The sequence below is a fragment of the Glaciimonas sp. GNP009 genome, from assembly GCF_054343755.1.
Genome location: NZ_JBTGUV010000001.1, coordinates 1 through 115343, shown reverse-complemented (window position 1 = coordinate 115343; position 115343 = coordinate 1). Strand labels below are relative to the sequence as shown.

The 115343-nt window shown below is 53.6% G+C and carries 56 protein-coding genes; 36 read left to right on the top strand and 20 right to left on the bottom strand.

Features of this window, described 5'->3' with window-relative positions:
• Positions 1-619 precede the first annotated feature (619 nt).
• The 4 genes from ACXX82_RS00280 (at position 620) to ACXX82_RS00265 (ending at position 6071) form a co-directional block, all read left to right on the top strand.
• Complete coding sequence (locus ACXX82_RS00280) at positions 620-1303, top strand: AAA family ATPase (protein ID WP_458562069.1); 684 nt, start codon at positions 620-622, stop codon at positions 1301-1303.
• Positions 1300-2349, top strand: a complete 1050-nt coding sequence (locus tag ACXX82_RS00275; RefSeq protein WP_458562068.1) for a ParB/RepB/Spo0J family partition protein — start codon at positions 1300-1302, stop codon at positions 2347-2349. The genes ACXX82_RS00280 and ACXX82_RS00275 overlap by 4 nt, the downstream gene beginning before the upstream one ends.
• Before the next feature lie 1041 nt (positions 2350-3390).
• Positions 3391-4749 carry a RepB family plasmid replication initiator protein gene (locus ACXX82_RS00270; protein WP_458562067.1) on the top strand — a complete coding sequence of 453 codons (1359 nt, stop codon included), beginning with the start codon at positions 3391-3393 and terminating at the stop codon, positions 4747-4749.
• A gap of 320 nt (positions 4750-5069) precedes the next feature.
• Positions 5070-6071: a tyrosine-type recombinase/integrase gene (locus tag ACXX82_RS00265; RefSeq protein WP_458562066.1), complete on the top strand. Its 1002-nt coding sequence runs from the start codon at positions 5070-5072 to the stop codon at positions 6069-6071.
• A gap of 156 nt (positions 6072-6227) precedes the next feature.
• Here ACXX82_RS00265 and ACXX82_RS00260 read toward each other — a convergent pair whose 3' ends face one another.
• From ACXX82_RS00260 to ACXX82_RS00250, 3 genes are all read right to left on the bottom strand, one after another.
• A complete protein-coding gene (locus tag ACXX82_RS00260; protein WP_458562065.1) occupies positions 6228-7760 on the bottom strand; it encodes a Fic family protein in 1533 nt (510 codons plus the stop codon).
• A gap of 855 nt (positions 7761-8615) precedes the next feature.
• A complete protein-coding gene (locus ACXX82_RS00255) occupies positions 8616-10391 on the bottom strand; it encodes an EAL domain-containing protein (RefSeq protein WP_458562064.1) in 1776 nt (591 codons plus the stop codon).
• A 638-nt stretch (positions 10392-11029) separates the two neighbouring features.
• Positions 11030-12199, bottom strand: a complete 1170-nt coding sequence (locus ACXX82_RS00250) for a tyrosine-type recombinase/integrase (RefSeq protein WP_458562063.1) — start codon at positions 12197-12199, stop codon at positions 11030-11032.
• 211 nt (positions 12200-12410) lie between these two features.
• On the opposite strand from ACXX82_RS00250, the gene ACXX82_RS00245 reads away from it, so the two are divergent.
• Together ACXX82_RS00245 and ACXX82_RS00240 are read left to right on the top strand one after the other, a co-directional pair.
• Positions 12411-12626, top strand: coding sequence for a hypothetical protein (locus ACXX82_RS00245; protein ID WP_458562062.1), 216 nt, complete (start codon positions 12411-12413; stop codon positions 12624-12626).
• A gap of 7 nt (positions 12627-12633) precedes the next feature.
• The gene (locus ACXX82_RS00240) at positions 12634-13527 is read left to right on the top strand and encodes a DNA-binding protein (RefSeq protein WP_458562061.1); all 894 of its coding nucleotides are present in this window, start codon (positions 12634-12636) and stop codon (positions 13525-13527) included.
• Here the strand turns inward: ACXX82_RS00240 and ACXX82_RS00235 are convergent.
• Positions 13514-13687 carry a hypothetical protein gene (locus ACXX82_RS00235; RefSeq protein WP_458562060.1) on the bottom strand — a complete coding sequence of 58 codons (174 nt, stop codon included), beginning with the start codon at positions 13685-13687 and terminating at the stop codon, positions 13514-13516. The two genes, ACXX82_RS00240 and ACXX82_RS00235, sit on opposite strands and share 14 nt — an antisense overlap.
• 190 nt (positions 13688-13877) lie before the next feature.
• Between ACXX82_RS00235 and ACXX82_RS00230 the strand changes: the two genes are divergently transcribed.
• The 3 genes from ACXX82_RS00230 (at position 13878) to ACXX82_RS00220 (ending at position 16609) form a co-directional block, all read left to right on the top strand.
• Positions 13878-15341: a hypothetical protein gene (locus ACXX82_RS00230; protein ID WP_458562059.1), complete on the top strand. Its 1464-nt coding sequence runs from the start codon at positions 13878-13880 to the stop codon at positions 15339-15341.
• 139 nt (positions 15342-15480) lie between these two features.
• Positions 15481-16350, top strand: coding sequence for a hypothetical protein (locus tag ACXX82_RS00225; protein WP_458562058.1), 870 nt, complete (start codon positions 15481-15483; stop codon positions 16348-16350).
• Positions 16351-16378: 28 nt separating this feature from the next.
• On the top strand, positions 16379-16609 hold the full coding sequence (locus ACXX82_RS00220; protein WP_458562057.1) for a hypothetical protein: 231 nt from the start codon (positions 16379-16381) through the stop codon (positions 16607-16609).
• 13 nt (positions 16610-16622) lie between these two features.
• On the opposite strand, the gene ACXX82_RS00215 is transcribed toward ACXX82_RS00220, so the two are convergent.
• On the bottom strand, positions 16623-17252 hold the full coding sequence (locus ACXX82_RS00215; RefSeq protein WP_458562056.1) for a hypothetical protein: 630 nt from the start codon (positions 17250-17252) through the stop codon (positions 16623-16625).
• A 58-nt stretch (positions 17253-17310) separates the two neighbouring features.
• Positions 17311-17712 (bottom strand): hypothetical protein, encoded by a 402-nt coding sequence (locus tag ACXX82_RS00210; RefSeq protein ID WP_458562055.1) that lies wholly within the window; start codon positions 17710-17712, stop codon positions 17311-17313.
• A 391-nt stretch (positions 17713-18103) separates the two neighbouring features.
• Between ACXX82_RS00210 and ACXX82_RS00205 the strand changes: the two genes are divergently transcribed.
• From ACXX82_RS00205 to ACXX82_RS00120, 18 genes are all read left to right on the top strand, one after another.
• Positions 18104-18256, top strand: a complete 153-nt coding sequence (locus ACXX82_RS00205) for a YhfG family protein (RefSeq protein WP_458562054.1) — start codon at positions 18104-18106, stop codon at positions 18254-18256.
• On the top strand, positions 18249-18851 hold the full coding sequence (locus ACXX82_RS00200; protein ID WP_458562053.1) for a putative adenosine monophosphate-protein transferase Fic: 603 nt from the start codon (positions 18249-18251) through the stop codon (positions 18849-18851). Before ACXX82_RS00205 ends, ACXX82_RS00200 begins: the two co-directional genes overlap by 8 nt.
• Positions 18852-18885: 34 nt before the next feature.
• Positions 18886-19734, top strand: a complete 849-nt coding sequence (locus ACXX82_RS00195) for a type IV toxin-antitoxin system AbiEi family antitoxin domain-containing protein (RefSeq protein ID WP_458562052.1) — start codon at positions 18886-18888, stop codon at positions 19732-19734.
• 271 nt (positions 19735-20005) lie between these two features.
• Positions 20006-20224 carry a hypothetical protein gene (locus ACXX82_RS00190; protein WP_458562051.1) on the top strand — a complete coding sequence of 73 codons (219 nt, stop codon included), beginning with the start codon at positions 20006-20008 and terminating at the stop codon, positions 20222-20224.
• A 36-nt stretch (positions 20225-20260) separates the two neighbouring features.
• Positions 20261-20635: a hypothetical protein gene (locus ACXX82_RS00185; RefSeq protein ID WP_458562050.1), complete on the top strand. Its 375-nt coding sequence runs from the start codon at positions 20261-20263 to the stop codon at positions 20633-20635.
• Positions 20632-22302, top strand: coding sequence for a TnsB C-terminal domain-containing protein (locus ACXX82_RS00180; RefSeq protein ID WP_458562049.1), 1671 nt, complete (start codon positions 20632-20634; stop codon positions 22300-22302). The genes ACXX82_RS00185 and ACXX82_RS00180 overlap by 4 nt, the downstream gene beginning before the upstream one ends.
• A gap of 27 nt (positions 22303-22329) precedes the next feature.
• Complete coding sequence (locus ACXX82_RS00175) at positions 22330-22617, top strand: hypothetical protein (RefSeq protein WP_458562048.1); 288 nt, start codon at positions 22330-22332, stop codon at positions 22615-22617.
• 27 nt (positions 22618-22644) lie between these two features.
• Positions 22645-23634, top strand: a complete 990-nt coding sequence (locus tag ACXX82_RS00170; RefSeq protein ID WP_458562047.1) for an ATP-binding protein — start codon at positions 22645-22647, stop codon at positions 23632-23634.
• On the top strand, positions 23631-24842 hold the full coding sequence (locus ACXX82_RS00165) for a hypothetical protein (RefSeq protein ID WP_458562046.1): 1212 nt from the start codon (positions 23631-23633) through the stop codon (positions 24840-24842). The genes ACXX82_RS00170 and ACXX82_RS00165 overlap by 4 nt, the downstream gene beginning before the upstream one ends.
• Positions 24843-24939: 97 nt before the next feature.
• Positions 24940-25293 carry a hypothetical protein gene (locus tag ACXX82_RS00160; RefSeq protein WP_458562045.1) on the top strand — a complete coding sequence of 118 codons (354 nt, stop codon included), beginning with the start codon at positions 24940-24942 and terminating at the stop codon, positions 25291-25293.
• Positions 25294-25330: 37 nt separating this feature from the next.
• Positions 25331-25756, top strand: a complete 426-nt coding sequence (locus tag ACXX82_RS00155; RefSeq protein ID WP_458562044.1) for a TniB family NTP-binding protein — start codon at positions 25331-25333, stop codon at positions 25754-25756.
• 57 nt (positions 25757-25813) lie between these two features.
• Positions 25814-26320 carry a hypothetical protein gene (locus ACXX82_RS00150; RefSeq protein ID WP_458562043.1) on the top strand — a complete coding sequence of 169 codons (507 nt, stop codon included), beginning with the start codon at positions 25814-25816 and terminating at the stop codon, positions 26318-26320.
• Positions 26320-26949: a TniQ family protein gene (locus ACXX82_RS00145; RefSeq protein WP_458562042.1), complete on the top strand. Its 630-nt coding sequence runs from the start codon at positions 26320-26322 to the stop codon at positions 26947-26949. The genes ACXX82_RS00150 and ACXX82_RS00145 overlap by 1 nt, the downstream gene beginning before the upstream one ends.
• 202 nt (positions 26950-27151) lie before the next feature.
• Complete coding sequence (locus tag ACXX82_RS00140) at positions 27152-27835, top strand: IS110 family transposase (protein ID WP_458562041.1); 684 nt, start codon at positions 27152-27154, stop codon at positions 27833-27835.
• Between the two features lie 565 nt (positions 27836-28400).
• Positions 28401-28679, top strand: a complete 279-nt coding sequence (locus ACXX82_RS00135; protein ID WP_458562040.1) for a hypothetical protein — start codon at positions 28401-28403, stop codon at positions 28677-28679.
• Between the two features lie 378 nt (positions 28680-29057).
• Positions 29058-29300 (top strand): phosphopantetheine-binding protein, encoded by a 243-nt coding sequence (locus ACXX82_RS00130; protein WP_458562039.1) that lies wholly within the window; start codon positions 29058-29060, stop codon positions 29298-29300.
• Positions 29297-30607: a beta-ketoacyl synthase N-terminal-like domain-containing protein gene (locus ACXX82_RS00125; RefSeq protein WP_458562038.1), complete on the top strand. Its 1311-nt coding sequence runs from the start codon at positions 29297-29299 to the stop codon at positions 30605-30607. Before ACXX82_RS00130 ends, ACXX82_RS00125 begins: the two co-directional genes overlap by 4 nt.
• On the top strand, positions 30604-31371 hold the full coding sequence (locus ACXX82_RS00120) for an enoyl-CoA hydratase/isomerase (RefSeq protein WP_458562037.1): 768 nt from the start codon (positions 30604-30606) through the stop codon (positions 31369-31371). Before ACXX82_RS00125 ends, ACXX82_RS00120 begins: the two co-directional genes overlap by 4 nt.
• Positions 31372-31395: 24 nt before the next feature.
• On the opposite strand, the gene ACXX82_RS00115 is transcribed toward ACXX82_RS00120, so the two are convergent.
• From ACXX82_RS00115 to ACXX82_RS00090, 6 genes are all read right to left on the bottom strand, one after another.
• On the bottom strand, positions 31396-33150 hold the full coding sequence (locus ACXX82_RS00115; RefSeq protein WP_458562036.1) for a carboxylesterase/lipase family protein: 1755 nt from the start codon (positions 33148-33150) through the stop codon (positions 31396-31398).
• Positions 33151-33253: 103 nt separating this feature from the next.
• Positions 33254-33397, bottom strand: a complete 144-nt coding sequence (locus ACXX82_RS00110) for a hypothetical protein (RefSeq protein ID WP_458562035.1) — start codon at positions 33395-33397, stop codon at positions 33254-33256.
• A 266-nt stretch (positions 33398-33663) separates the two neighbouring features.
• The gene (locus tag ACXX82_RS00105; RefSeq protein WP_458562034.1) at positions 33664-34662 is read right to left on the bottom strand and encodes an SAM-dependent methyltransferase; all 999 of its coding nucleotides are present in this window, start codon (positions 34660-34662) and stop codon (positions 33664-33666) included.
• A gap of 115 nt (positions 34663-34777) precedes the next feature.
• Positions 34778-53599: a non-ribosomal peptide synthetase gene (locus ACXX82_RS00100; RefSeq protein WP_458562033.1), complete on the bottom strand. Its 18822-nt coding sequence runs from the start codon at positions 53597-53599 to the stop codon at positions 34778-34780.
• Between the two features lie 28 nt (positions 53600-53627).
• Positions 53628-54947, bottom strand: a complete 1320-nt coding sequence (locus ACXX82_RS00095; protein ID WP_458562032.1) for a flavin-containing monooxygenase — start codon at positions 54945-54947, stop codon at positions 53628-53630.
• A 25-nt stretch (positions 54948-54972) separates the two neighbouring features.
• Positions 54973-81609, bottom strand: coding sequence for a non-ribosomal peptide synthetase (locus ACXX82_RS00090; RefSeq protein ID WP_458562031.1), 26637 nt, complete (start codon positions 81607-81609; stop codon positions 54973-54975).
• A 395-nt stretch (positions 81610-82004) separates the two neighbouring features.
• Between ACXX82_RS00090 and ACXX82_RS00085 the strand changes: the two genes are divergently transcribed.
• A complete protein-coding gene (locus ACXX82_RS00085) occupies positions 82005-83024 on the top strand; it encodes a hypothetical protein (RefSeq protein ID WP_458562030.1) in 1020 nt (339 codons plus the stop codon).
• A 55-nt stretch (positions 83025-83079) separates the two neighbouring features.
• On the opposite strand, the gene ACXX82_RS00080 is transcribed toward ACXX82_RS00085, so the two are convergent.
• Together ACXX82_RS00080 and ACXX82_RS00075 are read right to left on the bottom strand one after the other, a co-directional pair.
• Positions 83080-84435, bottom strand: coding sequence for a PfaD family polyunsaturated fatty acid/polyketide biosynthesis protein (locus tag ACXX82_RS00080; RefSeq protein WP_458562029.1), 1356 nt, complete (start codon positions 84433-84435; stop codon positions 83080-83082).
• On the bottom strand, positions 84432-85505 hold the full coding sequence (locus tag ACXX82_RS00075; protein WP_458562028.1) for an acyltransferase domain-containing protein: 1074 nt from the start codon (positions 85503-85505) through the stop codon (positions 84432-84434). The genes ACXX82_RS00080 and ACXX82_RS00075 overlap by 4 nt, the downstream gene beginning before the upstream one ends.
• A gap of 130 nt (positions 85506-85635) precedes the next feature.
• On the opposite strand from ACXX82_RS00075, the gene fabD reads away from it, so the two are divergent.
• On the top strand, positions 85636-86775 hold the full coding sequence (fabD, locus tag ACXX82_RS00070) for an ACP S-malonyltransferase (RefSeq protein ID WP_458562027.1): 1140 nt from the start codon (positions 85636-85638) through the stop codon (positions 86773-86775).
• A gap of 99 nt (positions 86776-86874) precedes the next feature.
• Here fabD and ACXX82_RS00065 read toward each other — a convergent pair whose 3' ends face one another.
• Positions 86875-88041 carry a MupA/Atu3671 family FMN-dependent luciferase-like monooxygenase gene (locus ACXX82_RS00065; RefSeq protein WP_458562026.1) on the bottom strand — a complete coding sequence of 389 codons (1167 nt, stop codon included), beginning with the start codon at positions 88039-88041 and terminating at the stop codon, positions 86875-86877.
• Positions 88038-103091: an SDR family NAD(P)-dependent oxidoreductase gene (locus ACXX82_RS00060; RefSeq protein WP_458562025.1), complete on the bottom strand. Its 15054-nt coding sequence runs from the start codon at positions 103089-103091 to the stop codon at positions 88038-88040. The genes ACXX82_RS00065 and ACXX82_RS00060 overlap by 4 nt, the downstream gene beginning before the upstream one ends.
• Positions 103092-103397: 306 nt before the next feature.
• Here ACXX82_RS00060 and ACXX82_RS00055 point away from each other — a divergent pair, with 306 nt between their 5' ends.
• The 3 genes from ACXX82_RS00055 (at position 103398) to ACXX82_RS00045 (ending at position 105124) form a co-directional block, all read left to right on the top strand.
• A complete protein-coding gene (locus tag ACXX82_RS00055) occupies positions 103398-103916 on the top strand; it encodes a YcjF family protein (protein WP_458562024.1) in 519 nt (172 codons plus the stop codon).
• A gap of 104 nt (positions 103917-104020) precedes the next feature.
• Positions 104021-104194, top strand: a complete 174-nt coding sequence (locus ACXX82_RS00050; protein WP_458562023.1) for a hypothetical protein — start codon at positions 104021-104023, stop codon at positions 104192-104194.
• 57 nt (positions 104195-104251) lie between these two features.
• Complete coding sequence (locus tag ACXX82_RS00045) at positions 104252-105124, top strand: prohibitin family protein (protein ID WP_458562022.1); 873 nt, start codon at positions 104252-104254, stop codon at positions 105122-105124.
• 51 nt (positions 105125-105175) lie between these two features.
• Here ACXX82_RS00045 and ACXX82_RS00040 read toward each other — a convergent pair whose 3' ends face one another.
• Genes ACXX82_RS00040 through ACXX82_RS00025 form a run of 4 tightly spaced genes read right to left on the bottom strand, consistent with a single transcriptional unit; the run spans position 105176 to position 110508 of the window.
• A complete protein-coding gene (locus ACXX82_RS00040; RefSeq protein WP_458562021.1) occupies positions 105176-106774 on the bottom strand; it encodes a cyclic peptide export ABC transporter in 1599 nt (532 codons plus the stop codon).
• Between the two features lie 55 nt (positions 106775-106829).
• Entirely contained in the window at positions 106830-108491 is a 1662-nt protein-coding gene (locus ACXX82_RS00035) for a cyclic peptide export ABC transporter (RefSeq protein WP_458562020.1), read from the bottom strand.
• A complete protein-coding gene (locus ACXX82_RS00030; RefSeq protein WP_458562019.1) occupies positions 108492-109244 on the bottom strand; it encodes a 4'-phosphopantetheinyl transferase family protein in 753 nt (250 codons plus the stop codon).
• Positions 109228-110508, bottom strand: coding sequence for a hydroxymethylglutaryl-CoA synthase family protein (locus tag ACXX82_RS00025; RefSeq protein WP_458562018.1), 1281 nt, complete (start codon positions 110506-110508; stop codon positions 109228-109230). Before ACXX82_RS00025 ends, ACXX82_RS00030 begins: the two co-directional genes overlap by 17 nt.
• A gap of 330 nt (positions 110509-110838) precedes the next feature.
• Here ACXX82_RS00025 and ACXX82_RS00020 point away from each other — a divergent pair, with 330 nt between their 5' ends.
• The 4 genes from ACXX82_RS00020 to ACXX82_RS00005 are packed head-to-tail and all read left to right on the top strand — an operon-like array spanning position 110839 to position 115128.
• Entirely contained in the window at positions 110839-111447 is a 609-nt protein-coding gene (locus ACXX82_RS00020) for a hypothetical protein (RefSeq protein ID WP_322240832.1), read from the top strand.
• A 7-nt stretch (positions 111448-111454) separates the two neighbouring features.
• A complete protein-coding gene (locus ACXX82_RS00015) occupies positions 111455-113464 on the top strand; it encodes a TnsB C-terminal domain-containing protein (RefSeq protein ID WP_458562017.1) in 2010 nt (669 codons plus the stop codon).
• Between the two features lie 39 nt (positions 113465-113503).
• A complete protein-coding gene (locus ACXX82_RS00010) occupies positions 113504-114499 on the top strand; it encodes an AAA family ATPase (RefSeq protein ID WP_458562016.1) in 996 nt (331 codons plus the stop codon).
• On the top strand, positions 114499-115128 hold the full coding sequence (locus ACXX82_RS00005) for a TniQ family protein (protein ID WP_458562015.1): 630 nt from the start codon (positions 114499-114501) through the stop codon (positions 115126-115128). The genes ACXX82_RS00010 and ACXX82_RS00005 overlap by 1 nt, the downstream gene beginning before the upstream one ends.
• Positions 115129-115343: the final 215 nt, after the last annotated feature.

Below are 115343 nucleotides of genomic sequence, written 5' to 3'. Positions count from 1 at the left end.
TTTATTGTAAAAATTTAATGGCAGTCTGTAGTTAAGACAACCCAACTGATTGATCAATCAACCTTCATTTTAAACCACCAAAGACGTCGAACGTCGATTTCTGCGCGGAAATCGACTCGCCATCTTCCTCGTCAATTCATAAAAATAACAATTTACAAATAAAATATATTTACATTAAAATAAACATAAAATCTCACAATTTCTACGCATAAATTATCGATTAAGTCAACCTCAGCAAACCTGCATCGACATTCATTAATGACGACCTATAAAAAGCCATATCTGTAAAATCCATAAAAATAATATGATAAGTTTATAAAAAATATACATAAAAATCAAAATTACGCAAAACCTACATCCACCCCTAAAAAATATTACATGCTTATAATTATGCTTCATCCATATCGATTCGCCAATGCATCACCCTTAACGACTAAGACTACACTCGATTTCCGCGCGGAAATCTCAACAAGTCATCTGTGACCTTGAGAGATAACCAATACAAGCGACATAAAGAATTAACTTGATTATTGAATGTAAATAAATTAAAGTGTAATGGCATCTCTGCGCGATTTCCGCGCGGAAATCGCTGTACAGCATATCCGCGAAGGAAATACTAATGGTTGCAAAAGTGGTGACTTTATTTAATCAAAAAGGCGGTTGCGGTAAAACGACCATGACTATGCAAATCGCAGGGACGCTTGCAATCTTGGGCCATAAAACATTAATAGTGGACATGGACGATCAAAATACCGCTACACGCTGGGCAAGCCAGGCGTCTGATGAAGCACCTTTTCCAGCAGCTTTAATGAATCTCGCCGCGATGGGTGGGAAAATGCATCGTGAAATTAAAAATCAACTTAATAATTATGATTTTATTTTTATCGATTGCCCCCCCGCAGCACTCTCGCCGGCACCATCCAGTGCAATGCTTATTTCTGATTTGGCAATTATTCCGATTGTTCCAGCCCCAGCCGATATGTGGGCGTCAGTTGCTGCAAAAAAACTGGCATTAACGGCGCAAGTGACTAATGAAGAATTAATTATTCGAGTTCTCCCAAATATGGTACAAAAAAATACCAATCTGGCAAGGGACACATTAGACGTATTAGCAGAGGACGAAGAAATTCCCGTGATGAAATCCCATGTCGGCTCAAGATCTGCGTTTAGAGAGTGTCAGCTAACTGGTTCAACCGTCCATAGTTTGTCGAAAACCAGTGTAGCAGCTCAGGAAATAGACGCTGTTGTCCATGAAGTACTGACGATATTAGGCATGGATTTGAAACAACGGAGTCCTAAATGAATGCTAAAACAGATCGAAAAGCACTGTTAAGATCCTCAATACAAAGTGAAGCAGTATCAGTTGAAAAGCGGTTTCCGGCAGCTGATATGAATAAACGGTATGCCAATGCAGAAGAAGTTTTGGAAGGGCGCCCACAAGGCCTTGTGGGGCCAGCTCACGATATTACCCCGCCAAATTTCCGCGCGGAAATCGAACCATCCAATAAGCAAAGAGTCGTTTTAAGAGTGCCGATTGATTACGCCCATGACAATCCCATGAATGCTAGGCAAATTTACGATGTCGATGTGGTCAAATCAATGGCTGCTTCGATCGCAACACGTGGACAACTAGTGCCGGCACCGGCAGTGATGCACCCCGGTAATTCAGGTCACGTCATATTGATTGATGGACATTACCGAAAACGGGCTCTCCTGGCTGCGGGCAGGAATGAAATCGAAGTTATTATTCATGAGGTAAGTAGCGAACTAGACATGTACCGCATGTCATACCTTATAAACGAAGAGCGAAATGGTCAGTCCCCTTTGGATAATGCACTAGCCTGGGAAAAATTATTGGAAGACGGCAAAGTAGCGGACGGAGCAGGTGTAGCGGAGCTAACCGGACTGTCGGCAAGTGCCGTTGCTAAGACATTGAGCCTCACAAAATTACCGGAAGCAGCTATAGCCAAGATACGAGAGAACCCGACAAAATTTGGCGTCGCAATCGGATACGAAGTCTATCGTTTTTCAAAGTTTATGGATGAACGCCCGCTATTAAGTCTCATGGACCGCATCGTAAGCGAAGATCTAAGTTCAAGAGCTCTAGAACAAATGCGAGCGAAGGTGGAAGAATCCAAACCACGCAAGAAAAACGAAGTTAGTCGGCAATATAAAATACTCACTGGCTCTCAGCAAATTGGCTTCATTAAAGAGTGGGACAGTGGAAAAGTTGTGTTCGAAGTGAACATGTTAACTCATCATGATCGGGCGGCTCTTGTCGAAGAACTAAAACGACGTTTTGAGTTATCCGATACGAAGCCTAGTGTGGACGCCAGCGATTCCTTATAACGATAAGGAAGGTGAGGACTTGCAGGAACCTAGTCCATTTCAAATACAGAGAATCTCTGCGCGTGATGTAAGCACTGAAAACGTTAAAACATCTCATGTAAAGTGGCAACTAAGCTGGTAATTACCCTTCGAAGTTAACTGTATGGTGAGCTTTTACAGGAAGTCATTATTATAAATGTGCAAGTACTCACTCCTGCGCTAGTTACTGTAAACAGGAGATAAAATATATCTTCACTATAAAATCTAGCACTATGGTGAGGCATTGCAGGAACCTGACAAGTAAGCAAGGTGAGCTTATGCAGGAACTGTGAAGCAAAAAGTAGCCGCAAAGATCGATAGGGAACCCTATATAGGCGACCAAGACACTATAAATAATAAAAATCATCATTAAGTGACCATTTCTAACTTGTATCGCCTTTATCTTATCAATAAGGCTTCTCAATGGTGAGCTTAAACAGGAACCAAGGAGAAAGAAAGCCTGTATCAAGTTGCGTTTCAGAAATCGGGGAAATTTTTTCTTTTTAGTCCCTCTTTTGTCTTTGAGAGAATTAAAGGTTAACACCTTAAAAACTATTAAAACAGTTAACGGTGCTCAAGAACACCACCTGGCGCGGCCCTCCGGGGTATAAGGTGAGTCATTGCAGGAAGAAAGGTGAGTTCTCGCAGGAAGAAAGGTGAGGTTTGGCGGGAACCAACAATAATTTCGGTGAGATTCTACGGGTAGAGAGGTGAGTGGATACAGGAACCAAAGTGAGACCTTACAGGAACCATTTATTTTGGTATGGTGAGCTTTAACAGGAAGGAAAAAACGAGAGGTTATCAATTTTCGGTCGAAATATAGGATAATTGTTCATTAAGGTGAGCTTGAGCAGGAACCTAATAACGAATCAAATAGGTAGTTGTAAGGTAAGGTGAGCTTTTACAGGAACCAACGATCGACGGTGAGCAAAAATATAAATTAGTATCCCCATACTATATGGTGATTGCAAAGTATTCACCTTTAGAGCATGATGGCATCAGACATTTATTGATGCTTGCAAAATGGAAGATAAAAAGCAATTAAACGGAGCGAAGCCGCGATCAGCCAAAGGCGGAGAACTTAAAGAGTTTAGGAAAACAAACGAGGCAATCGGCTTACGTGTATCGGAAGGTCGTTTATCTCTTTTGTCCAGAAAGCTTTTTAACGTTATGGTCTATCACGCTCAGAAGATGAAGGTGCCGGGCGAAAACGCCCCGATTGCAACAGAATCTGGGAAAAAATATTTTTGGGTGCCTCTCGCTGAGGTAGCGCGCGATGCAGCGTACGACAGTAATGACACTGAAAAACTTAAAATTCATCTGGAAGAATTGCAAAATATCAGAGTTCACATGGAAGATGGCATCCAGTGGACTTCTCAGCGTTTAGTCTCGGCCGTAACCTTGGTCAATCCCCTCGGTTTAAAGAAAAAAGGAGGCCAGCTGTGGTTTGGCTTTGCGTTTCCTCCTGAAGTAGAGACGCTGGTAATGAGTCCTGGTTCCTACACTAAATTAGCAATTTACTATCAAACGTTGTTGAGAAGTGGTGCGAGTTTGGCTTTGTATGAAATTTGTCGGCGCTACTTGACCAACCCTTCCAAACTGACTAATCGGCAAGAATGGCAGTGGTGGTATGGTGCTCTGACTGGAAATCCTATTACAGACGCGATCCCGCAATATAAATATTTCAAACGCGATGTGTTGAAAACGTCGATTGCTGAAATCAACCTTGTTACGGACATCAATGTCGAAATGATTGAGCATACTCAGGGACGTAAAGTTGTTGGGATCCAATTTAAAGTGCTCCAGGCGAAGCAAACTACTTTGAATTTTCCAGCACCTCCGGTAATTGACGGAGCGTTGTTGGCACGAGTAATGGCATTGGGTATTGGACAAGAAGAAGCTTCTAATATTTTAGCAACTACTGATGATGCGAAACTGGACGCCAACCTCGCTTTGGTTGAGGAACGCGTTAGTAGTACCAGTAAATCAAAAATAGAATCCCCTGCGGCCTATTTCAAAAAAGCGTTGCAAAATGGTTATGCGGCACCAGACCTGATCATCAAAAAATCAATCGCTAAGCGAGAAAAAGAGCAAGTAGATTTAGAAACGCCGGAAGGATTAGAGGGAAGGTATCTGGCGTCAAGAGCTAAAGAAGCTTATTCACTTTATCTGGAGATGACAGATGAGGAGCAAGTTCACTGGCTGACGACATTTAAGAACGGAAGAAAAAAAACGCGCCATGAAAAAGCTGACAATTTAGGATCTGCCATTTTCAGAAATGAGTTTACTCACTGGTTTGCACAACAACAATGGCAAGATCCAGCTTCTAACGAACTCATCAAATTTGCTATTGCCAATCCCAAGTCAATTGCAAGAGAGTAACCCCATTAAGCCAAAATCCGATATATCAAAGTGAGTACGAAAGAAATAATGCAATTAACCATCCAGTAATTTAAGAAATGCTGTTCTTTCTATTTGTTAGGTGAGGAATTTGTTTTGCAGGCTTAGCGATTCAAGTTCGTTAGAAATTTATGTATCGATTACCTTATTAATTTCGTGCTAAAAATTTTTTTCCTCGATGGTTAATTGCATTTTCCAGATGTGTTTTGAAAATAATATACGGTATTCTTTAAATAATATTTGCAAAAACTCATGAAAAATGAAAATGTTATGCTTATTCGCCACGACCTTAAAATAGAGCTATGAATTCTTCATTGCATGCGCAGCATTTGTGGCGTACTGATCCAGACCTGGCTTTCGCTACTTTTCTGACGCAATCAGAGTTTCAGTTGCTCAGCAGGCGAAAACCTCAAGAAAAGGAATCCAACGCGGATCACTTTCCTAACCCTATTCGCAATAGCTCGATTATTGTTTATCGCGCTATGTGGGCTAAATACCTCCGTTGGTTGTCTGCGCACAGACTAAACTTGTTTGAGGTCAACAGCCTTCTTTTGCGCGAATTTCTTGATCAGCGAGACGAAAAGGGAAGGGTAGAGCGTTCAAGTTTGATCAAACTACGATATCTGCGACTATTTGAAAGGGTATATGCGCACCTTCAAGTAGACGTTAATCCGGCACGCAGCGCCATGTTCGATTCCTGGAAAAAGGACATGCCTTCAGCAATGGGCCAAGATGATGACAAAGTCGTATTGACTGATGAGCAGCAAAGTGCCTTCATGCAAGCGCTCCCTGCGCCAGAAAACTGGAAACGGCGGCGTGATCGTGCGATGCAGGCGATCATGCTGGGTGCCGGATTAAAGGTTTCCGAGGCTATTAACTTGCGGGTGAACCAAATAGGTGAGGTGGAAACTAAAGAAATTCCAATTACGATTACTGCCGTGACAGGCGGCACCAATAGGGAGCACCGGGCTATGCTGCGCGCATTCGCCGTAGCAGAAGTTTTGAACTGGTTAGGTGAGCGTCACCAGTTGGGAATAGCTGGCACCGTAGTGTTTCCAGCTAGCTTACAAGGGGGCATGTTAAATCCAGCCACCGTCTATCGCAATGTTAAAAAAACCTTTGCTGCGGCCAATATCGATGTCATGCGTAAGGGCGGCCGCACCCTTAGAAATGCCTATGCTATTCGCGAATTGAAAACCGAAGCGATTGAACGAGTGGGGGAGTTATTGGGTCATAGACAGCGGCGTTCTACAGAATACTATGTTCTACAGACTACGTCCGATCCCAAGCCAGATGGGACCTGACTGAGAGATGAGTCTCGTGTTACTTTGTCACTGGACTTAAGAGTCAGCTGAATGGCAAGAGCGGAAACAAGCATCAATTCACTTACCGTATCTGAGTGCGACGGTCTGTAAAAGTAGGCAAGTCCTCGAAAAAATTTAACTATTCCCGAAAAATCTTCATTTTTGAGGAAAATTTTCCTTTTTTTTCGAAAAATCCTCACTTTCCAGAGGCGGCTCCTTTACTTTTCTAGTTTCGAACGCTTGGCTAACTACTTCTTCAATATGGTTTAGCACATGATCAGGAATGTACTGATACTGTTTCCTCCGCTTAGCTGAGAGTGAACCCTTGTTAGACTGAATCATCCTTATGAGAACAGAGAGATCCTTCTGCGGCAGGTCCAGCTCAGTGTTGAGTTTCGAAAAACACAGATCATAGCCCTGCAACCAGGCGAGCTCACGTGGAATTTCCTCACGAACAGCCTGTTTAATCATGGCATAGAGAAACATCACCTCCCCGTCTGCGTAAAAGAAGCGGTAGGAACGGCTTCCTGCTGCGCGTAGAATAATGGGATCGATATCGCCACGACGATAATTCCAAAGTGCCGTCACAGGACCGGAAAAGGCGCTCAGGACAGTGTGATACGCCGGGATATTTTGCTCAATCACGGCGGATACCGGGATGACGATCTCTGGGCCCATGAACCTCGAGCGTGCCAGCACATGCTGAATAATGAAACGATGCAGGCGCCCATTGCCATCCAGAAAGGGATGCAGATAGATAAAGCCGAAAGCAGCGCAGGCGGCCTTGACAAGCACGTCGGTACAACGTACTTCATCGTTGATGAAGGCTTCCCAGCCATGCATGGCGCGGGGTAGATCCTCAATGGGAGTCGGAATGAACGGGATGCGCCCAGAGCTGTCTTCCAGCCAGTTCTGCTTGGTACGATAAGATTTTTCCTGACTATAGACGTCACGCACGATGACGTTTTGCAGATTCACCAGCCAATCTTCCGTTACCGAGCCGGGCTCTCCTGCGCGCTTCAAAAGCTGCACGAACCGCTCCTGTTTGTTGAAACTCGGCGTCTCTGATTCGATGGCATAGCTTCCGCGGGTTTCTGACAAATACAAGTAGTCCAGTGCTCGGCGGTAGAGTTCTGGATCATCGACTGCGTTGAGAGTTTTCTGCGCTTCCTGTAGTAAGTACGGTAACGATGGGTCATGCGGAATGGCGGCGCGGCGCACTATTGGGCAAAAGTCGGGCGTGCCTAGTGCGTTGTTGGACACTCGGAAATTCGGCGCACGTGTAGGTTGCGTAGCGGTGTAATAAATATCTTCAGGAAAAAGGTCGACATAGCGCCCCTGGACTGCCACGTCAGCATTCAATACTTTGCCGGTTAACCACTCCCATAAGAAACAGGCCCGCCGGATATGTTCGCCCGTGGGCGTTGCTCGCAGTCGGGTAATTAAATCCCCCGGAGGAAGGTGCTCAAAAACTGCGTCGATGACTTCTAAATTAACGCCCTCGTGACGCAACGCAAATTCCAAATGCCCCACAAGCGTATCGTCGACGGTCACCCCGCTCGGAAACAAGATGCGGGTGTTGCTATCGACGCGACGGTTTACCGAGGAACTAGCAAAGGCTGGCTTTACCAGGGGTAACACGTTGAGTTTTAGCACCTCGACGAGGTTGTTATAGCCGATTGGAATCATTGATTATCGAATTCCTTTAACTTTTATCGAAAAATTATAACTTTTAGGCTTATATGATAATTTTTATCGAAAAATTATAACAAAGATTATTGCGCAGAGAGTCAAGATATTATCTCTTCTCTAATAATATTTCCTTTGGTAACAAGAATTATTGGATAAGTTAGTACACCCGCAATATGGGGGCGTGATTACGCAAGTTACCTCCCTATGATGCTGAAACCAGCGGCGGTCTAATGACCGCTATATAGGTGGCCATCAAGCTAAGGGCGGCCCTTGGCGGCGTGATTTACGATCCGGTGGGATAGTCGAATCGGTTTGCATTAGCTGTCGTTCTGCTGTTTGGATCCCATTTTCGCGACCATCGCTAGACGTGATACATCCATTGGCTCGTGAGTAGCTGACTGTAGTAAAAGTCCGGTAAAGACTGTGTGCGGTCATTGCGCTTCGATAAGAGATCAACCAGTTCTATGCAAATGTGTTTTCATCTGCATTTGAACGAATGGCAGCTTAGGATGGTGGATCGGCCGTTGACGGAGATTATTCAACGAATGGTTGGTTTTGAAGAGCTTGACAGGCAGATCTCGACCCAAAAAAGTCATCCCAGCTTTTCTTGCCAAGGGCGGCAATGCAGGGCGGATTCAACCAGTCGATGCAACACGTTTAAAACGTGTAGATATCTGCAATATACAGACAAGAGGGATGTTGCAAATGAAGCAATGATCACAATCTGTCGAGGCTGCGTAAAAACGCAGAATCACTTTCCTCAAAATCAATCGTGTATTAAGTCGAATTCTTACTCGTTCGCTTTCCGGTACATTATTCACCCAGCAGATACAACATACTGTCACTTTTACTTTATGCGACGGCTATTTTTCTCATATGCGATGTGATGTACATATAGCAAGTGTGCGCATCTTCAGCCAGTTCGACAAAGCTAATAGTGCGCTTTTGCCATTGCTGGAAATCTGATTTATTTCCCCCCTGCATCAAGTCCCTAAAATCCATACTCCAATCAATAAAGATACGGCGCGGCGCCCGACCTTCAATGACGGTGAGCACATCGCTATGACGCGAGTCACTCTTTATTTTTTCCATTAGGCCTTCTAGGACTTCCTGTTTGCCTTCCAGCATTTGCATAAAATAGCCATCTTGATAAAGCAGGCAGCCCGTGATGCCGTTCGTACGATTGTACGAACTCGACTGCTTCAATATTGCATCAAGCGCTAACCCCGGCATCGGCGCGGTAGCAGTGCTGACATAAATCAAAAATTCCAAGGGCGCTGCTGCAACTGAGGCACCATCCCGAATTTCACGCGCCACAGCGTCGACAAAAAGCGCTTCCGGCAACGGACGATGAAAACGATAACCCTGAATGAAATCACAACCCTGGGCACATAATTCAATTTGCTGATCCATAGTTTCCACTCCTTCAGCGACCAGCTTCAAGCCCAAAGTGTGGCCCAAGCCAATCACGGCGCGGATCACGGCCCGGCTTTCCGGATTCTTGTCGATGTCGTCGATTAATGCTTTATCGATCTTTAATACATTGACCGGCAAGCGTGTCAATTGCGCCAGCGATGAATAGCCGGTACCAAAATCATCGATGGCCACGCGCAAGCCAAGGTCAGCAAGGCCGCGCAAGATCAGTAAATTTTTTTCAATATCGGCCATCAGCGCCGTCTCGGTAATTTCCAGTAATAGACGTGCTGGGTCCGCTCCCGTGATCCGGAGCGCCAGCGCAAACACGTCGACCAGCGCCTCATCGTTCAATTGTCTGGTAGACACATTTACTGACACATACGGCGCTTGTTCACCCCAGCGACCACGCCAATCGACTTCGGCCCGGCATGCTTGCATAAAAACCCAGGAGCCGATTTCAATGATGGCTCCCGTCATCTCGGCGATAGGAATAAAGACGGCTGGAGAGATAGGACCTTGAGGAGGATTCCAGCGTAAAAGTAATTCGGCGCCGACGATGCGCCCACTATCGGCGACGACGATCGGCTGAAAGTGAGGTGAAAATTCATTGCGCGCCAAGGCAGTGGACAAAGCGCTGGCGATCCTCATGCGTTGCTGGGCCTGCTCTTGAACTTGCTCGCTAAAAAACTGCCAGTTGCTGTGCCCCTGTTCCTTGGCCACTTTCATCGCTGCATCGGCATGACGCAACATGTCGATTGCCGTCTGGGCGCCATCGCTATCAATGGCGATACCCACGCTCGCTGTAACCGATAGCGTCAATCCAGCGATAAAAACCGGTTGACACAATGTGTCATTGATACGTTGCGCCAAGATCGCCATCGTAGCGGCTTGCCCGGCTTGCTCGCACAGGATCAGGTATTCACGGTCGCTCAGCCTTACGGCGCTCTCGCCTTTTCGAATTTCCCCGTGCAGGCGACAGACGATAGTCTCCAGCAACAGATTTCCGATTTCCTGACCGTGAGTCTCGCTGACCAGCTGGATGCCATCAATATCGATGTGCAACAATATCACGCTCGATTTAGTGCGGCGTGACCGGTGCAAGGCGCAGTCGATGCGTTCTCGGATTGAGCTAAGGTTGGACAGGCTAGTCGAGGCGTCGTATTTGTCCCACTGACGCGCTAGTGCGAGTTCTTTAATGACAGTCTCCTGCATGGGCGCCGTTACGCACACAAGTGTTGTTGATTTTGCCATTGCTCTAAGATTTAAAATTAGTGAAATTGACAATATCGTAGAATTTAATTATTACCTTATAGTAACTGTTTAAAAGCAACGCTTGTATTTTTAAAATAGTCATTTTGGCATTATTCCTCGATAACTTATTGCCACGCATCAGCATGCTCGAGATTGCAGCATGGTGAACGTATATTCCACCATCTCGTACGCAGCGCGCAGCATTTCCTGCCAAGGACGTTGCTGGTCGCTTCGCAGCAGGAATGGAAGCTAGTCTCTTTGGCGCCAGCAGAAATAACGCTTCAATTGATATGAATGGCAATTTTTCTTCTATTTTTATGATTGTTGCCTATTCCACAGCACTCGCGCATCAATACCGTAACTTTATCAATCGAGAACAATCAGCTTTGGCGTACAATTTTTCCCGTTTCGTGAGCTGCCCCTAAAGCGGCGAATGGCCGTAAAGCACCCTTGAGCAGCATCCCGAAATCCTATATGAGGAAACCGAATACAACTAGTCATTAATGGCCGCCTCATTGATGACCAGCGACAGCAATCGCTGCATTACAGCCGTTCAGGACGCTTTGAAAAACTCTTAAAGCACTAGCTTTTAAAGATTTTTAGATCGTCTTCGCCTGTGCGGTAGCTGACGCTATTATTTCATCATGTCGTTCATGGTCTGTCTTATGCAAATAACGAGCGGTCGTAGAAATATCCGCATGTCCGGCAGTGTCTTGCAGCGTCTTTAACTGCACACCATTATTGGCGTGATTCGTCAGCATACTATGTCGCAACCAATGCGCCGACGCAGCTCTCAGCGCTTCAGCGGTATCGCGATCTCCGTCCTCTTCCGCGACACCGGCCGCCTCAGCAAAAATCGCCTTCAAAGCATTTCCCGCAGTTTCGTTCGTCACCCCTGACCCGTCCTTGCGCCGGCTCGACAACACCATTGGCGTAGCGTCCGCGCGGTGCGTGTGAGACATCAGCCCAAAAGTAACGCGGTACGCTCTAAATACCTCCAGTAGTACAGGCGTCACTGGCAGACGTCGCAGTTTGCTACCCTTACCAACGACATCGAGCCACCAGCGCCCGTCACCTTCGGTGTATAGCGAGCCCATGGTCGCCCCGACGATTTCCGAGAGCCTGGCACCGGTTGATGCGTACGCTACCAATAGGAAGCGATCCCGGGCCTGACGTTTGATTTCCAACCCGGATACCGCCATTCGGGCAGCAATCGTCGCCAGCGCGAGTGCAATGGCTTCCTGAGTCAGATACCGGGTGATCCGCGCGCCAGCCTGCGCTTTCACATTTTTGACCAATGCACCAGGATCGCGTCGTAAATAGCCGGTTTGCTCAGCGTAAGCCAGCAACCCTTTCACGGCGACCAGTGCCTGGCGACGCGACCCATCAGAAAGTGGTCCGGAAAAAGGGCGGTACCGCGCATCACTGCGCGGCCAGCGAGTGGTAGATACCCATTCAGGAGGAGGACACTTCAAAAATTCCTTGTAGGCGCTCAGCTCAGCGACGCGTAACGCACGCAGGGGCTTGCCGGCTTCGACACGACACCAGGTTAAAAAACGGAACAGTTCTTTCTGGGAATTGGCCAGGCTTGTAGCCGACAGCTCGCCACGGCCCAGGAATTCTTTGGCGATTTCTGCATCGGTGCGGGCCGCGGTGATCGCGTCATCTGCCGGTCCGTGGAACATGTTGCTTTTTTCCTGCGGGTCATCAAACACTGTCGAAGCCAGTGCTGGCGCGGGTGTCAGATCGATTAGGCTAAATATAATCATTATTGTTCCACGCCATTCGGATAGTTACGTCAGCAATATACCACGCCACCAGTAAAATTCGACAATATATAACATAATGTCGAATGAGGTGGGATTTACGTAAAAATAATTACTTAATTATGACGTAATAATATTGACATAAAGCAGGATATTGGGCATAATGTAGTTGTTGGCACCTCTAATCTGATTTCCCCGTCTCTGGAGAGCGAAAATGCATGCTTTTATCCTGATCGTTGCGACGTACCTGGGTGGATCTTCCTGGGGTCCACAAATCTCAATGCAGCAATTTTCCAACGCAGCGGCGTGCGAAAATGGCAAGGTTGCCGTCATGGCCATGGTCGAAGATTTGAACAAAACAAATTTGTTGGGTGGACAAGCGCATTTTCGCGACATCGCTTCCGCGCGCTGCGTACCATCGTCGAAATAAAGGAATCATGATGAGCGACCGCCGAACCCTTACCTATTCTGCATGCGACGCCATCGCGGCCGCCGGCAGGAAACCCTCGATTTCGAGCGTCCGCGAATGGACTCTGTCGACCCATGGCAAAAAACAGGGCTCTGACACGGATGTCCAGGGCGATATCAATGCCTGGTTCAAAGAGCTGCTCGCTTTAAAGCAGGAAAAACTGGTTGTATCCGGTTTGCCAGATGAAGTCGCGGCCCTGGCCCGCGCGATGTGGATCAAAGCTAACGAATCGGCAGCAGAGAACATGAGCACGGAACGCGCAGAAAATAATCTGCTTGTATCCGCAGCTGAAGCAAAAGAAAGATTGGCAGACGAAAAGATCGCCGAAGCGAATCAGCGCACCGAACAAGTTGAACATGAATTCGACGTCGCCCGCGAAGCGATCCGGCGTCTTGAAGAGTCGCTGACTGAGATGCGCAGCACCGCAGCTGCGATCGAAGAGCGTCACGCTGGCCAGCTGCTCGCGCGTGACGAACGCATCACCGCCCTGACAACCGATTTCGCACGTAAAGAAGCTGAGTATGCATCCCGCATCACTGAGCTCGACGGCGTGCGTAAGCATGCTTTGCTGCAGATCGATGAAGCCCGCGTTGAGTCGCGACACTGGAAAGCAGAGTTCGATCGAGTTGATATAGAAAACAAAACTAGTGTTGTAACGTATCGTCAACGATCGTCTGCGCTCGATGCAGAGCTTGCCGGCGTTCGGGGGCGCCTCGGTGCTGTTGAAGAGTCTTTGGCAGCCTCGCAGCAGCGCTGCGCGCTATTGGAAGCCGCTGCTTCTATGGCCGTGCGGCCGGCGAATGAGACGACTTCAGCTGTATCGCTCAAAATGCGCTCGGGCAGGCTAATTAAACGTCGGTAATCGGATGGTGTATAGATTCGTAGTTCTCTATCATTTTCACCAGCGCTTCAAAGTGATCGCCCGAAGGTGATCCTGGGGGCGGCTCATTATCGAAATAATGTTCGACTTTACGCAACGCAGATTCGTATTCAGCTACTGTATATATCTGATTGATGTTCATTGTGTTCTCGTTTTATACAGTTAGTTCGATTATATCATCTCAGCTAGCAGATCTGAAACAAAGGATAAGTTGCCACCGCCGCAGCGGTGTCGTCCGAGGGCTGATTAAACGCCGCTAGTGCCTTCCGGAAAAAGGGCACTGATTACGCAGTGACAGTTATAACAACATTTGTATAAAAGAGGTTAGCCTAATGCACGCCCCCCTGCAATCATCGCTCGAAGCAGAACAGCCTAAGGTCGCCCTGAAAGTAGCTGCCCGGTCAGTTCTTAATCTTGACGTGAAAAAACTTCGCGACACCGCCAGCGAGGGACTTATTATCGATTGCCGGGAAATTCGTCTCGTTCAAAATGGAACGGATACTCCCCGAAAGTGGCTTTGCGCAGGTTCAATTGAGGTGGATTTCCGGAAAGGGATCACTACACGGTTGGTTATATTCGGCGAAGACAAGCCCATCCGAACTGTTTGGGACCAATTATTGGAGGCGAGCAAAGTGAAGTCAGGAGAAGTTTTTCCTGCCAGCAGCTATTTCACACTTACCGCCATTGACGTCGATGGAAACGAATGGAGCAACCCTATAGTCCAAGTGACGGAACAGCCTTCCGAAAGCTGCACCGTTGTTACCGTCGAATGCAACTGGATACGATGCGTTTCGACTTCGACGGAAAACACCGACTCGGTACACATGCTGTTTTTAGAAGATCTCGATTTCCCACTCAATTCAATGAAAAGCAATGAGACTAAGAGCGCGGGCGGAAGCAGCTCGCATTTTGATCGCTCTGGCTCACAAGGAGAGATCGATAATGCCATTGTTCTTTATAACAAAGCGAATGCACCTGAGCACTTTTGCGAACTCATTGTAAAGGCTAAATCCAACACCGCTTTCCCACTAAATTATTCTGCCAAGCTTGTTGAGGCCGTTCGTTTCATGACCGCCAGCCAAAAATCATTTGCTGTCAGTGATTGCACTTTTGGGATTGTACGAACCATGGAGTTCGCTAAAGCACCACCAGCGCAAAACGGACTATTTCCGCCACCCCTAGATGCCCGTCCTAACGAATCCGATGACTTTTATCGACTCCTGAACGCCTATCTAGCAAATGCTCTTGCTACCTCAACAGGCGATAATTTTTCTCCAATTTCATCCAAGTTATACCGACTATATAATCTGAAGGAAGTTTCTTTGGATGCCATCGCACTTCTTGTAAGCGTAACGGTTGAAGGTTTGACCCAAGATAGTTTCCCAAGTCTTGGTGCCGCGTCTCCAACACAATTGGCTGATATAGATAAACTTCTTGCGGCAATTAGGGGGGCGAACGTTTCCGATAAATCCCGGGAACGCGCGCTTGGTACAGTGGGTGGCATGAAAAGCAGTCGCGCAGCCGATAAGCTCTATGCATTGGAAAAATTCGGGAAAATAACTTCCGGAGAAATCCAGGCGTGGAAATCTCTACGAGACCGTGCGGCTCATGGAAACATGCATACGCAACCAAGTGAATTTCAAAAATTGCTTGATGATGTGTATCAAGCCAGCACCCTATTAAACAAATTGACGCTATTGGCAATTGGGTATGATGGGAGATTTACTGATTACAGTAAAAAAGGCTGGCCTATTCGTGATTCAGTGTCCCTACCCGCGGCACCTTTGAGCACATGATGGGCTCTTGAGTCTAGTGGATAGCAAAATTGCAGTTAAAATCGGAGGCAGCCGATAAGGCAAATCCGGTGTTTGTCAACGGAGTTGGTAAGATTTGAATTAAATCGTGTTTATTAAAACAATACAGAGAAAATTAATCATGCGAATGCAATTGACGGCCATTTTACTTGCGACTTTGTTGCTCCCTGAGCTATCGCATGCAGCTAAAAAAAATCAAAATCCTACAGCTTTCGAATCTCAAGGCTTTAACGATGAAGTTGATAAATTTCCAGAAAATTATCAGGGTACGAATGTAGGTTTAATGTTACCGATTTTGAAGAAAATTAGTGATACTGCTGAAAGATCAGAATTTGAGACTACTAATACATATAACGATCGACTTGTGAAGATCACACACGCGCCCTTATATGGATCAGTATCTACGGACTCTAATGTGGCTATCGTACTCAACATCAAAGAATATGGCATTCAATACGATGCAGATTCACAGTCTGTTCGCGTTAGAGTTGATCCTGCAGGAGTCGCGACAAAATTATTTTCCCTGAGAAGTGAATCCGCTTCGAATGGCACCTACATTGGCGCAAATGGTTTTAATAGAAAAATAATTGTAGATAAAATAAAAAGATGGGATACAAATATTTCAATGCAAGGTGTTGACCGATACAGATCAACAACACTTGAATTTCCTTATGTGAAAATTCAGCATATTGATAATATCAATGAATGTAAAAATGCTTGTGAATCAATGGCCGTTATGTATGCCCAGAAAGCAAAAAAGAACGTTAGAGTATTAGTCGTTGGAAAGTTGGCATTTCCATATTTTGATGAGGGATGTTTAAGAGAGACCCCGACAATTGACTCACCCTACGATGTTCAGAGGTGTTCAAAAAATATCAGAATTGAACCTACTTCCTTTTGGATTTTCAATCAGCAAGACGGTACGATTTATGCAAAATTTCCAATAGATGATATTTTGGTTAATAACGATATTAGTTTGAGACGCAAATAATTCAATAAACTGTATTGGCATAGTTACTATGACTCAAGAAAAAATATGCGCTCGCGTTACATTAAACGACGAGAGTGTGCTGCGCGCAGATCTGAGTACAGGCGAATCAGAAACGGGCGAAGTCGAAGTCATCGTAAATTTTTTGTTGCGGCAAGGGGTGCCACCAGAAAATGTCCTTTTTCCGGATTGGCGTGACGGTGATCAAGCGCCGACTGGTGGGCAAAAAATTGCAATTATGCACCAGCTTCGCTCGCGATGAAATTGAACTAAAATCACAGTAAAAATATCTGCAAAAGCTTTGCTAATGACGAAGCATGTACATAAAAATCAACCCTAGCCCCAGGGCCCCCCCAAAGCCGTGACTGCAGCGCGCTTACCTTTAATTCGAGCTTAGACAAACTGTCAATAATTGCTTGTGTATCTTTCGATTGCTGATAACCCGAATCAGCTTCCGGAGATGAGATTGAATTTTCAAAGCTGACTCGCTGGACATAAAGCATAACTCCGTTTGCAGATTCAATTGGTTCGATATCTAACACTGTGCAGTTGTCGTCTTTATGACTGAATACTGGACTAATTATTAAGTCTAAGTGGCTTAGTGACAAAACATCTTGAAAATCAGAAGGTTTAAGCTTAATTCTGCCCCTCAGATTGTTGTTGCCATTAAATACTTCAAACCATCCAATCCGTGGCTCGCCGTTCGGTGCGAGTTCATAATTTTCATCCTCAAAATCGATACCAAAAAATACTTTTGCTCCTTCGTCAATAATTTTGGGAACACCGGATTCGTAAAGATATTTGTCAATCAATACATCACCGTAAAACTCTATTGATTTACTGTCACGTCGCATCGTACCGTGCATGCCCTTGTTAACACATATTGATTCAGCTTTTACTCGCAAAGTCATTCCATGCTTTGATATTGAAAACTCCTACATATATTTATTGTTCAATCGTTCTCTAGCAGCTCTTCTTCTTGTCATATTCAACACACGTAAGTGCGTACATTTTATCGATATTATCCAAAAAAACATCCCGACCCTTCATGAGCTGAACTATAGTCAATTCGGACTGCTCTTCGGGGCTGACATTCAAAATCTCTGGCGTGACTGACAGTCCATTTATAGAAAACGAAATATCACAGAATTGATCGTCGTCAAGCCGTTTTGAGCCGATCCAGTAGCAAACACCGATGCTTTTTGGCTGGCCAGTATTTGTATAAAGCATTTCAAATCCTGCAGATTTAAATTCCTTTGGACGCAATTTTTCTACATGCTGAATCACCTGAACGACAGTCGCTCCATCCTTTGTTTTAAGATTTTTAGCGGCATCGATAAGCATTTTTTCAGCAGTCGGGTCCATTGTCTGTGCTTTGAATACCGTAGTGGCAACTGCTACCGGTGGAGCAACCCTGGGGGCTTCATCATGTTTTGAACATGATGCAACTGAAGCAAGAATTGCTAAAAAAGCAATTTAAAGAAAAAGTTGGTGGTTGAATCAATAAATTTCATAATGAAAATCTTCTTTTTGAGTATTAACGCAGAGGAAAAACTGGGAAAGACTTGCGAACAAATATAGCAAATTAGAAATACTTTCATCATAGTAATAGATGTCAAGTAATTATGTGTTTAAAATTGAATTGATGTGAATCAGATCATTTCTTAATCGAGTATTAATGACGATTCCGGTATTTTTAAAAACGTCGAAATGGTAAAATGGTTGCTGTCTGATATCACTATTTTGAGAGTATAAAATGCTGACAAAAGAACTGAAACTGCAGGTTTTTCAGAGCTTACGCTCTGAAAATTATCGTGCAAGCCTTCGCCTGGAAGGACTTGAACCTAAGCCGCTAACTAAGCTTATAACGAAGCCTAAAGCCACGGCCAAAAAAACAAAGCATGACTGATAAATACGGCGACGGCGGCGACAATCAGTATTGCTACCCTGAATCTGATGTACTTATAAATAAGCTTGGTCTCATTGAGCAAGACGCCCTAGATACAGCTGAAATTGCGCTAACTCAAGCTCGCGTTGAGCAGTACGAGCCTAACTTCGATGATATTTCTTTAGACGGCTTATGTGCTATTCACCGCTACGTGTTCCAAGATGTTTACGACTGGGCCGGCGAACTCAGGTTAGTCGATATCAGCAAAGGCAATACCAGATTCGCGAACGTCAATCGCATTGAACCAGAAGCTAAAAAGCTTTTTCAGCAACTAAAACAAGAAAATTTCTTGGTCGATTTACCACGAGAAAAATTCGTAGAGCGATTAGCGCACTACTACTGTGAGCTGAACGTCCTGCATCCGTTTCGTGACGGCAATGGCCGCTCGCAGCGACTGATGTTCGAAATCATCAGTATCAATGCCGGCTTTGCCATCCGCTGGCAATCAATTGAACGTCAAGAGTGGATCGATGCAAATATCGCGGCCTATAATTGTCAGCTAGATCGGCTGATAAACATCATTGATCGTTCAATAACATCAATTCTTGAGACTTAAATCATTTGCATAAACGAGTGTTAAACACTAATATATGCAAATGATTCAAGCAACCCTTTCATCCCGCTTATCTTCTACCGTTCAGCGCAAAGTCAACGCCGCGCAGCGATTTGTAGTTGCTTGCCAGTCTGTAGGGAAAATATCATTCACGCTGTCAGAGCTGACTGAAGAATCGGGCCTGTCACCAATCGCCGCAGCAGCTCAGCTCAAGCGTCTGAGCCAGGTTGTCCGTGTTTCGCCCCGTGCCGACTTTTTTCTAATTCTCAGCCCTGAACAGCTAGCCATGGGTGCGCCCCCGGCCTCGTGGTGGCTACATGAGTACTTCCAGCAGCAAAAAAACCCCTACTATCTTGCGCTTCTGTCCGCTGCAGCCGAATATGGATCCTCCCATCAGGTCGTCCAAGTCGTTCAGGTCATGACGGACAAGCCAATGAGAGAGCTAAAGATTGGCCGAATTCGCGTGCAGTTCTTCGTCAAAAAGCATGCTGAAAAATCGCCCACGACCAGATTACCGAATGCTTTTTCCCCCTTAAACGTCAGCACACCAGAGGTTACCGCTCTCGATCTAATCCGCTATGCATACCGCATTGGGGGCATCGGCCGCGCGACGCAAGCGATAAGCGGTTTGGTTTCGCAGTTTTCTAAAAAGGGTCTCCGGCAGGCGCTTCAAACAGAGGTTGAAACCTCTACGATTCAGCGCCTAGGCTTCATTCTCGAAATCCTTGCCCAACTTGAGCTGTCCAAGATAGTCGAAGAATTTCTACCAAAAAAATTGAACCGAGTAATGCTCGAACACCATAAAATTGCCGCTACCGAAACGACATTACCGTTATCAGCAAAATGGTCTGTCGTTATCAATGCCGATATAACCGAACTCTCATGACACCAATCACCCGTCAAGACATACTCCAACACCAGCAGCAAGTGCCCTGGCCAGTGCTTTACCAGGTAGAGCAAGACCTTTTACTTTGCCGTCAATCAAAGTAAAACTACCAACAACTCACAATCCATAAGTCATTGAATTTGCAGCAATTGCGCTGTATTAGCGGTGTTTTGTTTGTACTTTTGCTTCGGCGATGTGCGAAGTAAAGTTGATACATCCTTGAAATACGAAGTAAAACTGCTAAATTGTAAAAAAATAGGCGGAGACCCGCATGATGCCTAGCTTTTTACAGCCACGTTTCACTTTTCCGATCGATAGCGCTCGCCCAAAAGGCGCGCCGCATTTCGAGGTGTGGGCGCCCAAACTCAGGCGTCGCCTGACGCTGTTTGACCAGTTGCATGTGCGACTTTTTACCTTACTCGAAAGCAATCCATGGGTGTCCACCTATTGCGAACGTCCGGCATATTCGGACCGCAACGACGACAAGTAACTCATCAATTTTTGGGTGAAGGCCGGACGACGAGAAGTGTTTTGGATTGTCGTTGCTGAATCCGGTACGCACAGTCCCCATGTCTTGATTCCAGACCAGCATATAAGCCTGCGCTATATTCACGCCCGGCATCTGGTGTCGCACGCGCTCTGGATTGAGAACTGGCTGCGTATCCTGCCCTACCTTTCTGCCAATTCGGCATTTGTCAGCAACCAATTACTGACGGATATCGCGCAGGCCGCTGCGGCTGGTCCGACGCTTGGTGATATCGAACGCGATTTTCAGCCAAACGATATTGTGCTGATTCGGACTGCTGTGTTTATGCTGTTGCATACAGGGCGGCTAAAAGCAGATAGCTTGCGTCGGCAGCCGCTGGGTCCCTTGATCAGATTGATGGGGAAACTGAGATGACGCGCCTGCGTCGTGTCATCGCTGCGGATCGGGCGGATTGCAGCACCTGGCCGAGCGTCGCATGGCCCGCTTTGCCCGTTGCCCAACAGCAGATATTCAGGGCGCGGGAGGATGCGGTGCTGCGCTATTGTCGGCGTGAGCCTTTGCGCGCCATTGAGGCCGCGACAGGCATCACTTACAGTTCGATACGACGGCTTTACGAACGCTGTCTGCAGATGCATGCTGATGGTCGGTTGCAGGGCTGGCGTGCGCTGATCCCGTTCGAACACGTTAAATCCTATCGACGCTCAGCAAAGGTTGTGCGGTCTGGCCGTGGCGGAAAGGCCGGTGCGTTTACCCTCTTGCTGGAACGCTATCCAGAGCTCGAAACGTTGATCGTCAACGAACTGTTGCACCACCATGTGGTGGTGCAGGAGGGATCTGCGGGGCTGGTCGTTTGCGGACTGAGTGCGCTGCATAAACACTTTCGACAATGCTGCCTGGACCTAGGATTGACTGAACGCGACTACCCGTTGGTGCAGATTGAACAAGGGATTCGGAGTTTGGCGACGGCGGTCAAACAGATCGCAACCCGGACGTTTGACACTGCTGCACGCGCGGCATTAACCCGTAAGCGTTCCGGCGGGGTGCGGCCGGACAACGAAGGTTTGCCATTGGTGGCGACACTTCCCTACGATGCAGTCGAATTCGATGGCCATCGGGTGGACGTGCGTCTGCGGGTTGTTTTTGAGCGCGCCGCCGGGGTGGAAGAATCCTTTGAAATCGACCGGGTCTGGCTGCTCACCATCATTGATGTATGTAGTCGGGCCATACTCGGTTATCACATCGTGCTGGGACGGGAATATAGCCGGTTTGACGTGCTTAAAACTGTGGAACGCGCGTTGGTGGCATGGCGTGCGCCGTCGTTGACGATTCCTGGTCTGCGCTTTGCACCGGGTGCTGGTATGCCTTCAGAACGTTTCCCGGAACTCGCTTATGCCGTATGGAACTGGTTTCGCTTCGATAACGCCCGTGCCAATCTAGCGGTCGATACCTTACATTTGCTCACCGAAGTAGTCGGTTGCGGGGCGCATGCCGGGCCGGCCTATCGTCCTAACGAACGCCCCCATATTGAACGGTTTTTTGGCACGCTGGCTTCGGTTCTGGCCCATCGATTGCCGGGAACCACCGGAGGGAGTGCAACCGACCCGCGTCGGCGTATTGCAGAGATGTCAGCAACCGCGCCGGCAGTGGTGCGACTCGACGAATTAATGGAGTTGACCGCAGTCGCCATTGCCAATTACAACGCCAGCGCGCATGACAGTCTGGGTGGCCGTTCGCCGCTGGAAACGCTGGGTTATTACTTGCGCGAGAAACACATTGTCCTGCGCTGGCTGGCCGAACCAATGCGGCGTCAGCTGTGCTTGCTGCAACACGTGCACGAAGGACATGTGCGCGGCAGTATCGTGCGTGGGGTACGACCATATATTTATTTCTTCGGTGCACGCTACACCAGCCATAGTCTGGCCGGGCGAGCCGATCTGATCGGACAACCGGTCCGTTTGTATTTTGATGCTGAGGATGTGCGTGCTCTGCGCGTATTCGATACTACGGGCCGCGAACTATGCGTGGTCGAGGTCCAGGGTGGTTGGCGGTATACCGCGCATACCTTACGCATGCGTAAGTAAATTCGGGCGCTGGTTCGCGCCCGCAAGATGCAATACACGCACAACGATGATCCGGTGCAGTGCTACCTGAATTACCTGCGTAAAGGTGCAGGTAAGCACCGTCGTACGGCCAGCAAAGCCGAAGGTGTGCGCCGTGTGATCGCCGACGCCAGTTCCGTTGCCAACGCTCCGCCCGGACCTGTTGGTCAACAGTCAGGCGCTCCAGGTACAGTACCTCAGACCACCGCGACAGTAACTGTCGACATCGACAAGCTGAAAGAGGCTGTACGTGGCAAACGCCTGATCATAGGTACGGGTCAGGTATTCTCAGATTGATCCACGGAGATTGAAAGGGATAAAGTCATGAGTCATCCCAAGCCACTGGAACGTCCTGTCGCCAAAGAACGGCATCCATTAACCAATCGTACTTATCGTGTTGCGACCACGGCGATTGAAGCCTGTTGGCTGTTAGTCGCCAAATGCTTGCAGTTCCGTATTCCGGGGGCGTTGATTTACGGAGAAAGCCGGCTCGGCAAGACTTACGCGATCGAATATTTGCGTATGCTGATCCATCAGGAACGCCCGGAGATCCCGACCTTCCATGTACAGGCCGAACACAAGGCTAGCCGCAGCGAGGGAGCGTTCTTCTCCAGCCTGTTACGTGCAGTGCGCCACCCTGAACCGGACCTCGCGCGCAACTCACGCAAACGCAAGGCCTTACATGACCGGCTACGTGCGGTCGCGGAAGCCCAGAGCAGTTCGATGGTGGTATTTTTTTGTGACGAGGCGCAACGCTACTCGTTACATGAATACGAATGGCTGCGCGACGTTCATGACGAACTGGCGCAAAGTGGCGTCCGCTTGACGACATTTTTGTTTGGTCAGGAACGCTTATGCGAGCAACGTGCACGCTTTCAGGAATCGGGCGACACGCAAATCGTCAAACGTTTCATGGTCGAGACATTACGTTTTCGCGGCATACGTAGCGCGGTGGATGCGGCTACCTGCCTGAAAAGCTACGATGAGCACGAATATCCGGTGGGCAGTCAGTGGAGCTTTACGCGCTATTATTATCCCTATGCCTTCGCAGCCGGGTTACGCCTGGAAGGGAGTGCCCATTTCTTGTGGAATGCCTTTTCGTTGGCGCATCAGCAGGCAGCATTGGCGGGCGAAGTTGAAATCCCGATGGAGTATTTCTCGCGTGCAGTCGAAGCGGTGTTACTGGACGGCTTGTTGCACGACGCGGTTGACTTTGACCTCACCGAAAAACACTGGAGCGCTGTGGTGCAGCATTGCGGGTATGTCGCCTCCGAACAAGCCGTCGAGCGCAACCCGCGCGGACTTGGGCATTGAATCCGACCGAACCTCCCCACGCGCTGTTTCTACCCCTGCTTATCATTCCGCCCGGCGGCATCAAGGTAGTGGCACTACCAAAATTAGCCTCACATCTGTGGGCACCTTATGAATCGGCGTGGGCATGGGGTGCCAAACTGGGGGCGGCGAATGCCTTGTCTTGCTTCGAAGTTTCTGCCTTGCTGGGCGTGTCTGCAAAGACCACCTTTCCCTTGGTTCCGCCAGACGTGCCGGACGCGGCGCGCCTACTCGGACGAAAGCTATTGCTCCCATCGCGTCATATTGAAAACGCATTCTTCGGCGGCCCGCTGAAATTTTTACAGCCGCTGGTGTGCGAACAGTTACGCCTGTGCCCTGTCTGCGCTCGGTTCGGCCATCATTTTATTCTGCATCAACTGCGACCATTTTCTTGTTGTCCTCTGCATCACATGCCACTACGTGAACGCTGCCCCAACTGCAATTCAAGGCTGATGTATGCTCTGGGAGACTCCACAGTCAATGGTCCAATCAGTTGCCCGACATGTCGTGCGCCGCAACTGCCTCTCACATCGGGTGGCGTTCCAAAAACCCGCATGATCTCGGCACAGACGACTGCGCGTATCGCACGCTGGTTGACCTTTTTACGGCGGCGTTGTACTGACTCCGACTCGTTCGCGACGGTTGGTATGATCGATATGAATAAATCCCATTTCCCTGCTCAGCCTGAATGTTTTAAGGTCCTCAAACCATCGGGATTATCCATCAATGTGATTTTGCCCTCATTGCGTGCGCGGTGGTCGACTGATACGCATTACCAATTATTGGAGGCGTGCTATTGGACGCACTCTCGACGGTTCTGGCGAAAATGTCACCCGCAATCACGCTGCTGGTATCAGCGCTTGCTTAGGGGTGAAACAGGCCAACTGGCACCGACTCCACGCATACTGGCGTTTTTATACTGGCGCATGACTTGGCAAGGATGTACCAACCCTTACCTGCTACGTCGTAGTCTTGGCCTGCCCTTCTATGGAATTGCTGAGTGGGAGGCTGCACAACCCGCTCCCGAGATCGATGATACCGATGTATCTGCATTTGAGGATGCGCTGGAAGCGTCATGGCGCGAATGGCTGGTGTGCATCGATTTGCTCGGCGTAGAGATTTTAGAACGGGTTCCGTGGCGCTTGCGCATCCGTCCGGCTGCCTACATTAATTTAGCTAGAAAGAAATAAAAACGCACCATCAACTATTTTGCATAATTACTTCGCAAAGTGCCGTAAGTATTTGTTTTAAAAAGGGGTGAGTTTTCAAAAACGACAGAGCGTCAACTTGTTAACACTTTTGCTTCGTTTTTTTATCAACTTTACTTCGGTTGACGACAAGCGCCTCAAGGTCACGATCGATCATGTATTTATTGATGATTTTATTGCAGATAAAAAAGTCAAAGCCAAGCGCAGTCGGCGTGCGGCCAGTGATTTGGAAAGAACCATGCGCATACTGGCAAAAGCGCCGACTTCTGCTACGCCACCAGGACCACATTACGCGCCTGGAAACAACGTCACTGATCCGGCAACGCAAGTCCTGTCAGCTGATGAAACAACATCGCCCCCAAAGCCCGACATTAACAAAAAAATTGCCCCGATACTACTCACCATCGGCAGTGGTTATGGCCCGAGTATTTAGCCATTCGGATGCTGCCTCTATATCAAGGAGAAGCATATTGTCTAGCCATATCACCCGCCTGACACGCCCGATCAGCGAGGAATTACATCCGATCGCTACCGGCCAGTACCGGATCGCCACCCCGGCCATACAAGCGTTTTACGAACTCATTTCTCGCTGCCTGCGCTACCGCATTACCGGTGCGTTAATTTATGGTCCGCCACGAATAGGCAAGACCAAAGCGATCGAATATCTCCGCTTATCTGAAAAAGTTCCGAACATCACTACCTACCATGTGCAGGCTGAACACAAGCCGCGCCATGCGGAAGGCCCGTTCTTCGCCAATCTGTTGGAAGCGGTTGGTTACCCTGAAGCGTCGGGCGGATCGAATTCCGCCAAGCGGCAGCGCCTGATCAATAAAATCCGCGAAGCCTGTATCAAGGCCGGGCGCGGTACCGTCATCTTGTTTTGCGATGAAGCCTAACGCTTCGATGAGAATGAATATGAGTGGTTGCGCGACATTCACGATCACCTGGATCGCATGGAAATCAAGCTGTTTACATTTCTAGTTGGTCAGCAAGATTTGCTATCAATTAAAACCAATTTCCAACGGACCGGCAAGATGCAAATTGTGGCCCGTCTGATGGTCGAAGAGCTGGCATTTTATGGCGTGCGCGATGTCAATGAAGTGGCAACCTGCCTGGCGGGATACGGCCAGACCTTCTATCCACGCGGATCGCCATGGAGTTTTACCCGCTTTTATTTGCAGCAAGCGGTGGATGCTGGCTATGTCCTGACCGATGATGCACAGCTAATTTGGACGACCTTTGAGAACATCCATAACAAAGCGGGGTTCAGCGGTGCGATGGACATTCCGATGGAGTCGTTTACGCGCGCCGTCGAGATCGTCCTTAAGGACGCGGCGATTCATGATGGACCCGCTTATCGGCCCCCGCCTGCGCTCTGGGAACAAGCAATACGACACTCCGTATATACACAAATCAGGATCGCCACCAGTCGTCTTAAACTGGCGCTGCGGGAGGCCTAGTGCGGACGCGCGGCGAGATTAACATTCCCGTGTTTGCTGCGTATCCGATCATGCTGGTCGGCACGCATGCCCTGACCCCTGCGCTGGGATACGTCTTTAATCCGACATGGCTGGATCCGCAAGAATCCATCGTCTCCATCCTCTGGAAGTTTGCGCGGGTGAATCTGATCGCCGGCCATCTGATTGCAGGGAAAATTTCCAGAACGGTGGTGGATCCCTATGAAGGAATTAATCCAAGCAGCAGTGAAGTCGACATCCGGCGCGTACATCAGATGCTGTGCTTGCCATCAAAGCTGATTCGCAATGCATTGCTGCCAGATGCGTTAGGTTGCCCCGAGTTTCGCTATTGTCCACGTTGCATGCGCCGTGGCTATCACAGTGTGGTGCATCAGATTGCGCTGGTCACGCACTGTCCAATACATGGCAACACCTTGCAAACGGCATGCAGTCGTTGCAACAGAAAAATACCTTATCGGCTCAATGCTATTTTGTTAGATGCGCCATTTCGATGCGGATATTGCCGACATTATTACGGCACCTGTCACCCACGGTTTTTAGAAAGAATGCCGCTTAGTTTGAAGGCGCGGGTCGCCATTACGCGCATGCGGTTGCATTATTTCGCACACTAAAAATTCACACGAGGCAATTATTTGCAGACAATTCAATGCAAAATAGGTAAGTAATTTGTAGACGAATTTACCTGCCTGGCATTCTTATAACTGCGTGTAGATGAATTTACCTGACAAGTTCGCTAAGCCTATGAATTTAAATAATAAATCATGAAAATTCTTTGAACTGTGCGCGTGTAGACAAATTTACCGTGACGTTGTCGTGAAATTTGCCAAGGTCTACGACAAGGTACTGTACTCACGACGGCTGCCCAATAATCTGACGGACATCTGCGCTGCCCTAAGCCCCTATCGGCAAGAGCTGTTCGGTGTCGTGGTGGAATCGACCTTCAACTGGTACTGGCTGGTCGACGGCCTGATCGACGCCGGACACTCGGTTCACCTCGCTAACACTGTCGCCATCAAACAATATGATGGCCTCAAGTATCGCGGTGACGAATCGGATGCCCGACATCTCGCGCATATCCTGCGGCTTGGGCTTTTGCCGGAGGGGCATATCATGCCGCAGCCATTGCGCGCGATACGCGATCTGTCACGCAAGCGCATGCAATTGGTCCAACAGCGCACGACCCAACTTCTCTCGATTGGGACATGCCTTGCTCAGCAAACCGGCGGGCAGACAAGCAGTGACACCATCAAACGATTGACGGATGCCGACATTGACAAGCTGCCGGTTGGTAGTATCGAAGCGATCGGTATCAAAGCCAACCTGGCAGTCATGGGGGCTCTTCAAGCACAGATTGATGGTATCGAAAAAGCGCTGCTGAGATATTGCCGCAATAATCCGGACTATCGGCTGCTAAATACTGTTCCTGGAATCGGTGCAACGTTGGCTACCGTCATCTTGCTTGAAACAGGGGACGTCGGGCGCTTTGCCGACTTTTGATGTTGAAGACCGGAGAAGAATTCTCGGTCGAGCGTTGTTTTACTTAAGATTGGCAACGGCCGGCGAGCCAGGCCCTATGTTGGACTTTGAGCCACCTATCCTGATTGGATGCCGCGCCGTTTGCCATCACTTCAAACGGGTATGAAATGAATCGTCCGGATTGTGAGCCACCTGTGTTTGGAACCGCCTTGCGGAAGCCACAAGTCTGCCTAACAATTGAACACAAAACGGTACCGAGATGCTTCTGGGACGGCACAGCCGTCAGGGCGGAACGGCTTGCAAAGCTTCCGCTTGATCCACATGGGTGACTGGTGCGATTCACGCAACCACACGACGAAGCAAAGGGCACGAAGAGCATTTCATGCTGACCACAGAAGCGATGGCAGTAGCAAAATGATTATCGCGGAAGATCGCGAGAATTTTATTTAACCCCTTGATTTTGGACGGCTAATGGGTGACATAGGGGGATGATGATTGGCGAGAAAGCGTCTGACTTAATCTTACAAAAACAAATTATTTCGTAGGCCTTGCTTACATCAATTAGGAATGCCACGGTTGAAGAGCCGTGACTGCTCCACCAGTTACAGCGCCAGCCCGCCTGCCCGTGCCGGTGGCCGTTCGCCGCTGGAAACGCTGGGTTATTACTTGCGGCAGAGCATATTTTGCTACCCTGCCGGTGCTTGCACATTGGGGCATTGATGATTTGGTTGACCGCGACCGAAATTTTTTTACCGGCATTTATCTCATCGATCGCCACCTTGTTAGTGCCGTTTTTATCCAATGTAATCTTTTCAGAAATGCCATGAGCCTGCATGGCCTGAAAAAATTTTTGGATGGCAGGTAGTGGACGTAAGTAAATTTACGTATCGATTAACGTTGCATTCAATTTTTCGCACTATTTATTAACCGGTGCCTTTGCGTAAAAATATTTTAAATGACAGTTATACTGTCGTATTCCCTTCACGTAAATGTATCGGCAATCCAACAAGTTGATGAATGAAATCAATGACTAATGGAAATTGAAGGGCCGCTGGTTTTAAGCCCCAGGAATCCAGGCGCTTTAAACTATTTGGAGGCAGCATCTTGATATAAAGAGCATCGAATAAGCTTTCCAGCCCAATTTCGTGTTTTCCGCTCATCTTTATATTAATTACCCCGCTAAGCCCATTCAATTTCCGTGCTGATCGTAAGCGACGACATCAATAAATTACGGGCAATAACAATGACCAAAGCTGAAGTTTTTAATGTTATCAAAAATAATATTCTTGAGATCCTGCCAAAACTGCAGCCCGACATAGTGTTGATCGAGAAAAACCTGACCGATCTGGGCGCCAATTCAGTTGATCGCATGGAAGTGGTGATCATGTCGATGGAAGATCTGGGCGTGAAAATTCCATTGCTCAGTTTCGCCGGTGTCGGCAATATCGAAGGTCTGGTCGAGGTTTTATTCAATCATATGCAATGAGACCGGATCAACGCCCCCTGCAATCAGCCGCACCGGGTGTGCAAATCTCCGGCATGGGAATCGTTTCGGCAATCGGCCATGACGTGCACGCTTTTTCGGCTGCGTTAGCGACCGGCTTATCCGGCATCAGACGTTCAGGACGCCGCGTCACCCCTGCTATCGCCGTCGATATCGCAGCGGAAATCGACGGTTTCGATTTCGGGCAATCTATCGGCCGCATCGCCGCTCTTCCCGATCAACTAGCGCAATCCGCGCTGCATGTCGCACGCCGCTCGCCGTTTGCGATCCAAACCTCGGTGGTTACGGCGTTGCAGGCCTGGTGCCAGGCTGGCTTGCATCAGGCCGCAGCAGAGTCTGTCATTGTCCCTGAACGTATCGGACTGGTGATAGCCGGACATAATACTACGCAGAACGATCAGTATTCGCTGTTTTCGGATTTCCTGAGCCAGCCCGAATATCTCTCGCCCCGTTATGCATTACAGTTTATGGACAGCAACCAGCTCGGCGTGCTGAGCGAAATACTGAATATCCGCGGGGAAGGTTTTACTACCGGTGGCGCTTCCGCATCCGGCAATGTCGGCGTAATCCAGGCCATGCGGCTGATCCAGGCGGGCGTGGTCGATGCCTGTCTTGTGGTCGGCGTGGTGGCCGATCTGTCACCGATGGAGATTCAGGGCTTTTATACGATAGGAGCGATGGGTGGCAAACAATTCCACGACCGTCCGGAACAGGCCTGCCGCCCGTTCGATGCCTTGCATGAGGGATTCATTTACGGTCAGGCTTCCGCCAGTTTGTTGCTTGAATCTGACGCCAGCGCCAAACGCCGCAATGCCCCCTGCCTCGCGCGCCTGTCGGGGGGCGCCATCACTCTGCACGCAACCGCATCGCCCGGACCGGACCTCGACGGTGAATCCCGTGCCATGCATGCAGCCTTGCGGCAAAGCGGCTTACAGCCCGATGCAATCGATTACCTGAATACCCATGGCAGTAGTTCGCCAATGGGAGACCAGGTTGAAATAGCAGCAATCGAACAGGTTTTCGGCTCGCATTTTCCACAGCTTTGGTTGAATGCCACCAAGAGCTTGACCGGCCACTGCCTGTATTCGGCAGGCGTGGTCGAAATAATCGCCTCGGTTATCCAGATGCAGGAGGGGTTTATACATCCCAATCTCAATCTGGACGACCCAATCAATCGTAATGCCAGATTCAGCCAAAAAACCGCCACGCCGGCAACTATCGCAACCGCGATGAGCAATTCTTTCGGCTTTGGCGGCATAAATACCAGCATCGTGCTGCAGAAAATATGAACTATCAAACCATTCAGGTCAGCGTCGAACAGTCAGTCTGTTTCATCCGCCTGCATCGTCCCGAGAGCAATAATACGATCAACCGGACCATGGTCGACGAATGCCGCCATGCGTTGGCTGGTCATAACGGGGGAGATCCATTTCACGTCGTGGTGATGGAAGGCTTGCCGACGGTGTTTTGCCTCGGCGCCGACTTTGACGACCTGTCCGGAACCGGGTTTTGCACTGGTGATGCTGTGGAACCGGAAGACCTTTACGACTTATGGGAGCAATTAGCGCGCGGTCCTTTCATCAGCATTGCTCATGTCCGGGGCAAGGTAAATGCTGGTGGCATCGGCTTCGTCGCCGCCAGCGATATTGTGCTGATCGACCAAAGCGTGGAGTTTAGCTTATCTGAATTGCTGTTCGATTTATTTCCGGCATGCGTACTCCCTTTCCTGATCCGTCGCATCGGGTTCCAAAAAGCGCATTATATGACCTTGATGACCAAGTCGATTGGGGTGCAGCAGGCACTCGAATGGGGCCTGGCCGATGCCGTCGAGAGTGACAGTCATTCGCTGTTGCGCAAGCATCTGCTGCGGCTCAGGCGGTTATCGAAAACCGGCATTCAGCGTTATAAGACCTACGCCAACACGCTAGACGCCTTTCTGACCCAGTCAAAGACCGTGGCAGTGGACGCCAATCGCGCGTTGTTCTCAAATGCGAAAAACCTGGAAAAGATTACCCGCTACACCCAAACAGGGATGTTTCCCTGGGAAGACTAAGCTTGCCATTTTTTTTAACCAGGCTTACTTTGCGTGTTCGATGCTATTCGACCCTGCCCACGGATCGACCAGGTTATAGCCGATGCGCTCCCATAGCGCGCAACTGGCGCGGTAAGGATCGTTTTCGACAGTCAGTTGCGGCACATTCAGCACCATGTAATTCCTGGCATCACGCTTGAACACGGGCCAGTCCCGATGATTCTTTTCCGGGCCGTTTGGATTGAGATACTTCGCGAAATTAGTCCAGTAATCGCCGATGGCCTCTGACAGACGCGCTTCTTCCGGCGTGAATTTGCCACCTGTCTGATCAGCAGTGTGAAATACGAATGGCAATTCTGCGCCATGGCAGACATTGTCGTCGCTGCTGCATGCAGGACCGCCCCAGACCTTAAAAGATGGCTGATGATTGAATAAATAAGCATAGACCGGCGTCTTTACGCCGGATGCCACAGATGCCATATGGCGCGCGCTGCATATCAGAAAACCTTCGGTCTGCACACGTGCCCATACGGCATCAATACTCTTTTCCTGACTTAACGGGTAATCGGCAATAATTGCCTGAAAATACCTACCAAATAATGAGGCCGCGTTTGCCGAGTAAGTTGCTGGCGTCAAACCCTTCCCTTCGGTAAATAGCACCGCCTCATTTTTGTTGGTGCCAATCAGCAGCGGTTTGTGGCCCAGGCCCTCATCCGCGCCTGCAATCGGCTGCCGGGTCAGCAATGTGCCATCGATTGCCGGACTGAACGGAATGTAATATTTGGTTCCGGAAAAAACATCGCTCATTTGCGGAGTAAAAGCATTCTGTGCCAGCAACAGGTCGTTGACTGACGTCGCTCGCAAGCATTTTTCGTCTTGGCAGCCCAGGCCATGCTGGTAAATATTGCCGACGTTGACCTGGTCGGCCAAACTCTTGTAGGGCAATGCCAGAAAATTGCTTTCCATGATTGCGGCGCGAAACAGCTTTGCGCTGCCCGGTGCGGAAAACACATGTAGGCCGACCGACATGGCACCAGCGCTTTCACCGAAAATAGTGACCTTGCCGGGGTCGCCACCGAAACCACGGATATTTTTTCGAACCCATGACAGCGCAAGTTGCTGATCCATAAAACCGTAGTTGCCAGACAGACTATCGGTCGCCAGGAAACCGAGCGCGCCGACACGATAATTGAAGCTGACCAGAATGACGTTCTTATTGGCTGCCAGAAAAGCACCGTCGTACAAGCTATATCCGCTGTCGCCGGCCACAAAGCTGCCGCCGTAAATAAACACCATGACCGGAAGTTGTGCATTCGCCGGCGTGCCGTCCCGCGTCCAGACGTTCATAGTGAGGCAGTCTTCGCTTTGCGTGGCGGCGAGCGCAACCAGGTTCGGCGCAGCATCCGGCGGCACCGCGTATTGCGGGCATACCGGACCGAATTTTGTAGCGGACAACGTGCCGTGCCAGGCTGCCTTGGCGACCGGTGCACGCCAGCGGCCCCTGTCAGCTGTCGATTCGGCGAATGGCATGCCCAAGAAAGCGTCGGCTTTCTTACCCGATTCAGTGGCCTGGACTAGGCCACACACGGAAGATTCCCCAATCGATACAGTGCCGGTGTTGCAGGTCGGTACCGACGCGGCGACCGCATTCGCTGCATCGACTTTATCGACCGTATCCGGCGTAGCCTGCCCGACGTTTGCTAAGCCGAATGTTGCAGCGAACAGCACATACGCCAGCGCGGCGACGCGACGTTTAGATGGCAGACTGGAAAAATCGGGATTGCAATTAAAGCTCAACATGGTTCTATGCTCATTTGACGTATTGAAGAAAGTTCTGTGCAATAAACGCGGATTATTTACCACCATCACCGGCCAGAACGGTAATGGCGCACTGCGCTTTCCACTACCGGTAAAGCAGATATTCGGGATTTTTTACGCGCGACATTGACAGACCGTATTCGATCGGAATTTTAGGGATATCGTGCCATTGACGATGACTGCTTTGGATCAATCGCAGGCCACCATTGTCGATCAAGGGTGACGACATTTAAACATCATATTGCCCTGCGCAATGCAGTCTGTGTATGACATTTCGTGAACCCATCGCCAGCCCGGGTGCCAGAACAGCGACGGACTTCCCTGCAGTTTACTGACGGCAGAGCCGCTGGCAAAGACACTATCGGTCAGGTCCGGCTGATCGAATAATACGACCAGCGCCGGGTGCACGATTATATCTGCAAACTCCGGATAATCCGCTATGTTAACCAGGCGCTTCTTTGCCTTTGCACATGGCACGGTGGTTTTTCTGAGTTATTATTTTTGTGCACTCACAAAAAGACACAATCCAGTAATCGAATTCAGGTGGTAATAGGTCCACAGGATTTCGGTCAACCTCACGATATTGAGGTTGCCTGCACAAAATCCTTCATGAATCTGCTTGACGACGTACATAAAATGCGCGCCCCAGACTTCCTTTGTGACATCCTGGACAATGATGTTCCTGAAGCCAACCTCGGTGAGTAGCGCCTGATATTCTTCCACTGTTTCCATATGATTTTTCGCGCTGGGAAACACTGTATATTGCGTCAGCCGTTCCGCCGACGTGAACAGAATGTCCGACAATACCAGCCGTCCATCCTGCTTCAGGATGCGATAGGAATCTTCCAGAAATTTACGCCGCGTCTCAAAATGAAATGCTGCTTCGATACACTCGATACTATCGAAAAAATCATTTTCGAACGTCATGTCGACCGCATTCATGACCGCAGCGTGGCATCCTGGTGCATTTTTGAGCGTCGATTCGATTTGCTTCTCAGAAATATTGATGGCCCAGACGTTCTCGGCGGGGTAATGATCCAGCAGACGCCGGGTCGACGCACCCATACCGCAGGCGACGTCCAGGATGCGACCGGTTTTTTCGGGAATAAAATCGAGCAAAGCGTCCTGCAGCCGTTCGGATGCCTGGTTCATGGTAACGGTAGTTTCATTCCAGTAACCGATGTTACGAAACTCGGTATCGCCGAACAACATGCCGGTAAGACCATCCGTGTTGTAAAACGCAAAATCGTAATGACTGTTTACCAGCCTGGCCAGGTTATTTGTGTCCACGCTGTTTTCTTCGACCGAATCCGAGCGCCGCACAAAATCTTCATCGACCGGTGCCTCGCCAATTATTTCGCTGTCGAAGGAGAAATTCGTAAGGATTTTCTGAATATCACCAGGCACATGGTCGATCAAATCGATCTGCGCAGAGATAGCGTAGAATAAACGTTTTTTCAACGCTTCTTTCAAATCAGGTTGAGTCGCGATCATTGTTAAAACTCCTTTTTACATTAAGTTAAAATTTTACGAAAAAATTTGCGGGTGCACCAGAAAAAAGATTTCAGGCGACACTCATGCACTGAACGTCATCAGGCCCGCGACTGTTTTAACTGATGATTCCTTCGTCAATATAGGCCGAGAGTTCGTCGGCCAGCAAACTGACATGCGGCGCATGGAAAATGCTGTAATGGTCGCCCGGGATGATCCGGGGTATGACAACGTCGCCATCCAAATAAAGCTGCCAGCCGCTTTCGGCATCGCCTTCATCACCATGAAACAGGGCAATGCCACCCTCTCCGGCCGCATAGGATGTTGGTTCGTAACGTTGCATAGCCTGCGCGTTCGCCTTAAATATCCTGAACAGCTTCTGCTGTTGCACAACGTCGACATCTGCCGCGTCCATGCCTGGCTCGCGTTTGAACGCTGCTAACAGCGCCGTTTCGTCATGCGGGTCAGAACTGGCTTCGAAGGCTTGCAGCCGCTCCGGCGTATAGCTTTCAATCAGCGACAGCGTCCGCACCTGCTCGCCAGCCCGTTGCAATTGCTGCGCCATTTCAAAAGCCACTACGCCGCCCATCGACCAGCCGGCCAGATTGTAAGGACCATGCGCCTGAATATTGCGTATGGCGCCAAGATATATTGCTGCCAGCCCTTCGATCGTACCTGGATGGGCTACCTCCTCGCAATCCGGGGCCTGCAACCCGTACAACGGTCGCCGTTTTCCGAGATGCCGCGCCAGGTCGCGGTAGCACAGCACATTTCCCGCCACCGCGTGCACGCAGAACCAGGGGGTCGCCTCGCCCTCCGTCTGCAGAGATACCAGCGGCGACCAGCCCGCCGCGCTGTGCTCTTCCACCAGCGCAGCCTGCGCCGCTATATTGGGCGCATTAAACAGCGAAGCAAGCGGTAATTCCCGGCCCAGTTGTTTGTGAATCTCGGACATCAGGCGCAACGACAATAGCGAGTGGCCCCCGAGATCGAAGAAGTCGTCGTATATGCCGACTTCTTCGCACTGCAGCACCTGACGCCAGATACGGACCAGCGCAATTTCGGTATCCGTGAGCGGCGCGGCAGGCGGGCGATCATGTCCGCTCCCGGCACCGGCGTCGGCCAAATCGGTCTGCTTCAATGTAGTGCGATCGACTTTGCCACCCGGCATTAACGGCATCCGTTCCACTGCGATGAAAATCGCCGGGAGCATGTGTTCAGGCAGTCTTTGCGCCAGCGCCTGTTTCAATCTGGCTTGCCAGCCGGTCTCCCGATCGATTTCAACAACTTCGACAAATGCCGCCAATTGCAAACTGCCGTTGATCGGGCGCGCCACTACGACCGCACGCCGCACGGGATCGAGCGCTTCGAGGGCGGTTTCGATTTCACCGCATTCAACCCGGAACCCGCGGATTTTGACCTGATGATCCAGTCGCCCAAGGAAAGCGATATTGCCATCATCCAGCCAGCGCGCGGCGTCACCGGTTTTATATAGCAGCGAGCCCGGCACGAGGGGATTGTCGATGAATTTGCGTGCGCTCATTTCAGGCTGATTCAGGTAACCTGCCGCCAATCCGGTGCCACCGATATGCAATTCGCCGCTTATCCCGATGGGAACCGGTTGGCCCCACCGATCAAGAATATAGACAGTTTCTCCGGGCAACGGTCGGCCGATTGGCATCGCGGTGGCAAGCGTGTGGGGACCGACGTCGAAGGTCGTGCTGGTAATCGTAGTTTCGGTTGGGCCATACGCATTGATCAGGCGGCACTCCGACAATGGATATCGACGCCATAAATCCAGCGTCGCCGGTCCTAGGGTTTCGCCACCGGTAATGACCAGCCGCAACGATTTCAGGGCAGACCAGGCTGGCCTATGAGCATCCAGCAGCAGTTCGTGCAAATAAGCCGGCGGCAGGTCGACCACGCTGATACCCAGTTCTACCACGGTCTTTTTGAATACCTGCGGCGACCATAGTGTATCCGGGCGAAGCACGATGCTTGCGCCACCGAGTAAACCGGGCAGCAGTTGTTCAAGCGAAGCATCGACATTCATCGATGCGAATTGCAGCACCTTGTCTGAGGACGTCAGCCCGTAAAAGTCCTGCATTACCTGGCTGTGACGACTGATTGCGCTATGGCTGATGACCACGCCGCGCGGCAGACCGGTGGAACCGGAGGTATAAATAATGTATGCGGGCTGGTCGGGCGCTATCACCGGTCTGTCTTTAACCTCGGTCGGTACAGCCAACACAGGAAGTTTCGTCAACATCAACGTCATCTTGCTATCGTCCACCACATGCCTGATCCACTGTTCGGGATAATCCGGTGCGATCGGTACATAGACCGCACCCGTTTTCCAGACCGCCAGCATCGCCACTACCATATCGACGCCGCGCGGCAGGCAGACGCCAACCGAATTGCCCGGCGTGACGCCCTGCGTCGCCAGATAAAACGCAAACCGGGTGCTACGTTCATCCAGCTCTGCATAACTGATATCCACACCTTCGAACAGCAATGCAGTCTGGTCCGGCGTCGCAAGCGCCTGGCGCTGAAACAAGGCGATGATGTCCAGAAGGCTGACCGAAAGCGCCGACCCGCCGCCGCACCAGCCGACGGTAATCTGCTGCCGTTCTTGCGCGGACAGCATGTCCAGCGCGGCCGTCGGCGATGTCGGATCCGTCAGCAGCGATTCAAGCAGATTCATATAGTGCCCCACAACGCGCCCGATGGTTTCGGGATGGAACAAGTCAGTGTTGTAATCAATTTTCAGCATAAAATCGCCGACGCCTTGATAAACCTCCAGTGCAAAATCGTGCGTCCCTTCCTGATGGATACCTGCCACGAATTCGATAGTCGGCGTTAGCGCAATGCCTGCGCCTGGGTCATCGTGATCTGTCGGCAGCGCGGTGACATCCGCGGGCCGGATGAAGTTCTGATACGCGAACATGACCTGAAACAGCGGCGATGCCGTCTGGCCACGTACTGTCTTCAGCTCCTTGAGTAATGTCGGAAACGGATAATCAGCATTGTCGAGCGCGTCGGCGACCGTTAATTGCAGCTCTGTCAAAAAATCGATAGCGCTCTGCTGCGCACTGTGCCGACTGCCCTGGGTACGAATGGCAAGTATATTGACGAAATAACCGATCACGTCATCAAAACGATTTTCCGGACGGCCCGAGGTAGCCATACCGGTGACGATATCGTCTTCGCCGCAGTAACGCCGTAGTAACAAATGCAGCGTGCCAAGGAACAACACCGACAAATTCAGTCTCGAGGACTGTGCAAACACTTTGGCCCGGGCACACAATTCTGCCGGCAGCGTCAATGCATGGCTTGCGCCGTTGAAGCCAGACTGCAATGGACGTGGCATGTCGTAAGGCAGGGCCAACACAGGCAGCTCCCCGGCGAGTTGGTCGATCCAATAATCGCGTTGCCTGCCTGCTTGTGCGCCGTCGAGAAATTGTTGCTGCCAGCGCACGAAGTCGCCATAGGCGCTCTGGCTGTGCACCGGAGCGTGCGTTGGCGTCCGCCCGGCCAGCAATTGCCGGTAGGCCTGCAGCAGGTCTTTCACCAGCAGCATGGCTGAAGCGCCATCGAACACGATATGGTGTACCGTGATCAGCACGTAAGCGGGACCGTTTTCAAGCTTGGATGAAACCACTGCAACCCTCAATAGTGGGCCATGCGCCAGATCGAATGGCTGCTTGCTTTTTTGCCTGAGCAGATCAACGACATCGGCGGCATTTGCGACATCAACGCGGTCATGCGTCATTGTAAGTGCAGCAGACGCTGGCTCGGTCCGATAGATAACGCCGTCCTGCTCCCGGAAAACTGAACGCAGCGCCGCATGGCGTTGCAGCAGCCATTCGCACGCTTCCCTCAACACTGATAGTTTCAGTTCGTCGAAATGCAACGCAATGGGGACGTTATAGGCGCTCAACTGCGGGGTCAGACTTTGCAATAGCCACAGGCCCTTCTGACCTTCAGAAAGAGGCGACAATCCAACCTGCGCCGGCGTTTTTGTAATCGTGGAGGAAGATTCGGCATTATCCGATTCAGCGATGTTTTTTTTTGCTGTCTGGCTCAACGCATAATCGACCAGCGAAGCCAGTGTTCCGTGGATGAACAAATCCCTGGCCGAAACTATGATCTGTAGATTCTGCTCCAGCACGCGCCGCAATTTGATTGAGGAAATCGAGTCCACACCGTAATCCTGCAGGCTTTTGTGCATCGCGATACGGTCGTCGGGAATACCAAGCAATTCGCCAATGCACTGAGCCAGATAACGTTCGATATCGCTACGCTGCATGGCTTGCGGCAGAGCGGCGGACGTAGCAGCCGACGACGCCTCGACCTGTGCACTGGCAACGGCCTTGCCCGCCAGCCAGTAACGACTCTTTTCAAACGGATAGGTGGGCAAAACGATCCGATGCGGCGCGTCGATTTCATGTGTACCGGCATGCAAATCCTGCCAACTGATTTTGATGCCTTTGACCCAATACAATGCCAGCTTCGCCAGATCCTTATCTGCCAGCATCATCGTCAATACGGCCTGACCGGATTTACCGGAAACCAATTGCCTGACGTCGGTGTTGTCCTGCGTCAGGTCGCCGCTAAACATATTGGCGACGTTATCCGAGCTATTCCCCTGCAGCCAGCTCAGCAAGCGCTGTGCCAGTTGCGCGTGATCTTCGGCGATCAGCGCCACGCGATAATCCATCGCTTCGCGCCCAGTTTGCAGCGTGTAAGCCACATCCGCAAGCGCGCACGCGGGGTGCTGTGCAAGAAACGACAACAACCTTTCCGCCATCGCAGTTAGTTGGAGGGCGGTCTTGGCCGATAGCAGTATCAAGAAAGGACCTTGCGAGACACCGGCGACGGTCTCTGTATCAGCGTGCGATTTTGCCGACACATACTCTTCGAGGATCAGATGGGCGTTGGAACCACCAGCACCAAATGCACTGACGGTCGCGCGCAGCGGATAGTCGCGCATGTTGCTACCGTCCAATGCGAGGGTTGGTCTCGACCACGGTGCAAGCACGCGCTGCAGACGGAATGGCGTCTGCGAAAAATCGATATTCGGATTTAATGGCGTCGCCTTGATGGTCGGCACCAGTTGCTGATGCCGCAATTGCAATAGTACCTTGATCAACTGCGACATGCCAGAGGCGGCTTCGGCATGGCCGATATTCGACTTGACCGAGCCGATCGCACAGAACTGCTGTGCCGACGGAAACGGCGCTGCGGCCATCGATACCCGGAAGCCTGCCGTCAATGCATTGATTTCAATCGCATCGCCCAGGGCCGAACCGTTGGCGGCCGATTCTACACAGCTGACCGTACGTGCATCGATACCTGCTTTTGCGAAATTGCCCGCGATCAAATCAGCCTGCGCAGATGTATTCGGTACGTAGTACCCGTTAGACTGGCCACTGTGATTGATCGCGGTCGATTTGATCGTCGCCAGGATCGTGTCTCCGTCGGCGATCGCCTGGCGTAAGGGTTTCAGCAGCACCGCGCCGACTGCTTCCGAGGGAAGATAGCCGTCGCCGTCGCCGAAACTGGTGCTATCCAGATGGCTACCCAGCATTTTTCCCGCCGACAGACCGATGTATTTCTTGGGATGAATACTCAGGTTAACGCCGCCGGCCACCGCGACTTTGCATTCGCCCTTAAACAAGCTTTCGCAGGCCATGTGAATCGCCACCAGCGCCGACGAACACATAGTATCGATGGCGATGCTGGGGCCCTGAAAATTGAAGAAATAGGAAACGCGATTGGCAATCGAGCTGTGCGAAGACATAGCGACCAGTGATTCGCGCACCAGATCCGATTCGAACGCATGGTACTGCTGCGACATCGCACCCACAAAAACGCCGACCTTGGACTGGCATAGTCGTTTCAGCGTCTCGCCCATATAACCACTGGATTCGAGCAGGTTCCACACCGTCTCCAGGAATAGCCGTTCTTGCGGATCAAGCAGCTCGGCTTCGGCAGGGGATATCTTGAAAAACAGCGGATCGAACAAATCCACGCCGTCCAGGAAACCACCCCATTTGCAATAGGTCTTGCCCGCACGGTCCTTGTCCGGATCGAAATACAAGTCGTGATCCCAGCGCTGCGCCGGCACTTCTGTAATACAGTCCCTGCCCTGCGATAGATTTTGCCAAAAGGTTTCAATATCCGGTGCCATCGGGAAGCGACCGGACATACCAATGACAGCAATATCGCCGGTGCCTGCATCGGCCATGGCATTCACCGGCGCGCTTGCGGCAGCACTCTCTGAAACCATCATCAGACGCGCTGATACAAGCGCTGGCTTCAACCCGGTCGGCGTCTGATCCTGGAATAACGCGGTCAATTTTTCAGGAAAAGACGCCAGATAAGCACTGACCAGATCGATAGTCGGGTATTCAAAAAAGAGCGTCCTGGAGAGCGACCCGAAGTGCTTTTCCAACTCCGCTGTGAGTTTCATCATGCCCACGGAGTCAACGCCATACTCCTCAATTGCCACATCGGACTCGATGCGGTGCAGCGGCATTTTTAGCATGTCGGCCAATACGTCGGTAACCAGTGCGACAACTTTAGCAATTGCTGCGGAGGCATCGATCGTTTGGGCTACTTCTTCAAAATCACGGTCGTTATCGTGATTGCCGACAGGAATCGCAGCATTGGTGTGGCCCTCCCGATCCTCTTCGTCAAACATCAGCTTGCGCAAACGCGGCAAATCGCCTTCCAGTACCATTACCTGATCGCGGTCGATCTCCAGCGCACCGTAAAATGCGGCAATTCCCGCTCTGGTTTGCAGCGGTTTCAGGCCTGCGTTGTCCCACATTACTTCTTTGCTGCGCGAGTCGATATCCATACCACCCTCTTCCCACAGCGGCCAGTTGATCGACAACGTACGACCCCTTGGGCGGTGGGATACCGGCAAGGTACCATCGATTACCAAGCGGTTGCGGTATTCTGCATAAACATCGAGGAAGGCATTGGCTGTAGCGTAATCAGCTTGCCCGGGATTGCCGATAGCGCCACTGACAGAAGAAAACAGTACAATGAAATCGAGGTCGATGCCACGGGTCGCCAGGTCCAGATTGACGATACCGGCGACCTTGGACGCCAGTACTTCCTTCAACTCTGTAGCCGTTTTTTTGATGATGAAATTGTCGCGAACGATGCCGGCGCTATGAATGATGCCGTTCAGCATGCCAATTGAAAGTATCAGCGCAGATACCGTCTGCGGGTCCGTCACGTCTACGATACGGTATTCGACGGTTGCGCCCTGCACCCGCAGCGCTTCGATTGCCGCGTGACGCCTGGCATCCAACGGCGAGCGACCGGTCAATATCAGCGTGACGTCATGCACCTGGTTGACGATCTCGCGCGCGAATATCAGGCCCAACCCACCGGCACCCCCGGTGATCAGATATACGCCACCGTGTTTCCATACCGATGGCACGCTTTGCTGCAGCGGAGTCAGTTCGGTCCAGCGTTGCGTTTGTCGCCGTCCGTTCCGATACCGGATATGTCGATCAGCCGGCATTGCTGCGTTTTGCCGCAGCAATGCCGTTACTGCATCGGCACTGCGTTCTGATGTATCGAATTCGATCAATTGCGCGATCATTTGCGGGTTTTCCATCCGCGCCGTTTTCAGCAAACCGGCCAGCGCGACCAGTAACGATGACGACATCGCCACGCCAGAAGTCGGCGCGGCGTCTATCACGATCTGCAACAGCATGCGGCCGCCCGTTTTGTTGCCGAAGCTTTGCCGGACCTGTTCGAACAGCTGTACAGTGCGATCGGTAAAATCGCTATCGATTTCTGTTAGCGTCGAATGCAAGGGCAAACAGATCGTACCGGGTATGGCGATCGGTTTTCCGGTGAAAAAGATTCTGCGTTCCGCATAATCTTGCCCAGCGGGTGAGGTGCCGTCGGCAACACGCGACGCATCCGTTGTTTTCCAGTCAGGATAAGCTAACAATGTGGTTGCTACAGACGAAGGCGGTGGCGTCTTTTTTTGCACCACCGGCATTGAGTCCGGTGCCACCAGCCAGTAACGTTCCCGCGCAAACGGATAAGTCGGCAGGCTGATGCGCGATGGCAAAACGTTTTCTCTGGATGCCAATTGGCTCCAGTCGATGGCCGCGCCGCCGACCCAAGCCGCCAGCACATCATCGTAGCCTTGCGGAAGTGTGGTGAGGTGATGCGTTGCGGCGCTATCTCCGCCTTTGGCGCGCGCCAGATGCAAGCCTCCGAAATCGTCGCGTAAAAAGGCGTCCAGCTTATCTGCAAGCATAGTCAGCGAATCCGCCAGGAGGCCCAGCCGGTATGGCATAGCTTCGCGTCCAACCTGCAAGGTATAGGCAATGTCCTGCAAGGCTGGATGGCGGTGTGAATCGTCTGAATTATCACGCAGAAAATGCAGTAGCCTCTCGGCATATTCCCGGCGCTGTTGCTCGGTCTTCGCGGACAGCACAATCATGTGTGGCCCGTCGACAAGCGGCGTCACCGGCCGGTTTGCCGGCACATATTCGGTAACGATCAGATGGGCATTGGAGCCGCCGGCACCGAACGAAGATAAGCCAGCCGCACGCGGATGGGCGTGACCGTCGATCACCGAGCGCGGCCATTCGCGCAGTTGTTGATTAACCTTGAACGGCGTCGCCGGAAAGTCGATATTCGGATTCAGTGTGGCCGAATGCAAGGAAGGCGCAATCTGGCCTTCGCGCATTTGCAGCAATACCTTGGTCAGTCCGGCGATACCCGCCGCCGATTCGGCATGACCAATATTCGATTTGGCAGAGCCGATCCAACAGGACTGCGCAGCGGTGCCGTATTTGCCGAAGGCATTGCTAAGCCCGGTCATTTCGATCGGGTCGCCAAGTATGGTGCCGGTGCCGTGCGCCTCGATATAGCCGATCGACATGGGGTCGATGCCCGCTTCACGCAGTGCACGGCTGACGGCCTGCTGCTGGGCATTCGGATTAGGTACGCTGTAACCGCTGGTCTTGCCGCCATGGTTCAGCGCACTGCTCTTGATCACGCCGTAGATGTGGTCGCCGTCGCGTTCGGCATCGACCAACCGCTTAAGCATCACCACGCCGACCCCTTCGCTCGGCACGTAACCGTCGCCGCCAGCGCCAAAACTTTCGCAGCGGCCGTTGCTGGAAATGAATTGTCCCTGGCTGAGCACGCTGTATTTGTTTGGATGCACGCTGACATTAACGCCGCCTGCTAGCGCCAGGTCGGTACGTCCCAGCTTCAGATCCTGGCAGGCCAGATGGATGGCAGTCAGCGAACTCGAACACATGGTGTCGACTGTCATGCTCGGGCCGTGCAGATTCAGCGAATAAGACACCCGGTTAGCGACGCTGGCGGAGAAGTTCGCCAGCGTTGGACCGTTGCCGTTTCGGCTGGCCTCAATGCCGAGCAATTGATATTCGCCATACATGACACCGGCATAGACGCCGACCTGTCCCGGCATATCGTTTTGGTTGATCGATCCGGACAGTGGAGTCTGCAAATCCTCGCGTCGATAACCGGCATCTTCCATCGCCATCCACGCATGCTCCAGAAACAATCGTTCCTGCGGATCGATATATTCAGCGGCGCCAGGCGAGATATTGAAAAACAGCGGGTCAAATTTATCGATGTCGTCGATAAAACCGCCCCATTTACAGGTGTGGCGCCGGGCCGCGCTGCGATCATCGCTGAAATAGGCTTGCCAATCCCAGCGCTCGGACGGTACTTCGGTAATGCAGTCGCGTCCATCGCGCAGGTTGCGCCAGTAAGCATCGATATTTTTTGCCAGCGGATAACATCCGGACAGGCCGATCACGGCGATATCCAGTGCACCGTAGCTAGTGATCGGGGCGGCAGGGGGTAACAGCGGCGCTGTTACATAAGGACGATCGGATGAAAAAGCGGCGGAAGCGGAAAAGCCACGCTCGCCCGTTTCCATTGTCGCTGTCGTTACCGGCATTTTTGCCGGCGCAGGCCGGTCGAATTCGTCACTACCTGCATCAAACAGTTTCAGCAATTGCGGCTTATGCATTTTGATAAAGTAGTCGACCAGTTCACTCAGCGTGTGATGTTCGAAAAATAGTGTTTTCGATAACGTGCCAAATGACTTTTCCAGCAAGCCGGTCAGCTCCATCACCATCATGGAGTCGATACCGTAGGCGTCCATTGCATCGTCCGACGAAATTTCATCGATCGGATATTTCAACACCGAAGCGAGCAACGCCTTAAAATAATCGATAGTCCTGTTTCTTAATTGCACCCGATCGGCCACCACATTGACCGTTGCAGCGGCTGCTTCGTGAACTAACGCAGGTGCCAGCTGTGGCAACCGGACGCCGGAGTTGGCGGCCTGGCTATCTGTCGTGAACAGCCGCGACGAAAAGCCTTTGATATGCACGCATACCCGACCCTGCTCGTCGCACAGATCGATATCCAGTTTTTGTAACCGTGCGACCGTATTGCCTGGGGTGCGCCGCACCCACGCCCACATTGACGCAGTACATTGGCCGAAAATATCAACACGTTCAATTGCGAATGGCAACGACAGCCCGGAAGCTGCCTTACCGTCGCCACCTCTCGATGCCGATTCCGCCAAAGACAATCCTATCGATGCCTGCAATGCCGAATCCATCATAGACGGATGCAAAACGTACTGATCCAGCGTTGACAGCAACGGTGCCGGCAACGCCAGTCTGGCGATCGCCTGCCCATTGCCTGCGTAAAGTTCGCGTATTCCGCGGTGTGCGGGGCCGTATGCGAGTCCGAGCGTGTCGAATAATTGATAACACCGTGTCGGATCGAAGCTTTGCATGCCCTGCTGCGCGACGATCATCGCCGGATTCAGAGGAGGCGGAACGATTATGGCAGGGGACGAAACAAATGATATCGTGCCCTGACTATGAATTTGCCGCGCGGGTGGCTGGGCGATTGCAGGTGCGGACGCACTAACGATCTGAAATTTAATCGCGCCATTACTGCTGCTATTACCACTGCCATCGCCGATCAGTTCAATATCGATATCACGCGCACCATCGGAGATGAATGGACTAAGCCAGACAACATCCCGTAGTTGTACAACGGTTTGCTTCTGAACATTGTTTTGTGCCAATACCGCCGCTGCGCGGGCCATTTCCAGATAGGCCACACCAGGCAATATTTTTTGGCCCTGCACCTGATGATCTTCCAGAAAAAATTCCTGGCCCGTCAGGCGTGTCTTAAAGGCCAGGCGTTGTAGTGTCGAGATGTTTTGCTGTGCCAGAGGATGCAGGAAGGCATAACTCACTCCGTAATCAGTGCTGGTATCCGGCGGCGTGCTCACAACTGCTGCCTTTCTAATCCAGTAGCGCTGTTCGGCAAACGGATAGCCTGGTGCCGAAATCCTGCGCGGCCGTTCGGCATACAGACGCGCTTCGCCGTATAGCTTATCCCACTCGATGTTCAGTCCGGACGTCCAGACTTCCAGCAGCTTGGCGAACTTGCCGCGCTGCATCCACTTTTCTAATGCTTCCTGCATTTCATCGTCGGCCACAAAGGCCGATAAAATACGTTTGTTCTGCCTGGCCTGTCCCAGATATAGTTCCTGGACGCCATCAGTACGATCTTCGATGAAGGCCTGTAATTTTTGTACAAGTTCATCGAAAGAAGCTGCGGTCAGCGCCAGCCGCTGATCCATAGCTTCGCGACCGACTTGCAGGGTATAAGCCAGTGCTGCCAGATCGATGCCATTACCCAATGTTGTCTGCGATGGCGGCTGGTCGAAACCTGCAACGACCTCGTCGCCGGCATATTCCAGCCCGAGCCGGGCCTGCAAGGCTGGATCGTTTTGCAACGCGGCATCGACAAATGACGAGATCGAATGATTGCCCAAAATCGCGCTAAGGGGAAGATCGATATCGAAATCATGACGCAGCTTCCTCAGTAGCGCGGCGCCATATACCGTATCGAAACCGAGTTCGTCCAGTGGCGTAGCTATCGAAATTTCCTTGCTGTCGAAATGCAATATCTTTGCTACCAGAGAACGTACATGGCCAGCCAGGCGTTGCCGGATCCGATCTGCTTGCGGCGCGGCACTCCCCTCGATTCCGGCGATGAATGACAGCAATTCGATCGCGTAGGCTTTTAGTCGTTCCGGATTCTTTGCCGACAGAACAATCAGGGACGGTGTGTTTGCACCATCCATATCGCGGGTCGCATCGGCTACCATCGCGCCTATGGGCACATATTCCTCGATCACCAGATGTGCGTTGACGCCGCCAAAACCAAAGGAACTGATACCGGCGCGGCGCGGCCATGCGTGCCCTGCGGCATCCTGTAAAGGGGCCCACTCGCGATTTTCGCGTAGCAGATAAAAAGGGCTGCCCTGTAACTGGATATACGGATTGACGGTTTCGCAATGCAGGCTGCGCACCAGCATCTTGTGTTTCAGCTGCAGCAATACCTTGATCACGCCGGCAACGCCCGCAGCCAGTTCCAGATGGCCGATATTAGTCTTCACCGAACCCAGCGCGCAATGCGCCTGTGGTATATCCGGACTACCGCTAACTTGATAAAGTTCTTTAAAAGCAGCTTTCAGGCCGTTTATTTCTATAGGGTCGCCGAGTTCTGTTCCGGTGCCATGCGCTTCGATATATGCAACCGAACGCGGATCGATGCCAGCACGCGTATACGCGGTCTTGATCAGCGCGGCCTGTGCTTTCGGATTCGGTGCAGTCAGCGAATTACCGCGCCCCCCGTGGTTCTCCGCACTGCCGCGAATCACACCGTAAATGTGGTCGCCGTCGCGCTCCGCCGCCTCCAGCTTTTTCAGGAACAGCATGCCGACTCCCTCGCCGCGCACATAACCGTTAGCTTCCCTGGAAAATGTTTTGCAACGACCGTCTTCACACAGCATGCCAGCCTTATTAAAACTAATCTGTGTTTCCGGGCTGACGATCAGATTGATGCCGCCGACTACCGCCTGCTGGCAATCGCCCATCGCCATTGCTGCCAGCGCGCGATGAATCGCCACCAGCGAGCTGGAACAAGCGGTCTCGACCGGTTCGCTTGGACCATGTAAATTGAGAAAATAACTCATCCGGTTCGGCCCCACCGAGCCCACCACGCCGGTAGAACTGTAGCTTTCGATGGCCGAGCCGTTCTGCGCCATCAGCTCGCCGTAACCGCTCGATGCGGTACCGATGAACAGCGCCGTGTCGCTGCCGGACAGGCTGGTCGGGGAATAACCGGCGTCTTCGATGGCCTTCCAGACGTATTGCATCAACAGACGTTGCTGCGGGTCCATCAGTTCTGCTTCACGTGGCGAAATGCCGAAAAAGCGGGCATCGAAATCGCCGATGCCTTCGATGAAGCCACCCCACCTGATATTGGTTTTATTGGCTTCGGTGACCGGATCGCCAAAAATAGCGCGCCAGTCCCAGCGGTCTTCCGGGATTTCACTGATGCAGTCTTTTCCCTGCAGCAGATTGTCCCAAAATGCGTCGAGATCCTTCGCCATTGGGAAGCGGCCGCTAATGCCCACGATGGCAACTGCATCGCTGCCCTGGCGCTGCTGTATTGCTTCAGGCGCCGTGCGGGATAAATTACCGGTCTGCGTAGCATCGGCGGAAAACGTGAATCGGGTACGCGGTTCTGCCTGCGCCGGTGTCGACGGTAGCGTCTGCAGCGGCCTGGAGGGAGATGACGGCTGCAGGCTCAGCGCCTGCACAAACACGTCGCGATACTCAATACTCAGCCACGCCGCAAAATCGACGATAGTCGGATATTCGAAAAACACTGTCGGCGTCAATTCCAATTGATAATCCCGGTTCAGCCGATTGGCAAAATCGGTCAGCGTGATCGAATCGAAACCGTAGTCACTCAACTGCGCGTCGGCATCAAGGTCTTCCAGCGCAAATTTCATCAATCTCGCGATGTACTGCAATAGCAACTGGCGGATTCTGGACTGCAGTGCAGCGGTATCGATATCGATATCGGCGGAAGAGGTGATTATCGACGTCGATGTTCCACTTTCCGGCAAAGGTTTGACGACTGTTTTGGCCGGGTTCTTGCCGCCACTTGCCAGCAACGCGCGGATGCGCGACGGCGCACCGTGCATCACCATTGCCTGCGATTCCCTAGCCGCGACGATCCTGCTGAACGCTTCGAATCCGTCAGCATCCGGCAGCGCTGACATGCCGCTGGTCTGCAGCATCATGGCCTGAGCAGAGGCTTCCATGCGCATGCCGCCGTTGGCCCATAACGGCCAGTCGACGGCGATGGTATGGCCCTGCCGTTTTCCAGCGGCGGTCAACGCGTTGCGATGATGCGCAAAGGCATCCAGGAATGCATTGGCAGTTGCATAATCGGCCTGCCCCGCACTGCCCCAGGCCCCGGCAGCCGATGCAAACAATGCGAAGAAGTCGAGATCCAGCGCTTCGGTCGCGCGGTCGAGATTAATCGTGCCGGCGACTTTCGGCGCAAGCACCTGGGCGAATTCCGCTGCAGATTTTTTCTGGATGAAATTATCGCGGAGCAGTCCGGCGCAATGCAAGATGCCGTCGATGCGACCATGATCTTGGTACACCGAGGCAATCAATTCATCGACTTCCCGCCGGTTGGCGACATCAAGGTGTCGATATTCGATCCGGCTGCCAGCAGCAGACAAGTGGGCGACCTGCGCCTGTTGCTGGCTGTCGAGCGCCGAGCGGGCGCACAGCACGATAGTCGCATGACTGGTTTGCGACGCGATCTGAGCGGCAAACAGCAATCCCAGACCCCCGTTGCCACCAGCAATCAGATAAACGCCATTATGTTTCCATGGCATCGCCGGAGGGAGAGTTTGCTGCTGCGTGCCGATAGCAATCGGCGACTCCTGCCAATGCAGCACTTCGCGTCCGGCGGGGCTGTAGCGGACCCTGGTCTGGTTTGTTTGCCGGCTGTCAGCAGCGATGTTGACCGCCATGTTTGCGACCGGTTCTATATTGTCCATTGCGATCAATTGCGAATGAAATTTTGCATTTTCCCGGCTTGCTGTCTGTAACAGACCTGTCAGGCCACCCAGCAATGCGCCGTTATCGCGTCCGGGGATCACCACCTGCAGCAAGATCGGCCCCTGCTCTTTTAGCGCTAAGACTTCTTTGACGGTCTCAAAAATCTGCACCGCCGCAGTGCCATAGCTGTCTTCAATCTCGCCCGTCAGGGACAGGCGTGAAAAAACCGCGTCCGGCAAGCGCTGCGCGATTTCGTATTCGAGGGCGTCGGGAAACGCGCCATCGAGATCGCACAATACGATCAGATGCCGAGACCACGCAGGGATTCCGGTCTGATCACTTCCGGCATCTCCCCCATCCTGGCAAATCGCCTCTCTGCTCCAGACCGGTTTGCATACCAGCGTCTCTGCGTTTTCAGGCGAGGTTTTGACTTCCTGTGTACGGGAAGAAAATCCCTTCATCCGGATGCAAATATGTCCCTGCTCGTCGCAAAAATCGATATCCAGTTTCTGTACTTTGTCTGTCGCCGAACTGCCATCGGCATAACGTATCCACACCCACATCGAAGCTGGCGGCTGTGACAGCACCGTCAGCGATTCAAGCGCGAACGGCAATGAAGCAGTAAGGCGGGCAACATCCGCCCCGGCACCGCCAGGCAGCGCGTGGCCGGCACCGGCCATCAGTCCGATACAGGCTTGCAGTCCGGAATCGATCAATCCCGGATGCAACACAAACTGCCCGGCACCGCCGATAGCGCTCTCCATTCCGGGCGGCAGCATCAGCTTCGCCAATACTTGTGGTGGCCCGGCGAGCTTGTCCGCTGCAGAAAAATAGACGGTTTCCAGGCATCGATGGCCAGGCCCGTAGGCGATCGACATCGCATTGAACGCATCGTAGCAATGGTCGGCGTCGAGATGGCCGCCGTTGAGACGTTCCCGCAGCGCATTCAGATCGATCCTGTCGATTACAACGGCACCGGTTTCGGCAGCCATCTCGGCTAAGGCAATGCCCTGGCTATGCAGAATGGATTCAGCATCAGCGCCTTCCGGCTGGCTATAAATCCGGTAGGCGATCTGTCCGTTTTTCTCGGGATACAGGCCGATATGCAAGGCAGCCGGTACATCGGAGACGGAAAATGGCCTGGCCCATACGATATTCTTAAGATGGACAGGCGCGAGATTACGTTCGGTTTCGTGGCAAACCTGCCTGATTGCCGCGCGCGCCATTTCGAGATAGGCAACGCCTGGCAAGACTTTGGCACCCATCACGACGTGGTCGGACAAGAAAAATTCCTTGCCGCTCAATACGGCGCTGAAACGCTGTTCCGTCAGGTCCGAGGTATTTTTATGCACCAGCGGATGCAGATGCGTATGGAGATTGTCGCTGCCATCCGATGTGCTGGTATGGTGCCGATTGTATTGCGTACCAGAAATATCCAACCAATGACGTTGCCTGGCGAATGGATACGATGGCAGCGCGATACGATGCGGTGGCCGGCCGCCGGAAGCGGTGTTGGCATACAGCGTCGGCCAGTCAATTGCGACCCCTTGTACCCACCAGCCGGCGAGTTGCCCGATATCGCTATTGGCGAAATGCTGGTGAATTTCAGCCGGCAGTGCATCGTTTTCATTCAGGACGCGCAACGCATCCCGGCTCTGTTTAAGATTGCCCTTGTAGCAGCCGGACGGCGGCGTGCCGGTGCCGGTGGCCTGAATTTGCTTCAGTTTCGCTTGCAATGCAGCGACCGAATCTACGATCAGCGCCAACCGTTCCGGCATAGCTTCGCGGCCGACTTGTAGGGTATATGCGATATCGATCAGGTGCGGTGCAGGTGTTGGCGTCGATGTCAGAAATTGCAATAGATCGTCGATCACAGCATCGAGCCGGCCCGCGTTTTTGGCCGATAGCAGGATCAGGGACGGTGCCATGTTGTTGACAGCGGGAAGTGGCGGCGCAATGTATTCCTCGATCACCACATGCGCGTTGGAACCGCCAGCGCCAAACGAACTGACGCCGGCCCGGCGTAGTTGTTCGCAGCCGTCGACCACCGGACGATCCCAGACGCGACCCTGCTGCAAAATATAGAACGGTGATTGTGCCGTCTCGATCATCGGGTTGATCGCGTCGCTATGCAGGCTGCGGTAAAGGTGGCGGTTACGCAAAGCCAACACTACCTTAATAACGCCGGCGACTCCGGCGGCGGTTTCGGCATGGCCGATATTCGATTTGACCGATCCAAGGCCGCAAGTCGCCGCATCCGGCGTAGGCAGCCCGGCTTCCTGGTACAGCTGTTCGAACGCCATTTTCAGGCCGTTGATTTCGATTGGATCACCTAAAGCGGTTCCGGTGCCATGGCATTCGATATAACCGATGGCGCGCGGATCGCCGCCAGCCCTGCGGTGCGCCTCGGCAATCAGGCTTGCCTGCGCCTTCGGATTCGGCGCAGTCAGCGAGGTCGACATACCGCCATGGTTTTCGGCTGAACCGCGGATCACCGCGAGGATGGTATCGCCGTCACGTTGGGCTGCTTTCAATGATTTCAACAGGACTGCACCGACGCCGTCGGCACGCACGTAACCGTTGGCGTCTTTCGAGAATGTTTTACAACGTCCGTCTTCGCAAAGCATGCCGACCTTGCTATACATGATGTGCATGTCGGGCGAAATGATCAGGTTGGCGCCGCCGGCGATCGCCATTTCGCAACCTTCGTGCTGAATGCTCATCACAGCGCGATGCAGCGCCACCAGCGAACTGGAACAGGCGGTGTCGATGACCTGGCTGGGGCCATGCACATCGAGATAGAACGACAGGCGGTTCGGGCAGAACATATGCCCCAGGCTGGTCAGGTGCAGCGCCTCCATCGCGCCGGCACGGTCAATTATGTGGGCATAATCCTGCAAATTGATGCCGAGAAATATACCGACTTTTTGACCGGACAGCGACTTCGGTGCATAGCCAGCCGATTCGATCAGCTTCCAGACGCACTGGATAAACAGGCGATGCTGCGGGTCCATCAGTTCCGCCTCACGCGGCGACATACCGAAAAACAGCGGATCGAATTTATCGATATCTGGCGCAAAACCACCGAATTTGACGTTAGTGAATTCGCCCTGCTTTGGATCGCCGAATACTTTTCGCCAGTCCCAGCGGTCAGCCGGAATTTCGCTGATGCAATCGTCGCCGTTACGCAGGTGCCGTTCGAAAGCCCCGAGGTCAGGGCTGTTCGGAAACACGCCCTCCATGGCGATAATGGCGACCGGCTCGTAGCCGACTTGGTCCATTTCCTCAGGGACCGATGTGGCAGGCCCCGGCGTGGTGACCGATTTGAATTTATTTACCCAGTTTTCGACGTCGCTAGCGTCAATGGCATTAATGCCGTCAACGCGGCCGTCGTCGTCGTTGCGCATAGCGTTGCCGGATGGGGCAGCTGTCACTTGCATGATAGTGCCCGCGTTGACGGCATGCAGTTTCCTGGCCTCCAAGTCCGGCAAATACCGCTTTTCAATTTTTTTCTTGTAGCGCTGGAACAGGATACCGGCCAGTTCTTCCAGATGCCGGGCCTCGAAAAAAACGGTAGGCGCAATCGGCAGGTCAAGTAAACCAGAGATGCACTTCATGATTTCCGTGACGATGATCGAGTCGACCCCGTAACGTGACATGTTTTCGCGCACATCCATGCGTTCCGGCGGTATCTTCAGTACCGTCGATGCGATTTCGGCGATCTCCTTGCGGAAGCGGATCAGAGACGCATCGATTGCTGCGCCTGGTATGCTCGCAGCAACGGTAGAAGAAACCACTGCTTGCGCCGTGCCGTACCCGGTTACCGCTGCAACTGCCGCGACAGAAACTGTCGACACAGTGCGCGAGGCAGCCAGCGCCGCCTCGACGAGTTCATCGTCCAGGTACTGCCGCATTGCGGCCTCGAGCGCAGTCGACCCATCGAACTTCATTGTATTTGCTCCAGCATGGTCCGGCCTTTCAACGCTCATCCAACATATCGCGGTACATACGTGCGCACTTGATAAATTTCCAGAAATCCACTTCCCATAGATGCCGGTGCGAATCGAGGAAATAATCTTGACCAAGGTCCGGGTTGTCCTGGCGCTTGGCCTGGATGAATTTAAAATAGCCCTTGCTTTTGTCGGTAAAGGCATTGATATAGCTGCGCACGAACTGACCCTGCAAGCGCAGGCCGTCACCGAGACCAGCGGCCGCATTCACAAAGCCAAAAAAGAAAATATTATCCAGATTGCGCGGCGCGATATGGATGAACAGATCGGGAATGCCAGACTTCCATTCCAGTTGTCCCGGATCGATGAACGGAAAATCCCGGTCGTAACCGGTGGCGTAGATGATGACGTCCACCACGGCACTGGAGCCGTCGGTAAAATGCACGGTGTCACCATCCAGACGTTCGATATCATCCTTCGGCAGTACGTCGCCGTGACCGATATGATAAAGAATTTGCGAATTCATGATCGGATGCGCGCCGTCCAGCGGATGGTCGGGGGGTTTCAGACCGTAGTCTACGCCGTCGAATCCGGCCAATTTGAAGACCTGGTGGACATACGCCATGGTCTGCTCCTTGGATGCAAACTTATTCCCAAGTTGCAGCATCCATTGCGGCGTCGGCTTGCCACCGATGAATTTCGGATAGTAGTGATAGCCGCGACGGGTGCTGTGATAGACCTGGCTGCCGTGGTTCGAAGCATCCACCGCGATATCGCAACCAGAATTACCTGCACCGACCACCAGCACCCGCTTGCCGCGAATCTGATCCGGCGATTTGTAATCCATGGAATGCAGGACTTCGCCACTAAAATGACCGGGATAGGCGGGATCGGGATAGCGTGGCACGCGTTGTGCACCATTACAGACAGCCACAAAGGAATAGCGCTTGCGTTCGCCTGTCGACAGTTCGACCTGCCAGCCGTCGCCGTCCGCTTCCAGTCGGGTCACTCTGGTATTGAACACGGCATGATCGTAGACCCCGAAGTCCCTGGCGTAGGAACGCAGGTAACGCAGCATCAGCTTGTGATTCGGATAAGCCGGATAGTCGTCCGGCATCGGATAGTCCGGCACCTGGGTATTGAATTTCGGTGAGATCAGATGTAGCGAAGGGTATACCCGGCCGCAGGCAGCGTCGCCGTTCCAGACACCGCCCAGGTCCGATTCGGTTTCGTACAGATCATAATCGATGCCGCCTTCGCTCAGTTCCCGGCCCAGCCCGATACCCAGCGGTCCACCGCCGATAATACATAGCCTGATTTGTTCACCTGTATTGCTTATGTTGCTCATGTTCGCTTCGCTCGCCTGCTTTTGATTAAATATCGATCAGTTTTTCTTGTGTCGTAACGGTCAGGTCTTGCAAATACAGACAGGCGCTTCCCTGCACGTCATAGAATGTCATATCGACTTTTTGTTGCTCCATGCCGACCCCGGCCTTACGCACCAGTTTCAGCGTGACCCGCTCTGGCAGCCTGCCACAGGCCTGTATCCTTCGTAGCGACGAAGGCAGCAGCGGCAAGCGGACCGGCATGCCAGATGTTGCGACATCGCTCTGCACAAAAATTTGCAGCAACTCCCATGCGGCATGCAGAAACAGCGGCTGGAACTGCATTTGCCGATGGTGCGTATCACTTTCCGGCGGCAGCGACAGCGTTGCCAGCAACACGGACGCGCCATGACAGACGTCAGAGGCATAGACGCATTCGGTATCGACTGGCTGCAGGCCAGCGCGCAGTAGCGACAGGTCGACCGGAGGCGGCATGGCGACAGTTGCCATAGCGCTCAGCGCAATTTCGCCGATGTGATCGTTGCCGCCTGAAGTAGCGATCGAATATAGCAGATCGCCAGCTTTCCGGTGTAGCAAGACGGTCGGCTTTCCGGCTTGATTTTCGCGATAGGCCGATCGGCTCCACACCATGTTTTTTAGAGCGGAGACCGGATGCGTGGCATTTTCCTGCGCGGCGGTACGCGCCATTTCAAGAAACGACAAGCTATGCATCGACTGTTCCGACCGAAGGTTGTGCTGCGGTTTCACCTGAGGCGGGACGATTGGGGCTGCCGGAGCAGCGCTTTCTTCCTCGATCCAGTAACGCTCACGCGCAAACGGATACCCGGGCAGGTTGATGCGCTGCGGTCGTTGCGGATACAGATTCGCCCATGCAATCTCATACCCCTGGCAATAAAAATCAGCCAGCGCCAGCAGATTATCGCGATATTCAAGCGACTGCTGCATGGACGGCGCCTGCTGCGTCAGGCTATCGATATACAGGCGTATGGCGCGCTGTCCGGTGAACTCCCGGTCAACCACACCATGCACGCAATTGGCTTGCGCATGGCGCCCGCCAGACATCAGTGCATCGCTCCAAAGTGCGATGGCATCCCGGCTATCACGCACCACGATCACGTGGCGGTGCTGGAAGTGATGACGTCCTTGCAGCAGCGTGTAACTAAAATTTTCCAATGTTTGCGTTTGAGCGATGCCGTCTTTTTGCAGAAACGCCAGCATCTGTTCAATCTTTTTCTGTAGGGCGGACGCGGTTTTCGCTGAAAGCGCAAGCAGGAAATATGACGCTGTCGGCCGCTCAGCAGCCGATGGCACAACAGCCGTACTCACGTAATCCTGCAACACCATATGGGCATTGGTGCCGCTCATGCCAAACGCGCTGACCGCGCCAATGCGCAATTTATGATCGTCGGCAGGCCAGGCCTTACTGTGCTTGTTGACAAAGAACGGGCTTTCGTTCCAGCGGATGTAATCGTTTTCCTGTTCGCAATGCAACGTGGCCGGAATCGTTTCATGCTTCAGCGATTGCACCAGACTAATCAGGCTAACCAGTCCGGACGCCGCGAAGGTGTGACCGAAATTACTCTTAGTCGAGGTCAATGCGCAGAAGCCCTGGCGAGTGGTCTTGCCTTTAAAAGCGTCGTAAAGCGCATTGATTTCGACCGGATCGCCGAGCTGAGTGGCGGTGCCATGCGTGACGATGTAATCAATATCCTGCGGATGCAGATCGGCCTGACGATAGACCGAATTCAGTAATTCTGTCTGCGATGCACCACTCGGTGCAGTAATGCCGTTAGTCTTGCCGTCATAATTGACGCCGCTACCGCGAATCACTGCATGTATCGGATCACCATCGGCGATTGCCTTCGACAAACGTTTTAATACAACCACCGCCACCGCTTCACCCGGCACCATGCCGTTGGCGCGCTTATCGAATACGTAGCATTTTCCGTCCGGCGACAACATACCGGCCTGTGTCATGCCGACATAGGCTTCCGGCGATACCATCAGGTTGACCCCGGCTGCAATCGCCGTATCGCATTCACTCTGGCGCAAGCTTTGACAAGCCAGATGCGCGGCCACCAGCGACGACGAGCAGGCGGTATTGACGGCCATCACCGGCCCCTTGAAGTTCAGAAAGTACGCTAGCCTGGAAGCCAGGATGCCGTTATGGGTAGAAGTCAGACTGAGGTGCTTGAGGCGCCGCTGGTAATCGCTGCCCTCTTCGACGCCAACGAACATGCCGATTTTTTGCTGCGCTATCTGATCTGCGCCGAAACCTGCGTCTTCAAGGGCCAGCCAGGATTCCTGCAACAGATGACGCTGGCGCGGGTCCATGCGCTCTGCTTCCAGCGGCGAAATCTCAAAAAACAGTGGGTCGAATTCGGCAATACCCGGAATGGCGCCACACCATTTGCTATTGGTCTTGTCGGCCGACCGGGTGGAGTTGCCATAAAATTTGCGCCAGTCGAAACGCTCGGATGGAATTTCTTCGACTGCATCGCGGCCGTCTGCCAATATTTGCCACAACTCATCGACGTTACGTGCACTCGGAAAGCGACCACTGATGCCAATGATGGCGATGGGTTCTTGCAGATCTGCGGCTGTCGCCGCACGGATTTTCTCTTGGAATGACTCTTGAATCGGCTCTCGGGTTGCCGCAAGCAAAGACGCTACGCTCAGGGCGGGAGACTGCGCCAGCGCGGTCTCCACCGGCTGCCTGTAAAACGCGGCCATGGCGGTGCCATGTTCGTTCAGGAAATACGTTGTCAAACGCTGCAGCGTCGAATGACTGAAAAACACCGACGGCGTGATATCAAGTGAATAAAAGCGGCTCAGTACCCGCGAAAATTCAGTCAGGCTGATCGAATCGAAACCGAAATCAGCCAGGTTGCTGTGTTTATCGAGCTCGTTGCGCCGCGTATTGAGCAGATCGCAAATACGATCTTTCAGATCACTCTGAATAGATTGTTCAAGATCGAGATCTTGCAACGCTTTGCGAATGCCAATGCCTCCAACGGCAGTCCCGGTCGCCGCGCGCGGCGCAGCGCTTTGCGGACCTGCAACAATCATACGTAGCAATTTTTCAGGCTGACCGGCCAGCACCAGGCACTGCGGCCGGTCTTGTGCCAGCAGTTGTTCGAATAATTGCAGGCCTTCATCAGTCCGAAGACTGCATTGTCCGCTGGACTTTAGATAAAAACGGGTCTGTTCGCTGTCGCCTACCTTCAGGCCGCCGTCTTGCCACAATGGCCAGTTGATCGTCAGTGACCTGCCTGGCAGCGCTGCAAGAGCAGTCTGGCTGTTTCGGTAATGCGAATAGGCCATCTGGAAGCGATTGCCCAGCGCATAATCGCAGGAGCCGAAATCGCCGAGGATTGCTGACGACGAGGAAAAATAACAGACAAAATCAAGTTTCTGCTCTGGCGTCGTCTGAAGCATCTGCGCCAGCGCCGCATCGAGCGCCAGTGTTCCTGCCACCTTGGCGTCCAGCACGCGTCGAAAATCGACTGGCGTGGTCTGCAGCAGGTCGGCGGCACCGCTGACGCCCGCGATATGCAGCACGCCATGAAGTGCGCCGAAGCGCTGCGTGGCTTGCTTAATACCGGCCAGCATTGCTACTGTATCGGATGCATCAGCTTGCAGATAAATCGCCTTCTCGCCAAAACTGGCCAGCCTGGCCCGGATCGCGTCATCTGACGCCGAGCGGCCGGTCAGGATCAACCTGGCATCATAGGTTTGCGCCAGATATCCGGCAAACATCATGCCCAAACCGCCCATGCCGCCGGTAATCAGGTAAGTGCCGCCGTGTCTGAGGCGGCTATGTTCGAACGGTGGCAAAACCAGTGGATGCACCTGCAGCGCATGTCGAATGCCGTGGCGATACATGGCACTCCCCAATTGCGGTGCCTGCAATTCGGACCATAACGTTGACAGCCATGCCTGCATTGAAAAACTGGTATCCGTATTTTCCATGTCGCCAAATACCGCCGCGACCTGCGATTGCGGCATTATTACGCGCAACGAGCGTTCGAAGGCCACCCATGCGTCGAGATAGCAGCGGTCAAGTGGATCGCCGCCGGGCAGTCCCGCCATGCCGGACAAAATCAGTTTACGTGGCTGCAGTCCCGCCGCCATTATGGCTTGCAGCAACTGCACTACAGGACCGGTGTCACGCACACAGCGCGCATCCTCCAGCGGCCACAAGTAAAGTACGGCATCAATCTGGCCGGCTCCGGCGTGAACAGCTTGCATCACCTCAATAGCGCTTTGCGCCTGATCGAGGTCGATTCGGTAGCGGCCATCGACAGCGAGATTTGGATGACCGGTGCCCTGTTCGACAAAAATCAAACGGGTGCGCGGGCTGAGATTGTGCATGCGCGCGATAATGGCCTGCCGGTGCGATTGTCCGGAAACGAAGCAAAGCAGACTATTAATGGCATCGATGGCAAGTCCTGACGACGGCAACGGCGATTCGGCCCAGACTTCTTCGAAGGTCAGAAGTACGTTGTCCGGTACTTCGACCTCTTGCCTGACGACGGTTTTTGCCAGCGCTGCAGCTGCTGGTATCCAGTGACGATGGCGAATAAAAGGATAGGTCGGGAGTCCGATGCGTTTGGCTATAGCCCCGCGATGCAATTTGCGCCAGTCGATTGCAATGCCGTTAACCCAGGTCGCCAGCAGCTTGTCGTATTTGCCTTTTTCAATCCAGGCGTCGAAAGTGGTGGCCATATCCTCATCGGCAGCAAACGCCCTCAGGCTCTCATCGTTCTCGCTGACCTGACCGATATGAATACCCTCTGCGGGCGTGCGCAGATCGATATAGGACTGCAGTTTTTGCAGCAGATCGCTGATCGAGACCGCATGCAACGCGAGCCGCTGGGGCATTGCTTCGCGGCCGATCTGTAACGTATAAGCCAGGTCGTGCAGGGATAATGTACTTTGTTCTTTGTAAACGAATTGCAGCAGCAGAACGGCGTATTCGCGCAGACGTTCTTCGTTCCTGGCCGACAGTACCACCATCGCGGGACCGGTCGTATCGGCGACGGGCGCCATGACGATCCCGGCGTTCTCGACGGACGGCGCATATTCTTCAATGATTACATGCGCGTTGGAACCACCTACGCCGAAGCTGCTAACGCCGGCGCGGCGCGGCAACGGACGCTGGTAACAATCTAGTGGCTGGCCCCAGTCACGAGTTGTATCCACCAGGTAGAACGGCGTGCCATCCAGTTGCAGATACGGATTTGGCGTGCGGAGATGCGGATTTCCGGGTATTTTGCGATGCTTCAGCATCAGCAATACCTTGACGATGCCGGCCACACCGGACGCTGCTTCCAGATGACCGATATTGGCCTTCACCGAACTTATTCCACAATAAGGCTGTGCCGGCGATGGTAACCCCTGACGCTGATGCAATTCGGCAAAGGCGGCTTTCAGACCGTTGACTTCGACCGGATCGCCCAGCGCAGTGCCGGTGCCGTGTGCTTCTATGTAACTGACGGTACGCGGATCGATGCCAGCGCGGCTGTAGACATCGACCAGCAATTGTTTTTGCGCCGCAGCGTTCGGCGCGGTCGGCGAAGCGGAACGACCGCCATGATTTTCGGCGCTGCCGCGAATCACGCCATAGATCCGGTCGCTGTCAGCGATGGCCTTGTGCAGCGGCTTCAACAGCAGTACTGCCACCCCTTCGCTGCGCACATAACCGTTGGCGCGCTGATCAAAGCTCATGCAACGGCCATCTTCGCTTAGCAGACCCGCCTGGCCAGACGCAATTGTGATGCGCGGGCTGCCCAGTACATTGACACCGCCAGCTAGCGCCAGTTCGCAATTGCCGAGGCGCAGGCTTTCGACCGCGCGATTGACAGCGATCAACGAACTGGAACACGCGGTATCGATAACTTCGCTCGGACCATGAAAATTAAACCAGTACGAGACGCGGTTCGACACCATGAACGGGAACGGCTCGGCCGGCGATTTAATCAGACCCGTGCTTCTTGCTTCGGTCAGCATGTCTTTATAGTCTGCTGTGGCAACTCCGGCAAACACGCCGGTCTTGCTGCCTGATAGTGCGGAGGCCGGATACCCGGCATCTTCCAGCGTCGCCCAGACCGTTTCCATGAACAGCCGCAGTTGCGGGTCCATGGCTTCGGCTTCAGCAGGAGAAATGCCGAAAAAGCGTGCGTCGAAGCAATCCGCGTCCGCTATAAAACCGCCCCATTTGACTTTAGTCTTGCCCGGTTCTTCATGCGGATCGCCGTAGATCGCATGCCAGTCCCAGCGCTGCTGCGGCACTTCGCCGACCATGTCCCGATTATCTTGCAGTTGTTGCCAAAAATCGTCCAGGTCGCTTGCGCCAGGAAATTTTCCGCCGATACCGATTATGGCAATGGCGCCGGTATCGGGCGCGGCATCGATGCTCGTCGCCAGGACGGGCGGCCAGACTTTTGCCTCAGTGACGGCACGCAGTAGCGCCGGAGTCGGCAAGGGCACCGACAACCTCGCTGGCGCGATCTTCAGATACGCAGTTGGATTAGCTGTCGGCAGATCGTTGCGAAGAGTCGGACTGATGCCTGGCTGCGGTGGCTGGGGGTCATTCACGCCGTATTTGTTCAGCAGCGCAGCGTAATGGCGGTCAATCATGTACGCCGCCAGCGCCGCCAGATTCGATATTTCGAAAAACAACGTCGGCATCAGCGCCAGCGCATAGGTCTTGTTCAGCGCATTGGCGAACTCAGTGAAGCTGATCGAATCAAAACCGTAGACCGATAAATCCCGTTGCAATACGATTTTCCCGACTGGGATGCGTTGGATATCGGCGACTATGCGAATCAATTCTGCAGAGACAGCTAATGTCAGTTTTTGTTGTTGCTGCTGCATAGGTTGAACTGGATCCGGTTGAGTCTGGGTCGCTTGAATTAGTACGGATCGCATGGGCGATAATTCGGACTTGATGACAGTTTCAGCGACCACTTGCATCGGTATCGAAATGGAGACTGCTGTTCGCGCTGCCATGCGGTCCGGCACCGGGACGCGAACCATTTCCATCACAGGCTGCGTCAGATACTGCGCAAAATTGGTCTCGGACGCATCCTGCCGGAATGCCAGCAGGCGCGTGCGGATCGCGGTCCTGTCGCCAAAGGCAACTAGCACCTGCGTTTGATCACCGGCCAGGCAGCGTTCGAAAGCGCGCAGTCCGGAAGCGCTATCCATCGCCGCCATGCCGGTCGCCTGGCGCATGAGCGTTTTATTAGCCGCGCCCATTTGCATACCACCGTCTAGCCACAACGGCCAGTTCAACGCGAGCGTTTTCCCGGAGGCCTTGCCTTGCAGCACCTGGGCGTTACGATAAAACGCAAAACTATCGAGGAAAGCGTTGCCAGCCGCATAGTCGGCTTGACCCAGGTTACCCAACGCGCCGGCGATCGACGAGAACAGTACCATGCAATCCAGAGGCAAATGGCAGGTGGCGGCATGCAGCGCCAGCACGCCGGCGACTTTCGGCGCGATCACGCGCGCGAACTGTTCGTCGGTCTTATTGAGAATGTAACCGTCTTCGATTACGCCGGCACTATGCACAATACCGTTAAGACCGCCATAACGTTGTTCGATGGCAGCTAACGCTTGCGTAACCGAAGCGACTTGCACGATATCGGTCTGAAGATAGATGAACTCCACCCCATCTTGCTGCAAGGATTGCATGAAAGCGATTGCGTCAGCATCCGGCACCGACCGTCCGCTCAGCACCAGCCGCGCTTGCCTGACAACGCCGAGGTGACGGGCCAGCAAGCGGCCTACGCCGCCCAGGCCACCGGTGATCCAAATCACAGCGCCCGGCAGCCAGGATGGGAATGCATGACTGGTACCGCCTCCAATGTCACTGTCACTATCACCATCGTTATCCTGCCCGGCGATTTCCCGCAACGTGCGGACCTGGCGCTGTCCCTTGTCGTCATAGCGAATGTCAACGTCGCCGGCAGGCGATTTAACTTCCGCCGCTATACCGACTAGCAGGCATCCCAAAGCCGCCTCGTCAAAGCCGTCAGCATTCGGGGCGACCTGGTGATAAATCGTTTTGGCTGCCATGCGCGGCTGTTCGAGACGCGCGGTTTTCAACAGCCCGGCGATGCCGCCATACAACAAGGCATGCTCGCCGGGCGGCACCAGCAGCAACAGCGGCTGTATGGCACCGCTCTTTTCCTGCAGCAAACGGCGGCAACGCGCAAACACCTGCAGCATACCTTCCTGCAAATCTGCAGCGATGTCGTTGCGCAAGGCCGGGATGATGTCGACGAGCGCCCCGGGCCAGATAGTTTGCAGCGACTCCTGCAACACCTCATGCGGGCCGGCGAGGATAAAGACCGGTGCGGCAGCGCGGACAGACGGCAGCGAATCGGACAATACGCTATCGGTCCATTCCGGCGTCGCAAACAACAGGCGGTCGTTCGGCGCGAACACGGTCGTCAAGCGCAACAATAATGCCAGGGGCCGACCTTCCAGATCGAACAGAGCGATATCGACTGTTTCCAATTGTGCCCCTGGGGTCGCATCGGCAGAGCGGCGGACATGCGCGTAAAGCCGCGACGGTAAGGCCCTGTGCAGCTGAAGCTGGTCAAGACTGAACGGCATCGGCAGCACCGAATCCGGTCCGGCTCCGGGGCGCGTTACCAGCGTCCAGACCACACTGCTCAATATCGCGCCGTTCAGCAGACTCGGATGCAGCGAATAAGCGGCGGCACCGGTCAGCGCATCCGGCAATTGCAGCAAAGCTAGTGCTTCACGGTCGTTATACCGCAACTGGTCGATACTCATCAGAGATGGACCGTGGGTGTTCTGCAATAGCATGGTGCATTGCTCCCGACCAAGCAGCGTCGGGCAGCGCGTCTGCACCGTAGCGATATCGAAGTTGGCAGGCAATACGGCTGTAAATGATGAAAAATCCGCAACCACATTGCCCTGGCAATAAATACTGCCATCCTGCGCATCGCTGATGATGAAGCTCGGCACGCCATTTCCGTTTGCCGGCATCACGCGTGTCGTCAACGTACCACCATTGCCGTTGGTCAGCATGGCTTTAGGCCAGACGATATGGCTGAATCCTGTATTGCCGTCGAAATGACCCAGAAAAACTGCAGCGTGCGCCATTTCCAGATAAACCGCAGCCGGCATCAAGCCGCTGTGATCGCGCAGGAAAAATGTGTCGCTTTCGAAATACGATGTCCATTCCGTACCAGCGCTGTTTTTATCCACGGTGCCCGGCAGAGGATGTTTCTCGAAAGACGCGGACAACGAAACAGGGACAGCATCGCCGGTCACCAGCACACGTGAGGTAAATCCCTGCATGCGCATCCGCACGTCACCCTGCTCCGTACATAAATCGATATCCAGTCGCTGCACACTAGCGCTACCTGCCGTCACGGCGGTGCCAGGTGCACTGGCGCTATGGCGTACCCAAGCCCACATCGCCGTTTCGCACGGCCCCAGGACTTCCAGCGATTCCAGCGCAAATGGCAGTAACACCGGCAGCTCACCTCTCACGGCGGTGCCATCCAGCGCCAATGCCACGGTGGACTGCCATGCCGCGTCCATCAGCGCCGGATGCAAAACATACGCATGTGCTGAATCGGCAAGCGATGCCGGCAAGCGCAGGCCGGCCAGCACCTGGCCGTGGCCGTTATAAATCGTTTGCAGACCCTTATGCGCCAGACCGTAGCGGACGCTGGCAGCTTCCAGTGCTGCATAACAATCCGCAACGGTTGCGCCGGACTGCCCGATGGCAGCTTGCAATGCGGGTAAATCCAACCGCAGCGGCAGCGCTGAGGGCCTTATCGACGCGATCCCTTGATTGTGCAATTGCTCTTCGCCGGTCGGACCGTAATGGCTGATACGGTAGGTAATCGATCCATCCGCTTCCACATTCAGGTTGATCGTCAATTCCACCGGCGCATCGCCAACGACCACGGGCTGCGTCCAAACGATATTGCCAAGGTTCAACACATTATCTGACTGTCCTGGCTCTTCTAATGCCAATGCATGGCTAACGGCGGCACGCGCCATTTCAAGATACGCGACGCCGGGCATCACTTTATTGCCCTGGATAAGATGATCCGTCAGGAAAAATTCATCGCCGCTGAATGTCGATGTAAAACGCTGCCGCCCGAACGTGGACGTATTGCGCTGAACCAGCGGATGCAAATACGCGTTCGATTCGACGGACCGCCTGGCGGCACCTGCTGCTGTTAAATGGGTATCGGCAGGTTTCCAATAACGTTCGCGCGCGAAGGAATAGGCAGGCAAATGCGCCCGACGGACTTTGCTATCGCGGCGCAGTGTGGACCAATCGATTTCTGTACCCTGAACCCACGCTTCAGCCAGTGCGTCGAGCGCTGCTTCAGCCAACCACTGCGCTATGCGCGGCGTGAAAGCCGCGCTGCGCTGCTCGCGGCTTTTTTTGCCCTGCTTCGGCTCGACATAACCGTACCACAACTGTCCGGTACCCGGCGCTTCGGTCGCAATTACCTCCAGGCCCTTCTGAACGATCGACTCCAGCACATTGCCCAGGCAGTTCAGATCTTGTACCGCGAACGCAATGCGCTGCTCCATCGGTTCGCGCCCGGTCTGCAGCGTGTAAGCGATATCGGCAAGCGAGATGATATCCTGTTCTGCCTCGCCCACGGCATGCGCACGAATAAACGCTAGCAGATTAGCGGCCGCCTCCGTCAGCCGGACAGCATCCCGGGCCGACAGCACGATCACTTGCGGGTGGCCCGCTGTTTGCACAAAGCGCTCGGCCGGATTGGCGGAAACAAACTCTTCGATCACCAGATGGACGTTGGTGCCGCTATGTCCGAACGAGTTCAGCGCTGCCATCAGAGGGCGGCCGTCGGTAGAACGCCATGACGATAATTCTTTATTCGGATAAAACGGCGACTGGTCGAAATCGATCAGCGGATTCAGTTGTCTGAAATTACGCAACCCCGGCAACTGGCGATGTTTCAGCGACAGTAACACGCTGATCAGTCCGGTGACACCGGAATTGCCGCAGGTATGACCGATATGCGATTTAGCGCTGCCGACCGCGCAATAGCCGCTCTTGTCGGTAAATTGCCGGAACGCACTCACCAGCGCGTTGGCTTCGACCGGGTCGCCCAGCCTGGTGCCGGTACCATGGGTTTCGACATAACTGATCCGTTCCGGATCGATGCGGTAACGGCGGTAGACATCAGCGATCAATTGCTGTTGCGCGATGCCGCTCGGTGCGGTAATGCCGTTGCTGGCACCATCCTGATTGGTGCCGGAAGCCTTGATTACGCCGTAAATTGCGTCGCCGTCAGCCAGGGCCTGGCCCAGCCGCTTCAGCGCAACCATGCCGACGCCTTCCGACATGACCATCCCGTCAGCAGAGGCGTCGAATGTGCTGCAGCGTCCGCTATGGCTGAGCATATCGGTCTGCGCTAATCCGATCAAAATTGTTTGCCCCATTACCGCAAACACTCCACCCGCCAGCGCCAGTTCGGTTTCGCCGCTACGCAGACTTTCGCAGGCCAGATGCAAAGCCATACCGGAAGACGAGCAACCGGTATTGACGACAAAAGCCGGCCCTTTCAGATTCAGGAAATACGAAAGCCGCGACGCCACGATCGCATCGGATGCGCCGGTAAAAGTTTCGTGAACGTAAGCAGTCGGTTCGGCACCAACAAAAATGCCGGTACGGCTTTCCGCCAGCGCTTTCGGGTTATAGCCAGCATCTTCCAGCGCTTTCCAGCTTTCCTGCAGGATCAGGCGCTGGTGCGGATTCATGGATTCGGCTTCACGCGGCGAAATATTGAAAAACATCGGGTCGAAACAATCGCGCGACGCCAGCACGCCGCCCCACTTGCAGTAACTTTTGCCGCTCTGCTTGTCGGGATTGTAGCTGTCCGTGTCCAGGTAATGCTGCGGCAATTCGATTATCGGATCAACGCCGGACACCATATTGCGCCAGAACTCATCCGCGGTTTCGGCACCAGGAAACTGACCTGACAGTCCGATGACGGCGATACCATCGAGATCGGCGCGACTGGCTGTCGGTACGATAACGCGCGGCGGCTCAACGGCGGTTACGGTGGCAGTTGCTACGGCAGATTTGGTATCAGCAACGATAGGCAAGCGTCTGGTCTCATTGAGCACGGCACGCATCGATATGTCTGTCGGCTGTATTCTGGACGCCATCGCATGCGGTATTGCAGCCGGTCCCATTTCTACAAGACTAAACATTTTTTTGAGTTGCGGCCCGTGATCTGTGGTGATATGCGCGGTAAGTCGATCGACCGTGGGGTAGCTAAACAAGATGGTGGTGTTCATCTTCAGCGACAGGCCGTTATTGATTTGCTGGAGGAAGCTCACGCCCAGGATCGAATCAATGCCGTAGTCCGAAAAAGGCACATCGGGTTCGATCGCACCCCGTTCAATCGTCAGGGCTGCGGCAAGTGCGTCCAAGATCAGGTTTTGAACGGTTTCGGTGAAATCCTGCGGCTGCGGCTGTTGCGCTGTTTGCTGCGTTGTCCGTTGTGGTTCGGGCAGCGTCTCTACCAGCGTTTTTACTTGTATTTCCCGCGCCGAAATTGTCGGGATCGCCGTTGCCGCCATTTTTTCGATCGCACCATCGCTGTCGCCAGTCCGCTGGCGAATCACGCCGTCGCTGTGCGCCACAATAATTTGCTGCCCCAGTCCATGCCCGGATTCGGCCGGAAACAACACATTCTTGTAGCCTTCCTGTTGCAGCAGAGTACGCCAGCTTTCCGGATACAGCCCCGGGCTACCGGGAATGCGCAGATGCGCATCTTCCGCCAGCGACCAACCGTCGATCAGGCCGAACAATACCGAGGCGAACACGGTCTTGTCGCTGATTTCGTTCCATACTGCAATCCCGTTATGGCGCAATGCCGCTTTGGCATTGCGCACGGTGTTGCGGATATTACGCGTTGCATGTAACACGTTGGTGGCAATCGCGATGTCGTAGCCGCCGATGTCGATGTCTTGCTGCGCCAGCGGTTCTTCGATATTCCACAACTTGTAAGTCAGATAGGGATAAGCCGATCCATAACGTTTGCGCGCGTGGTTAAAAAACGATGTCGACATATCGGTATAGCAGTATTCCGCGATATGCGCGCGCCACCGTTCCAGTTGCGGCAGCACGGTCGACGTGGTACCGCCGGTACCGGCGCCAATCTCGATGATCCGTATCCGCGCCGTCGGGTCGTCCGCCAACCGCTGTGCGATATAGGCGTCGATCACGCCCGCAGCGACATCGTTAAAATAATCGCACACGCGATTATTTTTGTACAAGCCCTCGATCTTCTCCATCGAGCCGTTCGGAAACAGAATATCGGTCACCGGCAGGTGGCCGCGCAGCACTTCCGGCAGTTGCGCCAGGCAGTCATGGACCAGGATCGCCAGCGTGCGCGTCTCAGGTTGACCCAGGAACTGCAGTTTCTGCAGTTCCCATTCTTGCCAGGATTTCGCATACGACCCGGTTGCACCACTACCGTTGGCAGCCACACATAAATCACCGTCGTCGAGATGCAGATAGCCATGTTCTTGCAGTACGTTCAGGCCTTCTTCCCACCAGCGGGCGTACTTATCGATAATGCCAGCCTGACGGCGCATGTCGACGGCGTGATCGTGTGCCGGGTAGCGCTGGCCCGGCTGCAATATGCCGAGCGATTGAAGTTGTACGAACAGCAGGCGCACGATCCAGTCGTTGAGCAGGCCGGTACCCGGATTTTCCGAAGGTGCCTCCAGGCTCTGATCTGGCAGATAAGCTGCGACAGCATCGGCGGCGCTGCGAACGTCGCCGTCAAGCACCATGCTCCATTCGCTATCGACATAGGTTTCGATAAATTGCGGCTGGCTGGTACGCGTTACCGCCAACTGCGGCAACGGGCCGCCGAGCAATATTTTCAACGTAGCCAGGCCTTGTTCGGCATCGATAGCCTGCACGCCGCGTTGTTCGATCAGATTTTTCAAGGCGCCGGAAATACGCGTGCCGCCGCCGATATCCCAGTAACCCCAATTCACCGTCCTCACTGCGGTGCTGCGCTCGTTATTCAGTTGCTGCGCGAACGCGTCGCTGAAGGCGCAAGCCGCCGCATAGGCCGCCATCCCACCGGTCTTGGCGAACGCCGTCATTGATGAGAAAAACGCCATGAAGTCAAGCCGTTCATCACGGAAGCATTCTGCTACGTTGACGTTAACATCGCGTTTGATCGACAAAATATCGCTGAACAACGCTTCCGACATCCGCGCCAGGCTTTGGTCGTACTCTCCCAAAGTCGATACTACGACGCCATGGATATCCCCGTATTCCTGCCTGATTTGGCGATAAGCCCGCTGCAGCATCTCCGGATCGCGCGCATCGGCCTGGATATAGACCGGCGGCACGCCATAGGGCGCAAGCGCATCCAGTTTGGCCTGCAATGCAGTATCCGGGGCCGAGCGTCCGAGCCAGACCACGCGCGCCTGATAGTCGCGAATAACTATCCTGCTCCATATCTGGCCAAGTCCTCCCGCGCCGCCGATGACCACGTAGACGCCATGCTGACGATAAATGTCAGGGGGCAATACGACTTCTGTTGCGTTGACCGCTGCAGGCATCCGCATCGGCACCAGTTTTTGGCGCAGCCAGTCGTGACTGCGCCACGCGGTGCTTTCGCCTTTGGCCTGTGGCGGCTGGAACCATAATGATGTCGGCCAGTCGGAAGCGGCCGCCATGTCCAGCGCACGCAGACGCCAATGGGGATATTCGTGCGCCATACTGCCGACCAGGCCGTGCAACGCGGCGTGAAAAGGATCAATGTGCTCGCCGTCAAATACTCCAAGCGCCTGCGAGGTGATAACGGTGAGGCCGAAATCAGCTGTGCCGTAATCTTCAGCAAGCAACGCCTTGACCAGGCGGAACAGTTGCAAGACACCATCCTGGCCCGCGTCGGATACATGTGCGTCAGCGATGGCCGACGATGTACCTTCCGGCGCAATCCAGAACAGATGATCGAGTCGCTCCGATTCTCGCAAACGGGTAGCGATCGCCGCTGTATCCTGTAGCGGCAACAGATTGAGCACCAACGTCTGCGGATATTGTTCCCGCACCGCCGCTTGTTGCAGCGTGCTGCCGCCAATGACAGCGATTTTCCCCGTTGATGCCGGGAAGATGTCAGGCAGCGCACGCGCGCTTGCACCGAAACTGTCCACGGTATCCCATACCGGGCGCATCACGAGCAATTCGGCATCCGCAGTTTTTTGCGCAGGCGCGGCGCTGACCGAAGCAGCAGCGACGCCATTACCGCTATCCGGCCAGTAACGTTGCCGTGCAAACGGATATAAAGGCAAGCGGATACGTTGTGGCCTGCGTATGGTATCCCCATACAGCAGGGACCATTCGATCGCCAGGCCCTTCACCCAGAATTCCAACAATTTGCCGAATTTTTGCCGCCCCATCCATTTCTCAACGGTCTCCTGAAATTCTTCATCTCCGGCGAGGGCCGCAAAAAGATCCTTATTCCGGTCAATTTTGCCGCGATGGATATCGGGATCGGACGTACCTGCGCCAGCCTGAAGGAAATCGGCCAGTTTCAGTTTCAGTTCGGCAATCGACGCAGTTGTAAAACCCAGGCGTTCATCGAGGGCTTCGCGTCCGATTTGCAGGGTGTAGGCGATACCCCTTAAAAAGTTCGCTTCGAAATCGGCCTCTGCATTGCTCTTGTCGAGAAACGCCAGCAGATCAGCGGCGACCTGACGCAACCGATCTTCCGTCTTCGCGGACAGTAAAATAACCACCGTGGATGGTGCTGCGGTCGGCGTGCCGACTGCAGTGTCAGCATTGGTACGCGCTGGGATGTACTCTTCCACAATCAGATGCGCGTTGGCGCCACCGGCGCCAAACGACGACAACCCCGCCCGTCTTGGATATTCGCGCTTTTCGCCATCGCTTTCGACGACAGGCCGGGGCCAGTCGGCCAATTGCTGCTGAACCGCAAACGGTGAAGCCGCGAAATCGATATTCGGATTCAGTTCCCGCGCATGCAGGCTGGGTGCCAACTGGCCGTGACGCATTTGCATAATGATTTTACTGAGGCCGGCGATGCCGGCAGCGGCCTCCAGATGTCCGAGATTGGATTTGACCGATCCCAGACTACAAAAACCGGTATCAGCGGTATCACGGCGGAAGGCTTCGGTCAGCCCGGTCATTTCGATCGGATCGCCCAGTTCGGTACCGGTGCCATGTGCTTCGATATAACTGACAGTGCGGGCATCAATGCCCGCTTTTTGCAGGCTGGCATGAATCAATTCCGCTTGCGCGTTCGGATTCGGCACCGTGTAGCCGTTGGTTTTTCCGCCATGGTTAATACTGCTGCTGCGAATGACCGCGTGAATGGCATCGCCGTCTTCGATTGCCTGCGACAGCGGTTTGAGTAATACCGCGCCGACACCTTCGCCGGGCACAAAACCATTGCCGCCCTGGCCAAAGCTTTTGCATTGTCCATCGCGGGATAGCATGTAAGCCGAGCACAAGCCAACATACGTCGACGGATGCAGATACAGGTTCACGCCGCCGGCGATGGCCATATCGCAATCGCCATGGCGAATGTGCTGACAGGCTTCGTGGATAGCGGTCAGCGACGATGAACACATGGTATCGATTGGCATGCTCGGGCCGCTCAGGTTCAAGCAATAAGAAATGCGGTTGGCAACCGAACTGAACGAGGTGTGCGGGAAAACCACCTGACCCTGACGCCATAACTCCGGTCCGTACAAACCGAAACCGGTCTTGGTGATACCGACGAAAACGCCGACACTCGGTTGTGCCGTTTTTTGTGCCTGGTCCTGCCCAGCCTGCTTGCGCGGTTTGCGCAGGCCATCGCGCGTCATGCCAGCGTCTTCCAGCACTTGCCATGCACATTGCAGGAACAACCGTTCCTGCGGATCCATGGTGATCGCTTCGCGCGGCGCGATATTAAAGAAAAGCGGATCGAAGTCGGCATGGCCGTCGAGGAAGCCGCCCCACTTGCTATAGCTTTTACCTGCTGCGACGGCCTGTTTCGGATCCGCTTCGAAGAAGTCTTGCATAGGCCAGCGGTCGGCCGGAATTTCGCTGATACAGTCTTTACCGTTTTTCAAATTTTCCCAGAACGCATCCAGCGTTTCGGCTTGCGGATAACGGCCACTGATACCAATGATGGCAATCGGCTCCTGCAGCGCGCCGGTTCCGATGGAAACCGAGGCGCGGCGATAGCCTTCATCGATTCGGCGATGCAAGGTTGGTTGGATCGCAGGTGCAGGTTCGATGCGGGCTTGCGTTACTGGAATGTGTAACGGCGCGCTCGACGGATTGTTGAAACGCGCCAAAATGTCTAACCCGGTCCATACGCGACAGGCATCGGGATAGGTAGTCGCCAGATAATCACCCAGTGCATTGACAGTTTGATACTGATAAAACAGGGTCTTGGAAATACGCCCGAAAATTTTCTCAAGCTGTTGATTCAGTTGCGTAATCGCAATTGAATCGATGCCGTATCGCTCCATCGGCTCAGCCGACTGGATGCGATCCGGCGCCATCTTGACTGTCTGCCCCAGCAATATTTTTAACTGATGCGTGGTTTTTTGCCGTAACGTTTCGCTATCCTCGTTACGGGCTGCTTCGTGACCGGCCGTGTGGTCTGGCGGTATCGCCAATCCCGAGAACGTGGCAGGCGGTGAAGCGCCGATAGCCAGCATTTTTTTCAGCGCCAGAGCATCGCCTTCCAGCACCAGGGTTTGCGTTTGACCGCAAGCCAGGCTGCGATAAAAACCGGCGAAGCCCGTTTTACTATGCATCGCCGTCAAACCGGTGGCGAGATACAAGGCTTGCTCGTTTACCGCATCAATACGCATGCCGCCGTCGCGCCATAATGGCCAGTCGATCGCCAGCGTCCGCCCACGCGCGCGTCCTGTCGCCACGAGCGCATTGCGTTCAGATGCAAATGCATCGAGGAAACCGTTAGCGGCGCAGTAATCGGCTTGCCCTGCGCTGCCCACGATACCCGCTGCCGATGCAAACAGCACAAAGAAATCGAGATCGGTACCGGTCTCGCGGACCGCGCCGTCCAGGTTGACGGTGCCGATTACTTTAGCGCTCAATACTGTTTCAAATTCTACGACGGTTTTTTTCAAGATAAAGTTGTCGTGGATCACGCCCGCACAATGCAGGATGCCATCGATTTTGCCGAACTTCCGCACGATATCGGCGACCGCACTATCGACATGCTGCCGCTGGCTGACATCGCCTTGCATTGCGATAACGCTGATACCATCCCTTTGCAGCGTGGCGATTTTGCCGGCCTGCGTCGTGGTCAACGCAGATCGGTGCAACAGAATTACGGTTGCGGTGTGTAGTCGCCGACCGATTTCTTCGGCAAAGAGCAGGCCCAGCCTACCGGCGCCGCCGCTTAATAAATAAACGCCGCCTTCTTTCCAGGGCAATGCTATTGCGGATGCATTTTCGCTGCCGTCATCGGTCAGCACGTCCCAAACCAGCAAGGACCGGTCCGGCCGATAACAGACCGCCGCATCGGCAGGATGATGACGATTTTCCGCCAGCTTCATCGACAGGGATTCGGCTATGTCATCAGGGCCAGCATCAATCAGCTGGGCCGTTATCCTGGGATTTTCCAGCTGCGCTGTTTTCAGCAATCCGCTCAGCCCGGTAAACACGGCGCGTTCGCCATGTCCGGCAAGCAGCAATTGCACGAAGGTCCTGTTGGTATTGTCCGCGGCGATGTCTTTTAGGACGTCGAAAACTTGCAGGCAGAGCGCCTGATAACGCAAGGCAAGCGTCGCGCCGTCAGGTTGTAGCACCACGAGGCGGCTATCCGGCATGCGTCGGGCCAGATCGTCCAGCGCATAAGGTGTCAGTCCTGAAACAATAATCAGACGGCAATCGACAACAGGTACCGCAACCAGCATTGCTTTCGCGTTGACCGCCTGGGTCCGCCATGCCGGACAGGCCACCAAAGTCGCACCGACACCGATTTCCGGATTCAGCGGTGCGTACAGAATGTCGTTTCTGGAAAGATCGCTGGCATTAGTGAATCCCGCCCCTGGCGTATCGACCCAGTGGCGCTGGCCCTCAAACGGGTAGGTCGGCAGGCTGATGCGCCGCCGTTTACCGTTGGCATGCAATAACGACCAATCTATTGTTTTACCAGCAGCCCACGCGACAGCAATCTTGTCCAATCGACCGCGGGTTAGCCAGAGCGTGAGCAAATCCTGAATATCTTCGTTATCAGTACCGGGTGAGCGCGACGCACCCGGTTGGATCGCGCCAGGGAAATAGCCATCGATAACGTCAACACCGTCGGAAAACTGGCGCAATTTGTCAACAAGAACATCAATACTGTCGACGACAAATGCGGCGCGCCATTCCATTGCCTGACGACCGGATTGGAGCGTGTAGGCCAAATTTTCCAGGTCGATCATCATGATCGGGGCGGTATTGGTTCCTGTGCCGACGTGTAGTCCGGTTTCGAGATGATCGTGCAATCGGGCCGCAACCGCGCGCAGTTGGCTGCCGGTCCTTGCCGACAGCACGACGATCTGGGCGCGCTGTTGCCCCAGTGGCGTTGCTGCTGCGCTCTGATCCTTATCGTGCTGATCAGAAGGCGGACGATATTGCTCGAGAATCGCGTGTGCATTAGTGCCGCCGATGCCGAACGCGCTAAGCGCCGCACGTGGCGGCTCGCTACCAACTGGCCATGCAGTCAGGCGATCCACCACTCGGAAGGCGGTCGATTCGAAACCGATTGCCGGATTCGGCTCACGGTAATTGATTGACGGCGGAATTTCGCCATGTTCCAGGCTGAGCGCCAGCTTGATGATGCCAGCCAGACCGGCGACTGTGTCCAGATGCCCAATATTAGGTTTGACTGAACCGATGCCGCAAAACTGCTTCTGATCCGTATAGCGCCGGTAGACTTCGTTTAATGCCATCACCTCGACCGGATCGCCGAGCCTTGTGCCGGTCCCATGCGCTTCCACATAGGCGATGTCGGTTGGGTCCACGCCGGTGGTATCCAGCACTTTTTGAATCAGTTCGGCCTGCCCCTTAACGCCGGGCGCATAAAAGCCCGCCTTGTCGGCGCCGTCGTTGTTGACACCGACCCCACGCACCAATGCATAAATATGATCGCCGGCTTCAATAGCATCAATGGCCTTACACACGACTATCACCGCAACGCCCTCGCCGCCCACCAGTCCATCGGCTGTAGCATCGAAGGTCTTGCAATGGCCGTCACTGGAAAAGTTCATGCCAGGCCAGTACACATGACCGACACCCGCGATCGGAAATAGATTGGCGCCGCCGACCAGTGCGTATTTCGCCTCGTTCATTTGTAAACTTTGATTGGCCAGATATAGGCCGACCAGCGACGACGAACAATTCGAATGTACTGCCAGACTTGGCCCTTTCAGGCCTAACTGATAGGAAATCATGGTCGGAATAGTGCCGCCCTGGCCCGCGATCCACGCTGCGTATTCGTCCGCAGCGTTTACCGTGCCGGACGTATGCAGTAAAGTTTTGTAGAATCCATTACCGGCCGACATGAAAACGGCCGTTTCAGGAATCTCGCCAGCCACGTAGCCGGCATCTTCGATCGCCCGCCATGAATGTTGAAGCAGCAGGCGGAATTGCGGGTCCATGAAAACAGCATTTTTCGCGGAAATATTAAAGAACGCAGGATCGAACAGGTCTTTGCCATCCATGCTGTATTGCACCGGAATGAAATGTGAATCATTGAGCACCGCTTCAGGTATACCAGCCTCACGCAACGCGGCGATCGACAACGGGGTCGAACTTTCCTTGCCTTGCCGGAGATTTTGCCAGAATTGCCGGTGATCACCGGCACCCGGTACCTGGCAGGAAATACCCACGATCGCGAGGCTGTCGCGATAGTAATCCGGATAGTCGGTGCTAACGGCGACGGCGCTGGCCATTGCGGCATCGGCCGACGTAGGTTCTACGGTCAGTTGATGTTCATCAGATGCTGTCACTCCGGGTGCCGCCCCCCCTCCACCGTTATCGGGGCGGCTACGGGCTTTGGCAACGAACAGACTGATATCCTGCACCGTCGAATACCTGAACAGATCCGGCGCATTAAATTCAACGTCAAAATAAGCACTGATCTGCTGCGCCAGCATGACCGACAGCACAGAGTTACCGCCGACCTCAAAGAAACCATCAGTAATACCGATGGTTTCGATATTAAGCAGCTTGCGCCAGATTCCCAATATCGTGCGTTCGATTTCCTGCAGCGAGGGATGTTGGTCGCGATTGGAACGCGGCGATATTTCTGCGTCTGAATCAGAAGTTTTTAGTGCACCCAACGGGTCGCGCGCGATCAGCGCATTGCGGTTGGTTTTGCCGTTTGCCAGTAACGGAATTTCAGACAACGCGACAAAAAGGGATGGCACCATATGCGCTGGCACATGTTTGACCAGATAGCTTTTCAATTGTACAGGCGAGATTGTATGACCCGCACGTTCGACGTAATAGGCGACCAGTTGCTTCCCGCCCTGTTGGTCGCGCGCGACAACGACGCTCTGCGCGATCACCGCATGACGGTTCAACGCACTTTCAATGTCGCCCGGTTCAACACGATAACCACGGATCTTGACCTGATGATCGAGCCGCCCCAGGTGTTCTAACACGCCCTCTTCGTGCCAGCGCGCCAGATCGCCGGTGCGATAAAGTCTGGTGCCCGGCTTGAACGGATGATCAATGAATTTTTCTGCAGTTAATACCGGATTGTTGAAATAGCCCATAGCCAGGCCATCGCCACCGATACAAAGTTCACCCGGCAAGCCGATCGGTGCGAGCCGGTTTTCGCGATCGAGTATGACGATCTGGGTATTGGCGATTGGACGACCGATAGAGATAACGCCACAGTTCTCATCGTGATTATCCTCGGCAAGCCGCGCGACCGTGGACCAGATGGTGGTTTCGGTTGGGCCGAACATATTCCAGGCTTCGCTGCCACTGTCGGCAAATTGCTGCTTCAGCGCTTGTGACAAAGCTTCGCCGCCGCACAGTATTTTCAGACCTTCGGTATTGCGCCAGCCCCCATGGAACAACATGGTCCAGGTCGATGGCGTGGCCTGCATCACGGTCGGACGCAAGCGCGCGATTTCCTGCTGTAATGCGACCGTGTCGTTGACTTTGGCGGATGGGCAAATGCAGCAGCAACCACCGGTGATAAGCGGCAGGAACAGTTCTAGTCCCGCAATATCAAAACAATATGTAGTCACTGCCAACAGGCGATCGGCGGCGGTAAAGCCCGGTGCCCTGGCCATCGACAATAAGAAATTGGTCAGCGCGCGGTGCCGGATCATCACGCCTTTAGGCACCCCGGTGCTGCCGGACGTGTAGATCACATACGCCAGGCTTTCGGCGTTAACGACAGGCTGCAATACCTGCGCTGCGGGTTCTGTATCCCACTCACTGTCGAGCGCGAGCACCATCACCGCTGCAGTGCCCTTTGTGAGGTGGCCCAATCGTTTCTGCAGCGCTGAATGTGTCAGCACAATCGCGGCCTTGCTGTCGGCTAGCATAAAACCCAGCCGTTCGTCCGGATAACCCGGGTCCATCGGCAGCCAGGGGGCACCGGATTTGGCCACGGCCAGGAGCGCTACCAGCATGTCGAGAGAACGATCGATGCACACCGCAATCAGTCCTTCTGGCTGCAATCCGCCAACGCCCTGTTGTTGCAGGTGGCACGCCAGCCGGGTGCTCCTGCGATCCAGCTCCGCATAGGTCAGTTGATGGTCTTCAAAAATAACGGCCACCGCATCCGGCGTGGCGCGTGCCTGCTGTTCAAATAGCTGATGAAAACAGCACTGCGCCGGATAGGCTACGGCCGTGTCGTTCCAGGTATCCAGCAGAAGTTTCTGTTCTTTTTCCGGTAACATGGCGAGCGCCGAAGTGCCCATTTCGGGATGGGCAATGGCCTCGCTGGCCAGATGAACCAGATGTTCTGCCATCCTGGCGATGCTTGACGGCTTAAACAGCGTCGGATTGAATTTGAAGTTTAGGGAGAAATTTTCCTTGTCATCCCTGACTTCCAGCACCAATTCGTATTCGCCCTCCTGCGCGATCTCTTCCACCATGATCGCCGACATATTGTCCTGGAAGCGATGGTTGAAATGCAGCAAGTCGCCGCCGGAAAAGACATTCTGATATTCGAAGGCGACCTGGAACACCGGTGTAAAGCCAGCGTCCGGCGTAAGCTGCAGATCCTGTACCATCGCCTGGAACGGATAAGCGGCGTGGTCGATGGCGTCGGCCATGATCAGTTGCAGTTCATGCGTCAGGTCGGTCAGCGATTTGTTCGAATTACCTTTGCCGGACTTTATTCGTATCGGCAGCATGTTGATAAAATAGCCGACGGCATTTTCAAAACGTTCTTGCGAGCGGCCTTTTTCGGTCATGCCGATCACCATCTCGTCCTGCCCGGAATGACGCTGTAGCATCAGATTGAACAGTGCCAGGAAGACCGACGACAGATTCAGACGTTGCTGCCGGGCAAAGCTTCTGATTTGCTGGCTGAGTACTGGATTGAGCCGTAGCGAATGCGTTCTACCTTCGAAGCGGCCGACATCGGCGCGCGGATAATCGGTAGGCAGATTGAGTGACGGCAGTTCGCCCGCCAGTTGCCGGGCCCAATAAACGCTATGTTTCGCGCCTTCCGGACCAGCCAGCATAGTGTGCTCCCATTGTACGAAATCAGCATAGGCTTCGGTAGAATCGGTATCCGCATGGCTACTGCCGTCTTCGACGTCCGGCATCTGGCCTTGTGCAATCCTGCGATACGCATCGAACAAGGCGGTCATTACCGGCAAAAACGAGCCGCCGTCGAACACGATGTGATGCACGCTAAGCAACAGGTAATGATCGCTTTCACCGCGGCTAAATAAATGCAGACGCGCCAGTCCGCCCGCGTCGAGCTGGAACGGTCGCTTGGCGACCGAACGGATAAACGCCGGCAATTGTTCGGTCTCGATGGCGGCGACATCTTCGTGCTGCAGTGTGGCGATGGCATCGAGCCGACTCTCGCGAATCAGCATACCGTCCTGCTGAAGAAAGACGCTAGTCAGTATCGGATAGCGCCGCAGGATGAAAGCGAATGCCTGCTGCAAGGCTGCGGCATCGACCGGCTGCCCGATATGGAAGCACATCGGAATGTTGTAAGCGCTCATCGCCGGGGCCAGTGTCTGCAACATCCACAAGCCTTTTTGTCCTTCTGAAAGCGGCAACCACGACCCTGGATTACGCACAGACGAAGCGGCTTTACCGGCTGGCACTGCCGGCGTCGATGACCGATCCAACCGTTGTCCAAAGTGCTGCGACAAGGCCTGAATCGTCGGATAATTCAGCATATCCCGACCCTGCACCTCCAGATCGAAGGTCTGCGCCACGCCACGTAACAATTTCATGCCCATGATGGAGTCGATGCCGAAGTCGTACAAATGCTGTTCCGGATCGATCTGCGCCGCCGGCTGTTGCAGCAATTCAGCGAGTTGTGCGATCAGATAACGTTTGATCGCTTGTGCTCCGTCCCATCCAAAGTGATGGCCCGATCCGGGCTTAACATAATCGATAGGCAGGTTGACTGCGGCATTGACGTTAACCCAGTACCGCTTTTTTTCGAACGGATAGCCAGGCAGCCGGACACGGCTGAAACGTTTGCCGGCATGCACCGCTGTCCAGGAGACTGCGCTGCCATTGACCCAATACGATGCCAACGCGTGTAAATTGCCTTCGTCCTGTATACCTTGCCAACCCGGGGTCGCATGGCGATTGGCCGAAGCAATTTTAGCAACACCCTGATAGACCGGAACAAAGGGCAGTTCGCCGCCGATATCGCTGGCATCGCCGAGAAATTTTTGTAATCCGATCATCAGATCCGGAGGCGACTGCGCCACCCAGGCAATACGATGCGCCATCGCTTCACGTCCGACCTGGAGCGTAAAGGCGATATCGGCCAGCCGGGTCTGCTGCGCGTCTTCGACGAGGAATTGATGCAACGCCGCTACCATCACCTTCAGACCGCTCGCGCTTTTGGCGGACAGTACGATGAGCGCCTGTGCCGGATGTTCGTGCTTTTCATCGGCATCATCGGCGTTGCAGGCCGGGCGCTCCTGCTTATATTCTTCTATCAACAGATGGGCGTTGACGCCGCCCATGCCATAACAATGCACGCCAGCCAGGCGGCTGCCGTTCTGGCGCGGCCACGCTACGGTTTCGGCGGCGATCGCGCAGGGCTGGTCGTCGCGATCCATGTCCGGATGGTATTCGGTAAAACCTATGATCTTATGAATTACACCGGTCTGCATGCTGCGCACCACCTTGAACAGTGCACCCAGCGCCGAGGCCGATTCCATATGCCCGATCATCGGTTTGACGGTACTAATGAGGCAAGCGCCCGGCACCAGCGCCACCTCGCTTTGCCGTGCCATGTCCTTCAGCGCACGATTGAAAGCCTGCCATTCGACCAGGTCGGACAGGATATTGCCCATGCCTTGCGCCTCAATGTAGCGGATATCGCGCGGATCGGCCTGCACTTGCTGATAGCAGGTTTTAATCAGATCGGCATGGCTTTCTGTATTCGGTGCCGAAATCGAGGCACCGCCCTGGCCGTTATAGTTGACCGCTGAATTCTTGATCAGCGCATAAATCGCATCACCATCGGCCAGTGCCCTCGATAAAGGCTTCAGCAGCATACTCGCCACGCCTTCGGCGCGGATATGGCCTTGCGCATGTAGTCCGAAGGCATTGACCGAATCGTTTGGACTTAATTGTCCCGAGGTCGATAACAATGCGAACGGTTCTGGTCGCAGCAGCAGATTGGCGGCACCGACCAGCGCCTGCTCAATTTCGCCGCTGCGCAAGGCGGTGACCGCGCGGTGGATCGCGACTGCGGCGCCCGGACACTGCGCATCGATCACATCGCTGGTGCCGCGAAAATCGAAATAGTAAGAAATTCGGTTGGCCAGCAAGCAGGTCTGCGCATACCATTCGCCTATATCGAAACCCGCGTCCCTGAGCAACTGCACATATTCGTTATCCTGGATCGCAACAAATACCCCGGTCTTGCTTTGTTTGAGCGCTTCAGGCGCATAGCCCGCGTCGGCCAGGGTCTGGTAGGCCGACATCAGTAGCAGGCGCTGACGAGGGTCCATCGTAACTGCTTCGCCGGGTGGAATATTAAAAAAGGCCGGATCGAAGCCGGCAATGTCGGGAATGAAGCCGCCCCATTTGCTGCGACTTTTGCCAGCGCGCTTACTGCCGGGATCGTACATACCGCGCCAGTCGAAACGGCTGGCAGGAATTTCTTCGATGAGCGCAGCATCGCGGTCCAGCGCTTGCCAGAATGCAGCTACCGATTCGCTTTTCGGAAACGTCCCGGACAGGCCGATAATGGCGATCGGTTCGGGCAGTCCTTGCGCCGCTTCCCTTTGATTGCCGCGTCCTGCGTCGCTTTGTTGCGCTGGGTACGGCTGCGCGAATTTCTCCGCTCCCCTGAGGGCGGCCTGGGCTGCGACTGAAGTTGCTTTCAGTATCGCTTCTTCGATATCTTTAAGTTGCTCAAGGGTGTTCATAGGGCGACCGGATTACATAAGACGGGACAAGCTGTGATAGCCCTGATGTTTACAGCTTTCTCGCCGTGACGATGTATCCGAGATTTTCACCCATCCATTCGAACAGTAGAGCCAGTCGGGAAAATCATAAGGTGTTGCAATCTGCCCTTGTTGCCGCGCGATAACTGGCATTTAAACACCTTAATTTTTGTTTTTTATTAACTGATGTATATTACAGGTATTTATTGCATACCAACAATCGCCGCATAAAAATATCCAAAAAAATACCGGTCGTTGCGGATTTTTCCCTGAACCGCGCCTTCACAGGCAGTAGGCCATAGTGTCGATAGACGCCATAGAAATCGAGAATCGTTAATAACGATCAGTTAAATAAAATCATCCAAAGGGACCTTGACATGCTAGGAATTTTTAAAGAAGACTATTTCAAAGAACATTATGCCAACGGATTCGTCGAAACCAATATATCGCTGAGCGATGAACTGGTTGACGAAATCCGACAGCATTACCTTGCCAGGGAAATCGGTCACAATGACTTCCCGAAATTTTTTGTCAACAACGAGCACCTGGCCTATATGGAAGGCAAAATCCTCGGCCTGCTGTTGAATACCTTCCCTAAATTCGCCAAAAATATGGTCAGGAAATTTTATGACCGCGCATACAGCAAGGCGGTCTACTGCGAACAGGTTTTTATCGAGAAAGTCCTGAAGCAATTGCTGGAAAATGACTTCCAACGGTTTTTCGATACCCGCTATATGCTGGTTTCCTATGACATGTACTTACATAGCAATCACTTGTGCCCGGCGGCAGGTATTCACACCGACTTCCCCAATTTTCATCACTTCTATGAAACCGAGAACGATCTCAGTCTTTACATTCCGCTAATAGACCTGGACGAAGCCAACGGCGGCAGACTCAGGGTGCTACCGGAAAGCAAGCTAAAAGTGCCGGGCAATATTTTGCTAAAGATGATGTATCAGCATTTTTCGGCCGATCCGGCTTGTCTCGATGAAAACGGCTATGTCGATCCAAATCTGATCGGCGAGAAAGCAATCGACGTCTTTATCAAAAGTAAGTCGCACCAGGCGTTAATGAGTGTGTACAAAAATATCGTTTCGATGGCAAAAAATCAGTATGCAGATGCATTTTCCACGCCGGTTGAAACCAAAGGCAAGGTGATGATGTTCAATAACAAGAATTTTCATGCAGCCGAAGCGTGGAAGAACGAACAGCAGGCCCGCGAAATTTATGTCATCCGGATGTTTCCAATCTATGACATCAAGATAAAACTCAAAGATAAGCTTCATGGCGAGCTGTTCAACAATTTCCTGCTGGATTTCAAAAAAGGCGTGGTACACCGCTTTGAAGATGGCGTTGACCTGAGTCGAATCCTGGTCGCGGATAAGCTTGCGATATGAGAGGCTATCAGGGTAGCCGCAACACGCTGATTATCTAATCGGCGTATTCACTACACTAACCCGCAAAAAAAGTCTGGAAACGCCTGCCCGCATAGTCGGCCGATGCCTGCATCAACTCGCCAGCGATCTTATCGACATGCCGGTTGCGCCAGTCTTCCATCGCCGATCCTTTTACCCATTGGTTGTACGCGCCCAGCGCCGGGCCGGTATGCACCTGGTAATCGACTTTTTCGCCCTCGCCTTTTAGCGCCACACGCATTGTATGAATAAAATACCAACGAAAAATCAGCGCCATTTTGACTTTCGGGTTTCGTTCCGCCTTGTCGAATTCCGCCGGCATCATCTGCCGGTAATAGGCTTCGGTCTCCCGGTAAACCTCGTCGAAGCTCCGTCTGAAATAGCGTTCCTGTATTTCTTTGCGCACCGCTGCGTCTAATTGCTCCAGCGAAGCGTGGGTACGCCACAGATCGTAGAGTTTATTGGCCTTCGCCGGAAATAGGACGCCACGCTTCAGCACCTGGATTTTTGCGCCCATTTCGAACATGTCGCCAGCCGGCGCGTAAGCGGTGTCCTGAATGTCGATTGCCTGCAGCATGTCCTTAACCGCGTCGCTGGTGCCGGCCTCGACCGTACATTGATTGATTGAGCCGGTGACAATATAATCCGCTCCAAGCAAAAAGGCGCAGGCCGCGGATTCTGGTGTGCCGATGCCGCCGCCGGCGCCGATCCGTACCGCATGCAAAAACTGATACTGTTGTTGCAGACGGTCGCGCAGACGGATAATAGTCGGCAGCAGGACCGAGGTCACGCCCATGTCAGTATGGCCACCGGAATCGGCTTCGACGCAAATGTCAGAAGCCACCGGCAATTGCCCCGACAAGGAAGCCTCCTCCGCGGAAATATGACCTTCTGCCAATAGACTATCCACCATAAGCTGCGGTGCAGGACTAAGGAAAAGAAGCGCCACTTCGGGCCGTGAAATTTTCGCCATCACGCGATTACGCGCCACGGCCTTACCCTGGTTGTCGATGGTTGCGCCTTTTAGCCTGAATTTGACCAGCGCCGCCGTGACCTGGATATAAGCCGACGCTTCAACGTTACGCACGCCGTAACGCAGCAACGTATCCACCAGCATCATTTCATTTTTGGGATTGGACAGGTCAGATAACAGATTCATGCCATAGGCTTCACCGTTCAGCAGCGCCGACTGGATCTGCTGCAGCGCCGCTTCGATCTTCGGCATAGACATCCCGCCTGCGCCGTAAAACGACAAATAGCCAGCCCGACCCATGCTAATGACCAGTTGCGGCGACGCGATCGCTTTCACCATTGCGCCTGCCACGTAGGCAAACCGCACGCCGTAGTCTTGTCTGAATTGTGCCGAGCCTAGATTTTCTGGGGTTGGAGTCATGATTTTTCGGTGTGGGTATCAGTATCGGTTACAACAAGCGCCTGCAGTTTTTTGCGTGCTGCGCGGAGATTGTCAGCGTCGCGTCCGAAGGGCGTCATAACCGGCAATATACGATGGTGTACTTCCGCAGGCAAATTGTACTTCGTAAATGTGGCCATATTGCCAGCTGGACCCAGGTCCAGATAAACCGCCAGTGGATATTTTTGCCGAAAGCCAGCCAACGTCTGCCTGAACTGAATCGGCTGCCGTATCACCTGCCACCAGTAAGCGGCGGAAAAGCGTTCGATGCCGTCGCCCATGTCGGGTGCGCAAGAGACGATCGGAATAGCGGAAGGGCGGTTGGCACGGCCACCGAACATCGCACCGAATGTATCTTGCGCCACATCTACCTGCGATGAATGGAAGGCGGTCGAGACTGGCAATATCTGATGAGTAACGTCCTGTCGGCGCAAGCGTTCAGCAATCTCGAGGATATCGCCACGCAAGCCGGATACCACAAAACAGCGGTCGAAATTGACCCCTGCCAACTCGCATGCGGTACCGTTGTCTCCTGAAAATGCCGGATTGGTGCGAAAGGTATCAAGCTGATCAATGACCAGCAGCATCGCGCCGCCGCTGCAATAGGCTTCGAACAGGCGGGCCTGCTTGATCACGTCAAACAGCATGTCTTCGACATCGGCGATATCGGCCAGCGCGGCGGCGACGAATTCGCCGAGGCTGGCGCCTAAGAGTATGTCAGGTGGCGGAAAATTTTCTGCCAGCAGGGTCTGCGCCATCGCGTATTGCAGCATGAACAGCGCCGGATGGGTGTACAGGGTCTGCTCGAACGGTGCACTTTTGGCGATGGCAGGGTCGTAAAGCATGGCGACGATGGACTGGCCGACATAATCTGCGGCAACGGCGTCGAGCTTATCCATCCAGTGACGAAACACGGCATTCTCGTCATACAGCGAGCGGCCCATCTGGAAATATTGGGCACCCTGCCCTGAAAACATCCAGACGACCGGCGCTGCCGTCGGCCCGCTTTGGTGCGCCACATGCACGCCGTTGAATCCATTAAGCCCAATCATTTATTCCCTGTTTTAAACGGCCAGGCCAGAAAATTGTGGTGATATCCGGCATTACTTGATAGTCTTACCAGTCAATAATCGCCGCATGTTCAAAGCACCATTTTCCCCTTAATTCCAACGGTTGATAAAAATGAAAACTTACCTATTCCCCGGTCAAGGCTCGCAGCATGTCGGCATGGGCGCGAATCTGTTTGATGCCTTTCCAAATATTACCGCAACGGCAGACACGATCCTAGGATATTCGGTCAAAGAACTATGTCTGAAAGATCCGCAACGTCAGTTGGGACAGACGCAATACACGCAGCCCGCGCTGTTTGTGGTCAACGCGCTGGCCTACCGGCAACGCATTCAGGAAACCGGCGAGCGACCTGACTTCGTCGCAGGACATAGTCTGGGCGAATATAACGCGTTAGAAAGCGCTGGCGTAATTCACTTCGAAGACGGTCTGCGTCTGGTGCAAAAACGTGGCGAACTGATGAGCAAAGCGCCAAAAGGGGCGATGGCCGCAGTGATCGGCATCGGCGCCGACCGGATCGCTGGCATTCTGCAGGAGAACGGCCTGACCGGAATCGATATCGCTAACTACAACACGCATAACCAGACCATTATTTCCGGGTTGGAAGCCGATATTCGCGATGCGCAGCCACATTTTGAAAAAAACCAGGCCATGTACATGCCGCTCAACGTCGGCGGTGCCTTCCATTCGCGCTACATGAAACCGGCGCACGATGAGTTCAAGGATTTTTTGCAGAATTTTGGATTCTATGCGTCGACGGTGCCCGTAATCGCCAACGTCGACGCGCTGCCTTATCCAGCTGACAGGATTGCCTGGAATCTATCCGATCAGTTGACCCATTCGGTGCGCTGGCTAGATAGCATGCACTATTTACTCGACCAGGGTCAGGGCTCGATGGAATTCATCGAACTGGGACCAGGCGATGTGTTGACCAAACTGATGCGGAGTATCCAGAGTAAATATGTGCCGAAAGCGCAGCCTGTGTCCCCTGCTGCAGCTGCAAGCCGGGTTGCAACGGCCGTTACCGAGCCTGCTGCCTCCATACAATCGCCACAACAAGTAGTCGACAACTGGAACCGCAAATATCCGGTCGGCACGCGCGTCAGCGTCAAAGCTTATGAGGGTGTGCTGACCACCAAGACCGTGGCCACCCTCCTTTTCGGGCACCGGGCAGCGGTTTATCTCGAAGGCTATAACGGCTATTTTGCTCTGGACGAAGTACAGCCAGTAGAAACCGTGGATAGCGCGGCATAATCGTGCGTGTCGGCGGCAAGATCAGCCCGGCGATCAACTGCCGTAACATCAGTGACGGCAAGACCGCCTCTCGTCAGACCGCGAAGAATTTTTTGACGTTCAGGATTCGTGCTGATTAACAGACAGATAACGGGAGGCCAGCCGTTTCAAATGGGGCAGCGATTCCATCACGATCGGATAATCAACCCCAAAGTCCACCAAGCAAGCGATTTCATCGACGCCGGCAACAATGGCCTGATCGACAATACGGACGCCATCGTCGACGGTACCGAACAGGGCGCTGGTCTTGAAGTAACGTTGATAGGAATACTCGAGAATTTTGCCTTTTTCCGTTTCAGTCAGTGGCGTGCCGCCATCCTGGTCGATGGCGGCTTTCAAATGCGCTTCCATCGCGCTGCTAATGTATTCCCTGAACGGCACCTGGACGGCCTGGCTGACCTGCCCGGCGTCTTCCAGCAGCAGAGTGTGCAGCATTAGTGTCACAGTGCCCTGTGCCGGGTCCAGCCCTGCTTCCTTGCGACCAATACGATAGAGGGCAATCTTTTTCTGCATCGCATCCAGATTGTTACCATACAACATGGTAAAAATATTATAGCCATGGCGCCCGGCATGCAGGAAACCGTCATCGTTTTGCGTAACCAGCAGCCAAACGTTGAGTTCGGGCTGCAGCGGCCGTGGATATACCGTTACAGGTAGTTGCTCTCCGCCCGGGCCGGGAAACGATACTGCTTCGCCACGCCACAGTTTTTGCACCAGCGGAATGGTTTCGGTGCAAAGTCTGCGACGGTTTTCGTAGTTTTCGGGCGCGAAAATAAAATCTTGTTTGTTCCAGCCAGAACCAAAACCAAGGTCGATCCGGCCTTTCGACAGGATGTCGTTCATGGCCCACCACTCGACCACTTCGGCCGGATGATGCAGAGGCAGGGAAATGCCGGCAGTACGGAAGCGGATCCGCGTCGTCTGCGGAATCAGATGCGCCGCGACGATTGCCGCATTGGCGTAAATAGAGCCAGAAGGATGAAAATGCCGCTCCGGTAAATAGATCGCTTCAAATCCTTCGCGATCGGCAAACAACGTGACGTCGCGCATGAAGTCGTACTTCTGGGCATCGGAAATATCCTTGCGTACATCCGAAAAGAACATAAAACTGAACTTGATGGCGGCCTTTTCAGTTTGCTGTGCTTCTGCGCCAGCGTCGGCGCCAAGTAGTATGTCCAAAGCCGCATTCGCGCTTTTCGTGCTGTCGCTACCGTATAGTTTGCTCATGACGTGCGGCTGCCTTGCATCATCAAATACCCGGTCAGTGTTTCGATGGTGCAAAAGTCGATCAGCCACCGCGGCTGCACGGGATATTTCAGTCGTTTTTCAAGTCTGGTCGCCAGCACCATCGCTGAAATCGAATCCAGTCCGTAATCCTGGAACGGCTGCGCCGGATCAATACTTTTCAGCTTCAGTACTTCCATGAGCGTTTTGGTAATCATCTGCGCCAGATCGACAGGCGGTTCCTGGATATTTTCTGGTGTGACTTTCAGTGCTGCTGCTTGTGGTACCTGTTGCGTTTGCTGAACCAGGCCGGAAAACAGCAGCTTGTGAATGCGATGAATCAGATCCGGCTCCAAATGCCGGATCTGATCCAGCTCGATTACCTCGGTAATTTTGTGGACCGGCACATCCAGGCCGGCACGCTTCTCGGCTTCCCAGCGATCGAGATGATGGATGAAGGATGCATCTGGCATAGATTTTTCTGGCATGTCGAATATGACCGGTGACGGCTGTTGCATGCTGTCCCTATCGTCACTGGCATTGTCGTCAACCAGGCGCCCATATAGCAAGCGCGGTCGCACCTGCTCAAGGCGCTGCAGGTCGAGGTAGCCGATGATGATTCTGCTATCCGAGCCGCCAGCGCCATTAACCGCAGTCGCTGCCATGGCCCGTTCGAACAACGTGTGTCCTTCCCGATTGTCGAAGGTACGTATGCCGAGATCGTTAAAAGTACGCTTCACGGCGACTGCCTTATCAACGGAAACGCGGGTGATGGCGCCGGTCTGATTCCAGTCGGACCAGACGATGCTTTTATAACGGGTATTATTGTGCATACGATGCTGATACGCGGAGAAGAAATCGACGAAAGCGTTTGCAGTCGCATAATCGGCAGCGCCGCGGGCCAAGTGCGGTGCCAGGCCAGTCATGGAGGACAGTGACACGAAAAAATCCAGTGGATCGGATTTAAACAGTGCATGCAAACTTTCCAGTCCCTTAATTTTCGGCTCCCAGACCTGTTGCATGCGCTCAAGATCCTTACCGGCAAATCCAGGCGTATCCGGATCCGAATAAACCCCAGCGCAGTGAATCACGCCTTTGACTGGTCCGTGCTGCGCACGAATTTTCTTGAAATAGCGTTGCAGTCCTTGCGGAGCGTTGAGCGATCCGGTGTAAATCTGCAGATCAGGGACCTTACGTTCCAGCGCGATCAGTTCCCGCAATTTATTTTTGACGTAAGGCGATAGTCTGGCGTCCTCGTCCTCAAGTGCATGCAGCCAGTTTTTGCGCGGCGGTAGCGGCGTCAAGCCCATCAACACCAGCTTACGGCAACCACGCCCGGCAAGGTATTTGGCAATTTCGAGTCCCACGCCGTTGGTGCCGCCGCTAATGACGTAGACGCCGTCGATGGCGATCGGCAATGCCTCGTTTTGCGCCGTTTCCGGTACCTCCTCAACTGCTGAGAGTACCGGCGCATAGCGCAAGCCGTTGCGGTAGCAGAGTTCGGTTTCCTGCAATAATGCGCCGAATTCCTGCAATAGAATGTCGCGCAACTGCTTTGGCTGGTCGTAAGCGGCCTGGTCGATATCGATGAAGCGCGCATCAACGTGCCGGTAATCGGCACTCAGCATTTTGACCAGCCCGGCGAATTTGGCACCGGCCAGACTCATCTGCGGCGATTGGAAATTCTGCAATCCTTTTGTGCAATACAGAATCGCGATATCGTTGGCGGCGCCGATCAGGGTCTGATAAAACACGGTCTTGCCTGGATTGTCGGCATCGTAGTCGCGGGCAGTTTCGTACAGATCGCTCAGGTCGATGATATGCGTGATCGTATCGTGATGATCAATCAATATCTGCGCACTGATGCGAGACGATTTGGCATCGCTGAAGTTGATCGCATTCCGGATCTGGCTAGACTGCACGCTGGCATCGGCCACCAGCACGATATTTTTGAAATCGCCCGGTTCCAGCAATTTGCGAGCGAGATGCAATGATTCGTGATTGACCAGCATCAGCACTTCACGGCGTTCGACCGGCTGCGCGAGCTGCACCGCTTCCCTTGCATGCCATTGCCTGACAATCCGGTGGATTGCCTGAGGCATGGCTTGCTGTGACGGCGGCATCTGCGGAGAGCTGTGAACGGCCACAGGTATCATGGTCAGGCGATGTCCGTTCGAATAATGGATACGTTCGGGTATCGGCTGGAATGCCGACGTGCGTTCCGGTGACAGACATTCCCGACATAATCTTTGCATGGCCGCAAGCAGCGGCAGGCGATCGTCATATGTGATCAGCGCATGACGACACTGATTCGGGGACGCATCGGCGCGCCTATCGGTTGCGTTCTGGATTTCCGCCGCCAGATTATCTCCGGCACCCGCGTCGGCTTGCATGAAAAAGAGAATTTTAGCAAACGTGCCGAACTGCCGTGCAGCGAGCAGTTTCAGACATGCGCTCAGCATGGCATTGGTATGGACAGCAGCGTCATCCTTTGGGCCGCCCAGGAATATCAGCAAATCAGCTTGCGGTGGAAACACATTTGTCGTCATCAGGCGCAGATCGCAATAGACCGGCTTCGGCCCCCAATCAGAGTTTTCTAAGTCTGCCGCCTGGCGTAGTTGCGTCAGCAACTGGTCGAAGGCATGCCGCTGGTTTTCATCCGCATGGATGACGACGAGTTGCCCCTGTTGATAACGGCGCAACCCTGCTTGCCAATCGATTGCGGCCGGTAATTCGTTGCGGTGCCAGCGACTCGCATCGGCGGCAGCGCGTTTGTTGCCATCTTTGCTTTCGGTTTTCTCCAGCGCGGCCAGCGTCGGATTTCTAATGGCCAGCTCAAGATCTGCTCCGATACCGGTTCCAACGCCTTCCATCTCGGGCGTCCAGTAATGTTCGCGTGCAAATGGGTAAGTCGGCAAGCCGTGCCTGCGCCGGGCCGGCGTAGCATGGGAGCGTTGAAGCAAGGCCCAGTCAACGGATTCGCCCTCTGTCCAGCGCAACGCTAAGGCGCTAGCCGTTGTGTTTACTGTCGTGACGGCAGTCATTGCCGCCTCGCCGATAACCGGCTTCTTCAGCACTTCTCCCGAAACGCAGTTGGCGTCGCTGCCGCCGTTGGCGACAAAGTTCGTCAGTCGCCTGCGTAGTTCCTCGAACGTATTTGCGACCACCGCCAGCCGGTGGGGCATCGCGGTCCTGCCGCGCTGGAAGGTATAAGCAAAGTCTCGCAGACCAACATTGCCGCGGGCATCGGCTACCAGAAAGTCGCAGACCGTTTGCGCATACACCAGCAACTGCCGGCGGCTTTTGGCCGACAACGGCAATACGATCTGGGCGTCGTGGCCGCTGATGGCAGCCCCAGCAGCGACAGCATTTTGATGCGGCGCTTCTTCCAGCACCATGTGAGCGTTGGTGCCGCTAAAACCGAAAGAGCTGACCGCTACCAGACGCTTTTGTCCGGCCTCTGCCTGCCACGGAAGGCAGTCGGTATTGATGAAGAATGGGCTATCCTGTAGATCAATATGCTCATTGAGCGCTTGATAATTGATGGTTGGCGGCAACGTCTTGTGCTGTAGCGCCAACAACGCTTTGATTACTCCTGTGACCCCGGCCGCTGTCGCCAGATGGCCGATATTACTCTTGGCCGAACCCAGCGCACAGAAATTCTTGCGTTCAGTAAATTGCCGGAAGGAATCGCAGAGCGCCTCAACTTCCAGCGGATCGCCGAGCTTGGTACCGGTACCGTGCGCTTCGATCAAGCCTATGTGTTCCGGATCGATGCCGAATTTCCGATAGACACTGGTTTCAAGACGGGTCTGGGACTGTGCGTTCGGTGCGGTGATGCCGTTACTCTTGCCGTCCTGGTTGACGCCCCAGCCGCGGATCACGCCGTAAATATCGTCGCCATCGCGCTCGGCCTGCTCCAGCCGTTTGAGCATCAGCACGCCTACACCCTCGCCCGGAACGAAACCGTTCGCACGCTGATCAAAACTGTAGCAGCGGCCATCCGGCGACAACATACCGGCCTTGCTCATTTTGACGTGGATATCGGGCCCATTGATGACGTAGACGCCACCAGCAAGGGCGACCTCGCTATGCCCCAGCAACAAGCTGTCGCAGGCACTGGCCAGCGCCACCAGCGACGACGAACAGGCGGTATCGATCGTCAGGCACGGTCCTTGCAGATTGAGAAAATAGGCAATGCGCGCTGGCAGCATAGCAACCGATTCGCCCATCAGGCCTTGTGCGCTATGGGTCTGGCTCGGATCCTTCATCAATTGCGCGTAATCGCTGACTGCGCAGCCGACAAATACACCGCACAGACTGCCCGATAGATCGGAGGGGTTATAGCCCGCGTCTTCGATGCAGCGCCAACTGTTCTCCAGAAACAGGCGCTGCTGCGGATCCATATATTCGGCGTCCGACGGCGAAATATTGAAGAACAATGGGTCGAATACGTCGACGTCCTCCAGCAAGCCCATGCTGCGGCAGACGGTCTTGCCAGCTGCATTGCGATCGGCGTCGTAATAGGCGTCCAGCGACCAGCGTGCAGCAGGCACTTCGGAAACACAATCGCGGCCATCCACCAGATTGCGCCAGAACTGTTTGACGTTATCCGCTTTCGGGAATTGGCCTGCCATACCGATGATGGCGATTGCACTGTTATTGGCGTTGACTTCGGCGTTGAAGTTACCGACCCGCTGCGGCTGTGCGAACGAATGCACAGGCGTTGTAACCGCATTATTGTGCTGCGCGCAAAGCGTAAAGCTCCGTATCAATGAGGGTTCCGACACAGGCTTTTGGGCTGTCAATACGGCTTCTGCATGGGGCAGATCCGAATGACCAGAAGCCAGTGCGATACCTTGCTTATGCGTATCAGGTCCGGTCAATAAACTTAATAAATAAGCATGAAAATTGGCCAGAGTCGGGTAACTGTAAACCTTGGTAGCACCTACCGACAGGCCATGGCGCTTGTTGATCATCCTGATCCAGGTGACCGCCGTGATCGAATCAAGGCCCAGGTCGATGAACCGGATATCATCGTCCAGATCCTCCGGTTTGAGCAACAGTTCCCTGGCCAGCGTCTCGCGCAGCCACCCAAGCAGCTGTTCACTGTGGTCCTGCGCAGGCATAGCGGTCTGTACAGCAACGGTTTCATTCGGGCGCCGGGCGGCCATCAACGACAGGACAAAACCGGCAAAACGCGTCAGGTCCGGATAGTTATAGACCTTGGTCGCACCTATGGATAAATCGAATTGCCGGTTGATTTTTCGGACCCAGGTGACAGCAACGATGGAATCGAGTCCCATATCGATAAAGGCGGTATCGCCATCGATCTGTTCGCACTGCAATTGCAGCTCTTCGCCCAGGCTTTGCCTTAAAGCCGTCAGCAGTTCTTGCAGCGGCACATCAGACCCCTGGGTTCCAGGATGCGCCACATTACCATTGCTCACGGCAATAGCACCTGGCAATGGCGTGTAGTCCTGCGCCGCCTGGTTGAAATGGCGATCAATATTGGCGATCACCTCCGGATTATTGACGAACGTCTTGTCGTGCATCGCCAGTTCTCGCGCAAAAACGTCCGGCAGTAGTCTGCGCAACGCATCGCTGCGCAGGTTTTTTTGCTGCACCAGTTGCGTCCGTTCTGACAATGCCAGTTCGCCGGCAAGCGCCAACGCGTAAGCCAACACACGACTACGCGGCAGTACCGGCATCGCGATGCCGCGCTGCTTTAATTCACGCCCCTGGAATTCGCGCGCTGTCAGCAATATCTCATTGCTCAGCCCTCGGCCCAGACGTTGCGGGAAAATCATAGTGGAACCGGCACCCGGTGTGAAACCATAGAGCATGTAGGGACTCTGGTAGACGCTTTCCTCGCTATAGATTGTCCAGTCGCAGAAGAGGCCCATGGTCCAGCCGGCACCGATGGCATGGCCCTGCATCGCCGCGATGACCGGAATGCTACAACTCAACGGCATGCGATAACTCTGCTCATCGGTAAAACGGGCGCTGCCGCTCTGGATTGCCAGTAATCCCTGCCGGGTGCCTCCGCAGGCAAAATAATTATCGTAGCCGGTCATCACCACCGCCTTGTATTCGGGCATGCTTTCGATATGTTCGAAGGCTGCGATGACCCCTTCCACAAAGGCCGGCGAAAAAGTGTTTTTGCTGTCGCGGTCGTTGAGCGTCATCAGCAGCACGCCATCCGCGTATTTTTGCAACGTGACGACATCGGACATGAACGGTACAGATACCGGCGTTTCGGCCCTTCCCGGCGCAGAAAGAAGCGTGGCCCAAGGTACGGCGTGCTTCAGAGTCTGCGACTGCTCCGGTGTTTTTCCAGGAGTCGCAGCCAGATGTTGTTTAAGCGCGGTCAGTGCGATCGAAGAAGCCTGGCCAATACGGCCGGCGATTTCGCGCGCGTAATCGTCGATGATAGCCTGATCCACCATGGGCCATGCCGATCCTGATCGCGCGTGTGCCTCGCCGTCAGGCATCGTGCCAGAGATCGAGTCACTATAAGTGCCCTGCACGCTACCTATACTCAGGTCGCAGACTGATGCAATCGCCATGACAGCCACCGAATTCGCACCGGTCAGAACTGCGATCACCGGCCACGCGCAAGCCGCCACAGCCTTGACTGCATCGGCCAATCCAGGTAATGCCTGTTCAATCACCGACACAACGAACAGCCGATCCAGTCCGGTCAGCAACAATGCTTTCGGTGCATTGGTGTGCGCGAGCTCCGACAGCACTGAAAGGCAATCCATCAGACCGGCGCAAGCGCTTGCGGCAGTAACGTCTGCCGCGCTGGGATCGACCCGGATGACGAAAATACCGCCACCTTCATCGTATAGGTGGATCGCCGTCTGAATTTCCGTGTCCGGCGCTTGACGAAGCAAGGCGCGCAGAGGATGCTGAACGATAGCTGCGTGCGTGCGAAATACGGTCGGCGCAGATGCCGTTGCACGCAATGCGATGGCGGAAGGCTTGCCGATCGGACTGCTGTATTTTTCTGCGACATAATGTAGCGGCGTTAGTATCGATTCGACCTGAAGCGCTGTCTTCGGTAGCATCGGCGTGCTGTTTGTCATCGGTGCAGAGACAATTTTTTCTTCAAGTAGCGGCAACCAGTATGGCGTCGCCGCAAACGGATAAGTCGGCGCGCCGATACGGTGATATGGATGCTTCACCGGATACATCCGCTCCCAATCAATTTTTACGCCTTTGCTCCAGAGAGTGAGCAGACGTGCATGCTGACCCTGGCGGAACCAGGTTTCCAGTGTCTGCCGCATCGCTTCGTCACCAGTGAACACGTCGATCAGTTTCTTGTGATGCTTGACCTGGTTCTGATAAATACCGTCCTCTTCAAGCATGCCCTGCGCCTGAGCGCCGCTGTGCGGGCCATCGAGCCAGCGCCGCAGTTTTTCCTGAAGCTGCGGCAGCGAACGTGCCACCAGCGCCAGTCGCACATCCATCTGCTCACGTCCGGTTTGCAGCGTGTAGGCCAGATCGCCCAGCAATTGGGCCGGCATTGGTAGGGCATCGACAATAATTTGGTCAACAAAGTCGTGCAGACGCTGCGCATAGGCGCGCAGACGCTCTTCATTGCGGGCCGACAGCACGATCACATTATCCTGTTCCGGGCCGGGATTCGGGCGCGCCGGTTGCCGGTATTCTTCGACGATCACATGCGCGTTGGCGCCGCCGGCGCCAAATGACGAAACACCTGCGATACGCGGACATTCCTGCTTTCCGGCTTGGCCACCCCCCCGCTGCAGCAAAGGCCTCGGCCATTCCGCCAACGCCTGTTGTAACACGAACGGCGTTTTGGCAAAATCGATGTTCGGATTAGGTTCGCTTGCATGCAATGTCGGTGCCAGCCGACCGTGCTGCATCTGCAGGATCACCTTGATAAAGCCGGCAATGCCCGCTGCAGCTTCCAAATGACCGATATTCGATTTGGCCGATCCCAGCGCGCAAAAACCGGTATCCTGCGTGTCGTCCCGGAAAGCTTGGGTCAGGCCGGATATCTCGATCGGGTCGCCCAGTTCCGTGCCGGTGCCGTGGGCTTCGATATAACTGACAGCACGCGCGTTCACGCCCGCTTTTTTCAATGTGTCCCGCACCAGTTCGGCCTGGGCCTGCGGATTAGGCACGGTGTAACCGTTGGTTTTCCCGCCGTGATTGATGTGGGTGGCGCGAATGATCGCGTGAATCCGGTCCTTGTCGGCAATCGCCTGTGCCAGTGGCTTGAGCAACACTGCGCCCACGCCTTCACCCGGTACAAAGCCATTGCCGTCCTTGCCGAAGCTGCGGCAAACGCCGTCTTTCGATAACATGCGCGATGCACTTAATCCGACATAACCCGACGGATGCAGATACAGATTGACGCCACCAGCAATCGCCAGTCGGCACTCGCCACTACGCAAACTTTGGCTGGCCTGGTGTATCGCCGTCAGCGATGATGAGCACATGGTGTCGACCGGTACGCTCGGTCCGCGGGCATTGAGGAAATATGAGACCCGATTGGCGACCGAGCTGAATGACGTATGCGGATACAGCGTACTGCCCTCGCGCCATAATTGCGGCCCGAACAAATCGAAACCGGTGCGTGTAACGCCGGCGAAGACACCAAGCTGATGACCAAAATCGCTTGCCAGGCGTTCGCGCGTGTAGCCGGCGTCTTCCAGCGTTTCCCAGGCGATTTGCAGGAACAGTCGTTCCTGCGGGTCGATGCTGATCGCTTCTTTCGGCGAGATATTAAAAAACTGCGGATCGAAATCCGTTATCCGGTCAAGGAAGCCGCCCCATTTACTATAGCTCTTACCCTGTTCAATGGCCTGGTCCGGATCGGCATGGAAAAAACCATCCATGCTCCAACGTCCGTTCGGTACCTCGCCAACACAATCCCGCCCGGTAGCGAGTAGCTGCCAATACTCTTCCAGGTTCTGCGCCTGCGGAAAACGGCAGCTCATGCCGATGACGGCAATGGCGTCGTCATCAATAAGCGGCGTTGTATTGCTGGAAGCCGCCGGTTGCCGCGGCAACAAAAAGTGGTCGGGCGGCGCGGTGCCGGATACCGCTGCAGCGGATACTGCATTATCGGCATGCACGGTGGCAGCACCGCCTGCCACGCCGGTTACCCGGCGCAAGGTCTGCAAATGATCACGGATAAAGTAATCGGCCAGCGCAGCAATCGTCTGGCATTCGAACAACAGCGTACTCGGCACGTCGGTAAAAACCTCACGCAATGCACTAGTGATCTGGACAATCAGGATCGAATCGATACCGTAAGTTTCCAGCGGTTCCAGCGCGTCGATTTGCCGGCTGTCCATGCGCAGCGGTCTGGCGGCGATTTTTTTCAGGTACGTAGTGGCTGCAGCTTTTAATGCGGCATCGTCGCTGCGATTGTTCTGGCTCTCCGCTTCCGAAACCGGTTCCCGGTTTTGGTCGGTTTTCTGTTCCGGCATAGACTGTCGCACTACGCCGTCGCTCTCGGCTACGATCACCTGTTGACCGAGGATATGTGCGCTCTGTGCGGGAAATAGTACCGTGCCGAAGCCTTCCTGCAACAGCACCTGGCGCCAGCCCTGCGGATACAGGCCGGGCGCATCAGGTATGCGCAGCGGCTGATCTTCTGACAACCACCAGCCTTCCAGCAGTCCAAAGGTCAGATGGGCAAACACGGATTTGGTGCTGATTTCATTCAGTAATAGCAAGCCGTTTTTATGCAAGGCAGCCTTGGCGTTGGACAAAGTCCTTCGAATATTGCGCGTGGCGTGCAATACGTTGGTGGCGATCACCAGATCATAATGGTCAGCCCGGATATCCTGTCCTGCCAGCGGTTTTTCCACATCGAACAATTTCGGCACGACAAACGGATAATGCGGCACGATCCTTTCGTCGGCGTGTAACAGAAAAGCCTTGGACACATCGGTATAGGTGTACTCCGCAATATGTTGCAGGTAAGGTGCAAGATAAGGCAGGATCATCGCGGTGGTGCCGCCTGTGCCCGCGCCGATCTCCAGCAGCCGTAATTGCACACCGGGCGCTTGCTGCAGGCGCAACTCGATCGCCGACACCACGGCCTTGGCCAAAATTTTATTGAAATAATCGGCCACCGCGTTATCGCGATAGACGCCTTCCACCATGTGCATCGACGCGGCGGGAAACAGTATATCCGTAGCGCGCGTCGTGCCCGAAAGTATGGAGGGCAATGCGCGCAGGCAGGCTTCCGCCAGCGTTACGGCAGCTCGCAGATCGGGGGCGGCGAAATCACGCTGTTTGGCCGCTTCCCAGTTTTGCCACAATTGATCGAGACCGGTGGGCGATCCGGAGACCAGCCCGATCGACTGGACTTCTGCCAGCATTTGACGGCTGGCAGACAGCCAGCGGGTGTAAAAACCCGGACGAGTTTGCGACGCTGGCAAGGCGTTCTGATCCGTAGCAAGAATCCCCAGCGAGGCCAGCGTGCCTGCGAACAAAGGCAGTAATTGTGCTTCCATTGCGGTGTTTCCGAACAGGCTCAAGGCGCGCAATGGCGCCACCTGCTCGCGCAATTGTTCGGACATCGGCGGTATACCCGCCACATATGATGCCGCTGTTTCCGGATAGAGCGTCAGACTTTGCGCGGCATCGAATGCGGTCAGCAAATCGGGACGTGCGGTCCTGATCACTGCCATCTGCCGGATCGGCGTACCTAGCATATTCTGGAGAGCTGACATCGCTTGCGCTGGCTGCAACGGCAGGCGACCGCTTTGATGCAGGCGAATTTTAGCGGCGTCAGAAATCGTCGCGCCGGTGCCGATTTCCCAATGCCCCCAGTTAATGACCTTGACGGCGCACGGCAGTCGCTCGGACAGATGCAGCGCGAACGCGTCTTCGAAGGCGCCGCCGGCGGCGTAACCACTCAGGCCGCCATTTTTTTCGAGCGCCACAATCGAGGAAAAATACAGAATGAAATCCAGCGCTTCCTGGCCGAAGACCTGCGCCAGATTGATGCTGGCGTCGATTTTGACCGACAGAATATCGCCGAAACGCTGCTCGCTCATTTCGGCCAGGCTGTGATCAAATAGGCCAACGGCCGAATGAATGACCCCATGGACAGCGGGGTAAATCTGTTTGATCGAAGTCAGTGCTGCCTGCAACGATGCCCGGTCGCACGCGTCGGCCGACAAATATAACGGCGGCGGCCCCAATACCGCCAACTCAGTCAATCGGGCCTGAAGCGCGGCATCCTGCGTGCGCCTGCCAATCCAGATCACCTGCGCCGCATAATGCGTCATGACATGGCGCGTCCACGCTTCGCCGATGCCGCCGGCGCCGCCGATGACCACATACACGCCCCTTTGCCGGTAGACCGGCGTAGAACCCGGCAGGTCAACTATCGGACTCAGAAAGCGTTTGTACCATAACCCGCTGCGGCAAGCCAATACTTCACCATTCGGGTCGGCTGGTAAACGCATTGATGTCGCGATATCCCATTTCACGCCGTTTTCCAGGTCCAGCGAACGGATTGTCCAGCGCGGATATTCCCTGGCGAGCGTACCCGCCAGTCCGTGCACGCCGGCATGTGCCGGGGCGATGGCGTCTGCCTCAAATACCGCCTGGGTGCCGCAGGTAACGATGGTCCAGTCAAGCGCGCCATCGCTGTAATACGATGTCGACGCCAGCAGCGCTTTGATCAATTTAAATAAAGACAGCACACCGACGGCCTGCTGCCCGATCAGTTCTGCTTCTGATGCGGGTGGTGCGATCCAGAGTATGTGATTGGGCCGGTAACCGGAAGTTTCCAGCCTCTGCAAATCATCACCGATCGATTCTGGCGTGGCGGCAGAGTCGATTTGTAAGGCATGAATACCTACATGGATCGCGCCAATTGCCAGCGCTTGTTCGGTACTTGCACCAATAACCAGAAGATTTTGATGCGGTGCCGGCGATAACGCGCTGTTGACGGCGACCGCAAAGGTGACCTGACGCCACAGTGGTGCCAGCATCAGCGGCGCCATATCGCTTGCTAAGGGCGCCGACACGACGGTATCGGCATGGCCGCTTTGCGGCAGCCAATAACGATGGCGGGCAAATGGATAGGTCGGCACGGCAATCCGTTTCAAGCCTTCAATGTGGGATTCATACATCAGCGACCAGTCGACATTGACACCTGACTGCCACAACAGCGCGATCTTTTCCCACTCCCCGTGGGATATCATTGAACGGATAAATGTCCGCCCGGCCTCGCCTTCGGTCAACGCCTGCAATGGGGCCGATACGGCACTGGTTCCCGATCGCAGCATCTGGATTCCCGCTGTTTCCGGATTGTCTTGCGGCTGACTAGCGCAAAAACCATTCAGTCCTTCTAGTAAAGCGCTACGATCGGCGACCACCAGCGCCAGGCGCTCCGCCATGACCTGGCGTCCGCTTTGCAGTTGTCGCGCCAGATCGTGCAACGTGACCGGCAGGCTTTCGTCGCTGTTTAACCAGGCTATATATTTCCGGGTATAGGCAAGCAACTGGGCACGGGTCTTAGCCGACAGCACGAAAATTTCCGGCGTGCCGGAATCAATGCGCCCGGCCCGGTTTTCTTGCGCAGGGTCAGCCATATATTCAGTCAATACTACATGCGCATTAGTGCCACCAGAACCGAAACTGCTGACGCCTGCCGTTCTGAGACCGCCATTGGCAGGGAGTGTCCACTCCTGAAAACAATCGACGATATAAAGATGGGTATCGCTTAACCGGATGTGCTGATTGAGTCTGTGGAAATGCAGAGAAGCCGGCAGTTGCCTTTGTTGCAGGCATAAGACCGTTTTCAGCAGGCCTGTAATGCCGGCTGCGGCTTCCAGATGGCCTATATTGGTTTTGACCGAACCCAGGCCGCAGGCGATTTCGAACGCAGCATTGGCATCGCGCATGAAAACAGGCTCGAATGCCTGTTTCAGGCCTTGCACTTCAATCGGATCACCCAAAGACGTGCCGGTGCCATGCGCCTCAATGTATCCCAGCGAGCGCGGATCGATTTCTGCCGAGCGCCACGCGGTTTGCAGCAGGCGCGCCTGTTGTGCCGGATTCGGCACGGTAAGGCCACTGGCCTGGCCGCCATGATTGCAGGCACTGCCCTTAATGACGGCATGCACGCGGTCGCCGTCGGTTAGCGCGATGGCGAGGGGCTTGAGCAACAGCATCACCGCCCCTTCACTGCGCACGTAACCGTTGGCGCTTTGATCAAAGGTTTTACACAAGCCGTCCTTAGCCAGCATGCCGGCCTTATAGTAGGCAATACTGTTGGCCGGATGAAAAATCAGATTGACCCCGCCGACCAGCGCCTGTGATGCTTCACCGCTTCTGATGGACTGGATTGCTTCATGCACCGCTACCAGCGAACTGGAACAGGCGGTATCAAGCAGCAGGCTGGGACCAACGAAATCGTAAAAATATGAAATACGATTGGCTAGCACGGCCATCGAACTGCCGGTGCCGTAATGTGCGTCAACGGGAGCGTCGATGTGATCCAGCAAACGGGCATAGTCGGACCCACTGGCGCCGATAAAGACGCCGGTATCGCTCCCCGCCAACGATTGCGGCGCGTAGCCAGCGTGTTCGATCGCCTGCCAGGAAAGCTCCAACATCAGACGTTGCTGCGGATCCATCGATTCCGCTTCTGCGGGCGAGATACGGAAAAACGGTGCATCGAAGCTTGCCGCATCGTCCAGGAACGCGCCGCGATCAATGCCCTTATGTTTGCTCGCGGGATCGATTTCCGTCGGCCATTGCCAGCGCCCGGCCGGTAAGTCGCCGACCAGAGATGCGCCTTCCCGCAGTAGATTCCAGAACGCATTGGGCGTATCGATGCCGCCCGGCAGGCGGCAGGCCATACCAATGATGGCGATATCTTCCGGCCGGATTTGCCGGTCCCCGGCGAGTGGTGGCATCTGTTTTGGGGCTGTGTTGGCCTTAGGTTGCCCGGGCAACGGCGATTTCAAATCGATATTTGCATCGCAAAAATAGGCTGCGATCTTGTCCGCAGTGTTGTACTGGAAGAAAAAGGCCGGATTGAGCGCCACTCCGTAGTGATGCGACATTTTTTCATTCAGCAACAGCAGATCCGCCGAATCCAGGCCCATCTCCATCAAGGGGCGTTCGGCTGAAAAAACCGCCTGACCCGACGACGATAAGCATTCGCGCATTGTCTGCTGCACATAGGCATGGATCTCGGCCCGGCTGTAGGAAGAAATTTTTGACGTTACGGGTGCCGCTGCGCTACCGATTTGAGCAGGGATTTGAAGATTTTTACGTGAGCGATGCCTGATGTCGTAGCTTACCAGGACCCCGTAACCGTCGTTTTTGGTATCCAGCGGACGATAACCCGGCATTGGCCGCTCGATAGTCGCGCCGTGCAACTCATGAAAGCGCAGGATTGGATCGGCCAGCGCGGCGTGTTCGTTGCGCCGACAAATATAGTCGGCCATCGATAGCCCGGCTGCCCGGTCAAAATGCTTGCACAGGGTAATTGCTGCAACGGCATGTACCGCTGGCTGAAGACTACAGTAGATCAACGCGAATTCCAGCAACTGATCGCCCAAATTCTGTTGCTGCATTTGCGGCAGTATATTCACCGCCAGCAACTGCGCCACCGCTCCATCGGGATCGTGCAGTGCGTCGATCTGCGTCGCGGAAACGCCGTCGAGCGCCTCGATGGCCCCGATACGTTGTGAATAAATTACGCCGACCACTACCTCGCCGACCAGCAACACCAATTGACCTTGGGGATAACGGAGAATGCGTTGTTCGATCAGGCTTTGCGGCATGCGCAGCGGTTCCCCCCAGCATTGCTCTTCCAGCGCCATCAGCGCAGGCAAATTGTCGGCCCGCGCCGGACGGATGCGGTATGCCCGCGACTCCAGATGCTGCCACAGATATTTTTTACAGGATGCGGCATCCGGCAGATCGGCCGGCGGTTGCCGGGTAACAAACAGGCTTGCTTCGGCTGCCGCCAATAAACAATCTGCCGGCGCGATCGCGCTTTGTTGAAATAGTGTTTCTAATAAGTTAGGCATAATCGGCGCGAAAGTGCTGGTTTAATTTTCATGCTGCAAATCGTTATTGTTATTGTTTATCTGCATTTTATTGCAGATAAACCACACTTTACCGTCGAAGTCTTAAAAGAACAATAAATACATTAACACATTAGCAATGATGGATATCCCTCACCCAGAGGGGGAAAGACCAAATAATACTAGTCCAGAGTTGATTTTTCGCAACATGTAACAAGCCCCCTTTCAGCGCTTGCCTGCTACCCAACTTATGTTACACTTTGTAAAAATTTTTATTAGAGTATTCCAACATTTATCAAAGGAAACGCCATGGCAACAGCAACTGTCGAAGCCCCAACTGCGCCAAAGACTGATGAAGCCGTCATGGTCACTCCTGCCGATGCAGCTAAACTGCTCGAACAAGGTACCAGTGTAATCAACAAAAAGGTTGCATGGTCCGCCGGTGCCGGCCTTCTGCCGCTGCCGCTGTTCGATATGATTGCCGTTACCGGCGTGCAACTTAAAATGATCGCCGATCTCTGTGACGTCTACGGCATTCCTTTTAAGCAGTCGCTGGCCCGCCCTATCGTTGTCAGTTTGATCGGAAGCCTCGGCGCTGGCATGCTGGCTCCTGCACTGGCGATGACGGCATTCAAACTGGTTCCCGGCATCAGCATGCTGCTCACCGGCACTGCGATGGCAACCACTTCGGCCGGCATCACTTACGCGGTCGGGCATCTGTTCCTGGAGCACTTCAGGAACGGCGGCACGCTGGAAAATTTCAATCTGGTTGGTGGCCGTGGCATTTTCAAAGCCAAGGTACAGGAAGGTATTCAGGCTGCCAAGTAATCGGTGGCGCCGGAATCTGCGTAATGCGCGAATAGTCTGCACGTACCAGGTAAATCGGAGCTTCAGGCTCCGATCTCCTTTCTAAGAATCTCAAAGGTGATAGCATGCAAATAGTGGTACTTTATATCTTGCTGTGCATGCTTGCCGGCGTTATCGGAAAAAATTGCCGCATTGGGTTCTGGGGCGTCTCGATATTGGCTTTTTTCATTACGCCACCCATCGCTATGGTGTTCACCATGTTGTTCGGAACGCAGATAAAATTAGAGTCAGGCCAATAAATTGGTTTTCAAATTTCCTCCAGCGACCTGGTTCTTCAAAATAACAAATAATAATCCGTGACATCCAACGACATCACCAAACCGGGCTGGGCAGTCAAGGCAGTAGCACTCTTTGATCGAATGGTATTCAGAAACCGCTTCAAACTGGCTCTGTTTTCGCTGGTATTCATGTTTATCATGGTGATGTTCTGGGACCTGATCGTGGTGCCCATTCCTGCCGGATTTCAGGGCGTGTACTGGAGCCGGTTTTTCGGCGGCACCTGCGATTTCGTACTACCGGAAGGCACCGCGCTGAAGTTACCATGGGATGAAATCGCCCAGTACGACATGCGCATGAAAGAAGTGCACCAAACCGCCACCATGCTGACCAAAGATGGCCTGAGTGTGCAAGTAACATGGTCCACGCGCTTCCGGCCTGATTCTCGCAAATTGCCAGAATTACACAAGAGAATTGGCCCCGACTATAAAAGTGTCGTGGCAATTCCCGAAGTGGTGGAAACATTACGGCGCGAGGTAGGCAGCTTCCGGGCAGATCAGGTATACGATGGCACCCAGTCTTTTAATTCAGATCTGAGCAACAAAGTTCTTCTGATCGCGAATCGAGATCATATACCGATGAAGTTCGATGACATCGTTATCTTGAAATTCGAATTGCCTGAAGAAGTGGCCAAGGGAATTCAGATCAAGCTACTGGCAGAGCAAAATCTGCTTGCCTACGTCTTCAAATTGCAAGCTGAGCAACAAGAGTTAAAACGTAAAGGAATCGAAGCCGAGGGCATTAAGGAGTTCGAAGCAACCAGCGGTATTTCGATTTTAAAATGGCGCGGTATCGATGCAACGGTCGAGCTGGCTAAATCGCCGAATACCAAGATTATCATCATGGGCACTGGTGCCCAATCGCTGCCTCTGCTGCTGAACTCGGAAAAATAAAAGGTCATCGGAGCGCAATCGATGCGCTCCGGAGACTGACTGATTACAAACTCAGGTGATCGTCTGTTTGCTCTGTTGTTCCCATTGAATCCTCCCCTGATCGAAGCGCACGATACGGTCCGCCAGCTCCCAGTAACGCTCGTCATGCGTCACCGCCACCACGGTTTTACCTTGTTGCTTAAGCTGAGGCAGGATCTTTCTGTAGAATACTTCGCGGAAGTGCACATCCTGTTCCGCCGCCCATTCATCGAAGGCATAGACCGGCCTGTCTTCCAGCAAGGCCGCAATCAGGGCCAGCCGTTTACGTTGGCCGGTTGAAAGATTCAGATCGATAAAACGGCCGTTTTCATACTCCACCTTGCCGGTCAACTCCATGTCGTTGATGAGCTGCTTCACGGTATCGGCATCGATATCTTCCAGCCCATAGAGTCGGTCGAACAGATGAAAATTGCCGAAAATTGCAGAGAACTGCTCGCGCAGGCCGACGAACGTAAATTCGTCCAACACCTTGCCATCTACGGCAATGTTGCCACCGTCCGCGTGATACAAGCCAGTGATCAGTCGCAATGCGGTCGATTTTCCGCTGCCGTTGCCGCCTACCAGGAAAACCAGTTCGCCACGATTCAGATGCAAATCCCAGGGGCCTGAAGTAAAACTATTTTCGCCGCTGCGATCCTGGTAACTATAGGTGATGTTGCGGTAATCAATACGTTTGAATCCATTCAGCGCCAAGGCCGCCTTTCTGGCATTTTCGGTCAGCACGGCGACGTTTTGACCAAATTGCGCGTTGATTTCATTGATCGATGCCAACCCCAGTTCAGCCCGTACGAACATCGACAATTGGGCCAGGATCTTGCCCAGTGGACCGGTGCAAAATAACAGCGTCGGCACCAGTTGAAATATGATCTTTTCACTATGCTGGACGTGATGCGGCAAAACAAACACGGCGGTGCCGAGCATCCCATAAGTCACGATATTGGCCAGCAGGATCATCTTTGCCAGGTTGCGACCTGCATCGACCACCAGCACTTCCGTTTCATCGGATAACTGCCGATATAACTGAAAAACCGATTCGCTCTTCATGGTACTCAGCCGCATTTCCTTGCCGCCATTGATGATGTCCGAAATACGGTCGATCATATCTGTCTGCCTGGCCGATGCGAGGGTGATCGATGCTTTAAATTTTCGGTTGAAGCGAACATAACCGAGCATCCCTACTACTACCCCGCCGGCGAATATGCCAAACGCGAACATCGACAGATAACAAAGGTAGACCAATGCGACCAATAGCAACACCAGTTGCTGGAAACTGTCCACCAAAATAGGAAACGCAACCGACAAATGGTTAGTCTCTTGCGAAACTACTTTGACCAACGCACCTTGTCCGGCACCTTCCACCGCTTTTACTTCGGATTGCCGTAACCGTGAAATGATGTCCAGGCGTAGCAGCTTAAGCTGCCGCTCCACGACGCTGTTAGCGCGCAGCAGCGAATAGCGGTCGCACACGTAATAAATAAGGAAAGCGCCTGCGAACATCAGGCATCCGAGCAATCCCGGAGACTTTGCATCAGCAACTTCACCGGCCACGTTATTGACCGCCAGCACCAGTAATGCATTAGAGAAACCGGCGATGACGGTCAGCACCGCCATATACCGCATATCAGCGCGATCGATCTTTTTGACAAAATCCAACAGATGCATGGGGTTATCTTAAAAGATGTGAGGGGTGACTGGCCGGCTCAAGCGTCATAACGCCGAGATCCAGGGTATATAGACGGTCGCATAAATGCCAATATTGTTCATCGTGCGTTACCGCGATTACCGTCTTATTGCGCCGTTTCAGGTCCGGCAATATCTGCTCATAGAAAAATTCGCGGAAATGCGCGTCCTGGTCGGCGGCCCATTCATCGAACATGAATATTTCACAATCCTCGAGCAAGGCCACGATCATCGCCAACCGTTTGCGCTGGCCCGTAGAAAGATCAAGGGTGGAGAAGCCGTTGTCACTGATGTCGACCTTACCGGTCAGCTCCATGCGCTTGATCAACGCGCGCGCGCGCTCGTAATCGACATTCTCGATGCCATGAAAGCGGTCGAACAGATGAAAGTCGGGAAAGATGCAGGTAAAAATTTCACGATACTGCTGCAGGTTGTCGCGCGAAACCGGCGAACCGTCGACCTCGATGGCGGTATGGTCGGGCCGATACAAACCGCATAACAGCTTCATCAGCGTAGATTTTCCGCTACCATTGCCACCCCGTACAAAGATGATCTCGCCACGCTGTATTTCCATGTTAACCGGTCCGCTGGAAAATCCCGGTTCACCATACTGGTTCTGATAGGTAAAGCGCAGGTCGCTGACCTTAATCTCTTTGAAATCCTGGAATAAGTTACCCTGCATCTGGTCGTCTTTCTGCACGTCCGGCTCGCCCGCTTCCAGTTTTTTCTCCAGCTGAAGTATTCGCCCCAGATCGGAATCCGAGCGCGCATAGATCGGCAATGCCGCGGTAATCACCGCAACCGGTCCCACACAGAAAAAAGAGATCGATGTGATCTTGTAGATGATATCCGTATAGCCATGAAAGAACATCGGCAAGATGAAGACGATTGCACCCAACAGGATGTATAAAAATGAATTCCCGAACATCAGCAATACCACCCAGCCGCTGCCCACGTTGACGACATCTTTCTCAAGCCGGTTGACGATCTCTTCGTAGCGCCGGTACAGCGCATCGTTTTTGGCGGCGTTGATCCGGATCTCCTGAAAGCCATGCGTGAAATGGTTCAGGGATTCGAGCATTTCCATCTCGTCCACATAGACATCAACGAGTTCAGCATCCAGTGCCTGGCGCCTGATATAAAAGAAATATAGCGCCCCAAGCGTCGACAGGCTGACCAGCAGGAATGCGGGAAACGACAGATACGCGATGTAAAGCAGCGAAAACGCCAGCAGGAACATGCCTTGCCCTGCGCTGATCAGGACTGTGAAATTTTGCGAAAGCTGGTCCGACTCCTTGACCAGCGTCGCATAAATTTCGCCATTACCCAGTTGCTCTACCGAACGCAACTCGGACCGGCGGATTTTGTCGGCAATACGCAGCCTGAGCAGCGCCAGCTGTTTTTGCAATAGACAATTGGCTTCACTCAGCGATTCACGGTTTACCAAGACGAAAAGCGCAAAGCCCAGGAGATAAAGAAAACGCAGTTTGCCACTGACTATTTGGCCAGAGGCTGTTTGCTGAGCAGCCAGGTTAATCAGGGAGATCAGGATCATCCCGGAAAGTCCGGTCAGGCACGTCAGATAACCTACGCTGCGAATATTTTTTTGCGGCGCCCCTTTGAACAGATTTATTATATTTTTAGCCATTTATAGAGGCGCTTTAACGGCCGTTATTAAATAATTGCCGCATACTGCGGCCAGGATATCCACATCGGGACAATCATTTCCAAGGCTGAAACCGAAACCCAATGTATCGGTGCGATGGATGGCAATCGCTCGCATATCAATGAAATCGTTGAGCCGGCGCGACATTGCCTTGACGATCGATTCTTTGACGCTGAATAATAGCACTGCCGGATCGACCGCAAGCTGAAAAGCAGCCATGACATCCAGTTCCTTTTCATGTGCCATGAACATAGGCGCCAGATCGTTCAGCCTGCCGCTTCGCTGCGGCAGATAAACCAAATCGATGCCGATGTCGGTCCCCTGCTGCGCCGGTGCCGGCCCTTCGCTTTGCAGCAGCACCGCCGCGCAAAGCATGCCGTCATGGCTGATGGTGCCGATCACCGACGCGGGCCAAAGCGGGTTTCTAAGGCGACCGATGAGGATCGCCGCATCATCGCATCCAAATTGCTGCAATCCCTGGCGCGAAAGCCATCTACCGGTGGCGAATTCCTGGCGCCGGTGGACGACCGCGTTAGCCACTAACGCCTGCTCTTGCGCCAGGATTGTATAATCGCCGATCCGCGCTGCGGCGGCGAACGCCGGGTGTGGAAACCACAGGCGCAGAATTCTTTCGAGTCCGGTGATCTCGTCGTCAGACACCAGCGCGTCTGTGACCCTCGCATTCACGCCGTCGCCGTCCCGCTTAAAATAACGGTTGTTACCCCAGCCATTCATAACGCCGGTAAAATCCCTTGATTTCCGCTAAGAAAATCCTTTTCGTGCCTTGCGCGGCAAGCGTATCGACAATCGATCGCTGCACCGCAGGCAACAGCCCGGTATTGAGCACAACGTCACGGGTACCGAACCGTACCGCATTACTCCCTTCCAGCAGCGTTTCATATTCGTCCATCGTTAATTGATGGCGGCTGTCCAGATACTTCCCTAATTGCATGGATTTGAGTTTCTGCTGGCCGGACGGCGTTGCCACGCCGCTGTAAAACTCCGAACTGCAGCCCGAACCATAGGAAAACAGACCGATTCGCCGCGGCTTGCTGAAATCGCCGTGTTCGATCGCGCTGGCCAGCGACACCATGATAGTCGCTCCCATGATATTGCCGACCCGCTGACAATATGTCAGACCGGGCTGCGCACGCTGCTGGAAATCCTGCTCGATTTCATTGCGTTTGATGTCGGTATGCTTGCGCATCATGTTGCGATGTGCGCCCTTGACCATACCGCCAAACGGCGTGTGAAAGCTCAGATAGTCGAAAGTGGTCCGGTAATCGGTGTCCGGTACGCGCTTCTGGTATTCCTGAAAGCTTTGGTCGCAGCAATCCAGATAGGACAGCAGCGACAAATCAGCATTCCCGGCCTCACTGTCTGCAATCGGGCGGCACGTATCCATTACCTCGAAACTATAGTAGCCGTTGGCGCCCACGTCGAGCTGGAATATCTCAGGCTTTTCGCTGACCAGCATTGCCACCGCTCCGGCGCCTCCGCTAGGTTCGAAAAACGCCCAGTCCATGGTCAGCGCATCTTCGTCTTCCGCGACCAGGAAACGCGAGAGATCGGTGGCGATCACCAGCGCCTTGGCACCGGGCGAGGTCTGCGACAAAATGAAACTGGCCGCCATTTGCAGACCAGCAGTACCGGAATAGCAAGCCTGCTTCAGCTCGAACAGGCGGCAATTGCGGTTCAGACCGAGGTAGTGATGAATATAGGTGCTCATCGACTTACCAAAGTCGATGCCGGATTCGGAACAGGTAATAATCAGTTCGATACGGTCTTTTTCCGCGTCAGACAAACGGTCGATCAGCGGCTTGGCAGCATTGATGGCGAAGCTGACCGGATCCTCATAAGGCAGGGCGACCGCCTTTTGCTTCATCAGCAGATTATCGAAGCGCGCGGTATCGAGTTTCCGATGCACCGCCAGCGCCATGACATCGACAAATGCACTGCCCCCATACAGATTGATTGCTTCAATTCCAACTGCCGTCATGTTTTCTCGCAGAGTCACGCAAAGTGTTACGGATTTTACATTGCTATGCCCGGTAGCTGTGAATAAAGATGTCGCGCCCGGTCAAGTTGCTTGCTGTAGTGCATGGGGTTGATTTCGTTACAAGTTGACGCTCCCCAATCCGTCACCCGCCGTAGACAACAGTAAATTCGTCCAAATTTTTCACCCTGCTTTCATAGGAGAGTGCTCACACATTTGGACAAATTTACTTTTTAAATTGTGTGGGCAAATTTGTCCTTTGGCAGCATGAGAAAGTAAATCTGTCCTTACGCAGCTTGAAAAGCCTAAAAAGTATTCTATGCTGTTGAATTCATGGACAATTTTTCGCGATATCGCTCTGCGATGTTATCAAAAAGGTCGCGTGACGAACGTTTGATCGAAGCGTGCAGCCCGAAACTGGGTCGCCGCTTACAGTGTTTTGGCGAGCATGCCTTTAAACAATGGTTGCGTCTGGAATCCGATCCTGTCGTGCAGACGTTTTGCGAGCGACCTGCGATGATCGATTTTGCTGGCAAGTATCGCGTCGCTGATTATTGGGTGCGTCAAGCCGATGCTGAAATGTTTCTGATCGTTGGCGAAGAGCATGCATCTTCATCGGTGATGGTCGGTGATACCAGCGTAGTAGTGCGTGCAATTCCGTTGGCGGAACTCGCTGCAGCACGGATGTGGGTTAGCAACTGGGAGTTGATGATAGTGAGCATCGTTTCGTGTCAGCGATTGATTACAGAACCGCTCATCCGTTCGGTACTGCGGTGTGTAACGGAACCGATGCAGTTGTCCCGCATAGAACGTGAATTAGTGGTGGGTGACCCGACCTTGGTGCGTGCAACCGTGTATCACTTATTGCATCAAGGGCGATTAACAGCACCGCAGTTAATGCTGGAACCGTTATCATTTTTGACGCCCTTCGAACCTGTGTGAGTTTCCTATGATTCCTCGTCGATACACTCTGCAGGGGATGGATATCGATACGTGGTCGAGCATTGATGTGAATGCTCTTTCAGAAGACAAGCGCAAGGTATTTCAAGCGCGCCATCAAGCGATCGTGTTGTATGCAGGTGGGGAATTGCTGCATAAAATCCATGCCCAAACAGGCATTAGTGGTCGCCAACTCTATCATCTGATTCAGCGTTGTTTGAGCGTGGATGACGATGGCAGAATCTTTGGTTTGCGTGGGCTGCTCAAGCACCAACGCATCGGATCGTATATGCGAACCGCCGCATTGGCACCGGGTTGTAGCGTAACAGGCCAGGGTTTTGTGGGCGCGTTCAGTGCTCTGCTAGAACGCTATCCGGCACTCATGCAATGGTTACACAAACAGATTGATGAGCATGCTGTTGTTCTGAACCAGATCAGCACTGATGAGGGTTTAAAAACGCGCTTGAGCGGGATCGTCGCATTACAGGAATCATTCCTACGGCAATGTCGCAGAGCCGGCATCACCGCAATGGAATATCCTTTAAATACTGATCGCATGGGCATTCGCTCCCTCTCTGCCTATGTCAAGTCAGAAATACTCAAGAATTTCGGTGCTGCTGCGCGTGCTGCCGGTGCGCATCACCTCAAAGGCTTACCAACTTCACTCGCATCAGCTACGGCGATTGTGCGTCCATTCCAGTCAGTTGAATTTGATGGGCATCGACTGGACCTGCGCTTAAAAATTGTGATTCGCGATCCGCTCGGCTATGAACAAGAACTGGAGATCGAACGCATATGGTTGCTGGTGATTCTGGACGTGTGTACCCGCGCCGTACTCGGTTATCACCTGGTGATTGCGCGAGAATATAGTCGCTACGATGTGATCAAAACCATCGAGCAAGCATTGACACCGCACCAGCCACGCAGTTTTACCTTGCAGGGTGTGGGCTATGGCGGCGCTGGCGGATTTCCGTCGGGGAAGTTGCCAGAACTTGGCTATGCCATCTGGCAACGGATTAAACTCGATAACGCCAAAGCCAATCTCGCCAATGAAACCATCGCTGCGCTCTGTGAATTTATTGGTTGTGCCGTGGATGCCGGACCACCGTACCATCCCGATGACCGACCGTATATCGAGCGCTTCTTTGGCACGATCGCCAACGCGGTATCGTCACGCTTGCCCGGTTACACCGGGTCCGGGCCGGACGATGTGCGACGTGCATTAAGTTCTGCGAAAGGCGACCTGCGGTTATTCCTGTCGCTTGCTGAGTTGGAAGAATTGATGGAGGCGTCGCTGGCGACCTACAATGCCACGCCGCATTCCGGCTTAAATGGCCGCACGCCACTGGAAGCGATGACCTATCACGTGCGCGGCAAAGCCGCCATGATCTCCTGGTTACCGGAAGCGAAACGGCGCACGCTGTGCCTGATGCAAGAGGCGCGTCGCTGCCCAGTGCGCGGTTATCTGCAACAAGGCACACGTCCGCATATCAATTTGTTTCAGGTGCGCTATACCAGCGCGGTGCTGGCCAGCAGCGGCTCTTTGTTGGGAAGTCATTTACGCGTGTATTACAACAGCGATGATTTACGCACCGTGCGTGCATTTCTGGCCGATGGGTCTGAGCTCGGCATACTCAAAGCCCAGGGAGCATGGGGCGAGGTCAGCCACGATATCACTCTGCGGCGCGAGATCATGAAGAAGCGCGGTAACAAGCGCCTCAAGGTCACAATCGATCATGTGTTTATTGATGATTTTATTGCGGATAAAAAAATCAAAGCCAAGCGCAGTCGGCGTGCGGCCAGTGATCTGGAAAGAACCATGCGCATACTGGCGAAAGCCCCGACTTCCGCGACGCCGCCTGGACCACCGTGCGAGCATGGTAGCGCCCCAATCAAAACTGAGGCTCTATGCAATTTAGGTGAAGCAACAACCACAACACCGACGATACCGACCGACATCAACAAAAAAATCGTCCCGATACCACTCACCATCGGCAGTGGATATGGACCCAGTATTTAGCAAGTCGAATGCTGATTTTTTGCATCAAGGAGAGATCCTTTGTCTAGCCATAACAACCGCCTGACCCGTCCCATCAGCGAGGAATTACATCCACTCGCTACCGGCCAGTACCGGATCGCTACCCCGGCCATCCAGGCGTTTTACGAACTTATTTCTCGCTGTTTACGCTACCGCATTACCGGTGCATTAATTTATGGTCCACCGCGAATAGGCAAGACTAAAGCGATTGAATACATCCGCTTGTTACTCGCTGAAAAAGTGCCGACCATCACCACCTATCATGTGCAAGCTGAACATAAGCCGCGCCATGCAGAAGGCCCGTTCTTCGCCAATCTGCTGGAAGCCGTTGGTTACCCTGATGCGTCAGGCGGATCGAATTCTGCCAAGCGGCAACGCCTGATCAATAAAATTCGCGAAGCCTGTATCAAGGCCGGGCGCGGTACCGTCATCTTGTTTTGCGATGAAGCCCAGCGCTTCGATGAAAACGAATATGAGTGGTTACGCGACATTCACGATCATCTGGATCGCATGGAAATCAAGCTGTTCACATTTCTAGTCGGCCAGCAGGATTTGCTGTCGATTAAAACTAATTTCCAGCGTAGCGGCAAGATGCAAATTGTGGCCCGTCTGATGGTCGAAGAGCTGGCATTTTATGGCGTGCGCGATGTAAATGAAGTGGCCACCTGCCTGGCGGGATACGGCCAGACCTTCTATCCACGCGGCTCGGAATGGAGTTTTACCCGATTCTATTTGCAGCAAGCGGTGGATGCTGGCTATGTCCTCACTGATGATGCGCAGTTAATTTGGACAACCTTCGAGAACATCCATAACAAAGCCGGATTCAGCGGGGCGATGGATATTCCGATGGAATCGTTTACCCGCGCCGTCGAGATCGTCCTTAAGGACGCAGCGATTCATGATGCACCGGCTTATCGGCCACCGCCTGCGCTCTGGGAACAAGCAATACGACACTCCGGTTATACCCAAATCAGGATCGCTACCAGTCGTCTTAAACTGGCGCTGCGGGAGGCTTAGTGCGAGAGCGCGGCGAGATCAAGATTCCCGCGTTTGCTGCGTATCCGATTATGCTGGTCGATACGCATGCCCTAACCCCTGCACTGGGATACGTCTTTAATTCGACGTGGCTGGATCCGCAGGAATCTATCGTATCCATGCTCTGGAAGTTTGCGCGGATGAATCTGATCGCTGGCCATCTCATTGCAGGGCAAATTTCCAGAACGGTGGTAGATCCCTATGAGGGAATTAATCCCAGTAGCAGTGAAGTTGACATCCGGCGCGTACATCAGATGCTGTGCTTGCCATCGAAGCTGATTCGCAATGCATTGCTGCCAGATGGGTTGGGTTGCCCCGACTTTCGCTATTGTCCACGCTGCATGCGCCGCGGCTATCACAGTGTGGTGCATCAGATAGCGCTGGTCACGCACTGTCCGATACATGGCAACGCCTTGCAAAACGCATGCGTTCGCTGCGACAGCAAAACGCTATATCGGCTCAATGCCATTCTGTTGGATGCGCCATTTCGATGCGGATATTGCCAAAGCTATTACGGCACCTGTCATCCACGTTTTTTAGAAAGAACGCCACTAAATTTAAAGGCGCGGGTCGCCATCACGCGCATGCGGTTGCATTATTTCGCACATTGAATTGTTCATTTCGGTGAATTTTTATCAAAAAAACAGCTAAAACAGATGGACGAATTTGCTTTCCGCAATGCGCGAAATTAATTTTGGACAAATTTACTTTCTAAAACCGATAACGCATTGAATTTATTGGATAAATTTCTGATGCTTCAGAAAAAATCAGGATTTGGACAAATTTACCGTCACAATTTGGACAAATTTGCTTTCGTCTACGGCTC

What these genes read in the sequence shown, in the direction of transcription:
- ACXX82_RS00280 (WP_458562069.1), top strand. Translation starts at nt 620, where the DNA reads ATGGTTGCAAAAGTGGTGACTTTATTTAATCAAAAAGGCGGTTGCGGT.
- ACXX82_RS00275 (WP_458562068.1), top strand. Translation starts at nt 1,300, where the DNA reads ATGAATGCTAAAACAGATCGAAAAGCACTGTTAAGATCCTCAATACAA.
- ACXX82_RS00270 (WP_458562067.1), top strand. Translation starts at nt 3,391, where the DNA reads ATGGAAGATAAAAAGCAATTAAACGGAGCGAAGCCGCGATCAGCCAAA.
- ACXX82_RS00265 (WP_458562066.1), top strand. Translation starts at nt 5,070, where the DNA reads ATGAATTCTTCATTGCATGCGCAGCATTTGTGGCGTACTGATCCAGAC.
- ACXX82_RS00260 (WP_458562065.1), bottom strand. Translation starts at nt 7,760, where the DNA reads ATGATTCCAATCGGCTATAACAACCTCGTCGAGGTGCTAAAACTCAAC.
- ACXX82_RS00255 (WP_458562064.1), bottom strand. Translation starts at nt 10,391, where the DNA reads ATGCAGGAGACTGTCATTAAAGAACTCGCACTAGCGCGTCAGTGGGAC.
- ACXX82_RS00250 (WP_458562063.1), bottom strand. Translation starts at nt 12,199, where the DNA reads ATGATTATATTTAGCCTAATCGATCTGACACCCGCGCCAGCACTGGCT.
- ACXX82_RS00245 (WP_458562062.1), top strand. Translation starts at nt 12,411, where the DNA reads ATGCATGCTTTTATCCTGATCGTTGCGACGTACCTGGGTGGATCTTCC.
- ACXX82_RS00240 (WP_458562061.1), top strand. Translation starts at nt 12,634, where the DNA reads ATGATGAGCGACCGCCGAACCCTTACCTATTCTGCATGCGACGCCATC.
- ACXX82_RS00235 (WP_458562060.1), bottom strand. Translation starts at nt 13,687, where the DNA reads ATGAACATCAATCAGATATATACAGTAGCTGAATACGAATCTGCGTTG.
- ACXX82_RS00230 (WP_458562059.1), top strand. Translation starts at nt 13,878, where the DNA reads ATGCACGCCCCCCTGCAATCATCGCTCGAAGCAGAACAGCCTAAGGTC.
- ACXX82_RS00225 (WP_458562058.1), top strand. Translation starts at nt 15,481, where the DNA reads ATGCGAATGCAATTGACGGCCATTTTACTTGCGACTTTGTTGCTCCCT.
- ACXX82_RS00220 (WP_458562057.1), top strand. Translation starts at nt 16,379, where the DNA reads ATGACTCAAGAAAAAATATGCGCTCGCGTTACATTAAACGACGAGAGT.
- ACXX82_RS00210 (WP_458562055.1), bottom strand. Translation starts at nt 17,712, where the DNA reads ATGGACCCGACTGCTGAAAAAATGCTTATCGATGCCGCTAAAAATCTT.
- ACXX82_RS00205 (WP_458562054.1), top strand. Translation starts at nt 18,104, where the DNA reads ATGCTGACAAAAGAACTGAAACTGCAGGTTTTTCAGAGCTTACGCTCT.
- ACXX82_RS00200 (WP_458562053.1), top strand. Translation starts at nt 18,249, where the DNA reads ATGACTGATAAATACGGCGACGGCGGCGACAATCAGTATTGCTACCCT.
- ACXX82_RS00195 (WP_458562052.1), top strand. Translation starts at nt 18,886, where the DNA reads ATGCAAATGATTCAAGCAACCCTTTCATCCCGCTTATCTTCTACCGTT.
- ACXX82_RS00190 (WP_458562051.1), top strand. Translation starts at nt 20,006, where the DNA reads ATGATGCCTAGCTTTTTACAGCCACGTTTCACTTTTCCGATCGATAGC.
- ACXX82_RS00180 (WP_458562049.1), top strand. Translation starts at nt 20,632, where the DNA reads ATGACGCGCCTGCGTCGTGTCATCGCTGCGGATCGGGCGGATTGCAGC.
- ACXX82_RS00175 (WP_458562048.1), top strand. Translation starts at nt 22,330, where the DNA reads ATGCAATACACGCACAACGATGATCCGGTGCAGTGCTACCTGAATTAC.
- ACXX82_RS00170 (WP_458562047.1), top strand. Translation starts at nt 22,645, where the DNA reads ATGAGTCATCCCAAGCCACTGGAACGTCCTGTCGCCAAAGAACGGCAT.
- ACXX82_RS00150 (WP_458562043.1), top strand. Translation starts at nt 25,814, where the DNA reads ATGGAAATCAAGCTGTTTACATTTCTAGTTGGTCAGCAAGATTTGCTA.
- ACXX82_RS00130 (WP_458562039.1), top strand. Translation starts at nt 29,058, where the DNA reads ATGACCAAAGCTGAAGTTTTTAATGTTATCAAAAATAATATTCTTGAG.
- ACXX82_RS00125 (WP_458562038.1), top strand. Translation starts at nt 29,297, where the DNA reads ATGAGACCGGATCAACGCCCCCTGCAATCAGCCGCACCGGGTGTGCAA.
- ACXX82_RS00120 (WP_458562037.1), top strand. Translation starts at nt 30,604, where the DNA reads ATGAACTATCAAACCATTCAGGTCAGCGTCGAACAGTCAGTCTGTTTC.
- ACXX82_RS00115 (WP_458562036.1), bottom strand. Translation starts at nt 33,150, where the DNA reads ATGTTGAGCTTTAATTGCAATCCCGATTTTTCCAGTCTGCCATCTAAA.
- ACXX82_RS00110 (WP_458562035.1), bottom strand. Translation starts at nt 33,397, where the DNA reads ATGTCGTCACCCTTGATCGACAATGGTGGCCTGCGATTGATCCAAAGC.
- ACXX82_RS00105 (WP_458562034.1), bottom strand. Translation starts at nt 34,662, where the DNA reads ATGATCGCGACTCAACCTGATTTGAAAGAAGCGTTGAAAAAACGTTTA.
- ACXX82_RS00100 (WP_458562033.1), bottom strand. Translation starts at nt 53,599, where the DNA reads ATGAAGTTCGATGGGTCGACTGCGCTCGAGGCCGCAATGCGGCAGTAC.
- ACXX82_RS00095 (WP_458562032.1), bottom strand. Translation starts at nt 54,947, where the DNA reads ATGAGCAACATAAGCAATACAGGTGAACAAATCAGGCTATGTATTATC.
- ACXX82_RS00090 (WP_458562031.1), bottom strand. Translation starts at nt 81,609, where the DNA reads ATGAACACCCTTGAGCAACTTAAAGATATCGAAGAAGCGATACTGAAA.
- ACXX82_RS00085 (WP_458562030.1), top strand. Translation starts at nt 82,005, where the DNA reads ATGCTAGGAATTTTTAAAGAAGACTATTTCAAAGAACATTATGCCAAC.
- ACXX82_RS00080 (WP_458562029.1), bottom strand. Translation starts at nt 84,435, where the DNA reads ATGACTCCAACCCCAGAAAATCTAGGCTCGGCACAATTCAGACAAGAC.
- ACXX82_RS00075 (WP_458562028.1), bottom strand. Translation starts at nt 85,505, where the DNA reads ATGATTGGGCTTAATGGATTCAACGGCGTGCATGTGGCGCACCAAAGC.
- fabD (WP_458562027.1), top strand. Translation starts at nt 85,636, where the DNA reads ATGAAAACTTACCTATTCCCCGGTCAAGGCTCGCAGCATGTCGGCATG.
- ACXX82_RS00065 (WP_458562026.1), bottom strand. Translation starts at nt 88,041, where the DNA reads ATGAGCAAACTATACGGTAGCGACAGCACGAAAAGCGCGAATGCGGCT.
- ACXX82_RS00060 (WP_458562025.1), bottom strand. Translation starts at nt 103,091, where the DNA reads ATGCCTAACTTATTAGAAACACTATTTCAACAAAGCGCGATCGCGCCG.
- ACXX82_RS00055 (WP_458562024.1), top strand. Translation starts at nt 103,398, where the DNA reads ATGGCAACAGCAACTGTCGAAGCCCCAACTGCGCCAAAGACTGATGAA.
- ACXX82_RS00050 (WP_458562023.1), top strand. Translation starts at nt 104,021, where the DNA reads ATGCAAATAGTGGTACTTTATATCTTGCTGTGCATGCTTGCCGGCGTT.
- ACXX82_RS00040 (WP_458562021.1), bottom strand. Translation starts at nt 106,774, where the DNA reads ATGGCGGTGCTGACCGTCATCGCCGGTTTCTCTAATGCATTACTGGTG.
- ACXX82_RS00035 (WP_458562020.1), bottom strand. Translation starts at nt 108,491, where the DNA reads ATGGCTAAAAATATAATAAATCTGTTCAAAGGGGCGCCGCAAAAAAAT.
- ACXX82_RS00030 (WP_458562019.1), bottom strand. Translation starts at nt 109,244, where the DNA reads ATGAATGGCTGGGGTAACAACCGTTATTTTAAGCGGGACGGCGACGGC.
- ACXX82_RS00025 (WP_458562018.1), bottom strand. Translation starts at nt 110,508, where the DNA reads ATGACGGCAGTTGGAATTGAAGCAATCAATCTGTATGGGGGCAGTGCA.
- ACXX82_RS00020 (WP_322240832.1), top strand. Translation starts at nt 110,839, where the DNA reads ATGGACAATTTTTCGCGATATCGCTCTGCGATGTTATCAAAAAGGTCG.
- ACXX82_RS00015 (WP_458562017.1), top strand. Translation starts at nt 111,455, where the DNA reads ATGATTCCTCGTCGATACACTCTGCAGGGGATGGATATCGATACGTGG.